Source organism: Methylobacterium nodulans ORS 2060 (assembly GCF_000022085.1).
GTDB classification, from domain to species: Bacteria; Pseudomonadota; Alphaproteobacteria; order Rhizobiales; family Beijerinckiaceae; genus Methylobacterium; species Methylobacterium nodulans.
Genome location: NC_011894.1, coordinates 5,642,946 through 5,757,319, shown reverse-complemented (window position 1 = coordinate 5,757,319; position 114,374 = coordinate 5,642,946). Strand labels below are relative to the sequence as shown.

The following is a 114,374-nucleotide window of genomic DNA, read 5'->3' as shown; positions in this document are numbered from 1 at the left end:
CGCTACAATACGGCCGTCGAAGAGGTGGCGTACCAGCTCAAGCGGTACGCACGCTGCGTCCGCGACAGCGACGGGGCGGATGATTGCGCCATGGAATTCGGCCGATTGCGCAACTCCCAAACCGACTTCGAAGGCGCCGTCGCCGACCGCCAGAGCGAGTGCCGCTGACGGCCTGGCCCCGCTGCGGCGGACCAGACAGGGCTGAAGGGAGCCGCCGGCTGCATGCTGCCGAGGGGAGGGGATCCCAACGGCGCGATGGCAGAACCGTGTCGGATCCGGCTGAAGCGCGTCGCCCAAGGGGTGGTGTCGCCGGGATGGCGGCCGGACCGGGGCCTTCCAATGGCTCAGCCACCCATCATCTGCCGCTGCCCGCGGCTCGGCAACCGGCACACCATGCCGGTAAAAGAAATGCCGGTCCGGAATGCTCCCGGCCGGCAGTTGGGGCCTCCACAGTGTCGAACTGAGGATGGTCATCGCCGTAGCCGATTCGTCGGGATGATCAGTTAACTTATGTCACAACGGGCCGCCGATCGTGCCGTATGTGACTCGAAATCCGGAACAAATATTGTCAGTATTGAAGGTAGAAGGTGTAATCTCGGAGCGGGCCTCCGGTCGCGCGACCGACGGCGCCGCCGCATTTGCGCCTTCGTGATCATGGCGCGCGGCCGGCATGACGCCCTGGGTCGCACGGATGAACTGCCTGCCCAGGGCGCTCCACTTGTCCGGAGTAACGCAGCGCCCTCCAGCGCCGGTCCGGCCCCTGCTGCCCTATTCCGACGCGTCAGTCTTGCGTGAACGGCCGCGTCCCTTCTTGGTTTCGGCGGGCGTATTCACCTTGGCTTCGTCCGTCGCTCGCTTCTCGGCCGCCTTCCGGCGCAATTGGCCGAGGCCCAGGCTCTTGGCGAGTTCCGACCGCTGCGCTGCATAGTTCGGCGCCACCATCGGGTAGCTGGCCGGCAAGCCATACTGCTGGCGGTACTCGGCAGGGGTCAGGCCGTTCTTGGTCAGGTGCCGCTTCATCGACTTGTACGGCTTGCCGTCGATGAAGCTGACGATGTGGTCTGGCGTGATGGACTTCCGGATCTGGGCGGCGGTCGGCTTCGGCGTCTCTTCCGCGGCAGGCACGGAGGGTTTGCCCAGTTCGCCGAGCGTCCGGCTCACTGCCGCGATCAGGTCCGGCAGGTCGGCCGGACGAACGACGTTGTTCGAGACGTACGCCGAAACAATGTCGGCGACCAATTCGATCGTACCTGCCTCAGACTGCGACGTGGGAGCGCCTGCTTCGTCATTCATGGATAAAATCTCCTAAACGACTTAGGTCTTGCGGCGGCTGCTCCGGCAGTCAATACTGTAAAGAGACAACCCACAGCCGAATCTACAGGCGACTGCCAAATTGGGGTTGTCAATCGAGCCGATCTCATCACTACGTAGGTAGTTGCCGACATGCCCGCTTGAGCTGCGGCGGCCAATAATGCCGCCGCGCGCCCGTGTCGTTCACTATTTCCGTCGACCCAATCCAGTGGCCTTGGCGAGTTCCGAGCGCTGAGCGGCGTAGTTGGCGGCGACCATCGGGTAGTCTTGCGGAAGACCCCACTTCTGGCGGTATTGCTCGGGCGTGAGCCCCCGTGTGCTCAGATGCCGCTTGAGCGACTTGTAGGGCTTGCCGTCCTCCAGGCTAATGATGGCGTCCGGCGTGATCGTCTTCTTGATCGGGACCGGCGGGACGGGCTTCTCGGGTTCCGGCTCGGCTGGCCGAGCGAGCTTGCCGAGCTGGTCGTAGACGCTCCGGATCAGGGTCGGCAACTCACCTGCGGGCAGGTTGTTATGAGAGACGTAGGCCGAGACGATCTCAGCGACCATCGTGACGGGACTAAGCTTAGATGCGTACTCGTCGCTCATGGGAGATACCATGGGGTTGCACACGGGGCGGTTTGTCGCGCTCTCGCAAGAGAGTCAAATTAAATCGACAGCCTAACTCGCCGGCATCGATTGTTTTCGAGTTCGAGTCTGGCCGGCAGCAATCTCCGAATAGGATGCGGGCTTCTGCACTCGATGCCGCGCGGCGGTCCGAATACCTTGAGCACAGGTCCGGTCAGGCCCGCCCCTCTCGCGATCCGGCGGCTGTGTGGACGGCGTGCCGCGATGCCGCGCGGGCGTTGGAGCATGTCTCGACCCGATCCTCCTGCCCGGGGCGGCCGGGCGAGAGGCTGGCGAGCCCGCGGCTCCGTGCGATGACGATCGGGGAGGAATCGAGGGCGGCAAGGTCGGACTTGGCGGCGCGCGAGTTCCGGGAAGCCTCGCTCTCCTCCGATCCCCATGATCTCGATCCCGGCCGCCTCGGTGGGCCGGCGGCCTGAACCATCGTGCCCGACCGGCAGCCCGCGCCGGGGAGCGGAAGTCGTGATATGATCGGGGCCGGCAGGGAAGCCGCGGAGGCGGCCCGATGAGTGCAATGGACGTTGCGATCCTCGCCGTGCTGGTCCTTCTCGGCTTGAGCGTGGCGAATGCCTGGCGCAGCCTGCGCCGTCGGCGGCAACGGAACCTTGCTTCGGCGCTGGTCGGCGAGATCGTCGCTGTTCTGCGCGCGATCGAGACCCACGATGTTCTCGCCCGGCTCGATCACGTGGCCGCGGCTTTCGCCTCGACCGCAGGGCCCACGCTCCCCAGGATCCCCGCCACGGTCTACCGGGCCTATGCGGGGCGGCTCGACCGGCTCGACGCGCCGCTTCCGCGTAAGATCACCTACTTCTACACGCGCCTCCAGATGCTGCAGGGCGATCTGGCGACACTGAACCTGCGGCAGATTCAGGACCGACCGGCGGTGTCCGCCGCCGGATTCGCGCTCGAACTGGCCAGGGACCTGCGCGACACCCTCGCCGTCGGTGATGAAATCCTGAGGGACCTGCGGCCGCTTCTTGCGCGGCGCCGGCTCCATGTCCGCCTGCGCCGCACCATGGTTTCAACGACGCGGGCGTATCGGAAACTCCCGCGCGCAACCCTGCGTCACCCCTTTGCGCACCGCGCTCCCGGTGGTCCGATCTGGCAGTGGCGGCGCGCTCCTCTCTGAGGCTGCGATCGGTCAGTTCCAGCGTGAGCAGATGCTTTCCGCCGATGCCTCTGATTTTCGGCGGATCAATCAGAAATTCTTCCGTTTCTCGATTCAGGTCGTAACGACATACTCAACCTGCCTGGGCGATCCGCACCGGATTACCGGCATTGCCCCGGACGGATTGCATGATCTCACTGGACGATCCGTATCTTTTTGTCGGCCACTTTGACGAGTTTCGGGCACGACACAAGAAGCCTGATGTCGTCGTAGTCCCGATCACTTCCTGCATTCGGCGGCCTGTCCTCCCAGCCATAGTACATGAACTTTCCTTCCTCGCAACTGGTTGTAGCCGTTTGAGGATCGTGAGTGACATGGTTGTTGGGCAGGATTCCGCCTTCCGACTGCGGTTTGCATGAAGTTGTGCTGCCACAAATGATTGTTTCGAGGATAGGATTTTTATCCATGTTAATTGGTTCCTTATAATTTGAACTGTACACTTTATAGCCTTTCATATTCATGGTTTGCCTGCGGGTGCCGGTATCGATCACGACATCTGTATAATACTCGTACACACTCTGGTATTTAGCATCCCACTTTGTCGGATTTGTGCGTGCGTCTCTTACGTTGCGCAGCATATAGCTGGGCGCTTCATTGTCGCCGCAGGTGGGGGGCGCGTAATCACCGTAATTGCTAGGGGGTGTTGCGTTGTCTGCAATGGGAGTGATCCCTCTTCGGCCACCGTCGGTCTCTGCCTGTCGCTTGGGGTCGGAGGAGAAACAGTACATATATATGCGGTTATAGTCGGCCGCCTCTGGTGACAAGAGCGATAGGGTTGGCGGTTTCGTTTCGTACCGAGGCGGAATGCGGTTAGCAACGGTCACGGCCGAAATTTCAAATTGCTTTGACTTGCCTGAAAGCAAATGAATCAGAATTGTATTGATTTTCGTGGAAATGGTAAGCTTATAGCTTGATCCGTCCAGCCATTCGCCCTTGATCGTGTAGCCTCCGCTGCCGCTGCGGTCGCCCAGCCTTGAGATGAGTTGATTCTCTGCCAGCTTGAAGCTCCGTTCGGCAACGGTGGGGGTATCCGCGTCAGCGACCAGCAGGGCTGTGGCATCGCTGATCGACTGCAGAACGTCTCTGACGCGCCTGGCATTGGCGTAATCAAGCGCAGCGCCCGCGAGCCCAAACAGCGGGATCATCGCCGCCGCGAAAATGAGTGCGACCGCGCCACGATCGCATGAATGGAAATGACGATAGACAACCGACATCGGGCCGACCCCTGTGCTGCGTTGCGGCGCAACCTAATCGTGAAGAAGTGGCGAAAGTGTTGACCTGTTCATACAGAGCCCGGGTTTGGCTGCACATTTCTCAGCGTCACAGGTCGACGATGCCGCTCCCGGCGCGGCGTCGGACCGGGGGCAAAGCGCCGCGTGAGCCCCGGGCGGCCGCATCCCCGCCCAGGCCTGCTCCGAAGCCGGCCTGACCGACGCCGCATGAACGGTACGCGCCGCCGTCCGGCCGCCGGCGCCACGGCGCCCCCGGATGACGAGCGGTCGGGTCGGATCAGGCGGCATCGGCGGCCCGCGATTGACCGGGATGGCGGCTCTCCCCAATCTACCGCCTCCGCGATCCGCCCCAGATGCCCGTGCTCGAACTCGCCGCCGCTCTGATCCTCATCCTTCTCAACGGCGTGTTCTCGCTGTCCGAGCTCGCCGTGGTCTCGGCCCGAAAGGCGCGGCTGCGGGTCATGGCCGAGCAGCGCCGGGCCGGCGCGCGCGCAGCCCTCGCCCTCGCGGAGGAGCCGGGCCGGTTCCTCTCCACCGTCCAGATCGGCATCACGCTGATCGGCGTCTTGGCTGGCGCCTTCTCGGGCGCCGCTCTCGGCCAGCGGGCGGCCGAGCTGCTGCAGGATTTCGGCCTCGCGCAGGGCCTCGCCCAGACCATCGGCTACGGGCTGGTGATCGGCGCCATCACCTACCTGTCGGTGGTGGTCGGCGAACTCGTGCCGAAGACCCTCGCGCTGCGTGCCCCCGAGCGGATCGCCTGCATGGTCGCGCGCCCGACGAGCGCGGTCTCACGCGCGGCCGGCCCGGTGGTCTGGTTCCTCGATGCCTCCACCCGCCGGATCTTCCGGCTGTTCGGCATCGACGCGCGGGCGGACGAGGCGGTCACCGCGGACGAGATCCGCGCCGTCGTGGCGGAAGCCGAGACCGCCGGCGCCATCGAGACCGACGAGCGGCACATGATCGGCGGCGTGCTGCGCCTCGGCGACCGGACGGTACGGGGCGTGATGACGCCCCGCACGGACGTGACGTGGCTCGACCTCGGCGACACGGAGGAGGCGATCCGCGCGGCGCTCCTGGCGACGCCCCATGCCCGCCTGCCGGTGGGCGAGGGCGGCCCGGACGAGATCATCGGCGTGGTCCAGCTGCGCGACCTGCTGCCGGACCTGCTGCGGGGGCGCCCGCTCGACATCCGGGCGCATGTCCGGCCGGCCCCCGTGGTGCCGGACCGCCTGGGCGCGCTCGACGCCCTCGCCGTGCTGCGGAAGGCCGAGGTGCCCATCGGGCTGGTCCATGACGAGTACGGGCATTTCGACGGCGTGATCACCCCGGCCGACATTCTGGATGCCATCGCGGGGGCCTTCCGGGCCGATCTCTCCGATTCGGATGAGGCGGTGCGGCGCGAGGACGGCTCCTGGCTCCTGTCCGGCTGGATGCCCGTCGACGAGATGGCCGACCAGCTGCGGGTGCCGCTGCCGGACCGGCGCGACTACGAGACGGTGGCCGGCCTAGAGCCGCTCCCGATCAGGTTGAAGCGTAAGCATCATCCTCGTATCCAGCAGCTGTGAAGTAGTTGCGGCACTCAGCCGGCGAGAAGCATTTGAAGGCTTGGTGGATCGCCGCCCAGAGTTCACTGACACTGCGGGCCGCCGCCCTGCGCAACAGCGCTTTCAGCTTGGCGAAGGCCTGCTCAATCGGGTTGAACTCAGGTGAGTACGGAGGAAGATAAAGCAGCCGGGCCCCGGTTGCCGCGATCGCCTCGCGCACGCCGGCCACCTTGTGAGCGCCCAGATTGTCCAGGATCACGGTGTCGCCGGGTCTCAGGGTGGGGACCAGGGTGTCGGTCACGTAGGCGCGGAAGCGTTCGCCCGTCACAGGGCCGTCCAGCAGAGCGATCGCGTCAGGCCCGCTCGTGCGCAGCCCGGCAATCACAGTGGTGGTTTTCCAGTGCCCTGCGGGTGCCGCGAGGCGGCAACGCTCGCCGCGCGGGGCCCAGCCGTAGCGGCGGACCATGCTGGTGGTGGCGGCGGTCTCATCCAGGAACACCAGTCGCTCCGGATCCAGCTCAAGCTGGCCGGCAAACCACGCCTCACGAGCCGCCTTTACATCCTCCCGCTCCTGCTCAGCTGCGTACGTCGCCCTTTTTTCCGCGTGATGCGGTGCCGGGCGAAGAAGCGCGACAGGCTACTGCGGCTGACCGGAACGCCTTGCTCCTGGAGCGTCTCGCAGAGCTCATGCAGGAAGCTCTGCGGGTGGGCTTGGTAGGTCTGCAGGATGAGCTCGGCATGAGCCTCGATGCGCTGCGAGCGCTGGTCGCCGCCCATGGGCTTGGGCGTGACATCTCCCTGGCCCTCCTGCTGCCTGGACCAGCGGCTGACGCTGGCCACGCTGACCCCGAAGCGCGCGGCGGCCTGATGGCAGGAGGCGCCTTCTGCAACGGCCGAGACGACGCGCTGGCGCAGGTCGACAGACAAAGCTGAGGGCATGGGCCACCTCCGTTGAGCCGCCCCCCCGGGGACCGGCCAACGCGTTGCCATCACCACGGTTTCAACCCGCTCGGACCCCGCTCTAGTGATCGCGGCGCTCCGGCGCCTGCCGCGCACCGGCGAGGCGGTCGAGGTCGGCGGCTGGCGCTTCGAAGTCATCGACATGGACGGTCGGCGCATCGACAAGGTGCTGGCCACGGCCCTGGGGTGAGGATGCGGGGAGAGGTCCGCGCCGCGATGGCAGCGCTTCCGACGATCGCCGCCTCGGTTCCGGCGGCGTCCGGCGCGGGCCCGCGCGCGCCGGCGAGTGGCCGGCCGGCGCGCGACCCCGGCCCGGGATCCGGTCGGGCACGCTTCCGCCATCCGGAGCCTGGAGCATTTTCCGACGAAGTGGATCCCGGTTCGTCGCAGAAAATGCGGCACAATCAAAAACCTAAGCAGATTTCGGACAAGTGCGTTGCGGTTTTCCGTCAAGAACCTGCGACATATCGAAAGCCTCAGCGGACGAAGCGGTGGCACGCCCCGCCAAGTCTGCTTGGGCGCTCGGCCTCTGCGGCGCAGCCAAGGGCAGCGGATCGATGTGCCCCGCACGTGTGACCATCCGGATCGCGGCCCTTCTGGGTCTGGCGTGGTGTGTCTTCGCCGTCTCTCCGATGCTGGCGGTCTATCAGCTTGCCCGCGCCGTGCAGGACAGGGACACGGCGGCCCTGCTGGAACGGGTGAACTTGCGGGCCGTGCGGATGTCGCTCCTGCGCCAGGTGGCGGCGCTCGTGCGGCCCGGGGGAGCCGAGGGCAGGCCGGTCCTGTCCCTCTCCGGCATGGCGCTCGCCCAGGCGGCCGAGCCGGTCGTGGCCGAGCTGGTGACGCCGGCCATCCTGATCGACCTGCTCGACGACGGCTGGGTCGATCGGCTGGGCAAGGCTCCCGCCCCGCAGGGCGTCCTGCGGGTGGTGGGCTGGGGCAGGGCGTGGCCCCTGTTCATGGCGGTGGACCTGCACGGCTTCCGTCGCTTTACGCTCCGGTTCCCGTTGCGCGGCAGCGCGGAGCCGCGCTTCGTGCTCCATTTCCAGCTGCGGGACTGGCGCTGGCAGCTGCACGGGGTCGACCTGTCGCCGGAGCTGCTCGCGCAGGTGGCGCAGGAGGTCGCGGCCCGCAGCCGCCTGACGGTGACGGTCCCGGACAGCCGGATTCGTTAGGCTCGCGGCCAATCGGCTTGACAGCAGGTTGACGTGAGGTACGAGACACCCGACCTGTTCCGGACCGGCATTTCGCAGGGGCGGGTGTTCCCCGAATCCCGAACCCGGTGTAAGCTTAAGCCGATGCGACTGGACCGGCACCTCGCGAGCCTGATGGCGGCGATGATCATTACGATCATCGCCTTCCTCGCGCCGTCCGCCGTCCAGGCTCACGACGGGCATGCGCACCATGCCAGCCGCCTGCAGGCCGCGGTGCAGATTCCTGCCGCCGAGGTCCGGGCTCCCGGAGCCGGCCCGGTATCGTCCTTCGCGGTCCGCATCGCGGGCCCGGCCTGCGCCGGAATCGCCAGCGCGGCCGTCGAACCGGCGGGCGACCGGCCCGACGATCCGGGCGCCTGCAAGGCGGTATGCTGCGGGACCATGGCGTGCTGTGCCACGGCCGTCCCGGCCGTCCCACCGGCCCTGCCGATCCTCGCCTTCCGGCATGTCTCGGCGGTTCCGCCCGACAGTGTCGCGCGGCCGGGCATCGGTCCCGATACCCTGCCGGAGCCACCCCGAACCCTCGCGTAGTGCTGGGCGCGCCTGAAGGCGCGCGACGGCCGGATTGCGTCCGCTCGTGCGGGCGCGCCTCCGGTGTTCTGGTCTCACGCGAGGATCCCGTTTCATGTCGACCCGATTGGCCGCCGCCCTTACAGCGGTGGCGCTGGCCGCCGCCATACCGGCAGGGGCCGCCCATGCCCACGAGGGGCACGACCACGGCGCCGCTCCGCCGCCGGTCTCGAAGAGCATCGCCCCGCGCGGCGAGGCGCTCTCGGACGCTTTCGAGCTTGTCGCCGTCCCGCGCGACGGCAGCCTGACCCTCTATCTCGACCGCTTCCGGACGAACGAGCCCGTCTCCGGCGCCACGATTGCGGTGGAGGCCCCCGGGGGGAGCCGGGTGGCGACGGCCGCCGGGGAGGGCACCTATACGCTCCCGGCGCCCTGGCTCGCCAAGCCCGGCCGCCACGACCTGATCGCGACCGTGACGGACGGGGATGCGGCGGACGTCCTGATGCTGTCGGTATCCGTGCCGGACCCAGTGCCCGCGCGCGAACCCGCCGCCGGCAGGCCGGCATTCGTCGCGGGCGCGTCGTCCCTGGCGGCGGAGTTCGGCGCCCGGCTGACCCGCAGGGACCCGGTCCTCGTCGGCAGCGCGGCGACGGCCTTCCTCCTCGGCGTGATGGTCTCGGCGCTTGCGGGACGGCGCCGGGCGGCCGCCGTCATCCTCGCTACCCTGGTCGTGACGGCGGTCCTCGGCACAGCCGCCTTCGCGCATGGCGACGAGGATCACGGCGCGGATCGGCGAGGCGCGGCGCTGGTCGAACCGCCGCGGGCCGCCGGCCTCATGGATCTCGCCCAACGCCTGCCGGACGGCGCCGTGTTCGTGCCGAAGCCCACCCAGCGGCTCCTCGTCCTGCGCACGATTGTGACGGAGGAGGGCCGTTTCCGCCGCAGGGTCGAGTTGCCCGGCCGCATCGTCCCGGACCCGAATGCCAGCGGCGTCGTGCAATCCTCGGTCGGCGGCCGCCTCTCCCCGCCGCCCGCGGGCGCCTTCCCGCGCCTCGGGACGCGCGTGCGCAAGGGCGACGTCCTCGCCTTCGTCACGCCGCCCATCCAGGCTGTCGACCTCTCCGATATGCGCCAGACGCAGGGCAATCTCGACCAGCAGATCGCCATCCTGCAGCGGCGGGTCGAGCGCTACACGCGGCTCGCCACCACCGGGGCCGTCGCCCAGACGCAGCTCGATGATGCGCTCGCCGAGCTCAAGGGCCTGCAGGACCGCCGCTCGGCCCTCGACACGGTCCGCCGCGAGCCCGAGGCCCTGATGGCCCCGGTCGACGGCGTGGTCGCCCAGGCTGCCGCCGTGGCCGGCCAGATGGCCAATCCCGGCCAGATGATCTTCCAGATCGTCGATCCCGGCCGGCTCTGGGTCGAGGCCCTGAGCTTCGACGCGCTCGCCGCCGCGCAGGAGGCGAGTGCGCGCCTCGCCGATGGGCGCATCCTGAGCCTCGCCTACCAGGGCTCGGGCCTCGCCGACCGCAACCAGGCCATCCCGGTGCAATTCGCGGTCCGGGGCGACACGGGCGGGCTGCGGATCGGTCAGTTCGTCACCGTTCTGGCGGGGATCGATGCGGAGCGCCAGGGCCTCGCCCTGCCGCGCGCGGCAATCGTGCGCACCGCCAACGGGCAGGATGTCGTCTACGAGCACACCGCCGCCGAGCGCTTCGAGGCCCGTCCCGTCCGGGTCGAGCCCCTCGACGGCGCGCATGTGCTGGTCGCGGCGGGCATCGGCGCGGGCCGGCGCGTCGTCACCGAAGGCGCCGAACTCCTCGATCAGGTGCGCTGAGGAGCCGGCCCATATTCACGTTCCTCGTCAGCCAGTCGGTCCGCAACCGCCTGCTCGTGATCGCCGCCGCTATCGTGCTGGTGCTCTATGGCGCCTTCACGGTCACGCGGCTGCCCGTCGACGTCTTCCCGGATCTCAACAAGCCGACCGTCACCATCATGGCGGAGGCGGAGGGCTATGCGCCGCCGGAGGTCGAGCAGCTCGTCACCTACCCGATCGAGACCCGCATGAACGGCCTGCCGGGCGTCAGCCGCGTGCGCTCGGTCTCCGGGGTGGGGCTGTCCATCGTCTATGTCGAGTTCGACTGGGGCACCGACATCTTCCGCAACCGCCAGCAGGTGGCCGAGCGCCTCGCCCTGGTACAGGACCAGCTGCCGCGCGGGGTGATTCCGCAGATGGGGCCGGTCTCCTCCATCATGGGGCAGATCCTGCTCGTCGCGGTCACCAGCGACACGGCAGGCCCGATGGAGATGCGCGAGGTCGCGGACTTCACCATCCGCCCGCGCCTCCTGACCATCCCGGGCGTCGCGCAGGTCATCCCCATCGGCGGCGAGGTGCGCCAGTTCCGCGTGAGCCCGAACCCGGCCGCCATGCGGGCGCTTGGGCTGACCAACGCCCAGCTGGAAGCCGCCCTGCAGCAATTCGGAACCAATGCCGGCGGCGGCTTCACCGACCAATATGCGCGCGAGTACCTGATCCGGAACATCGCCCGTACGACGAGCCTCGACGACCTGCGCAACCTCGTGGTCGCCACTGTCAACGACGTGCCCGTCTCCCTGCGGCAGGTGGCCGAGGTGGCCTTCGCCGCCAAGGTGAAGCGCGGGGATGCCGGCTATCAGGGGAAGCCCGCGGTCATCGTCTCGGTGGAGAAGCAGCCGGGGATCGATACGGTCGTGCTGACGAGGAACATCGAGCAGGCGCTGAAAGATCTCGCGCCCTCGCTGCCGGCCGGGATCAAGGCCGACCAGATCCTGTTCCGGCAGGCCGACTTCATCGAGACCTCGATCCGCAACCTCGAGCGGGTGCTGGTCGAGGCCGTCATGGTGGTGGCCCTGGTGCTGTTCGGGTTCCTGCTCAACCTGCGCACCACCGCCATCTCGCTCCTGGCCATCCCGGTCTCGGTGCTGACCACCGCGGTGGTGTTCCACCTGTTCGGGCTCTCCATCAACACGATGACGCTCGGCGGCCTCGCCATCGCCATCGGCGAGCTCGTCGACGACGCCGTGGTCGATGTCGAGAACATCTTCCGGCGCCTCGGCGAGAACCGGGCGGCGGGCAGCCCCCGGAGCGTCTTCGAGGTGGTGGTGGCGGCCTCCAACGAGGTGCGCTCAGGGATCGTCTACGCCACGATGATCATCATCCTGGTCTTCGTGCCGCTGTTTGCCCTCTCGGGCATCGAGGGCCGCCTCTTCGCCCCGCTGGGGCAGGCCTACATCATCTCGATCCTGGCGAGCCTCGTCACCTCCATCACCCTGACCCCGGTGCTGGCCTCGCTCCTGCTGCCGGGCCTGAAGAACCTGGAGGAGCACGACAGCCGTTTCCTCAAGGCCCTCAAGCGCGGCAACGCCGCCCTGCTGCATGTCGCCTTCCGCCACCAGCGCCTGCTGGTCGGGGGCGTTGCCGCCGCGGTGATCGCCGCCGGCGCCGCCGCCTGGAACCTGCCGCGGGCCTTCCTGCCGCCCTTCAACGAGGGCTCCTTCACGGTCAACATGACCTTCGCCCCGGGCATCTCGCTTGCCGAGAGCAGCCGGGTCGGCCTCATCGCCGAGAGGCTGCTCCTGGAGATCCCGGGCGTGAAGGCGGTCGGTCGCCGGACCGGGCGCGCCGAGCTCGACGAGCATGCCGAGGGCGTCCATTCCTCCGAGATCGAGGTCGCCCTGGAGGAGGGCGGGCGCCGGCCCAAGGAGGCGCTGGTCGCGGAGATTCGCCAGCGCCTCGCCGTGCTGCCGGTGGCGGTCAATGTCGGCCAGCCGATCTCGCACCGGCTCGACCACATGCTGTCGGGCGTGCGCGCCGAACTCGCCCTCAAGGTCTATGGCGAGGATCTCGATGCCCTGCGGCGCGTGGCCAACAGCCTGCGCGACCGGCTGCAGGCTGTTCCCGGCCTCGCCGACCTGCAGGTCGAGCGGCAGGTGCGCATCCCGCAGCTGGAGGTCCGGGTCGACTACACCCGGGCGGCGCTCTACGGGGTGCAGCCGGCGGCCGTTGTCGAGCAGATCAGCCGGTTGTCGAACGGCCGGGTGGTCTCGACCGTGGTCGATGGCCTGCGCCGCTTCGACGTGCTCATCCGCCTGTCCGAGACCCGCCGAACCACCGCGGGCCTCGGCGACCTGCTGCTGGAGACGCCCTCCGGCTGGGTTCCGGCGCGACAAGTGGCCGAGATCCGCGAGACCGACGGTCCCAACCAGATCCTGCGCGAGAACGCTCGCCGCCGCATCGTGGTGCAGGCCAACACGGACGGCACCAGCGACATGACCACCATCGTGGCGGCGATCCGCCGGGCGGTGGCGCAGGAGCCGATGCCGCCGGGCTTCTTCACCAGCCTGGAGGGGACGTTCCAGGCCCAGGAGGAGGCGAGCCGGACCATCGCGGCGCTCTCTAGCCTGTCGCTCGCCCTGGTCTTCGCCATTCTCTACAGCCGCTACCGCTCGGCCGCCCTGGCACTGATCATCATGGGCAACGTGCCGCTCGCGCTGATCGGCAGCGTCGCGGCGCTCTGGCTCGCCGGCCAGCCGCTCAGCGTCGCCTCGATGATCGGGTTCATCACGCTGACCGGCATCGCGGCGCGCAACGGCATCCTGAAGATCAGCCACATCCTGAACCTGGCGCTGCACGAGAACCTGCCCTTCGGGCGGGATCTCGTCGTGCGGGGCAGCCTGGAACGATTGACGCCGGTTCTGATGACGGCCCTCTCGGCCGGCGTTGCGCTGGTGCCGCTGCTCTACGATGCCGCGAGCCCGGGCAAGGAGATCCTGCATCCGGTCGCCGTGACCATCTTCGGCGGCCTGATCAGCGCGACGCTGCTCGACGCGGTTCTGACGCCGGTCCTGTTCCTGCGGTTCGGCCGCGCCCCGCTCGAGCGCCTGCGCTCCCACCCGGTCCAGACCCTCATGCCGGCCGGCACCGTCGCGCCGCCCCGGGAGGCGTTCTGAGCTTCCCTCGACGACAAGGAGAATTGTGCATGCGGCTTACGACCTTGATCGCGGCCGGAATCCTGCTGGCAGCCCCGGCCCTGGCCCATGAGGGCAGGGGCACGAATGGCGGCCGGGTCGCCGATGCTGGCCGGTACCACGTCGAACTCGTCGCCAAGGACCGGACGGTCGACGTCTACCTCCTCGACGGCAGCGAGAAGCCCGTGCCGGCGGCCGGCTTCACAGGCACCGCCATCCTCGTCGTGAACGGCAAGCCGGCCCGCGTGGCGCTGGCGCCGGCCGGCGGCAGCCGGCTGACCGGCACGGCCGACATCCCCCTCGGCACAGCGCCCAAGGGCGCCGTGCAGCTCACCGCGCCGGACGGCACGACCGTCAGCGGCAAGTTCAACTGACCCGACATAGGAAAGAGATTCCGATGACCCGCACCCTTCTCGCCGCCCTGCTGGCCACGGGGCTCGCCGGCGCCGCCCTCGCGCACGACTCGCACGGTCACCAGGCCATGCCGAAGGGCGGCATGCAGACCGACAAGCAGGCGATGATGGCCGACATGATGCCGGCCCCGGGGGACGCGCCCTCGACCAGGGCGTTCAAGGAGACCCACATGAGCATGATGCACGCCATGCAACTCGGATACACCGGCGACCCCGACATCGACTTTCGCACGCACATGATCCCGCATCACCAGGGCGCCATCGACATGGCCAAGGTGGCGCTGACGCACGCCAAGGACCCGCAGACCAAGGCGATGGCGCAGAAGATCATCGATGATCAGGAGAAGGAGATCGCCGACATGCGCGCATGGTTGAAGCAGCGCGGCCGGTGAGCCCCAAGACGCTTGCCCTCCGGGGCGGGCCCCGCATCGCCGGGTGATGCCGAACCGATGATCGGACCGCCCGTCGGGCCGATCATCGTCCGGCCGGGGCAATCGGTCATCGGGCGAATCGCGCCGACTCCGGCCAGGGGTCGTGTGCGCTTCGCCTCTGGACGGCGCTGCGCTGCAGTGCGTCGATGACCCGGCAACCTCCGGACCTGCCTCGGCATGCCTCCGATCTCGCCGACCGGCAGGGCGAGCCATCGCACGCGATTCTCAGCCGCATCGGCTCTGCTGATCGGGATCCGGGAGCGTCGCCCTGCCTGCCCGGCCTGGCCGGTCAAAAAGGGGTTAGTGCTTTCGAGCCGCGGCGATCGAGCCGGATTGTACACCCTCATGCGGAATCAACAGATGGATGCTGCCGTTGTGCAACAAAAATCTGACGATGAATCGGAAAAAATATCCTAACGCGGTAAGAATGTCACAGGGCTGACTCCGACACTATGAGCAGAGTGCTTCGTGGATCAGGAGATTATTAATATTCTGTTAAACGTGAGTATAGATGAGAAACATCGATATCATCTTGCTCGATATTTTACATTCATATCAGTAAGATAATACATACTGAAAAATAAACAAGGAAGAAGAAGCAATATAGCTTGCAGCCATGTCGAACCTGAAATTTGCAAAAAATAGCCGACTCAAATCATGGAAACGACTTTTGGCCGCGAGTTTATTCCTTCTGCGGGTGGCGGTCGAGAATGAATTTCTGCTGATATCGCTTCGCGATGACCGTGACCCGGCGATGTAAGTCTTGTTCTGTTGAGTCGTGAAGAGGTTGTGCGCTGTAGCAGTGAAGCTGTGTCTTTGTAGAGCCGTTGCTTGACAATGCCCGCGGCCGGAACAATCATCATCTCTGTCGAGGCCAATCCAGAGCCTCTCGCTAGGCTCGGATAAGAACAAATTTGTGCGGCCTTACAAGGGGAAGGCTTTCCAGACTGACGTTCGGGCAAAGCATCAATGGGCCCGGGGCGATCGTGCCAGCAGCATGTGTGGGGCTGCTCGTCTTCGCCTCGTTCGTCCCGACGCATGCGCAAAATAAGACCAGCTCGGAGACGTGACGATAGGCTCGGAACAAGGAGTTTGGTGTATGTCGAGCATGATTGAACCCCCGTTCGGTATGGTTCCGACAGGCACCGCGGACGCAGGCATGCGGATCCGCATCAGACCCGCGCAGCATCCTTCCGTCGCAACCATTCTCATCGGCCCCAACGGCCTCTATCAGGACAGCCTGACCAGCATTCTTGAAGAGAACGGCTATCTGGTCGTCGACGCGATCGGCAGCCTGGCCGAGTTCGATCCGACCCTGGAGCCGGAACTGATCCTCCTGAGCGAATTCGGATGGGGGGAGATCACGCGCGAGGTGATCCCGCACTTACGCCGGATGGCACCGAAGGCGCGCATCGCCATCCTGGCGGAGCCGTCCGACGGGACCGCGCTTCGAGAGCTGCTCGAGATGGGCGTCCAGGCCTGCCTTGATGTCCTCATGCAGCCGGAAGCGCTGGTGAAGTCTCTCAACGTCATCATGCAGGGCAACATCGTGATGCCGATGGGGGTGGTCCCCCATCTCGGAAGGTCCGGCACGAAGGCGCCGGCCACCTATCTCCTGCCGACGCCGCCTGCCGCCGCCCGTGGGCTCGGTGCCAACGAGACGCTCACGGAGCGCGAGGTGGAGATCCTGGCCTATCTCGCCGCGGGATTGTCGAACAAGCTGATCGCCCGCCGCCTCTCCATCGCGGAAGCGACGGTCAAGATCCACGTCAAGAGCATCCTCCGCAAGACCGGCCTCCAGAACCGCACCCAGGCGGCGATCTGGACCCACCGCCACGGCATCGCGCCCGCCGATCTGGACATCGCCTCGGACTGACCATTCACGGGTCCGACCCGTCCCGCGCCGCGCGGGTCCTGCTCGCGGTCCGGGCGTTGCGGCCCGGGCCGCCTCCGTACGACCAACGGCCCAGGATGCTGACGCGTCGGGCCGTTGATTCGTCTCGAATGATCGATGCCAAGCCGGAGGCTTTGTGACGAGGCCTCGGTAACGAGACTTGGCGAAAATCCCAGACCGGCGCCTGCGGTCATTGGCAAGGCTGTTGGCATGAATTGGCCACCGGCTGCGCTGACCCTGACGGATGAAATCGGCTGAACGAGCGCTTTCTTCTGTGGCAGCCCCATTGGCCCTCATGCTGAGATGCGTGGCGTCTTCCACGCACCTCAGGGGCGATCAGACTGCGTCAGCCCACGCGACGATGTCCGCTCCCTCTTTCCCGGGCGCATGCAGCGTCAGCGGAATGCGATCCGGGACCCAGCAGAAGAAGTCGCGCAGCACCCGCTTGTCGGCGCCAGTGCTGGAAGATTGAGCCGCTGCGCGGCGAGTCCTCGTGTTGGGTCCCGGATCTCCTTCCGTTGTCGCTGCAGTCGTGCAGGCCCGAACGGGCCCGGAAAGAGGGAGCGCGCAGGGGCGGAGAATCCGCGAAGGGGCGGAGAACCTCTGATCCGGTCTGCGAGGGACCGGTTCGGAGCCCCTCTCATCGCGCCCCCATCCGCATGGCGAAGTCATCCATCGGATGTCGGATGAGCTCACCGCCGGCCTTTGCCGACCCTGACGGATGACACCGGCTGCACGAGCGCCCCCTCCGATGGCAGCCCCCGACGCAGCAGCGACAACCGGGTTTCCATCGAAGCGATCACGACAGGTTGCGGCTGGAACCGGCGCGCTTGCGCGCGGCGCAGAGGCCGCGCGCGACGCAGAGAGGCGGGGCCTCCGGCGGGAGCTTCCCGCGACTGCGCCGCGGCCCCGCATCGAGCGGGCGCCTGCAGGCGCTCCTCAGCGGGCACCCTTGGCGCCGAGAACGGCCGGGATCGTCGCCAGCAGGATGTAGAGATCGAGCCAGAGCGACCAGTTGCGGATGTAGTAGGTGTCCTGGCTCTCCTGGACGGCGAGGTCGCCGTCGCTGCGCGCCGAGATCTGCCACAGGCCGGTCAGGCCCGGCGGCACGCTCGTCCGCAGGCGGCGGAAGGCGGGGCCGAAGCCGTCCAGGTGATAGGACGGGAACGGCCTCGGGCCAACGAGGCTCATGTCGCCGCGCAGGATGTTCCAGAGCTGGGGCAACTCGTCCAGGCTGCTGCGGCGCAGGAAGTGCCCCACCTTCGGGAGCACGCGGGGATCGTCCGCGAGCTTGAAGAACCGCTGCCACTCGGCGCGAGCGGCCGGGCTGGCCTCGAGATGGTCGCGCAGCCGCTGCTCGGCGTCCCGATACATGGTGCGCAGCTTGAGCACGCGGATCGGGCGCCCGTTCCGTCCCACCCGGACCTGGACGTAGAACGGACTCCCCGGATCGGCGAGCGTGATCAGACCCGCCAGCAGGGCGATGAGCGGGGCGACGACCAGGAGGCCGAGGCCGGCGAGCACGCCGTCGAGCATCCGCTTGAGCAGCAGATTGCGCGGCCGGTAGAGTTCGCGCCGGATCTCGAGACCGACGGCGCCGCCCAGCGGACGCACCTGCAGCCACAGATCCTGCAGGTCCTCGATCCTCTGGGCGAGCAGGAGACGGGCGGATGGCCCGGCTCCGCTGCGGATCCCGTCGTGCCGGGCGAGCTCGGCGCAGGAGGAGAACACGATCACCTCCGCGGAGGAGAGGCCCGTCGCGTCGAGGGAGTCGACGAGCGGCAGCTGTTCGGGCGGCGCCTCGGGGATCCGGTCGGCGACGATGCCGATCGGCCTGAGGCCGAGCTCGGGCTGGGCGAGCAGGGTGCGGGCGAGGGCGCGACCCGCCTCGTCCGCCCCGATGATGAGCGTGGGGGCGCCCCAGGCGCCGGCCCGGATCAGGACGCGCTGAACCGCCCATTCGCTGTAGTAGCCGAGCACGAGGAGAAGCCCGGCGACGAGGGTGATCGCGCCGAGGTGATGCGGCGTGACCCTGCCGGCGGCGACGAGCAGGCAGGCAATCGCGTAGAGGACGAGGCCGAGGGCGCGCAACCGCAGCCGCTCCGGAGGGCTCGGGCCGTCGCTCCCGTAGAGGCCGAGGGCCGCGAAGATGGGGAGAACCGCCAGGGTGGGAAGAGTGAGTGGCCCGGCGAGCGCCGCATTCGCCTGCACCGGAACTCCGCCGAGCTGCAGCAGGCCGCTCGCCGCCACCGCGGCCGCGATTGCGACCATGGCATCGCCGGCCAAAAGCGCGCCCGCCACGACACTCCGCCGCCCGCGGCGTGCGGGGCGGCGCTCGGCGCGGGTCGTGCGCGCGACCGTCCCGACCGAGGACATTGCCGTGTTGCCGTTCCGCATGGGTCACCCTCTCGAAGAACAGCCGGTGGCGGGGACGCTCGACGGGCGAGCCTGGGGCGCTCGCGGCTCAGCTGCCATTGGCCAGCCGGCGCGGTGGATTGGCCGGCCCGCCGCGCCCCGGTGCGAACAGGCGCGCCAGAAGCTGGCCCGCCGCCAGGACGAGGAAGAGCGGCACGATCTTCCCGTAGCGCCCGGCCAGGCGCCGTGGCTCGGTGGCGAGGCGGTAGAGCCATTCGAGGCCCGAGCGCTGCATCCAGCGCGGCGCCTGCCGCTTGGTCCCCGCCAGGAAGTCGAAGGCCGCTCCGACCCCGACCATCACGGGTGCCGTGATGCGCCCGCGATGGGCCGCCATCCAGGCCTCCTGCTTGGGCGTGCTCAACCCGACCCAGACGATGTCGGGTTGCGCGGCGTTGATCTCGGACACGATCGCTTCGTCCTCCTCGGGGGTGAGCGCCCGGAAGGGCGGGCAGTGGATGCCGACCACGGAGAGGCCCGGGACCGCGGTGCACAGCCGCGCGCGGAGCTGCTCGGCGACGCCGGGGGCGCCCCCGTAGAAGAAGTGCCGGTATCCGAGGGCGGGCGAGAGCCGGATGACCTCGCGCATGAGGTCCGGCCCGTAGACGCGCCCGATCGGGCCGTAGCCGAGCAGGCGCGACATCCAGACGAGGGGCACCCCGTCCGGCGTCACGAGGTCCGCCTCGGCATGGATCGCCCGCAGCCGGGGATCCTTGCGGCACTCGATCACGCCGTGCACGCCGGTGATGCAGACGTAGTGCGGGCGCTTGGCCCGCACGAAGGCGTCGAGGGCGAGGACGGCATCCGGCAGGGTGATGACGCTCACCCCGACGCCCAGCACCGGGGCCCGCTCCTGCTCCCAGGGGCGGGCGCTCTCGTTCGCCGCGGCCCTCATTGCGCACTCGCATGCGGGCCTGCGCGGCGCAGCATCTGCACCGACGCGGCATTGCGGGCGAGCTGCCCGTCGAAATACGCGATGGTCCGGGTGAGCCCGCTATCGAGCTCGACCCGCGGGGCCCAATGCAGGAGGTCGCGCGCCCGGGAGATGTCGGGGCAGCGCCGCCGCGGGTCGTCCTGCGGCAGAGGATGGCAGGTGATCGTCGAGCGCGAGTTGCACAGGGCGACGATGCGCTCGGCGAGCGCCAGCACCGTCGTCTCGACCGGGTTGCCGAGATTGACCGCTCCGCCTGGCTCCTCGTCGAGGGCCATCAGGCGCAGCAATCCCTCGACGAGGTCGTCCACGTAGCAGAAGGACCGCGTCTGCGAGCCGTCGCCGTAGATGGTGATGGGCTGGTGGGTCAGCGCCTGGATGATGAAGTTGGAGACGACGCGCCCGTCCTGCGGATGCATGTGCGGGCCGTAGGTGTTGAAGATCCGCGCGATGCGCACCGACATCCGGTGCTGGCGCTGGTAGTCGTAGAACAGCGTCTCGGCGCAGCGCTTGCCCTCGTCGTAGCAGGCGCGCGGGCCCGCGATGTTGACGTAGCCGCAATAGCCCTCGGGCTGCGGGTGGACGTCCGGATCGCCGTAGACCTCGCTCGTCGAGGCCTGGAGGATCCGCACGCGCAGCCGCTTGGCGAGGCCCAGCATGTTGATCGCCCCCATGACGCTCGTCTTGGTCGTCTGGACCGGATCGCGCTGATAGTGGATCGGCGATGCGGGGCAGGCGAGATTGTAGATCTCGTCGACCTCGACGTAGAGGGGAAAGGTCACGTCGTGGCGCAAGAGCTCGAAGGATGGATTGCCGAGCAGGGGCTCGCAATTGGCGCGCGTGCCCGTGAAAAAGTTGTCGACGCAGAGAACCTCATTGCCCTGCTTCAGCAGCCGTTCGCAGAGATGCGAGCCGATGAAGCCGGCGCCGCCGGTCACGAGAATGCGCTTCATGTTCAACGATCCTTCGCTGCCGAGATTGACCGCGCCGGGACCAGCACCGCACCCGTGATCGCGCCGCCCTCAAGCTGAAGCGGCCCGCACCGGCGACTCTGGTTCGAGGGTTTCGAGTTACGCTTCAAGCATGGCGCTGGCCGGCCTCGCGCGACAACTGGCGCATTCGGTGGAGATGCACTCCGAAAGAAGTCGACGCGCCGTAATACGCTTGGTCCTGACTTGCGAAGCTGGGCCGTGAACTCGCGGGCCCGGCCCGGAGCGGGCGGGGCCGGCCGGCGGCCGCCCTAACACCAAGGAGTGCGCCCGCTCATCGGAAGGGCGATGCCGGAGCGCTGCCGCGTGCCGCTAGCATGCGTGGCGGTCGGGCGATCCGGTTGGGGGTCCGGCCTTCCTCACGACGGCTGCGAGCGATCCCGCCATGGTCATGACCCTGCCCGTCCCGACGGTGCCCTTCGCGCGCGCGGCGCTTCTCCTGGCCAGCCTGTGCGTGCTCGCCGGGCCCGCGCCGGCGCAGGAATCCGGATACCGGCTGGCGCCGGGCGACCGCATCGCCCTCTCGGTCTTCGGTCAGACCGAGCTCTCCGGGGAGTACTCCGTCGGCACCGACGGCAACCTGTTCCTGCCGCTGATCGGCGAGGTGCCCGTCTCGGGCAGCACGCTGCCGGAGGCCCAGAAGCAGGTCGTCGCCCGCCTCGCCGACGGCTACATCCAGCAGCCGGTGGTGAGCCTGCGGATCATGGAGATGCGGCCGATCTACGTGCTCGGCGACGTGCGTCTGCCCGGGAGCTATCCCTTCCGCCCCGGCGCGTCGGTGCTGAGCGGCATCGCGCTCGCGGGTGGCTTCGCGCGCCCCGAGCAGGTCCAGGTCGCGCAGCAGACGGAATTCCTGCTGGCGGACGAGCGCGTCCGGGTGCTCGAAGCCAATCGCCGCCTCTATCGGATCCGGCGGGCGCGCCTTGAGGCCCAGCGGCGCAACGAGGAGGGGTTCCGCCCGCCTCCCGACCTCGAGCGCGACCCCGCCGCCGCCCCGATCCTGGCGGAGGAGCGCCAGATCCTCACGGCGCAGCGCGGCGCCCTGCTCCAGTCCCTCGAGATGCTGCAGGCGCAGAAGCCGCGCATCGAGGCCGAGATCGTCGGGGTGCAGGCCCAGCGCACCGCCGAGGAGACGCAGCTGCGGCTGATCCAGGCCCATATGGAGGATTACGAGAAGCTCATGGCCAACGGGCTGGCCCGGCGCTACCAGGGCATCGAGTTCCAGCGCGAGGAGGCCCGCAACAAGGGCACGATCGCCCGCCTCAACTCCGATCTCGCGCGGCTCGATCTCGCACTCGGCGACCTTGCCCTGCGGCTGCAGGAGATGAAGGACACCTATCAGCGTCGCATCCTCGCGGAAATGCAGGAGGCGACGACGCGGCTGACCGAGACGGAGACGCAGCTCTCGAGCGCCCGCGAGATCCGGGCCGCCCGGTTGCAGGTCGCAGGCGCCCTGGTCGCGCCCGAGACCAACGAGGTGATCCGCCGGGTCGTCATCACCCGCACCCAGGACGGGCGGACCGAGACGATCGCGGCCGACGCGAACACGCCCCTGATGCCGGGCGACATCGTCGATGTGCGCCGCGAACCCGAGGCCAGGGCGGTTCGGACCAGCGCGGCGCAGCCCGGGACGGAGCTCCGCTAGTGCCCGTCGGATGCTCATCGCAGCATCCGGCAGACGCTCCGGTCCCGATCTGCGTTTGGCCGGACGGGGAAAAGGTGCCGGAGAACTGGTGTCCGCTTCTCCCGGGCGGATTCCGGAGCGCTCCTGCGCCGCGATGGATGCCGATCCGGCGCAAGCGCGCCGCAGCAAGGACTTGGTCCCGACGGCCCGAGCCGAAGGCCCGCTGGGATGAGGCGACCGGAGCCGGCAGCCGGTCGGGGCAGCCCGTCGGGATCTAGCGATATAGTTGATATAGCTAATTTAATACCGAATCTCCATTTCAACTCTGGCTCGGAAATTGAAGCATAGCTGGGAGCAGAAGCCGAAAAAACAGCGGTACTCAGGCGGGAGACAAGTATGACCGGGATCAGGCCGCTCATCATGTGCGGGGGCAACGGGACGCGGTTGTGGCCGGTGTCGCGCGCCTCGCTGCCGAAGCAGTTCGCGATCCTCGTTGGTGAGAGGTCGACCTTCCAGCAGACGATGATGCGCGCCGTGCAGCTCGGGGCCACCCAGCGCCCCCTCGTCGTCACGAACGCCCTGCACCGCTACCTCGTCGAGGAGCAGCTCGCGGAGATCGGCGTGCAGGCCGATATCCTGATCGAGCCCGAGCGCCGGGATTCGGGTCCGGCGATCCTGGCGGGCGCCTGCGAGATCGCCCGCGAGGACGCGGATACGCTGGTGCTGGTGCTCGCCTCCGACCAGATGGTCCAGGATGAGGGCGCCTTCCGGGAGGCGGTGGTCGCCGGCATCGACCCAGCCCTGTCGGATCATCTGGTGACCTTCGGGGTGACGCCGACGCATCCCGCCACCGCCTACGGCTACATCCAGCCCGGCGAGGCGGTGGGGGAGGGGGCCTGGCGGGTCTCCCGCTTCGCCGAGAAGCCCGGCGCGGAACGGGCCGCTTCCTATCTCCTCGACGGCTTCCTCTGGAATTCCGGCAACTTCCTGTTCCGGGCCGGGGCGCTGATCGGCGAGTACGAGCGCCATGATCCGCAGACGGCCGCGGCAGTGGAGGCTGCGGTGGCGCAGGCGCGGCGGGACGTCGGCACGGTCTGCCTCGACGCCGAGGCTTTCGCGCGGGCGCGGCGCCTGTCGGTCGACTATGCGGTCTTCGAGCACACGGAGCGGGCGGCGGTCGTCCCGATGTCCTGCGGCTGGTCGGATGTCGGCAACTGGGAGGCGCTCTGGGCCCTCGGCGAGGGCGATCCCGACGACAACGTCGTGCGGGGCGAGGTGGAGATGCACGACGCCCGTGGCTGCTACGTGTCGAGCGACGGCCCGCTGACCTCCGTGCTCGGCCTGTCGGACATCGTGGTGGTGGCGAGCACGGATTCGATCCTGGTGGCCGACCGGCGCCGGGCGGGCGAGGTCAAGGAGATCGTCGCGAGCCTGCAGAGCCGGGGGCGGCCGGAGGCCGAGACGCATCCGCGCGTGCACCGCCCCTGGGGCTGGTACGAGGTGCTCGATGCCGGCAGCCGGTTCCAGGTCAAGCGCATCGTCGTGCGCCCGAGCGGCCGCCTGTCGCTCCAGAAGCACCGCCACCGGGCCGAGCACTGGGTGGTGGTCACCGGGCGTGCCCGGGTCACGATCGGGGACGAGGTTCAGGAACTCGGACCGAACCAGCACGCCCACATCCCGCTCGGGGCCGTCCACCGCCTGGAGAACTTCGGCAATACGCCGGTCGAGATCATCGAGGTGCAGCACGGCGAGTATCTCGGCGAGGACGACATCGTCCGCATCGAGGACATCTACGCCCGCACCTGAACGAACCGCGGCGGAGCCCACGGAGGGCTCCGCCGCTCACCTGATACCGTGTCGCGTCGGTCGCGGGGTCACCCGCCGGACAGCCATCGCCGCCTGCTGGGATTGTCGCGTGGCGCAGGCTCCTGCCGGAGAACTGCGGGGCACCGTTCCAGAACCTGCCGAGGCCGGGACGCCCCGCGCCTGCTCCCCCTGAGGAAACCGCCCATGATCCGCGTTCTCTCCGCCATCGTGGTGCCTCCCCATCTCTCGGTCAGCGGCGGGGCCCGCGCGGGCGAGACGTTGAGCGCCGCCCTGGCCGGGGCCTGTTCGGTAACGGTGGCGAGCATGATGGGCGGCGCCGATGCGCCCCAGGGCTGCCGCCGCCTGCCGGTGCGGACGGGGCTCCCCCCGGGCCTCCCCTGGTCCCGCCTCGCGAACCGGCACCGCACGCCGTTCTACCGCTCGGACATTCCGCAGGCGATTCGCCCGGGCGCCTACGACCTCGTCCATCTCCACAATCCGATGCCGGCCCTGGAGATGCGGCGAATCGCGCGCGCCTGCCGCGCCGCAGGCATCCCCTACGTCGTCTCGACGCATGGCTTCAACGAGATCGCCAACGGCGCCACGATCTACGGCTTCGGGGCCCTGCAGCGCGCGGCCTGGCGGCACCTCGTGCAGTCGCCCGTCGCCGACACGGTGCGGGGGGCCGACGCGATCCTGGCCCTGTCGCCGGCCGATTTCGACATCATCCGCCGCATGGGTTTCGCGGGCGAGACCATCGACCTCGTGCCCAACGGGGTGAGGCTGCCGCCCTTAGGCGATCCGGAGGAGGACCGCGCCATCTGGGAGCGGTTCGGGCTCGGGCTCCCTGAGCCCGACGCGCCGCTCACCTGCATGTTCCTGGCGAATCACACCCCCAACAAGGGACTGCCCGTGCTGCTGCGCAGCGTGCTTGGCCTGACGCAGCCCTTCACGCTCGTCGTCGGCGGCGAGACGCGCCCGGAGGTCGATTACGCCGGGGCGCTCGCGGCGGCGGGGCCTCAGCAGCGCATCATCGTGACGGGGCGCCTGTCGGACGCAGAGGTCGGTGCCCTGCTGCGGCGCTGCGACCTGTTCGTCTTCCCGACCCTCGCGGACACGCTGCCCCTGGTGGTGTTCGAGGCCATGGCGCATGGGCGGCCGGTGCTCGCCTCGGCGGTCGGCGGCATCCCGCATCAGATCGACGCTGCTTGCGGCCGGCTCGTCCCGGCGGGCGACGCCGAGGCGCTGCGCGCGAGCCTCGCGGAGCTCGATGCCGACCGGGACCGTCTGCGCCGGATGGGCGAGTGCGCCCGCCTGCGCGTGGCCGGCGGCTTCACCTGGGAGGCCGCCGCCGAGAAGGCGCTTCGCGCCTATCTGCGCGTTCTCGCCGCCCGGGAGGCGCAGGGAACGGCCCGCAGGGCCAGCCCCTTGCCGCCCGAACCCAGCCGCGTCGCCGCCGGGGGGAGGGACCCGTGGCGCATTCCCGGCTGATCGGGCTCGTCCGCCGCGCCGGGCGGCGGCCGGGGCGCCGCATCCGGTCGCGGGGCGGGCGCGCAGAGTTCCCGGCCGGGAGGCCGGCCCGTCCCGGATTTCATCCGGCCGGATCGCATCCGGCGCCCGATTCGGAGCGCTGCGGCGGACCTCCGATGCGACCGGAGCGGGAGTGATGTCCGTCTGGTCCACGCCCCTGCGGGAGCCTGAGGTGCAGAACCGTTTGCTGCGGGCGCTGCCCGCCGAGAGCTTCGACCGGATCCGGCCGATGTTCGAGGAGGTCGTCCTGGAGGCGGGCCAGCGGATCGTGACCGCCAACGAGCCGATCAGCCACGTCTACTTTCCCGAAAGCGGGATCGTCTCCGTCATCTTCAATGTGGGCGGTCGCGGCGTCCTCGACACGCTCGTCGTCGGGCGCGAGGGGATGGTGAGCACCGCGCCGGTGCTCGGCGTCGAACGCGCGCCCCACGACGTCCAGGTGCGCGTGGCCGGAAGCGCTCTGCGAATCGGGGCCGGTGGCTTGCACCGCCTCGTCATGCAGAGCAGCCTCCTGCACGAGATCCTGATGCGCTACGTGCAGGTCGTGCTGATCTGGGGCTACCAGGCCGCCCTGGTGTGCCGCCGCAACAAGCTCGACGAGCGGCTCGCGCTGTGGCTGCTCCAGGCGATGGACCGGCTCACCGGCAACGAGATCGCCCTGACCCACGAGGCGCTCGCCCTGATCCTCGGCACGCACCGGCCCGGCATCACGGCCGCACTGCACAACCTGGAGCGGATCGAGGCGATCGCCACGAGCCGCGGCCGGATCACCATTCTCGACCGCGCGCGGCTCGTCATCGTGGCGGGGGAAGGCTACGGCACCGCCGAGAGCGAGTACCGGCGGCTGATTGGCCCCTTCTAGAGTTCGTCCAGGAGAAGCGGATCCGGGCCACCATCCGGACCCATGAGGTCGGTCGAGACCATCATGTCGGTCAGGCGCGTTGAGGCTGCGGACGGACGGGAAATCGACGGGAGCGGCCGCCGCGCAGGGCGGCGGCCGCGTCGCCTTCCTCCGGACCTCAGGCCCAGCCGAAGGTGTTGTGATAGGCGGCCATCGGCGTCTGGCCGGTGACCTCGTGGGCGTCGAACGTGCCGCTGAACTGCCCGTTCTCGTACCCGGCGCCGTAGGCGATGTTGCTCGGGTTGGCCGGGTTCTGGTACGACGCGCTGGTGACGGAGGTGCCGTTCGCCAGCGCGAAGATCAGGCCGCCCGACAGCGGCTGGCCGCGGCTGGGCGCGTTGGTGTTGAAGTTGTCGAACGACCGCACGTGGTCGAAGCTGTTGCCGCCGGTCATGTCGGCGAACGCCCCGTTGCCCATGTGGACCGCGTCGACGTTCTGCACGTGCCCGCCGGTCGATTCCTCGAAGATGATGCCCTGACCGCTCGGCGAGTTGTTGCCGTCGATCAGGCCGTTCTTGATGGTCACGTTGTTGCTGCTGCCGACGTTGATGTTGTCCTCGGTGAAGGACTTCTCAAGGTCGTTGTAGGTGTAGAACGTGTCCAGGGTGCTGTTGCCCGAGCGGTTGAACTGCACCAGCTGGCCGCGGGGCTCGGGGCCGCGGGCGTTGTAACCCTCGATCCCGGTCAGCAGGGCCTGCGGCGAGTCCTGCAGGTAGATGCCCGTGGAGGCGTCATGAGTGGTGACGCCGCTGATCTGGGCCCCGGGGCTGCTGTACAGCGCGAGGCCGTAATGCTCCGCATTCACCTCGGCGCCGGATGCCGGCGCCCCGGCGTTGAAGACCTCCACGTGGTCGATCTTCAGGCCGTCGGCCCCCATGGCCGAGATGCCGCTGCCCTCGGCCGCGCCGCCCGCGCCGTTGTAGTGGATGCGGACGTTGCTGATGGTGACGTTGTCGGCGTTGTCGAGCTGGATGCCGTCCCCGCTGTTGACGTAGATGTCGAGGTCCTTGATGACATCCCCGCTATGCGCGACGACCGTGCCGTCGTGGCGCGTGAGCGCGACAGGCGTCCCGCCCGTGGAGGTCGTGGAGGGCGCTGCCATCACGGGGTCGGTGGTGACCGTCGTCGTGGGAGCGGTCGCGGCGACGGGATCGGTGGTGGCCGTCGTCGTGGGAGCGGTCGCGACCACGGGATCGGTGGTGACCGTCGTCGTGGGAGCGGTCGCAGCCACGGGATCGGTGGTGGCTGTTGTCGTGGGAGCGGTCGCAGCCACGGGATCGGTGGTGACCGTCGTCGTGGGAGCGGTCGCAGCCACGGGATCGGTGGTGACCGTCGTCGTGGAAGTGGTCACGGGGTCGGTGATGGCCGGTGCCGTCGCGGCGGGCTGCGTCGTGGTTGCGGGCTCTTCGGTGACCGACGGAGTCGTCGGTGCGGTGGTGTCGGCGGGCGTGACAACGGGATCCGATGCTGCCGCGGTCGACTCGGTGGTGTCGGACGTGGCGGGAAGGCTCGAATCCGACGCGGCCGGATCGGAACCTGCATGGGCGCGCCAGCGCCGATTCAGGTGGTGCCAGAATCCGTCGAGGGCATCGGTGTTGTCGCGAGTCGAAAACCGCATCGTTTCTCCTGTGATGTTTCGCTGGCCCCGGCCTTGAGCCGCAGGCATCCATCCCGGCCGCGGGAGGCGACCAGGCTCTGATCCGTGCATCGCGCACGGAACTCCGACCGACATCGCCCGCTCAGGCGGTGTCGCGTCGAACACGATTCGATTGTGCAGGCGCGGACCTCCAAGGGAGGGCGGAGGCGGCCATGATCGTACTTACAAGTACAATCTCACTGAATTGGTACGCAGACGTACATTCTTCCGAGGTCTGATTTTGATTTTTGATATCTAACTAAGGTTAAGCTGAAATGCCGAAATTTGGCGACAGTGTGGCGTGGCGGCGAATACATTCGATTGACCTGAGTCCCAAAATGGGGCAGTCGCGCGCGGGAGGCGGGCCGGCGACCGGCCGGTCCCGCGCGCCGCGATTGTCCCTGCATGCACTGCCGCAAGAGGAGAGGGCGGGCGGCGATTCGGTCGTAGCCCGCATGCGAAATGGCGCGGTCCCTCACGGTCATGTCACGACTTCCCTGTGTGCGATGCAGGAGAGGACGGACCGTCATGAAGACTGTTCTCGTTACGGGGGCCGGCGGGTTCATTGGCCACCATCTTGTTAATTATCTGGTCGGCCGCGGCTATTGGGTCCGGGCGGTCGATCTCAAGTATCCGCAATTCCAGGAGTCGCGGGCGCACGAGTTCATCCGCTGCGATCTTCGCCTTCACGATGCCTGCCAGAGCGTCACCCAGGGGATGGAGGAGGTGTACCATCTCGCCGCCGATATGGGCGGCATCGGCTTCATCAGCGGGTCCCACGCCGAGATCACCCTCAACAACACACTGATCAGCGCGCACATGGCCAAGGCGGCCCGCGACAGCAAAGTCGGACGCTTCCTGTTCTCGTCCTCGGCCTGCATCTACCCGACCAACCTGCAGACCTCTCCGGACGTCACGCCGCTGCGCGAGGACATGGCATGGCCGGCCCTGCCCGAAGAGGGCTATGGGCTGGAAAAGATCTACATGGAGAAACTGTGCCAATACATGACGGAGGACTGGAATATCCCGACGCGGGTGGTCCGGTTCCACAACGTCTACGGGCCGCTCGGCACCTATGAGGGCGGTCGCGAGAAGGCGCCGGCCGCCATCTGCCGCAAGGTCGCGCTCTGCCCCGACGGCGGTGAGATCGAGGTCTGGGGCGACGGGCTGCAGACGCGCTCCTTCATGTATATCGACGATTGCGTGGAAGGGCTGTTCCGCCTGATGCAGTCCGACTACGGCGCGCCCCTCAACCTCGGCACCGACGAGATGATCAGCATCAACGATCTCGTCGAGATCGCGGCCGAGATCGCCGGCAAGCAGGTGGCCAAGCGGTACGACCGCTCGAAGCCGCAGGGCGTGCGCGGCCGCAACAGCGACAACGCCCTGATCCGGCAGGTGCTGCATTGGGAGCCCCGGACTTCGATCCGCGAGGGCCTCGTCCCGACCTACCGGTGGATCGAGGCCGAGCTCGCGCGTCCGCGCGAGAGCGCGCGCGAGAGCGGGGTGCTGCACGCGGCCGAGTGAGCCGTGACCCGGCGGCACGTCTCGGCGTGCCGCCCCTCCCGCCCCTCCTGCCCGCCGGACCGTGACGCCACCCATGCCCCGAGACGCGACGCCGCTCGACATCCGCCACCTCGTCTTCGAGGAGGCCGAGGATTCACGGACGAACGGGATTCATCACGCCGCCTGCCGGCTCGCCCGGGAGCAACTGCGGATGGGCCACGCGGTCCGGATCGTCCTGCTGCACGAGACCGGGGAGGGCATCGATCTGCGCCAATGGGCGGCCCCCGTCCAGCCGCTGCGCCTCGTCGGCCACCGCCTGTTCGGCCGCATGGTCCAGGCCGCGCCGAGCGTGATCGACGGGCTGCTCGACCAAGCGGGCCCGGACACGATCGTGCATATCCATGGCGGCCGGCGTCCGGTCCTGCCGATGATCGGGCGCGACCTCATGCGCCGCCGCGTGCGCTACGTCGTCACCATCCACGGGCGCTACGCCCATGTCTTCGACGAGGACCTGCGGCCGGTCCGGCCCTCCGTGTCCCTGTACCTGTCGGTCTTCGAGCGGCGGTTCCTGGAGAACGCGGCCTTCGTGCACGCCCTGACGCCGCAGGAGGCGGCCACGATCCATCGGATCGCGCCGCGGGCGCGCGTCGAGATCGTCGAGAATGCGAGCTATTCGAGCGCCTTCGACGCGCAGCCGGCCTGGCCGGTGCGCGAGCGCCCCTCCGCAGGCTATCCGACCTTCGGCTTCTGCGGCCGCTACGCCCTGCGGCACAAGGGGCTCGACCTCCTCATCGAGGGCTTCGGCCGGCATCGCGCGGCGGGAGGAGCCGGGCGGCTCATGCTTGCCGGGCTGGGGCGGGACGGCACGGAGGACGACGAGCTGCGCGCCCTGGCGGAGCGCCAGGGGGTCGCCGACACGGTCGCGGTGGGTGGTCCTGTCTTCGGAGAGGACAAGATCCAGACCCTGCAGAGCTGGGATTTCTTCGTCCAGTCTTCGCGCTTCGACGGCCAGCCGATCGGCGCCCTCGAGGCGGCGCTGAACGGCCTGCCGCTGATCGTGTCGCGGGCGACCGGTCTCGGCGCGGCGGTCGAGCGCTTCGGCGCCGGCTTCGTGGTCGGGACGCTCTCGGGACAGGGCGTCGCCGAGGCCCTTGCCGCCGCCGCGCGCGTGCCGCCGGAGAGCTGGGCGCGGCTGTCGCTGGCCGCGCACCGGATGGCGCTCGAAATCGGCGACTGGACGCGGTCGGCGCGCCGCCTCCAGGACCTCTACGCCGTCCCGGGCGGCGACCTGCGCCGCGCCGTCTGAGACGATCTCCGAACGGAGCGTCCGCAGACCGGATCAGAGGGTCTCCGCCCCATCCCGGATTCTCCGCCTCTGTCCCGCTCCCTCTTTCCGGGCTCGTTCGGGCCTGCACGACTGCAGCGTTAGCGGAAGCAGATCCGGGACCCAGCACAACGACTCGCCGCGAAGCGGCTCCGGTTGTCTCCAGCGTGGCCGACAAGCGGTCGCTGCGCGATGTCTTGTGCTGGCTCCCGGGTCGCATTCCGCTGACGCTGCAGTCGTCCGGGAAAGAGGAAGCGGGCATCCTCGCGCGGGCTGACGCGGTCTAAAATCGAACCTGAAGTGTGTGGCCGCTTCCACGCACCTCAGGGCCGATCGAGGCGCGGAGGGCGGCCCGCCGGCGCTGCGACCTGCAGCCCCCGGCGTACCGTCCCACCCTATCCGCGCGGCGCCTCGGCGGCATCGCTCGCGATGAGGCGGCCGAGCAGCCCCCATGCCAGCGCAAGGCGGACCACGCCGGCAAGGCAGAGGGCGATGCAGGCACCGACAAGGCCGAGACCCGCCACCAGCGGCACGGCCGCGAGCAGCGTCGCCGCCATTCCGACGGCGTTGACGACCAGCGCCAGCCGGGCCGCCTCCACCCCGTGGAAGTACGAGCAGATCATGTCGGTGGCGTAGGCCGTGATGGCCCACAGGGCGAGGAGCCGCACCGGGTTCGCAAGCACGCGGTAGGGCGATTCGCTCCCGTAGACGAGCGCCAGCAGCAGCTCGGGGGCCAAGGCCAGGGCGAGGAAGAACAGCACGGCGACCGGCGCCCCGGCCAGGGCGAAGGGGCGTGCCGCGCGCCAGGCCCGGGCCTTGCCGCCCGCATGGGCCTGCGCCGCCGTCTGCGGGATGATGTTGCACAGCCCGATCACCAGGGGGTTCATCAGGTTCACGAGGTTCAGGCCGGCCTGCAGGAAGGCGGCGGTCCCGGCTCCGGCCAGGGCGGCAAGCCCCCAGAGCAGGAACTGGGAGCGCAGGATCGCCAGGAGGTTGTTGGCCAGGGACCAGCTGCCGAGATCCCAGAAGTCCCGAGCCGTCGCCCCGAGGGCTCGCTTCGCCCCGGCCGGCGCGAGAACGCCGGAGAGGGCCGCCTGATGAATCGCCGCGAGGCCCGAGGTCGCCGCCATCGCCACGAGCGCGCTCGCCAGCGAGAGCCGGTCGGCCCGGGCGAGCGCCAGGACCACCGCGACCTGCCCCAGATAGCTGACGACGTCGCCCGGCACCGCCGCGGCGAACCGGAACTGCGCGAAGAGGAGCCGCCGGAAGGCCTCCTGCACCTGCCAGAGCACGAAATAGGCGCAGGCCGGGAGAATGAGGTCGGCATGGCCGGCGAGAAGAAGGCCGAGGCCGACGGCCGAGATGGCCGGAACCAGCAGGGCGGCCAGCAGGACGAGGCTCGTCCGCGCAAATGCGGCGCTCTCGGCCTCCGCCGCCGCGGCGAGGCGGATGGAGAGCGGATAGAACACGAGCGACGAGGTCACCATGTGGAGGGTCATCAGCCCCCCCAGAAGGAGCGCGAAGGCTCCGTACTCGCCCGGCGCGAGGACCCGGGCGAGGGTGACGGTGAGCGCGAAGGTGCCGATGCTCGCGATCCCCTGATCGACGAGCGGCCAGCCGAGCCGCCCCGCCTGGGCGAGGGCGGAAGCGGCCTTGCGCCGGAGCCCGCCGGGGAGAGGGGCGGGTTCCGGTGAGAGGGGACCGAGGAGGTTGGTCCCGGAGGCCGGTTCAGCGGGCATCGGCGATTCCGGGCGCGACCGGGGCCGGCGGCGGCTCGGACGGCCCGGCGGCGCGCTGGGCCGCGCGCCGCAGATCCGCGAAGGCCCATTCGAGATAGGGCCGCGTCGCCTGCATGCCGGCCGCGAAGCCGTGGCGCGGCGCGTAGCCGAGCAGGCGCTGCGCCTTGCCGATCTCGGCCGCGCCCTTCGTGAGATACAGGGCCGTCTTCTGGGGGTCCGGGACGAAGACCTGGCCGAAAACCCGCCCGCCGCTGCCGAAATAGTAGCGGTCGACGAGAGCCCGCAGGGGTTTGGGGCTGGCGTCGAGGCCCGCCTGCAGCACCTGCCGCGCCGGAGGCCAGCGCACGATGATCTGCATGATGCGCTTCGGGTTGCGCGCCACGAGCTTGATGTCGCGCATCAGGCCGTGATTGGCGCGGCCGACCCGGTCGAGCGGCCAGAAGGCCGGCGGGCGCACCCCGAGGGCCCGGGCGAACTCGCCGTAGAAGGTCGCCCAGGTCACATGGTCCGGTCCCGACAGGATGAAGCGCTCGCCGATCGCCTCCTGGCGCGTGGCGGCGAGCAGCATCCCGTCGACGAGGTCGTCGATGAAGACCGCGCTGCACACGCCCTCGCCCCGCTCAGGCAACACGACCTCGCCGGTGATCAGCATCTCGGCCGGGGCGTTCGTCCAGGGCTTGCAGAACGGGCCGTACACGATGGTGGGCTGCACCACGGTGGCGGGGAGCCCGCGCTCGCGGGCGGCCGACAGCACCTCGGCCTCCATGGCGAGCTTGTCGCGCACATAGATCCAGGACGGATCGCCGTCCCGGGTCTCCTCGGTGAGCGGGCCGTCGGGGAAGGGCTCGTAGACCGAGAAGGTGCTCACGTGCACGAGCCGCCGCACGCCGTGCTCGGCGCAGGCTCTGATGATGTTGCGCGCGCCTTCGAGGTTCTGCTTGCGCGAGCGCGGGTCGTAGGCGCAGTGGAAGACAATCTCGGCCCCCTTCAGCCCGGCGCTCACCTGGCCCGCGTCGGCGAGATCCGTGCGCATGAGGCGCACCGGCAGCCGCGCGAGGCGGGTGGAAGACCCGATCTCGCGGATGAGGCAGGTCACGTCGGCGCCCGCCCGCACCAGCCGCTCGACGAGCCGGCCGCCGATGAAGCCGCTCGCCCCCGTCACCGCCACCCGCGTGCCTGCCCCGATCGTCCCGGCGGGCGCGCCGGGCACCGCGTCCCAGGGGCGGTCCAGGGGCTGGCGCATCCCGTAGCAGGTCTCGATCCAGCGCACGGAGCGCAGGCCGGCGATCGCCGGCAGCGACGGCCGCTCCGGTCCGCGCACGCTGTGCAGGAAATCGCGCATTTCGGCGTCGAACAGCGCGGGGAAGAGCTGCGGCTTCATCGTGGCCGGCGACACACCCTCGTGGACGAAGGCGAGGGCGGCCTCGGAGCCGGCCAGCACCTCGTTGCGGTAGAGCGCCACCTCGACGAAGCCCTCCGTGCCCTCGATCCGGGCCGTGTTGCTGAGGTCGCGGGTGCGGCTCAGCTCCAGCCGGCCCCGGCCGCCGCCGGCGAGCGCGAAGTCGAGGATGCAATCGGCCTCGACGCCGCCCTCCCCGTCATCCGCATAGGCGATGGGCGTGATGTCGCCGAGCCAGTAGCCCAGGAGGTCGAGGGTATGGGCGCCGGTATCCATCAGCACGCCGCCGCCCGAGAGGTCGCGGCGCAGGAGCGCGTCGGAACTCGTCGCCCAGTTGAACACGAAGCCCTCGCGGGCCTCGACCCGGCGGATGGTGCCGAGTACCCCCGAGGCGATCAGCGCCCGCGTCCAGCGGGCGACCGTCAGGTAGCGCCGCAGGAGCCCGACCGTGAGGACGCGCTTCTGCTCCTCGGCGGCGGCGATCATCGCCGTCGCCTGCGCGCTCGTGGTGGCGAGGGGCTTCTCCATGAACACGTGCTTGCCCGCTTCCAGCAGCGCGAGGCCGAGCGGCCCGTGCGTGGTGTGCGGCGTCGCCACGACCGCGGCGTCGAAGTGGTCGGCGACCTCCCTCCAGTCCGGCGCCGTGATGACGGCGGAGCGCCGCCGCCCGGTCCGGCCCGCGAGCAGGGAGAGGCGCGCGGGGGAGCGGTCGACCAGCACCTCCGGCGTCCAGCCCTGGCGCCGCAGCGCGGGGAGCAGGTGATGCTCGACCACGGCGCCGCAGCCGATGATGGCGAGGCGGGGCGTGTCGGGTCTGGAACGCAGCGGCATGGGAGGGCGACCTTTCGGTGGGGAGGGATGAGACGGGGGCCCCGGCGCGTCAGCGCGCCGGGGCGGCCGCGATGCCCGGGAGCGCCTCGCTGCGCGGGAGCGGCGCGCCGGCCGGTTCGAGCCGGTACTTCGTCGTCAGATGCGTCGAGAGATCGGGCCGTTGCCAGAGATCGGCCAGCGCCGCGTCGATCGAGCGGGCCGGTTCCCATCCGAACAGGGTCCGGATGCGCCCGATATCGGCGGCGAGGACCGGCCGGTCCACGGCGCGGATCCGGGCCGGGTCCGATGCCACGGCGAAGTCGAGACCCGAGATCTGGCGCAGCTTGCGCACGATCTCGTCGACCGAGTAGGCGCACGAGGTCCCGAGATTGACGGTGACGCAGGCGCCCCGGGCGACCTCGCCCGCCAGCGCCGCCGCCATGAAACCGCGCGCCGCATCCTCGACATGGACGTAGTCCCGCTTGGGCGTCAGGTTGCCGAGCGCGATGCGGCTGTACCCGGCCTTCAGCTGGGCGACGATCTCGGGCATCAGGTGCGGGTTGGTCTCGCCCGGCCCGATCACGTTGAAGAGGCGCACCACGACGGCCGGGAAGCCGCGCAGGCCCGCCATGTAGCGGACGTAATGCTCGCCATGCAGCTTGGTGAAGCCGTAGATGTCGCTCGGCTCGACGGCCGAGCCGTCCTCGGTATGCGGGCGCGTGTCCGCCTTGTAGACGGCGCCGCTGCTCGCGAACACGAAGCGGCAGCCCGGCGGGCAGGCGCTCAGGAGGTTCACGGTCCCGGCGACGTTGACGCGCACCGCGAGACCCGGATCCTGCTCGCATTCCGGGATGTAGTGGATCGCCGCGAGGTGGATGATCGCCTCGGGCCGGAAGGCCGCGACGGCGGCGGCGACCTCGTCCGGATCGGTGATGTCGCCGAGAACCACCTTCAGGCGGGAGAGCTCCTCGCCGGTGAAGCGCAGGCCGCCGTAGCGGAGCGTGTCGAGCACGCAGACCTCGTGCTCCGCGCTGAGCAGGCGCGACAGCGGGCGGCCGACGAACCCGTTCCCGCCGATCACCATGATCCTCATCTGAAGCCTCTCCTTCTGCGACCGTGTGCGGGGCACTCAGGACCGTGCCGGCGCCTCAGGCGGCGCCGGCATCCGGCGCACGGGCCTGCGTCATGACGAATCCGGTGGAGCGGGCCTCGGCCGGGCCGCCGATGGCGGGCCATTCCTCGGACCCCTCGATGGCGGGCGGCGGGGCGCCCGCGCCGCGCCCCCGCAGGCGGGACGCGTCCCGCACGGAGGCCGCGCAGGTCTCGAAGAAGGGCCGGTAGGCGGCGTAGTGGGCGCATTGGTCGGCGAAGCGCTCGTACCGGTGCTGGTCGAGATCGACCTGGGTCAGAACGAGGCCGCGGATGCGGATCGAGAGATCCTGGAGCCGCTGCAGCGTCGCCATCACCGTCCGGCGCGGCGTCCGGCCCCAGCGCACGGCCAGCACCACCGCGTCGGACAGGCGGGCGAGGGGCGCGACATCGACGACGAGCATCGCCGGGGGCGCCTCGATCAGCACCACGTCGAAGCTGTCGCGGGCGAGCGCCAGGAAGGCCTCGAACGACTCGCTCAGGAGGCGGTCGCCGCCATCCGGCCCGGTCGCGGTCCGCAGGAGCACGACCGGGCGGTCGCACAGGCCGTCGAGGAAGTCCTGGTGGTCGCCCGCCAGGACGGTCTCCAGGCTCGGCGCGTCCGGGGCGCCCAGCCGCGGTCCCGCCGTGTCGATCACCAGCGTGCGGGTGCCGCGCCCGGCAAGGAGCTTGGCGAGCGCCATGCAGAGGAGCGACTTGCCTTCCTGCGGCACGCAGGAGGTGACGAGCAGCACCTGGGGCGCGATCGGCCCGTGCGGCCAGCCGAGGGCGGCGGCGACCAGACGGACGGCCTCGTCGAACATCCGCACCGCGGCGGCGTCCGAGGCGGTCGTGATCGCCGGGATCATGCTGAGGCAGCGCGCACCGGTTTCCTCGGCCATCTCGCCGCCGGAGCGGTAGCCGGTGTCCCGCCGCTCGATGAGCAAGGAGAGGCCGGCGCCGGCCACGGCGGAGCCGATCAGGGTGAGGCCGAGGATCAGGGGGCGGTTCGGCCCCGAGGGCGTCGGCACCGGCCGGGCCCGCATGACGACCTGTGCCGTCGAGGAGGTCATGCCGGCGAGCGCGAGCGCCTGGGCGTGGCTGTCGTTGAGCAGCTTGAGCCGGTCGCGAATCGCCGCCGCATTGGCCTGGAGGCTGCGCAGCTTCGCCTCGCGGCCCATGGCGTTGATCACCGCGCTCTTGAGGGTGTCGACGCGCGCCGCCAGGGACGCCTCGTCGGCCGCGGCGCTCCGCACCTCGCTCTGCAGGTTGCCGATCGTCCGGTCGATCTCCTGGTGCAGGCGCTGCTCGGTATCGGCCAGGGCGGCCTGGGCCTGGAGGAAGCGCGGGTGGCGCGGCCCGGTTGTGCTCAGGCCGGCGAGCTCGCGCTTGGCCGTCTCGACGCTCTCCAGCATGCGCTGGATGACGGGGGCGCCGGTGAGGTCCTGGGCGGAGGGCACGCCGCCGCTCGCGAAGATCTCCTTCGCCCGCGTCAGGCGGGCCTCGGCCGCGAGGCGGGTCTGCCCGGCCGCCACGAGCTGCACCTGGACGTCGCGCAGCTCCTGCTGGGGCAGGTTCCCGCCCGAGCCGCTCTCGACGAAATGCGCCTCCCGGCGATAGGTCTCGATGGCGGCCTCGGCCTGCTGCAGCTCCTCGCCGGTCGCGTGGATCCGGCTCTCCAGCCACGCGCTCGCGCGCTCGGCCTCGGACACGGCCATCTCCAGGCGGTTGCGCTGGTAGGCCTCGACGAACGCATTGGCGAACTGCGCGGCGCGGTCCGGATTCTGTGCCGTGTAGGCGACCGTGATGAGATAGGCCCGCGTATCGTTGCTCACCGTGAGGCCGCGGGAGAGCTGGCCGGCGATCCGCTCGGCCTCGATCGCGGCCGCATCCGCGAGTGGCGCGGTGCCATGCCCCTCGAACAGCCCGCCGAGAAGCCGCGACAGCAGGCCGGGGCTGCGCGCATAGGCCGGATCGTCCTGCAGGTGGAGGTCGTCCACGACGCGGCGGGCGACCGACCGCGACTTGATCACCCGCGCTTCGCTCTCGACGATGGCGGATGCATCGAGCGCCGCTGCCGCCTGCGCGGCCTGTCCGGCCTGTCCGGCTTGTCCGGCCTGCAAGGCGGCAGGACGGGCGAGATCGACCTGGATCATGGCCTCGGCGGTGTAGCGATCCCGCAGCACGAAGCAGGCGGCGACGGCGACGGACATGGCGGCGATGATCAGGCCGCCGATCATCTGGCGATGACGCCAGAGTGCCGTCAGGGCACCGAGGCTCTGCGCCTCGTAATGCTGCCGCAGGTTGAGGCCCGAGCTCGCCTTCGGCTGCTGCTCCGGAACACAGTTCATTCCGTCCTCGCGCTCGTACCCGACCGAGGCGGCCTTCGCTCGGCGAGCTGGCCGCGTCGGGATCGGACGTGTGGATGGACGGCCCTGAAGAGTCGTCCGGCAATCGGATTGGACCGCGGCCGAGCAGTCCTTGGAACGGGCGAACATGGATTACCCCGATTGGGCTGTCCGTCGCCGTACCGACCGGCTGCCCGGCGCAGGGCGCCGCCGCAGGGCGCCGCCGGAGCGGGGCGCCGGGGGAGCCGGACGCCTGCGCGACGGGCCGGGCGCCGGAATTTGGCACCCAGGCGCCAACCTGAGGTGGTATCGACGACGGCGACGCCGGATCCGGCCTCACGGCCTCCGGATGCCGGCCCGTCGCGGCAATGCGGTCCCGTGCGAGACACCGAGAGCGGCCGCTGGGATCACCCGTTGATGACGATCGCGGTGTCGGACGTCCTCACCCGTGCGGGGCGTGGCAGACGATCGGCGCTCCCGCGTGAGACATCTCAGGTCACCACCGGCCAAGCCGACCGTGAGGGGTGAAACTGCGGCTGGAAACCGCAGCGGGATGAGCGCCCCTCCTGCGGCAACCAACTCCGCTCCTCATGCTGAGAGCGTGTGAATTTTTTGGATTTTCGACCTTCTAGCGTCCGCTAAGTGATTGATTTTATTAGGATCAGAAAAGTCCAAAACCGAAAGATTCACAGCCTCTGAGGTGCTGCGGCGCAGCCGCAGCACCTCAGCATGAGGAGCGGAGCGGCTTCCAGGCGGTCAATTTTATGGAGGGTTCAGCAACACCAGGACCGGGCCAGCCCGCCAGCAGCACGGCGCGTTCGCTTGATTGCGGCACGCTGTGGGATCCTCACGCGGGATCTGCGATCCCGGGCGATCCACCACGGCTGCTGCTCAAGTAGTTCTCTCATGTCTGTCCGGAAAAACCGCGACCGGTTCTCCGGCCGAACAGACGGCACATCAAGATTCGAGCTGCCGGATGCTTCTACGAGCATCCGGTTGGCATCAGGGCGTGAAGTCCGAGCGGATGACGTTCGCCGGATGAACGTCCGCGGCGGCGACCGCGCTCACCGAGGCGAGCCCGGCCTGCGGCAGAAGGCCGATGGCCGGCTCGGCGCCATTCAGGCAGGGCTCCTCCGCCGCGAGCGGCGACTCGGAACCGAGACGATGCTTCATCCCCCAGATGGCGGCCTGCGTGCGGTTCTGGACGCGCATCTTGCGGAGAATCGCCTTGACGTGCCCCTTGACCCGCCCGACCGGGATGGAGAGCTGCCGGGCGATGTCACGGTTCGACTCGCCGCGCACGAGGCAGGCGATGATCATCACCTCGCGCGGCGAGGGGCGGAAGGACTGCATCGTGAGGACCGGGTCGGACCCCGCCTGAGCCTGTTCCTCCGTCTCTTGCGTCGGCATGTCCGTCGGCGGCGTGGGCAGGCAGGGCACGACCCGATGCCCCATGAGCGCGAGTTCCACCGCCTGGATGAGGGTGTTCACTCCGGTCGTCTGCGTGAGGATTGCCGCGGCGCCGTTCTCCAGCATCGGGACGATCTGATCCTCGTTGGACGTCGAGCACAGGCAGATCAGGACGCTGTGCGGATAGCGCTCGCGGACCGCACGTACCTCGTCGAGCGAGAGCTCAACCTTCGGTTCGGCGCACAGGATCACGATTGCGGGAGGATTGGGTGTCCCGCCGGTCCGCGCGGCATCGGCGATCCGGTGCTCGACGGTGGTCACCTCGAAGCCCTTCGGGATGAGGAGCCGTCTCAACCCCTCCCGCAACAGCTCGGTCCCCCCGATGATCACCGTCTCCAAGCCGTCATGGCTTGCATGTCCGCGCGGGTTGAGGCTGCCCTGTTGCCCATTCATCATGACTGAACTCGATGCTAAGGAGCGCCGTGAGGCGGGAAGAGGGTACGCACGCGTACGGATATGCTCTATTTTGTACACGTTCTGACAGTTCACGCATTGATCAATATCAACATGCGGGCTCTTTCGGTGTGTTTATACAGCCATAGGTTGCTGTATCGATTGTATGAGTTGGATATCACGACTTGTCGCTGATTTGAACGTAATCGCCTGCGCAAGTCGGCCTACGCCCCAGGAGGAGCTTGCCGGAGGTGTGAGCATTTGCCCGTGTTGGTTCTTGTTCGACCGCTGAGCTTCAGGATCTGCGTAATACTGAGTATTGGCTGAATATTATGACAAATTAAGGAAAAGCCATTAATTTATCGCGGTTTTGGTGAGATTGCATCGGTCCGTGTCGACCTGAAGACGATTTTCGGAGTCGTCATCGCATGACAGCGCGCGGCTTCGGCCGGATTGCAACAGGCGGCAAGTGTCCTATCGATTTCGCAAGTCGTCGTGTTTCGGCCTTGGCGCATATGGGCCGAATGACGGGATTTCGGTTGCTGCGATGGCGTGTCATATCAACCGGATATGACCATGACCATTGGTTACGGTCTCGAATCGTCGCCAAATCTATTCGCCAAATCTCTTCGCCACGCCTCCGGCTTGGCATTGATCATGCGCGACGGGTCGACGGCCCGATGCCTCGGCCTTTTGGGCCCTTCAGCCTCTTGGTCCCTTGGGGTCGTGGCTGGCGGCATGTGCCGGCCGAGCGGCGATAACGCCATGCGACGCGCCGGCCGACCAAGCCGGGATTGCCGGGACGGGGCGCGCCGCGCGGGCCGATACCGGGCCTTTCCCCGTCCGGCGCGATCAGCCGCCCGGGGACGTCCAGCAGGGGAGGGCGGCCGAAGACGGGCTTGTCAGGTAGTGGGGGGAGAATGCGGCGAAGGCCTTGAGGCGCGGGACGTCCGGGATGTCGACGCGCCGGCTCCTCCATTCGAGCAGCTTCTTGCGGGAGAGGAGCTTCAGCACGCGGTTCGCGTGGACTGGCGAGATCCCGATCATGTCGGCCAGGTCGGCCTGCGTGATGTCGAGATCGAAGCCGTTCGCGTCGGCCAAGCCGATGGCCTGAAGGCGCACCAGCAGCTCACAGAAGATGTGAGCCATCTGTTTGTCGGAACCTCGGCCGGTGTTGCACAGCCACTCCTGCATCATGTTCATCTTCAGGAGGGTGTGGCAGCGGAGCGCATCGAGGATCTTCGGGTTGCCGCCGGCGGGCTGCACCGTCGACCAGGGTGAGACCCGGAGAATCGAGGACGCCGTCAGCGTGCCGATCGCGTATCCCAGCGGGCGGGCATCCGGCAGATGTCCGCAGCAGAATTCACCCGGCAGGATCAGGGAGAGGATCCGGCGCGACCCGTTCGGCAGGAGCCTGTAGAGGCAGGCCATCCCTTCGAGCAGAACGACGATGCTCTCCGCCCCACAAATCTCGGAGATCTCGGTCCGCGCAGGCACCGACAACGGACGCTGCGACGCCTGAGGGACAGTGTGCGACCATCCATCGTGAGCCGAGCCTCGCTGTTCCGGCCGTCTGGACAGACAGTGATACATCTCTTTACTCCGCGGCTTGGCGTCACCTGAGCAAATCGACCGGTGCGGCGAGGCAGCAGATGCCGGTCGAGCGCGGCGCGACTGCGCTCGACGTCGCTCCGCGCGTGACGCGTGAAGGCGGCCTGGCGGCGCCGCGGGGGACCGGGCGCCGGGGCGTGCGATGGGAAAGGGACCGTCTGGCGGCCGGATCGGGAGGGCTCAGCCGCGCCGCCTTGGAATCCTGGCTGATGATTGCAGGGACGCTGGAGCGATCCAGGTCCGGCACCGTTCCGGTCCATGATCCGGACAGCGAGACAGTCGAGAGAAGCGCGGGGCGAGGCAAGCCGCGAGCAGAGAACCAGTACCGAGCTGTCATCCGCGTACCGATCGAGTCATCGTGTCCTCCACGAGGTTGGATCGAGTGCCGCGGCATCTTCCTGTTCGGAGGCATCCAGGCACATTCAAAGCCGCCTTTTACCGCTACCACAAAAAATGTTAAATTTGCGATCACGTAACGGTTACAGATCGACCGCCGGAGCACTGTCGGGCTGCCGTGTACGTGATCGGACCGGATTGGTCGCAAGGGTGAAGTCCGCTTGCACATTGCAGCATTGATCAGATGAGTGGGACGCAATTCCAAATCCTGCCAATCTGCGGGCGGTGAGCCGATGGGCGCGAGGGGCTCGGCTCAATCGAAGAATCCGCCGGGCTTCTGGCCGCTTCTGTCGGGGGTTGGCCTGCTCGCTCCGGATGTCCGCGCTGCCGCTCTGGCGGCACGACCCCGCGCCGCGGCGGGGCGAGCCGGCCCCGCGGTACGGGTCGCGCCGGCGCCGGATCCCGGCGCGGTCGAAGTCCCGTCCGGGCGCGGCGGCGGGTTCGGCACCGGGCCGGCCGCGCCCTCGGCGACCGGCGTGTGGGGATCCGAGGGCCAGAATGCGGTGAAGGGAGTGCCCGAGATGGGCTGCGCAGCGTGGAAGCTCACGAAGCGGGGCGTAGGCGCGACCGTGGTCCGCAGGTCGTCTGCCGTGGCGACGTCCGCCGAGGGCGGGACGGCGGACGCACCCGCGGACGCGGGCTCTGTCGGCAGAGCGGCCGGCCGCGGCTGCGCGCTCTCCTGCGCGCGCTGCGCCTCGGCCAGCGCCGCCTCGGCCGCCGCACGGCCGCTGCGCGCCTCCGCGACCGCAGCTTCCGCCGCGGAGAGCGCCGTGGTGGCCTCGGCGAGCGACCGGCGCAGACCGGACACCTCGGCCTCGGAGGCGGCGAGAGCCGCCGCGGAAGTGTCGAGGGCCTGTGCGCGATCCGCTGCCTGCGCCTGCGCCCGCGTCAGCTGTTTCCGCAGGCCGCGCAGGGCTTCTTCGTCGGCGGCTGCCGCGGCGGCCCGCCGTCCGGCCTCCTGTGCCCGGGTCTCCGCCTGGGCGGCCTGCGCCCGGGCAGCCGCCTCCGCCTCCCGGGTGGACCTGACCTCCTGGGAGAGGGCCGCGACCTGCGCTTCGGCCTGCGTCAGGCGGTGCGCGGACTCGTCCCGCCTTCCCGCATCCGCGGAGTGGGGGCGTAGCGCGGCCGGCCCGAGCGCGGCCCCGATCGCAGTCCCGAAGAGCAGGGCCGCCACCATGCGCGCGAGCCGCGGGACGGGGGGCCTGGGGCGAACGGGCGCCGGCGGCGCCTCGAAGAGATCCGGATATTCCCGCCGGAACGCCTCAGCCCAGTTCGCGGCTTGGCCTGCGGCGTCCGGTGCCGGACTCGGCTTGCTGCGGCTGTCAGCCGGAGGCGAGCGCCGATCGGAGGGATCGCCGGCGGAGGCGCCGGGCATGCGGAGCGCGGGCGTGAGCGGTCGTAAGAGCATGGCCTGCCGTGACCTCCTGCCGTGTCTCTAGGCGTGATCTCCTGGCGTGATCTCCTGGCGTGATCTCTTGGCGCCGGTCCTCATCCGCCGCGTCCCTGCGACCCGCTCCGGGGCCCCGGCGGAGCCGCCTCACGCCGCCATGGCCGCGCCGGTCCGGTCCGGAGGTCGGCCGGGGTCATGCCAGCACTCCCGCCCAGGCGAGGACGAAGGCCCCGAGCAGCGCGGCTCCGAGCAGGATGCTCGGCACGTCGTTCAGCGCGAAGGCGACGGGATCGTCGTCGAGCTCCCGCCGCGCGGCAGCGAGCCAGATGCGTGAGAACCAGAGGAACAGGATGACCGGAAACGCCCAGAGCCAGGCCACGTTGCCGTAGAGATCGTGCCGGAAGGCATCGAAGATGATGTAGAGGACGATCGTGACGGTGCTCGCGATCCCGGTGCCCGTGCCGAGCGCGAGCAGGAGCGGCCCGTCGCTGGCCATGTAGCCCCGGCTCGAGACCTTGCCTTCGCCGCGGTCCCGCCAGCGCTCCACCTCGATGTAGCGTTTGGCAAAGCAGAGCGAGCCAAACAGGAACATCGAGAAGACGAGGAGCCAGGGCGAGGGAGGGACGGCGGCCGCGACCGTGCCGAGGACGAGCCGGAGCGTGAACAGGCTGGCCAGCACCAGCACGTCGAGGATCGGCACGCGCTTGAGCGACAGGGAATACGCGACCGTCAGCAGGGTATAGCCGAGCAGGGCCGCCACCACGGCGGGCCCCACGAGAGCGCCGAGGGCGAAGCCCAGGCTCAGCCCGAAGGGCACGAAACCCGCCGCCGCCGCGACCGGAAGGCGTCCGCACGCGATGGGACGCCGGCATTTCGACCAGTGGCGGCGGTCGTCGGCGACGTCCCAGAGGTCGTTCAGGACGTAGGTCGAGGATGCGATGACGCAGAGGGCCGCACAGGCGAGCAGGACCTGCAGCATGCGCGCGGGGTCTGTCGCCACGCCGCCCAGCACGGCCGGTGCCACCACGAGCAGGTTCTTCGCCCATTGGTGAGGCCGGGCGCATTCCAGCAGCGCCGGCAGCATCGCGGGCGTGGGAAAGCTGATGACCGCCTTGCCGAAGCGGTGGGAGGCATTCCCGGTGAAGCGGGCGCCGCCGACCGCGATGACTTCGTCGGCGAGGGACCAGATGGGGTAGTCCGCGCGGCTGTCGCCCGCATAGGCGAAGCCTTGCGGGAAGGCGCGCGCCAGCGCCTCGGCCTTGCGCCGGCCCTTCAGGTTGATCACGCCGTCGCTGGCCAGAACGCCGTCGAACGGGCCGTAGCACTCCGCCACCGCCCGCGCGATCGCGCCATCGGCGGCGGTCGCCAGGTAGGTCTTGCGGCCGCGGGCGCGCTCGGCCGCGAGATAGTCGTAGAACGCTTCGTTCAGCGGCAGCAGCTTCGGATCGAGCAGGACCCGCCGGGCGAGTTCCTGTTTCAGCCGCGCACGGCCTCGTATCAGCCAGTAGACGATCGCGATCACTCCCAGAGGATTGAGCCGGAGGAACGCGAGAGCGCATTCAAACAGGAGGTTCGTGCGCAGAAGAGTGCCGTCGAGATCGACCACCAGCGGTGCTGTCGAGCTGGAACGAGGCCGATTGTCTGCAGGCTCATCCGCCAGCACCTGGGTCCCGGCCATTCCCGCCTCCGCTGCCGCTCGTCCTGACATCGGCAGGACTGTGCCAGAGGCGGGCGCGGCCGGAATGAGTTCTTTCGGGGTACGCGCGTGGGCCTTGCGGCCTGCTGACTCTCATCCGGAAGGGAGCGCGGCGCGGGGCCGGGGTGAGGGCGGCTGCCCGCGTGCAGGCCGCTCGGCCTCGCGACCATCGCAGCCCGGGCGAGGTCTCGGGGAGCCGACGGCGCCTGAGCCGGGTGGCGGGACTCCGCCCCGCCACCCGGCCTGGATGTCTTTGCTTCCGCCTCAGTCTTGTCGCCGAACCGGGCTCCGCTTCGGCGGGGAGCGCTCTCGTCCGAGGGCGCGGATCCCGGTCCGTCGGACAATGCTCTAGCTCCGCCGGTCCCTCATCGGCGAGGCGATCCCGAAGGGATCGCCCGGTCGGGGCGCATGGCGGGGGCCGCGATAGACCATCACCGCGCCGACCCCCAGGCCGAAGATGCACCAGTGCCAGATCCCCACCATCGGCCCTTCGATCGCCACATCGAAGCTGGCATCGATGACGATGGCGAGGCCGTAGCAGGTGATCCAGAGCAGCAGGTTCGCCCATTGGATCTCGCCGCGGCGGCGGGCGGTCGCGAAGGCGCTGAGCAGCATCAGGAACCACGCGCTCTCGGCGGCAAACCAGAGCGCGATGCCCGGGACCCCGGCGCGGGCCAGGATCGTGTAATGCACGTTGTGCGGGGAGCGCAGGGGCGGGCCCTTGAGCTCCGGGCCGAGCGTGAACCCGTCATCGATCGACAGGTTCACGCCGAACCCCTTGCCGGTCCAGAAATAGGGACCGTGAAGCGTGTAGGTCTCGATGGTCTGCCACCAGCGCAGCCGCCACTGCTTGGTCCCGTCGAGATTCGAGGCGTTGCTCCGCCCGATGAGGCTCTCGAAGTTGCGGACGATCTGCTGCGGGCCGATGCTGCGGCCGTCCTCGAGCTTGATCTCGAGGCCGGCCGCATAGGCCGAGAGGAAGATGAGAAACCCGGCAAGGAGCGGCAGGGCGACCAGCCGCAGGCGGCCGCTGAGGACGATCGCCAGGGCGGTCGGCACCAGTACGGTCAGCATCGCGCCGCGGCTCGGGGTGATGAAGGCGATGCTGAGCAGCAGGAAGGCGCACCAGAGATAGCCGACGCGCCGGAAGCCGAGCATCACGAAGATGAGCGATCCCGCGAGGTGGATCGCGGCCTCGCCGAGGCGGACGTAGATGAAGGGAACGTCGAGCCCGGGCCAGGTCGGGAAGTTGGGAAAGACCACGCTGACGTTGAGGATGGCGGGCGCCACGATCCCGTAGAGCGCCGCGAAGGGAGCATAGGCGGCGAGGATCCAGCCGATGCGCTCCGGCTTCTCGATCAGCAGGCTCGCCACCACCAGGGCAAACACGCCGTAGATGACGACGACGCTGTCCCGCAGGGCGTCGAAGCCGTAGACCGGCAGGAACACCACGGTGCGGCAGACCACCCAGGCGATCAGGACCGCCAGGATCAGCATGGGCAAGGCGCTGCCGAGCGCCAGCCAGCAGCGGGTGCGGATGAACACGACCACGCCGAGGATCAGCAGGATCTCGCCGATCAGGAGGGGCGGAAGGCCCACATAGGCGAAGCCCTTGCCGGCGAGCGCGTAGCCGGCGAGGCAGATGCACAGGAACCGGACATAGCCGTCATGCGAGACGAGGCGGAACGGCGCGGCGCGACCGGCCAGGGCGGCCCCGAGGCCGCTCGCTGCGGCCGATCCGGCGGAACTCGGCAGCGGGCGCATGGCTCAGAGTCCCGACTGAACCGCATCGGGGGCGCCGGTCCCGCGACGCGGGCCGGTGCTCGCCGATCGGAAGGTGACGCTGCGATGCCCGAGGAAGTTCAGCACCGCGCCCGCTGCGATCGCCGCCGCGTGGGCGAAGGCCAGGGCCGCCTCCCCGTCCCACCAGGGTGCGAGCGCGATGCGGACGAGTTCGGCCGCTCCCGTGACCACGACCGAGGTGGCGAGATTGACGGCGATGAAGTCGCGGATCTCCAGGCGGAGCGGGCGCGCGGAATACGGGAACACGAAGCGCCGGTAGAGGATGAAGCCCGCCACCATGCCGAGCCCTGCCGCCGTCCAGACCGCGAGCCAGAACGGCAGGACCAGGGAGAGCGGGAACCGGGCGAGCCAGTTGAGCGCGGCGGCGGTGCCCCCGGCGAAGAGGAAGCGGATCGCGGGCGGCAGCGCCGCAAGCGGCCGCAGCGGCGGCGCCCGGCGGGCCGGCAGGGGGAGCCTGCTCATGCCCGGGCCGGATCCAGCTCGGCCGCGGCCGGGGCGACGGGGCGGGCGGCCTCGGCCTGGAGCCGGTGCAGGAGGACCAGCACCGCCAGCACCGCCGCGAGCCGCCAGGATTGCAGCGGGGCCGCCAGCGTGCCGGCAAGGTGCTCCGAGATGTTCCAGTAATTGCCGATCGCCACCAGGCACAGGCCCCACAGGACGAGCCGGCCGCGGCGGCGCGGCGCGTCGGGATCACCCGCGAGAGCGAAGAACAGGATGACCAGCACCGGGAAGGCGATGCCGTAATGGTGCCCCCAGGCGATCGGCGAGGCGAGGGTGAAGGCCATGGCCGCGGTCGAGAGGTCGAGGAGGGCCGCCCGGCGCGCCCCGGGGCGCGGGAACAGCGCATAGGCCACGATGAGCACGGACGACCACAGGGTCGCGCTGCGCACCAGCGGCGTCGGCGGCGGAAACGCCGAGTAGTCGAACTTCAGGACCTCATCGGGGAACATCAGCCCGTTCATCAGCCCGTTGACGGAGGTGTTGTCCCAAAAGATCTCCCCGCGCTGCGAGATGTAGGTCAGGACCGACAGGTAATCGAGGTGATTGCCCAACCCGAAGAGGGCGACCGAGGCGGCGAGGCCGAGGCCGAGGCTGGCGGCCTGGCCCGCCGCGAAGGCCGTCTCCCGCCGGATCAGCGCCCAGACGAGAAACAGGGAGAATTGCGGCTTCACCAGGCAGACGAGGCCGATGCAGAGCCCGGCCAGGAGCCGGCGTTCCCACAGCCAGAGCAGGCAGGCGAGCGCGAAGAGCGCGTTGAGGAGCGCCTGGACCTGGCCGAGGCGCCAGGCGATCATCAGCGGATAGAAGAACAGCGCCGCGCCCGCGAAGAGGGCCGCAAGCAGGCTGGCCGGCCCGGCGCCGCCCGCCCGCAGCGGGCTCTGCGCGATCAACTGGCGGCAGATCAGGAAGATCAGGACCGGCATCGCCAGGATGCTCACCCAGACCAGGCGGTTGAGTTCGGGCACGCCCGGCGTGATGCCGAGCGCCTCGAGGGCGGCGTAGATCAGGAGCGAGCTCGGCGGGTACTGGAACTTGACGTGCTCGACGAAGAACAGGTCGTAGAGGGGCGCCGGATGCGCCGCGGTGATGCGGGCATAGGCGCGGCCCATCGGCATCCACGAATCGTCGAGCGCGCCCGCGAGCGTGAACCAGCTGTAGGCGCTGCCCACATAGCCGCCGAGCCGGAGCGCGATGCCGCAGGCGATCATGGCGGCGATGGCGGAAGCGGCCCAGAGCAGGGGCGGCCGGAGGAGCGGCGCGGCGGGCGGATGCGCGCGGGGCCGCTCGGCCGCGGCGGCGCGCGCTGTGGCGCGGGAGGCTCCCTCGGACATGATGTCTCCCGATTGCATCGCGGCAGGCCGGCCCTCGGCCTGGTGCCGCCGGCTCATCCCGGACGATAGAAACGGCGGCCGCGGCGGCCTACGGCCCCTTTCGGGCTAGTGCTTGGGAGCGGCGCCCGATCGATTGAAGCCTCGCTCTGATCGCAGCATATCCTGTGAGACGTCTGGCGGCCGATCTCGCGAAATACATCGGTTCATCTGCCGCGCGACGGTGCGTTCGCGCTGGAGATCGACCGTATGTCCGAGCGTCGGGGGGAGATCCAATGGCTCAGGGCGGTGGCGGCGCTCGAGGTGGTGGCGGTCCATTCCGACCTCGCGACGAAGCACATCGCGCGCGCCTCCATCCTCCAGGGATGGTACCCGACCGTCGGCGGGATCGGCGTCGAGGTGTTCTTCGTCGTCTCGGGCTTCATCATGTGCATGGTGGCCTCGCGGGCGCCGAGCGCCGGGAGCTTCATGCTCGGACGGATCCGCCGGATCATCCCGCTCTGCGTGCTCTTCACCTCGCTCGCGGCCCTCATTCACTATACGTCCGCGCAATACCTGATCTCGCCGACCGACATCACGCTCGGCACCCTGATCCGGTCCTACCTTGCCCTGCCGCAATGGCAGTTCCCGATCCTCGGCCCCACCTGGACCCTCGAACACGAGATGATCTTCTACGAGATCGTCGCGGCGACGCTGCTCCTCGGCGCCCTGACGCGGGCCAGGAAGCTCGCACTCGCCGCCCTCGTGGTGGCGCTCGGCGGCCTCGGCTGCTGGCTCGGCCCGCGGCCGGAGGTCTCCGTCTGGACCTTCCATGTGGCGAGCCCCTACATGCTGGCCTTCGGCTTCGGCTGGCTCCTGCGCTGCTGCGAGGAGGGCTCAGGGGGCGGGCGCGTCGCGATCGCCGCCGCCTGTCTGGCGGCGACGTCCGTGGCGGTCGTGGTCGGGAATGCCTGGAGCGACCATCTCGTCCTGCGGATCGGGATCGCCACCCTCCTCTGCGCGATCGTTCTGCTCGGCCGCCGCGTCCTGTCGGCGGATTGCGCGCTCAACCGGCTGGCCTGGCGTCTCGGCGACGCCTCGTTCAGCCTGTACCTGACGCACTGGTTCATCCTGTCGGCGAGCGGCAAGCTCGCGGGCGTCGCAGCCATCCCGGAGGATCTCTCGCTCCTCGTGCGGCTGGGGGCCATCCTCATCGCCGTCGCGGTCGGCGTGATCGCGTACCGGGTGATCGAGGTGCCGATCGAGCAGTTCCTGCGCGGGGGGCTCCCGGGCCGCAAGCCGCTCCCGCAGATGGCCCGCCCCTGACGGGCCGCCGGCGGCGACGGCGCGATGCCGGCCACGGGGCCCGGGAATCTCTCAGGCGCTTCCATGGGCGCCTGACGGATTCTCACATTGATCGATCGCATGTCCGGACTGCGAAAAGGTGTCCGCTTCGACGGAGAATGTGCTCGGAGGCGCCCTGGCCATGACGCAGCCGCATCCTTGGGCGATGCTCCTCGGCCCCCTCTTCGCCCTGGCATTCGCCCCGGCGCTCGGGGCGGGCCCCGACGAGGCCGGGCGGCCCGAATGCCCGGCGGGTGCGATCCGCATCGCGCCGGGATCGTCGATCCAGGAGGCGGTCGACCGGGCCGGGGAGGGCGCCAGCTTCTGCATCGGGGCGGGCCTCCACCGGATGCAGATCGTGACGCCGCGCAACGGGCAATCCTTCTTCGGGGAGAAGGGCGCGGTCCTCGACGGATCGCGCCGCCTCATGGGTTTTGCCCGCAGCGGTCGCTTCTGGGTCGTGAGCGGCCAGCCCTTCCCCCTCGAGACGCGGGGATCCTGCCTCGCCGGTCGCCCCTGCACCCGGCGGGCCGGGCTGTTCCTGGACGGGGTGCCGTTGCGGCAGGTGGCGACGCCGGAGGAGATGACCCCCGATACCTTCCTGTTCGACGTCGCTGCCGGAACCATCTCCCTGGCCCGGGACCCCGCGGGCCACGTGGTCGAGACGGCGCGCGCCGCCTTCGCCTTCTCGGGCCGGGCCGCCGACGTGCGGATCAGCGGCCTCCTGATCGAGAAGTACAACAGCCTCGCGCAATACGGCGCCGTCCAGGCCGCGGCGGGGCGCAATTGGCAGATTTCGTATTCCGAGCTGCGCTTCAACAGCGGCGCCGGAGTCGCGCTCGGCTCCGGCGGCAGCCTGTCGGACAGCGACATCCATCACAACGGCCAGCTCGGCGTCGGCGGCACCGGGAAGGGGTTCTCCATCCTGCGCAACCGGATCTGGGCCAACAACACCCACGGCTATGATCCGGAATGGGAGGCCGGCGGCGTCAAGATCGCGCTCGCCCGCTCCGTCGTGCTGCGCGGGAACCATGTCTTCGAGAACGGAGGACCGGGCCTCTGGTGCGACATCGATTGCGAGCATGTCCTGTTCGAGGACAATCTCGTCGAGCGCAATGCCGGGCCCGGCATCTTCTTCGAGATCTCGCGCGAGGCGACGATCCGGAACAACCACCTGCGCCGCAACGGGGCCGGCCGGCACGCCTGGGTCTGGGGAGCGGAGATCCAGGTGGCGGCCTCGGCGGATGTCGAGGTCACGGGGAACGACCTCACGGTCGCGCCCGGCGGGCACGGCATCATCCTCGTCGACCAGGGCCGCCCGCATGCCCGCGGCGGCGGCTTCTACGAGACGCGCGGCAACAACGTGCACGACAACACCACGACCTTCGACGAGATCGGCCGCTCCGGCGGCACCTCGGACGTGCCGAACGGCCACCCGCAGGCCGGCATCATCGAGGCCGGCGGCAACCGATTCGACCGCAACACCTATCTCTACCGGCCGGGCTTCGAGCCCCTGTTCCTGTGGGGGCCGGAGATGTCCTTCGCCGGCTTCCGGAAGGCGGGCCAGGAGGGGAGCGGCCAGCTGCGGCAGATCGGGGCCGCGGGCTCGGGGAAGTAGCGCCTGCCTGCGATCCGGGGTGGTCGTCCGCCCGCCTGCACCCCTGCCCGCGGGCAGGGGTGCAGGCGGCGGGGGATCAGACGGAGCCGCTGCGCGGCAAGTCTCGTGCTGGATCCCGGGTCGCATTCCGCTGGCGCTGCATGCGCCCGGGAAAGAGAGAGCGGACGACGGGAGGTCGGGCGAGCCGAGCGTCGATCGTCTCCGGATGCGTCGTCAGACGGAGGTCGTCGCGTGGGCTGCTGCGGTCTCGATCGACCGCGCACCATCTTGGGGCGCGCTGGTCCGCATGTCTCACCCTGAAGTTTCATCCGTCAGGACCGGCGCTGCCGGTGCGATTTTCGATCGCCGCCTCAGCATGAGGAACAGGGCGGCTTCCACGCAGGTCGGTTTCTCCTTTTAGGCCGTTCCGAGGCGGCGGAGCCGCTCCAGCCACAGCTTCATGCGCGGCCGGACATGCCTCACATAGGCGAGGGGGCCCTGCCCCCAGAGGCGCAGGGGAATCACGTAGTCGCTCACCGGCATCGCGTCGTTCGCCCATTCGCGCTTGTGCGGGTAGGCGGGTGCGAGGAAGTCGAGCACCTCGATGCCGATCTCCGCGGCCTGCTCGACCATGGACCAGAACAGGAGACGGCCCGGGCCGTGCTCGGCGAAGCGGTCGTCGTAGCTCTGCACGAGCGACGCATAGTAGCCCTGCCGCAGGATGCCGGCCTCCACGGCGGCCGTGTGCCCGCCGACGCTGAGGCGGGCCACGAGAAAGTCCGGGCAGGCCGCGATCGCTTCCAGGAAGAAGCGGTTTGCCGGATGGGCATAGCCGGCGCTGATCCGCCTCGTGCGGTTGAGCCACGCATGTTTGAGGCGCAGCGCCTCGCGCATGGCCTCCACGCGTCCCGCCGCGTCGCCGACGAGCTCGAAGGCCACGGGACCGTGTTCGGCAAGGTCGCGCTGATGGCGCCGGAGCGTGTTGCGGGTCCGGGCGGACCGGCGCCGGACCGGGCCATTGCGTGCATCCGGCCGGAAATCGCTGAAGGGCGCTTCCTCGCTCCGCGTGACGCAGCCGCCGCAACACTCCGCCAGCAGGGGCGCCATGGCCGCATCGGCGCGCACGCCCCTGAACATGATGGCGTCGACGCCCCGGAACGACGTCAGGGTTTCCCAGGCGGCCGTGATCCACGGCTCGCGATGGATTCCCCGCTCCACCAGCGCGTCGCTGTATTGCGTCGCCGGCTCGCCGAGCATGTGCAGGATCCGAAAGGGACCGAGATGCCGCAGGACGAGCGGCAGCAGCACGACGAGGCGGTCGCCGCTCCAGAGGCTGACGATATACGGCGTCTCGCGGCAGCCGGCGCGCCGGCTGGCCTCGACCCAGGCGCGGCACCAGGAATAGCTCTGGAAGACCGATCCGTCTGCCCGCGCTTCGAGGTCGCTCCAGGGTCTCTCCAGATGCGCGAGATCATGGTCGATCGTGGCGCTCCAGGATCGAGGAGCAGCCACTTCCGGCACGGACGCGAAGTCGGACACTGAGAGGGCATCGTGCATCGCGAAGCGACCCAAATCGGTTCAGCTTCAATATGCCCTTGTTTTTTTTCTATGTGGAACAACCGCAGGGTGGAGCATTCGTATTACGCGGCCGATGATGGGCGTACCACGAAAGAACACAAAAGTGATTTAACGGACAGCTTAGTCTATGCCTCGACCGAATGACCAGATTATCGGAGGCCAGCCGTGCAGACGGATGTTGCCGTGGTCGGAGGGGGACTGGCCGGCGCGCTGGCGGCCGCCATGCTCGGACGTGCCGGGCACGATGTCGTCATCATCGACCCGCATGAGGTCTACCCTCCCGATTTCCGGTGCGAGAAGCTGGAACAGGGCCATATGGAAGTCCTGGGCCGCTGCGGTCTCGCGGAGGCCGTCCTGCGGACGGCCACCCATACCGGTCAGCTCTGGATCGCCCGCTTCGGCCGCATCGTCGACAAGGTGCCCTTCGATCAGTACGGGTTGGCCTATGATCGGCTCGTCAACGCCATCCGGGCCGAGATCCCCCCCTCCGTTCGCGTATGCCGGGCCTTCGTGGATGCGGTCACGCCGCATGCGGACGGCTCGCGGGTCCGTCTGTCGGGCGACCGGGAGATCCGGGCGCGCCTCGTCGTCCTCGCGAGCGGGCCGAACTGGACCTTGCGCCAAGCGCTCGGCATGTCGCGCGAACTCGTCAGCCCCTGTCACTCGATCACGATCGGCTTCGATCTGGAACCGATGGATGGCGGCGACTTCGCCTTTCCCGGCCTGCAATACAATCCGGAACGCGGCGCAGAGGGCATGGCCTATCTGAGCCTGTTTCGGATCGGGCGGTCGATGCGGGCCAACCTGTTCCTCTACCAGGCCCTGAAGAGCCCGTGGCTGAAGAGCTTCCGCGAGGATCCGGATGCGGCGCTGCGGACATTGATGCCGAGGCTCGCCAGGGTGATCGGGTCGTACCGCGTGGTCGGCCCCATCAAGGTCCGGCCGACGGATCTGTATCATCTGCGCGATATCGAGCGGCCGGGTCTCGTGCTGGTCGGCGACGCGTTCGCGACGCCGTGTCCGGCCACCGGGACCGGCTCGCTGAAGGTCTTCACCGATATCGAGCGGCTGTGCCGCGTCCATATTCCGCGCTGGCTCGAGACGCCGGGCATGGGCGAGGAGAAGATGCGCGCCTTTTACGCGGACCCGGTCAAGACGGCCTGCGACGCGATGTCGGTGGCCAGGGCCTTCGAGCTGCGCGCGCTCTCGATCAACCAGGGGCTGTCCTGGGAGGCGCGGCGCTGGCTGCGCTTCGGCATGCGTCTTGTGCGCTGGGCCTCGCGCTCCGCGCTGCAGATCCCGGTCCGCATGCTGGAGCGGAGCCGCCGCTCCGCCCCGAGTTCGGCGGATTCCGTGGGCTGACGCCGGACAGGGGGCCCAGTCCCCGATAGGCGGGATCCCGGCTCAGGCGTCCGATCGCGAGGCCGTGCCGCTGCTTTTCTCGCCCGCCCGCTCCTCCCGCCCCTGGCAGGCGCCGCACTCGCCCTCGATCTCGACGATGCGGCTCGCCGGGCGGAATCCCGCCTGCGCCAGGGTGCGATCGAGCCCGCGCTCGATCTCCGCCGAACTGGTCTCGTCGACAGATCCGCAGGCCCGGCAGATCAGGAAGACCACACCCTCGCCCTCGTGATGGCTGTGCTCGCAGGGCACGAAGGCGTTGCGGCTGGCGATCCGGTGGACGAGGCCGTTCTCGGTGAGGAAGTCGAGGGCGCGGTAGACCGAGACCGCGGCCACCCGGCGTCCCGGCGCGCTCAGGCGCTCGGCAATGTCGTAGGCGCCGAGCGGACGCGTCTCCGCGGCGATCACCTCGAGGGTGCGCTGGCGCAGGGGTGTGAACTGCAGGCCCCGCTCGCGGCAGAGGCGCTCCGCCCGCGCCAGCAGGCCTGCCCGGCTCTCGCCGCTGCAGCCATGGCCTGTCCGCGCGTGCTCGTCCATGCTCGCTCTCCGGTTGACACGCCCAGCCTGTTACAGTGTAACAGGCTCCGGCCGTCAAGGGGGCGTCGAGGGTGCCCGGCCCCCTCTCAACCAAATGGTGAGCGGGACGGCCTTTGTCAGGGCTCCGGTTAAGTCACGCCCCGAGTGAACGAGGAGAGGCCGCGATGGAGGCCGAGTTGCACGCGTCCGCGCACCGAGGCCCGGCGGCGCATCCGCCCGCCTCCCTGCTGGGGCTCGGCCTGGTGCCGCGCCTCGCGCTCGCCGGCCTCGCCGCCGTCTGCGTCTGGGGCGCGATCGCCTGGGCGGTGAGCGCATGACGGCGCCGCTCGCCGCCGGCGCGGTCGCCTTCCGGGGCCTGACGCTCGGCTATGACCGCCATCCGGCGGTGCACCATCTCGACGGCGTCCTGCCCGCCGGCGGGTCCCTCGCGGTGGTCGGCCCGAACGGGGCGGGAAAGTCGACCCTGCTCAAGGGCATCATCGGCGAGGTGGCGCCGCTCGACGGGCGCATCGAGCATCCCGGGCTGGAGCGGCGCGATTTCGCCTACCTGCCGCAGGCCGCCGAAATCGACCGCAGCTTCCCGATCGGCGTGCACGATTTCGTGGCGATGGGCCTGTGGCGCCGGATCGGCGCCTTCGGCGCACTGCGCCCGCATCGCCGGGCGGTGGCGGAGGCCCTCGCCACGGTCGGGCTCACCGGCTTCGAGCGGCGGCCGATCGGCACCCTGTCCGGCGGCCAGCTACGGCGCGCGATGTTCGCCCGCGTGATGCTGCAGGACGCGCGCGCGGTCCTGCTCGACGAGCCCTTCGCGGCCGTCGACAGCCGCACCACCGCCGACCTCCTCGACCTCGTGCATCGCTGGCGGGCGGAGCGCCGCACCGTGATCGCGGTGCTGCACGATTTCGATCAGGTGCGCCGGCACTTTCCGACCACCCTGCTTCTCGCCCGCGAGGCGGTGGCCTGGGGCGACACCGAGGCGGTGCTCACGGCCGCCAACCTGCGGCGCGCCCGTCAGCTCTGCGAGGCTTGGGACGACACCGCGCCCGTCTGCCGCGGGCCGGCCGTCCATGCCCACGAGGCCCATGCCCATGAGGTCCATGCCCATGAGCATGCGCATCGGCATGACGGCGCGCATTCCCATGGCGGCGCAGCGCAAGACCGCGAGCACGCTGCGTGATCGATCTCCTGACCGGACCCTTCGCCGAGTTCGCCTTCATGCGCCGCGCCCTCGCGGGCTGCGTCGCGCTGTCGCTGAGCGCGGCGCCCGTCGGCGTCTTCCTGACCTTGCGCCGCATGAGCCTGATGAGCGAGGCGATGAGCCACGCCATCCTGCCCGGCGCCGCCGTGGGGTTCCTGCTCGCCGGGCTGTCGCTGCCGGCCATGACGCTCGGCGGCCTCGCGGCCGGGCTGGCGGTGGCCTTCCTGTCGGGCGCGATCTCGCGCGCGACGGTGCTGCGCGAGGATGCGAGCCTCGGGGCCCTCTACCTCCTGGCGCTGGCATCCGGCGTCCTGATGATCTCGGCTCGCGGGACCTCGGTCGATCTCCTGCACATCCTGTTCGGCACCGTGCTGGCGCTCGACGATTCCGCGCTGCTGCTGCTCGGCGCCATCGCGGCCGTGACGCTCCTCGGCCTCGGCCTCGCCTACCGGCCGCTCGTGCTCGAATGCGTCGATCCGCTCTTCCTGCGCTCGGTCAGCCGGGCGAGCGCGCCGGTCCACTACGCATTCCTCGGTCTCGTCGTCCTCAATCTCGTCGGGGGCTTCGCGGCGCTCGGCACCCTGCTCGCGGTCGGGCTGATGCTGCTGCCCGCGGTGAGCGCCCGCTTCTGGGCCGCCGACATCTCCGGGCTGATCCCGGTCGCGATGGCGCTCGGCCTCGTCTCCAGCGTGGCGGGCCTCCTCCTCTCCTACTATGCCGACCTGCCGAGCGGCCCGGCGATCGTGCTCACGGCGGGCGCCCTCTACCTCGCCTCGATGCTGCTCGGCTCCCGCGGCGGCCTGCTGTGGCGGCTCTTCCCGGGGCGCCACCTCGAAGCCTGACCGGTCTTCGCCCCAGCTATTCCGCGGCCGGGCGCCTCGCTGCGGCGCCGGCGAGGATCTCCTCGTAGAGCCGCAACAGTTCGGCGCCCTGATCGGCGGCGCTGCGGACCGGCCCGGTGCGCGGCGGCGGAGCCTGGAAGCGCGCCACATCCCCGTCGATCTCCGAGAGCACCGCGCGCAGCGGCCCCGGCGTCGCGACGTCGATGACGAATCCGTCGACGCCCGGCGTGATGTCCTCGCCCACGGCGCCCCGGTCGCTCGCCACCACCCACAATCCGAACAGACGGGCCTCCCGCGAGACGAGACCGAAACTCTCCGGCCACAGGGAGGGCACCAGGAGCACGTCGAATTCCTGATAGAGCCTGCCGATCTCGCTCTGGGGCACCGGGCCGACGATCCGCACCGGCGTCGTGCCCCAGATCTCCTCGCCGACGTAGCCGGCCTCCTGGGCGAGATCGACGAGGGTGAAGCTGAGGTTCCGGAACGGGGTGGTCCGCAGCACCGCCTCGATCAGCGGCGCGCCCTTGTGGGCCTCGCGGCCGCCGACATGGCCGAGGCGGACCCGGGGGCCGGTGCCGCGCGGCCGTTCAGGCGCCTCGAGCCTGGGGAGGCCGTTCGGCACGCTGATCGTGCGCGGGAAGCCGGCCTCGCGATAGAGCTTCGCGAAGGATTCCGACACGGCGAGGATCCGGTCGGCGCCGCGCAGCAGATGGCCGAGGCGCCGGCGTCGCAGCACCTGCGCCATCACGCCGAGCGGCGCATCGGCGGCGGGCTCCAGCGTGTCGGGGCCCGGCCGGACCACCCGCCCATCCCGGTCGAGCAGGAACTGGTGGTCGGAGATCCACCAGCCGTCGTGCAGCGTGACGAGATGCGGGATGCCGCGCGCCTGCACGGCCTCGACGACATCGGCGGTCAGCCGCTGCACGCAATGGAAATGGACGAGGTCGGGCTCCATGCGGTCGAGGAAATCCGCAAAGATCTCGCCGATCATCGGGTTGAACGGCCGCCAGTCCATGTTGACCTCCATCGGCGTGGAGATCCGCAGGACCGGAATGCCCCGGTAGGAATCGATCCGCGTGCAGCCCGCCGGCTCGACCCCCTCGTCGCTCGCCGCCACGCTGAAGTCGAAGCGGGTGCCGGCGTGGTCGAGGAAGTGGTCGAGGTTGTCGCGCACCACGCGGGTCGCCCCGCCGATCGTCTGGGGCGGGAAGAACACGTTGACGAGGAGGATCCTGGGCTTCGTCCGCGCGGCGGGCGCCGCGGGCCTGCGCGGCGGGGGCAGGAACGCGGCGAGCGTCTCCACCGCCGCGTCGAGGGTGTAGCGGCGGCGCGCCTTGCGTCGCGCTGCGAGGCCGATCCGGTGGCGCAACTTCAAGTCGGTCACCAGGCGTTCGAGCGCCGCCTCCCATGCCTCCGGCGTATCGGCAAGGAGCACGTCCTCACCATCGGCCAGGATCTCCCGGTAGGTGCGGGTTCCGCTCACCACGGACGGAATGCCGCACATGGCCGCTTCGAGCCACTTGATCTCGCTCTTGGCGTCCGCTGTCTTGCCCGGGTGGAGCACCGCGAGGTTGATGTCGACGCCCGACAGGATCTCCCAGTAATCGGCGACCCGGGCGGTGAAGCCGAGCTGACGGATCCGGTCCTCGAAGGGGGCGAAGGCCGGATCGAGCTTGAGATGGCCGGCGATGACGAGCCGCACCTCGGGGTGGCGCGCGAGGATCGCGAGGAGGGCCGGGCCGGCGAGATCGTTGAAGTCGCTGTTATGCGCCTTGGTGCCGGAGCCGTAGAAGATCGTCACCGGCTGGCCGGGCGCGGCGGGATCCGGATCCGGCCGGTTCAGGAAGGGGGCGTTGCGCTCGTCGAGAGCGTTGCGCACCACGTGGACGCGCCCGCTCCGGACGACCGGCGTCATCGCCTCCGCGAGCGCCGGCGTCGAGGCGATCCCCTCGTCGCACAGGGACATGGCGAAGCGGAACAGCGGCACGCCGAATTCGAGGCCGACATATTCGTCCCGCGAGATCTGGCCCTCGAAGCTCTCGAACGGGTCCGGATAGCTCGGCCCGTCGAAGATCAGGTCGTCGATGTCGTAGAAGGTCGCAAGGCCGAGCGCCCGGGCGTAGAGGATGCTGTGGAGGATGTGGGGGAAGGCCGGCACCCGGTAGAACAGGGCGGCGCTCGCCCCGTGCAGCGCCTCGCGGAAGGCCTGGGTCTCGCCCGGCCCGAAGATCCGCACGGTCCAGCCGCCATGCTCCAGCTGGCGCCGCCGCTGCTCGACCCGGTAGTGCACGCATTGCGGCAGGTCGAGATTGGCCAGCATGACGATCGTGCCGCCCTGCGCCGGCGGCAGCGGGGCGGGGAGCGGTTCCGCCAGGGGCCAGTCCGCCGCGAACTGCCGCAGTGCCTCATCCATGATGCCGTCGCCGCTCGCGCGCAAACCTCTGCGATAGGCCTCCCGCGCGAATTGGCAGCGCGCATCGAAAGCTTGCCGGAAGATGCGGGAAGCGGTGTCGCGCCAGCGCGCGTTGCGGACCCAGAGCGGGGCGGAGGCGCGCAGCTGCGCGATGGCCCCCGGCAGATCGCTGGTCTGCGCGAGGGTGTCGGCGGCGTGGATATGGCTCCAGACGCTCGATCCGGGGCTCCGGGCCGCCTGGCGGTAATCCGCGGCCGCGGCCGCGAGATCGCCCAGGGCCCGCGCGGCCTCCGCGCGGTCGTGGAGCCGACCCGGTGTCGGACCGCCGCGCCGGATCGCCTCGTCATAGGCCCGGCGGGACGCCTCGAAGCGTTGTCGCAGCAGCTCCCGCCGGCCCACGAGAGCGAAGAAATCGGCGGCGCCTTGGCCTGACACGACGTCGAGTCGGTCCTCTTGGAAGCCGTGATCCAGCCAGTGCTCCAGGACCTGCGTCCGTCCTTGTGCACTGTTGCGCGCGCTCGCCGGCATGGACCGCCGGTAGCCGTCGACGTCGAAGCACTCCGGAAACGCCGTCCGCCCGATCAACGCGAAGATCCGGGCCGCCTCGTTCGGCGCCCAGTTCTGCTCAATGCCGACGCTCAGCCAGTGGCGATAGAGCGCGGCGTCGTCGAGGTTCCGATCGACCGGATAGGCCGCGCGGTAGAAGGCGGGATCGAAGATCGAATCGCCGTTGATCGGGGCCAGGCGATCGATTCCGGATTCCACGAACAGGCGGATGCCCTCCGACCGGGTGGCGGGTGGGGTTGTGATCCAGTCGGCATTCAGCTGCCGGAACTGCGCGAGATCGAACCTGAGCTGCCAGCGCCCGGCCGCTAGGCCGTGATCCTGCAGGAAGGCGTCCTTGCTCATGCCGCCCGCATCGCGGGTGAACTCCGCCGTCTCGGCCGACGTATCGAGCCGATACCGCCGGTCCTCTGCACGCCCATGCTTCAGGAAATGGGCGGTGAATTGCCACGCGTCGGTAAACTGCGCGGTCAGGTCCGGATTGAGCTCGCGATACAGGCCCGGATCGAAGTCCTCCGGTGCCTCGCCATACTTGGCGACGAGATCCGCCATGTAGGCGTCGACGGTGGCGAAGCGCCCTTCCCGCCGACCATGCTCGACATAATGCTTCAGCAGGGATTTTCGGCCTTTGAGCCGATGCAGGTCCGGGTACAGCCTGGAATAGAATTCGTGATCGAATTCGGTGTCATCATTATGCACCAGAGAAAGATATATTTTCTTCTGGAGCTTGCTCAGGATCTTGATTCGGCGCCGAGGCACGGTGCGCATCCTTGCAAGAATTTCCATCATGGTGGGCAAGGCAGCAGAATTGCCGCCTCAACAGGCGTCACACGCCGATCATGTCTCGCGGGTCGAAGCGGTTGCTTCGCTACCACGGGGAGGAAGTTGGGGCAATCTCGGGGCAGGCGAGCCGGAGCAAGGTCGACCCGCGGCGCATTGGTCAGGATTGCCCCAGGGCAGCCCGCGTGGCGGCGTCGCTGCCGATGTCGTCGGGGCCGCCCATTCCCAGCTCCGCGACGAGCCGCATCCGCGCGCGGCTGACCCGGCTCTTGATCGTGCCGACGGCGACGCCGCAGATGGCCGCCGCCTCCTCATAGGTGAAGTTCTGCGCTCCCACGAGGATCAGGGCCTCCCGCTGATTGGCCGGCAGGCCGTCCAGCGCGACCCGGAAGGCGTCGAATTCGAGGCGGGCCTCCTGGGCGGGCAGGACGGAGAGCCGCGCGGCCCGCACGCCGTCCGCATCCTCGACCTCGCGGCGGCGCTTGCGCTGCTCGGAATAGAACAGGTTGCGCAGGATGGTGAACAGCCATGCGGTCAGGTTGGTCCCGCGCCGGAAGCTGTCCGCCTTGGTCCAGGCGCGAACCAGCGTCTCCTGGACGAGGTCGTCGCTGCGGTCGATGTCGCGGGTGAGCGAGAAGGCGAAGGCCCGCAAGGCCGGGATCGCGCCGAGCAGGAGCGCGCGCATCTCGGGTTCGACGCCGGTCATCGGGAGGCCTCCTCTGTGCCGTCGCGGGCGGGCTCCGGTCCGCCGTCACGCCCCGGCGCGGCCTCGGCCCCGGTGCTTCCGCGTTCGAGCGCGGCCAGGAGAGCGGTGAAGCGCTCCGGGGCCGGTGCCGTCAGCTGGTCCGCGTAGACGCGGCGGAGGGCCCGCCCGAGCTCGTCCCGGGAGACGGCGTTGATCATCGGGGCGGAGCGGGATCTCGACCGGGCCGTCCGTGTTGTCCGTCGCGGCCGCGGCAAAGCTGCGTGCTCGTCCGTCATCGACGCTCGTCCGGGCCGCCATCGCGGCCGCTCATCGGTCAGTCACGTTTCAGTCATGGATGCGTCGATGGTCGCACCTCATCACGTGTGCCGCGCGACAGCAGAATCCGGTCACGGGGGAACGAATTCTGCTGTCGGTCTTTGATTTTGCCGCATTCTCTGCGACGAACCGGCATCCATTTCGCCGAAGAATGCTCTAAAGACCTCGATTTTAATGAGGTCTGAAAGCTGTATTCAGCCAACCTTCAGACAATCTCGATGCACGAGCTTCACGGCGAGCGTTGCGGGCAGGCTCCAGGCGCTGCCGCTCGGGGCGGTTCTTCTCACGAGAGGATGGTTCGGTGCCAACCGGCGCCGCGCGCGGTCCGCCGGCGGTGCGGGGCGGGGCGACAATCGCCGAGCTGTTGCAGCCCGGTGCTTGCCCGCGGACGCCGCATTCCTAACCTACGGCCCGAACCTCCATCGGGGATTGTCTCTTGGTTTCATCGCTTCGTACCCCCGCCGCTCTCGCGGCCCTTCTCACCGTCATGACCACGCCAGTTCTCGCGCAGCGGGACGACCCGGGCCTGCAGATGAACTGCGCGAGCGATTATTTCCGGCTCTGCGCGGGGGCGGACCCGGACAGCCCGGAGGTGGAGCGGTGCTTCGCGCGCAATCGGGTGCGGCTCTCGGCCCAGTGCCGGGCGGCGATCAGCGCCTATGATCGCGGCGAGTCGACCACCCAGGCAGGCCGTCGCGCCCAGTAGGCCGCCATCCGGGCGGGGCCACCCCGCCTCGGGCGCGCCCCGCCGCGGGCGGCCTCAGCCGGACCGGTCGAGCCGCAGGATGCGGCAGGGGTCGCCCGCTCGGGCGGCTGGCGCATGGGCCGGGCGGATCAGCAGGGCCTCCGCGGTCGCGAGCACGGAGAGCATCGAGGAATCCTGGCGCGGATCGGGATGCACCACGGGCGGTCCGTCACCCTCGGCGCTGAGCCGCGCCCGCATGTAGTCCTGCCGGACATCGTTCGCCGGCAGGTCGCGGCCGAGCCGGGCCGGTTCGCTGCGGTCTGCTGCCGCCAGGGGATCGCCGAGGAGCGCGCGGATCAGCGGCCGGACGAAGACGAGGCCGCAGACCACCGAGGAGACCGGGTTGCCCGGCAGGCCGAGCACCGCCATGCGGCCGAGGCGCCCGTGCATCAGCGGCTTGCCGGGCCGGATGGCGACCCGCCAGAAGCCGAGTTCGAGGCCCTGGCGCACCAGCGCCGACTGCACGAGGTCGTGGTCGCCCACCGAGGCGCCGCCGAGCGTGACGAGCAGGTCGGCATCCACCGCGTGGGCCCGGCCGATGGCGGCTTCGAGATCCGCGAAGCTGTCGCCCGCGATGCCGAGGTCGATCGCCTCCGCCCCCGCATCCTCGGCCATCGCCGCGAGAGCGAGGCCGTTCGAGGCGACGATCTGGTCCCAGGCGGCGGGCTCGCCCGGCCGGACGAGTTCGTCGCCGGTGGCGAGGATCGCGACGCGCGGGCGCCGGCGCAGGGAGAGCACCGGGTGCCCCCCCGCGGCGGCGAGCGCCACCCGCTGGCCGTCGAGCCGGGTGCCCGCCGGCAGGAGGAGATCGCCCTGGCGGAAGTCGAGCCCGCTCGGGCGCACGTGGCGTCCGGGCGGGTTGCCCTGGCGCAGGCGGACCGCGTCGCCCTCGGCCTCCGCATCCTCCTGGATGACGACGGTGTCGGCCCCCTCCGGCATCGGAGCGCCGGTGAAGATGCGCACCGCCTCGCCCGGCCCGATCGTGCCGGCAAAGCCGTGCCCGGCGGCGCTCGTCCCGACGAGGCGGAGTGTGACGGGGGGCTGCGCCGCATCGGCGCTGCGCACGGCGTATCCGTCCATGGCGGAGGCCGCGAAGGGCGGCTGGGTGCGTTGCGCCCGGACATCCTGCGCGAGGGTGCGCCCGGCCGCCCGGGCGATCGGCACGGTCTCGGCCTCGACGGGGCTGGCCTCGGCGAGGATGCGGGCGAGCGCCTCCGCGACGGGCAGGAGCGCGCTCATGCAGGCTCGGCCTCGTAGAGGCCCGAGCGGCCGCCGCTCTTCTGCAGGAGACGGATCCCCTCGATCCGCATGCCGCGGTCGGCCGCCTTGACCATGTCGTAGACGGTGAGGCAGGCGACGGAGACGGCGGTGAGCGCCTCCATCTCCACGCCGGTCGGCCCCTGGACCTTCACCTCGGCGGTGATGCGGATGCCGGGCAGCGCCGGATCGGGCTCGCAATCCACCCGCACCTTCGCGAGGAGGAGCGGGTGACAGAGCGGGATCAGCTCATGGGTGCGCTTGGCCGCCATGATGCCGGCAAGCCGGGCGGTGCCGAGCACGTCGCCCTTCTTGGCGTCGCCCTCCCGGATGAGCCGCAGGGTCTCGGGGAGCATCACGATCGTGCCCTCCGCGCGGGCGGTGCGGGCGGTGGGCGCCTTGTCGGAGACGTCGACCATGTTGGCGGCGCCGGTCGCGTCGAGATGGGTGAGGCTCGGCATCCAGGCACCGTCGCGGTTTGTTCCCTTGCAGGATCTAGCCCTGCGCCCGCTCGCCGAACAGAAGCCGGCGGGTCGCCGCCGTGACGTCGGCCTCGCGCATCAGGCTCTCGCCGACGAGAAGCGTGCGGATGCCGGCCTCCGCGAGGCGCTCGGCATCGGCATGGCCCGTGATGCCGCTCTCGCCCACGATGATGCGGTCCTTCGGCACGCGGGGCGCGAGCCGCAGGGCGGTGTCGAGGGAGACCTGGAAGCTGCGCAGGTCGCGGTTGTTGATGCCGATCATCCGCGTGCCGAGCGGGACCGCCCGCTCCAGCTCCGCCTCGTCATGCACCTCGACCAGCACGTCCATGCCGAGGTCGTGCGCAGTCTCGACGATCGCCGCCGCCTCGTCGTCGTCGAGGCTCGCCATGATCACCAGGATGCAGTCGGCGCCCCAGGCTCGGGCCTCGACGACCTGATAGGGCTCGAACAGGAAGTCCTTGCGCAGGACCGGCAGGGCACAGGCCGCGCGTGCCGCCGTGAGGTAGTCCGGCCGGCCCTTGAAGGAGGGCTCGTCGGTGAGGACGGAGAGGCAGGTCGCGCCGCCCTCCGCATAGGCCCGCGCCAGGGCGGGCGGGTCGAAATCCGCGCGGATCAGCCCCTTCGAGGGCGAGGCCTTCTTGATCTCGGCGATGAGCGCGACGCGCCCCTCGTCGAGATGGGCCTGGATCGCGTCCGCGAAGCCGCGGGGCGCATCCGCCTCGGCGGCCCGCTTCTCCAACTCGGCGAGCGGCACGCGGAGCTTCGCTTCGGCGATCTCGCGGCGCTTGTAGGCTTCGATATGGGCCAGCACGTCCGGCGCCGGGGGCCGGGCGGGTGCGGCAGGCGGGCTCTTGAGCTCGATCACGGGCAGCATCCCCATGGCGGCCGGTCAGGCGTTGGAGACCGCGACGAGGCGGTCGAGGGTGGCGCGGGCCGCCCCGGAATCGACTGCCTGCGCGGCCCGCGCGACGCCCTCGCCTAAATTAGCGGCCGCCCCCGCGACCACCAGGGCCGCGGCGGCATTGAGCACAGCGATGTCGCGGTAGGGCGTGCGGGCGCCGTCGAGGACCGCGCGGAGCGCTGCCGCATTGTGCTCGGGATCGGCGCCGCGCAGATCTTCCGGCGCCGCGAGCGCGAGGCCGAGTTCGCGCGGGTCGATGGTGAAGCGGCGGATCGCGCCGTCCTCCAGGGCGACGACCGCGGTCGGCCCCGTCGTGGTGATCTCGTCGAGGCCGTCGGAGCCGTGCACGGTCCAGACCCGGGTGCTGCCGAGATCGGCGAGGACGCGGGTCAGGGGCTCGGCGAGCGAGGCCGCGTAGACGCCGAAGAGCTGCCCCGACACGCCCGCCGGATTGCACAGCGGCCCCAGCACGTTGAAGAGGGTGCGGGTGCCGAGTTCGACCCGCACCGGCGCCACATGCCGCATGGAGGCGTGGTGGGTCTGGGCGAACATGAAGCACAGGCCGGCCTGCGCGAGGCATTGCGCCAGGGCCTCCGGGTCGAGCCCGAGCCTGACGCCGAGCGCCGCCAGCACGTCGGCCGCGCCCGAGCGCGAGGAGGCGGCGCGGTTGCCGTGCTTGGCCACCGGCACGCCGCAGGAGGCGGTGATGATCGCCGCGAGGGTGGAGACGTTGTAGCTGCCCGAATGATCGCCGCCGGTGCCGACGATGTCGATGGCGCCGGGCGGGGCCGCCACCCGCACCATCCGCTCGCGCAGCGCGCCGGCCGCGCCCACGATCTCGTCGGCGGCTTCGCCGCGCACCCGCAGCGCCATCAGGAAGGCGCCGGCCTGGGCGTGGGTGACCTCGCCGGAGAGCAGGTGGTCGAAGGCCGTGCGGGCTTCCTCGCGCGTGAGCGCCGCACCCGTGGCGACCTTCGCCAGGTAGGGCTTGAACGAATCCATGACGGGCCTTCAGACGGGTCTTCGGGTCAGACGGGCCTTGGGGGCGGCGCGGCGGTGCCGATTGCGCCCCGTCAATGCACGGCGGACGCCGCCTTGTCACCCCGGCGCTCGCCATTCCAGGCGCGGGCGAGGTCGAGAAAGTTCCGCACCATGCGGTCGCCGTGCTGCGAGAGGATGCTCTCGGGATGGAACTGCACCCCGTGGACCGGCCGGGCGGCGTGCTCCAGGGCCATGATCAGCCCGTCTGCCTCCGCCGTGACCACGAGTTCCTGTGGACAGGTGGCGCGGTCGACGATGAGCGAGTGGTAGCGCGTGGCCGAGAAGGGCCCGTTGATGCCGCGAAACAGGCCGGTGGCGCGGTGATCCACGGTCGAGACCTTGCCATGCATGGGGGCGGGCGCCCGCACCACCCTCCCGCCGAAGGCCTGCCCGATCGCCTGGAGGCCGAGGCAGACGCCGAGCATCGGGATCTCGTCGCTCAGCTCCGCGACCACGTCGAGGCAGATCCCCGCCTCGCTCGGCGTGCAGGGACCGGGGGAGAGCACGAGCGCGTCCGGCGCACGGGCGCGGATCTCCGGCACGGTGATCTCGTCGTTGCGCACCACCTCGATCGTCGAAACCAGGGGCCCGATCAGGTGGACCAGGTTCCAGGTGAAGGAATCGTAGTTGTCGATGACGAGGATGCTGGCCATGGGATCGCGCCTGGGTCGGGCCGGTGTGGCGGCTGGGCCGGGCGCGGTCAAGGGGCGCTGTTTTCCCGGCAGATGATCCTGGCCTACTGCCCCCGCCGGGCCTGCGCGGCGAAGCGCACGGCCTCCTCGGCGGCACGGAACTGGGCTTTCGCCTTGTTCACGCATTCCTGCTGCTCGGAGGCCGGATCGGAATCGTGGACGATGCCGGCGCCAGCCTGGACATGCATGCGGCCGTCCTTGACCACGGCGGTGCGCAGCACGATGCAGGTGTCCATCTGCCCGTCGGCGCCGAAATAGCCGATGCAGCCCGCATAGGGCCCGCGCTTCTCGCGCTCCAGCTCGTCGATGATCTGCATCGCCCGCACCTTCGGGGCGCCCGAGACGGTGCCGGCGGGAAATCCCGCGACCAGGGCCCCGAGCGCGTCGTGGCGGGGGTCGAGCCGCCCCTCGACGTTCGAGACGATGTGCATGACCTGGCTGTAATATTCCAGGAAGAAGGAATCCGTCACCGTGACACTGCCGATCTGCGCGACGCGGCCGACGTCGTTGCGACCGAGATCGAGCAGCATCAGGTGCTCGGCCCGCTCCTTGGGATCGGCCAGCAACTCCTCGGCGAGCGCCCCGTCCTCCTCGGGCGTGGCGCCGCGGCGGCGGGTTCCGGCGATGGGGCGGATGGTGACCTTGCCGTCGCGCACCCGCACCAGGATCTCGGGCGAGGAGCAGACGATCTGGAAGGTGCCGAAATCGAGGTAGCAGAGGAAGGGCGCCGGGTTCACGCGGCGCAGCGAGCGGTAGAGCGCGAAGGCGGGCAGAGCGAAGGGGGCCTCGAAGCGCTGCGAGAGCACGACCTGGAAGATGTCGCCGGCCGCGATGTAGGCCTTGGCCCGCGCCACCATGGCGTGGAACTCCTCCGGCGTCGTGTTCGAGACGGGCGCGGGCGCCGGGATCTCGGTCGGGTTCGCCCACGCCTCGACGGGGAGGGGGCCTTCGAGGGTCTCGGCCACCCGCTCCAGGCGGTTCAGCGCCGCCTCGCAGGCGGCTTTAGCCGGCTGGCCGGGGACGGGGCGGAGTGGCGTGACGACCGCGATCTCGTCGCGCACGGCGTCGAACACCACCATGACGGTCGGACGCACCAGGATGGCGTCGGGCACGCCGATCGGGTCGGGTTTCGGCGGATCGAGCCGCTCCATCTCCCGGACCATGTCGTAGCCGAGATAGCCGAACAGGCCGGCCGCCATCGGGGGCAGGGCTGCGTCGCCGGGAATCGCGCTCTCGGCGATGAGGTCCCGCAGGCTGTCGAGGGGCGGGCGGTCGTCGGGGACGAAGCGGTCGAGATCGGGGGCATCCGCCCGCTCGGCCGTGCCGCCGCTGCAGCGCCAGACGAGGTCCGGGTCGAGGCCGATCATCGAGTAGCGCCCGCGCACGGCGCCGCCCTCGACGGATTCGAGCAGGAAGGCCGCGCCCTCGCGCCCGGCCTTGAGCTTCAGGAAGGCGGCGACGGGGGTTTCCAGGTCGGCGACGAGGGTGGCGCGCAGGAGCACGGGTTGGCCCGCCGCGTAGGCGGCCTGCGCGGCATCGAGCGAGGGCGTGACCAGCATGACCAGACTCAAGGGGTGTGCAGAGGGCGTCACGCCCTCTGCCGGGGGGTCGGGGGCGGGCGCCCCCGAGACTTTAATATTCGCCGCCGATGGCGCGCCGGAAGGCGCTCTCGTTGATCGAGACGCCGGCCTCTTTGCGTGCATCGGCGATGTACTGGGCGAGGATGTCGTCGGCGAGCGCGCTGCGGAACTGCTGCTCGACATTGCCCTGCGACCCGGCCGCAAGAGGCGGCACGGTGGCGGAGGTCACCTTGAAGGCGACCCGGACCTTGTCGCCGGCGCTCGCCGAGCCGGTCTTGTCCACCGGCGTCGCGAAGATGCGTCCGATGCTCTCCGGGGTGAGCCCATCCTTGGCGCGGCCGCGGGCGAGGTCGCTCGCGGTCTTCGCCTCCAGCCCGAGCGAGGAGGCCACGGCCTCGATCGCCTCGCCCTTGTCGAGCCGCTCGGCGGCCTCGCGCGCCTTGGCGGAGAGCCGGCGCTCGACCTCCTCGGCCTTCCACTGGGCGACGACGTCGTCGCGCACCTCCGGGAGCGGCCGGTCGTGGGCCGGATCGACCTTGACAATGTCGTACCAGACGTAGCCGCCGGAGCGGGTGCGCAGCGCCTCGCTGTCGGCGCCCATCTCGGCGCGGAAGAGGGCGGGGAGCACCGCATCCTTGTCGGGCAGGCCCTCGACGGGCTTGCCCTGCGGGTCACGGCCCTGCGCGTCGACCGAGGCGACCGTGATCAGCGGAAGCTCCCGCTCGCGGGCGATCTCGGCGAGCGGCTTGGCGCCCGCGCGCTGATCCTCGATGGCATCGTGCACCTTCTCCAGGTTGTCGCCGGCCCGCTCGCGGGCGATCTCGGTACGGATCTGCCCGGCAACCTCCTCGTAGGGCTTGACGCTGCCGGGCTCGATCGCGGTGACGCGCAGGAGGACGGTGCCGAACCGCCCCTTCACGGGCTCGCTGACCACGCCCTGCTGGAGGCCGAAGGCCGCGTCCGCGACCGCCGGGTCGAACAGTTCGGAGCGGGAGAAGGTGCCGAGATCGAGGCTCTTCGGGTCGAGGCCGCGCTCGCCGGCGATCGATTCGAAGGGTGCCTCGCCGCTGCGGATGCGGGCGAGTGCCGCGGCCGCATCGGCCTCGTTCGGGAACACGATCTGCTGGATGGTGCGGCGCTCCGGCGTGCCGTAGCGGCTCTTGTCGGCGTCGTAGCGGGCGCGGGCCTCGGCATCCGTGACGGCGTCGGGCTTGGCGAGCGTCGCCGGGTCGAGGACCAGGAGGTTCACGCTGCGGTACTCGGGCGCCCGGAAGGCGCTGCGGTGCTCGTCGTAGTAGGTCTTGACTTCCTCGTCCGTGGGGGCGGGGATCTCGCCCGCGGCGCTCTCCGGCAGGAGGATGAAGGCGGCCGCCCGGCGCTCGGCGGTGTAGCGGTGGATCGCCTCGCGCACGGCGAGCGGCACCGGCAGGTCGGCGGTGATCGCTTCGGCGAGCTGGAGCCGGGCCGCGACGGCGCGCTGCTCCTGCACGAAGGCGGCCTCGCTCAGGCCCGCCTGCCGCAGGGTGTCGTTGAACAGCGCGATGTCGAAGGCGCCGTTCGCGCCCTTGAAGGCCGGCTCCTCCTTGATCAGGCGGATCACGGTGTCGTCGGAGACGCGCAGGCCGAGGTCGCGGGTCTTCTGGTCGAGGGTCGCCTCGGTGACAAGGGCGCTCAGCACCTCGCGATCAAGGCCGAGCGCCCGGGCCTGGTCGGGGGTGATCGGGCGGCGGACCTGCCGGGCGAGGCGCTGGATCTGGTTCTGGTAGGCGCTGCGCACGGCCTCCGCCGAGATCTTGGTGCTGCCGACCGTCGCGACGGTGGAGCTGCCGCTGCCCCGGAAGATGTCGCCGATGCCGAAGATCGCGAGGCCCGCGATCAACAGGCCGAACACGACCGTGATGACGATCTTGCCGAGCCAGCTCTGGCTTGCGGCGCGGAACCCCTGGAGCATCGCGACCCTCGACGACCCGGCCGCCCGCTCAAGCGGCGGCCGCCCTTCCCGAAGAGAGCCGCGATAGCCCATCCGCGCTGCGGCGGAAAGGCCGGGCGCCGTCGCGGCTCGTGCGAGCCGGGCGGCGGCTTGCACCGGGCGGGGGCGGTTTGCGCCCGCCGGGGGGCTCTGTTACCGGCTACGCATCGCATCAGGCAGGGGAGAGGCATGGCTGGGCTGCGACCGCGTCCGCTGGTGGCGGGAAACTGGAAGATGAATGGCACGCGGGCCTCGCTTCCGGTGCTGGAGGCCGTGATTGCCGGGCTGACGCCGGAGCTGGCCTCCCGCATCGACGTGCTGGTCTGCCCGCCCGCGACCCTCGTCGGCACCTTCGCGGCCGCCGCCGCCGGCACGCCGGTGCGCATCGGCGGCCAGGACGTGCATGCGGCCCCGAGCGGCGCCCATACGGGCTGCATCGCCGCCGAGATGCTGGCCGATCTCGGCGCCACGCACACGATCGTCGGCCATTCCGAGCGGCGGGCTGACCAGCACGAGACCGACGCGCAGGTGTGCGCCAAGGCGCTCGGCGCCCGGCGGGCCGGCCTCGTCGCCATCATCTGCGTGGGCGAGACCCGGGAGGAGCGCGAGGCCGGCCGCACCCTCGCGGTGGTGCGCGGCCAGCTCGCCGGCTCCCTGCCGGACGGCGCCACCGCCGCCGACACGGTGATCGCCTACGAGCCGGTCTGGGCGATCGGGACGGGGCTCACGCCCACCGCCGCCGATGTGGCGGAGGTGCACGGGCTGATCCGCCGGGAGCTTCAGGCGCGGCTCGGCGCCGAGGGGGACCGGGTCCGTATCCTCTATGGCGGCTCGGTGAAGCCGTCGAACGCCGCCGAGCTGATGGCGGTGCCGAATGTCGACGGGGCCCTGGTCGGCGGCGCGAGCCTGAAGGCGGAGGATTTCCTCGGCATCGCGGCGGCCTACGCGTAGGCGGGGCCGCCCCCGCAGCGGCTCACCCCCGCAGCACCGCGTAGACGTCGCCCGAATTCGCCGCGTGCGGCAGAGATGCCAGCATTGAGCGCATCTCCTCCGGGCCGACGAAGCGGCCGAGCGAGAGGGTCTGACTCTCGCCGAGCGCGATGTCGAATCCGTAGCGACCGAGCGCGGTAAGGCGGTCGAGGCAGCGCAGAGCCATATCGCGCGCGATGGTGGTGACTTCGAAGGACAGGGCGGGAAGGGGCGTGGTCAGGCCGGCGAGCACCCGGTCCTCAAAGCCCTCGACGTCGATCTTGACGAAGCCCGGACGGCCGTAGTGCTCAATGAGCCCGTCCAGGGTGGTGGCCGGACAGGCGACGGTCTCGCTCCAGACCTGACCCTCCCAGCCCCGGGCCCCCTGCGCGGCCTTGATGAAGGCGGCTGAGGCCGAGGACACCGTCGGGTTGTCGCGATTGAGGTGGAGCCTGATCTCGCCCTCGGCGTCACTCGCGGCCGATCGGAGGAGCGTCACGCAAGGATCGCGGCCGTGGATGAGGCGCAGCGCGCGCGCCGGACCCGCCTGGGGCTCGAGCGCCACGACCCTCGCGCCCAGGCGCCGGAAGGCACCGATGCGGTCGCCCACATGGGCGCCGATGTCGAAGACGAGATCGCCCGGGCGCACGAAGCGCCGGTAGAGCGCATCCATCGCCGCCCGCGGGGCCTGCGGGCCGTGGTAGAGGCGCAGCGACCGCCCGATGGCGGCCGCGGTTCCCTTCGGTCTCATGGGAGTTCAGCCCTGGCGGCCGGGTGTGGCTTGCTGTCATGTCCGGGGCGCATCGGGGACCCTGCGCCCATGCGGCGCCACGACGCCGTGACGCGCTTGGCCTGCATCCGGTTCTCGTGTAGGAGCGCCCGGAATTCGAGGTCCGGGCGTCCCGCGGCGCGCCGGCCGTTCGCACGTTGGCGGCCCGTCACGGCGCCGCCGCTGGAAGCCCGATGCAGACCGTTCTGATCGTCGTCCACCTGATCATCGTCCTCGCGCTGATCGCCGTCGTGCTGCTGCAGCGCTCCGAGGGCGGGCTCGGCCTCGGCGGCGGCAGCAGCGGCACGCAAGGGTTCCTCACCGGCCGGGGGCAGGCGAACGCGCTCACGCGCGCCACCGCGATCCTGGCCGCCCTGTTCTTCGCCACCAGCATGGTGCTGGCCATCCTGTCGCACCGCACCTCCGCGCCGCGCTCGATCTTCGAGGGGGCGGGGCAGGCCCGGCCGCCGGCCGCCGGCCAGCCCGCCGCGCCGCCGGCCGGCAACGTGCTGGACCAGCTGCGCCAGCAGCAGGGCGATGCGCCGGCGGCTCCGGCAGCGCCCGCCGCCCCGGCGGCCCCGGCGGCGCCCCAGTCGCGCTGACGCAGACCGACCCGTCCGAATCGTGATACCGGCGGCGGGCCTCGTGGCCCGCCGGACGGTTTTCCTGTGGATCCGGCCGGCCCCGCCGCCCGGATTCGGTTCCGTTCGAGCCCCGGCGTTTGGCAACGCGGCCTCGCCGTTGTATGGAGCAGGTCCCATGACGCGGTACGTCTTCATCACCGGCGGCGTGGTTTCCTCCCTCGGCAAAGGTCTGGCCTCGGCGGCCCTCGCCGCATTGCTGCAGGCGCGCGGCTACAGGGTCCGCCTGCGCAAGCTCGACCCCTACCTGAACGTCGATCCGGGCACGATGAGCCCGACCCAGCACGGCGAGGTCTTCGTCACCGACGACGGCGCCGAGACGGACCTCGACCTCGGCCATTACGAGCGCTTCACCGGCGTGCCGGCGACCCGGGCCGACAACATCACGACGGGCCGCATCTATCTCGACATCATCACCAAGGAGCGGCGCGGCGACTATCTGGGCGCCACGATCCAGGTCATTCCGCACGTGACGAACGCCATCAAGGAGTTCGTCCTCGACGGGAACGAGGGCTACGACTTCGTGCTGGTCGAGATCGGCGGCACGGTCGGCGACATCGAGGGCCTGCCCTTCTTCGAGGCGATCCGCCAGCTCGGCCAGGAGCTGCCGCGGGGCCAGTGCGCCTACATCCACCTGACGCTCCTGCCCTACATCCCCTCGGCGGGCGAGCTGAAGACCAAGCCGACCCAGCACTCGGTGGCCGAGCTGCGCTCGATCGGCATCCAACCCGACATCCTGCTCTGCCGCTGCGACCGGCCGATTCCCCGCGAGGAGCGCCGCAAGCTCGCCCAGTTCTGCAACGTGCGCGAATCGGCGGTGATCGAGGCGCGGGACGTGGCCTCGATCTACGACGTGCCCCTGTCCTACGGCGAGGAGGGCCTCGACCGCGAGGTGCTGGCGCTGTTCGGCATCGAGGCGACGAGCGAGCCCAAGCTCGACCGCTGGCGCACTATCTCCGAGCGCGTGAAGAACCCCGAGGGCGAGGTCTCGATCGCCATCGTGGGCAAGTACACGGGTCTCAAGGACGCCTACAAGTCGCTGATCGAGGCGCTCACCCACGGCGGCATCGCCAACCGGGTCAAGGTCAACCTCGAATGGATCGAGGCCGAGATCTTCGAACGGGAAGATCCGGCGCCGTTCCTGGAGGGGCTCAACGGCATCCTGGTGCCGGGCGGCTTCGGCCAGCGCGGCGCCGAGGGCAAGATCCGCGCGGCGCGCTACGCCCGGGAGAAGAAGATTCCGTATTTCGGCATCTGCTTCGGCATGCAGATGGCGGTCGTCGAGGCGGCGCGCTCGCTCGCGGGCATCCCGGAGGCGAACTCGACCGAGTTCGGCCCGACGCCGGAGCCGGTGGTCGGCCTGCTCACCGAGTGGATGCGCGGCAACGAGCTGGAGCGCCGCGTCGCCGAGGGCGACCTCGGCGGCACCATGCGGCTCGGCTCCTACACGGCGAAGCTCGCGCCCGATTCGCGCATCGCCGAGATCTATGGCGGCACGGCCATCGCCGAGCGCCACCGCCACCGCTACGAGGTCAACATGGCCTATCGGGAGCGGCTGGAGGCCAGGGGCATGCGCTTCTCCGGCCTCTCCCCGGACGGGCTCCTGCCGGAGACCGTCGAGGTCGAGGGCCATCCCTGGTTCATCGGCGTGCAGTTCCACCCGGAGCTGAAGTCGAGGCCATTCGAGCCGCATCCGCTGTTCAAGTCCTTCATCGGCGCCGCGGTGGTGCAGAGCCGGCTGGTCTGATCGCCCGCGCCGGTGTACGCAAGTACCCCAGGTCCGATGTGACCAAGGGGGAGGCGGCGGATGCTGGCGTCGATCTCGGGATTGGGCGCCTTTCTGGCTTATGGCGCGACGGCGGCGATTCTCGTCGCCGCCTATCTGATCATCTACATGCTGGCGACGGCGCATGACGAGCTGGCGCTGATCCGGCGCGGGGTCACGGCGGCCGCCATCGCGCTTGGCGGCAGCCTTCTCGCCTTCACCCTCCCGCTCGCCGTGGCGATCCACAACGCGCAAGGGCTCCTCGACTGCGCGATCTGGGGATTGGTGGCGCTCGTCGTGCAGATGGGCGTCTACTGGGCGGTGCGGGCCGCCCTGCCGAACCTGTCCGGCCAGATCGCCGCGGGCGAGACCGCGCCGGCGGTTTTTCTCGCCGCGGCCTCGCTGGCGGCGGGCGTCGTCAACGCCGCCGCGATGACCTACTGACATGCTGCCGGGCTCCAAGCGCTCGCAGGCCGTCTCGCTGGCGCTGCTGCTCGGCGCCGGGGCCACCGCCTATGGGCTCGCCCGCCGGGACCCGTCGCAGCAGGAGGAGGACGCGCTGGTCTACCGCGACCTCGCCGCCTGCCTGGCGCAAGGCGCCCGCCGCCGCGAGGATTGCGAGGCCGCTGACCGGGAGGCCCGCGCCCTCTACCCGCAGGTCGCGCCCCGCTACGCCACGCAGGCCGCCTGCGAGGCCCATCACGGCTGCGGCGGCTGCAGGGCAGGCGATGCGGTGACGCCCGCGGCCGCGGGCGCCTTCATCCCGGCCCTGTCCGGATTCATGCTCGGCCGCACGCCCGAGCAGAACCTGCCAGTGCAGCCGCTCTACCGGCACGAGACAAGGGGCTGCGGATCGGGCGGCGGCGGCCATGGCAGCAGCTACTGCACCAGCGCGGGCGGCCGGGTCTGGACGGCCGGGAGCGGGTCGAGCACTGCGCGGGTCTCCTCCGCGGTCGCCCGCACCGCGGCGAGCACGCCCCGGGTCGTCGCGAGCGGCGGCTTCGGCGGCACCGGCCACGCGATGGCATCAGGCCACGGGGGAAGCTGATGCGCCGCCTCGACCTCGGCGCGCGACCGGACTGGCGCGAGCGGGCCGCGGCGGCGGGTTTTAGCTTCCACACCTTCGATGCCGAGCCCTATTGGGACGAGACCCACGCCTATGCCTTCACACTCGATCAGATCGAGCGCGAGATCGAGGCCCCGAGCGCGGAACTCCACGCCCTCTGCCTCGCCTTCGCGGCCCGGGCGGTGAGGGATGAGGCGATCCTCGCCTCGCTCGGGATCCCGGACCACGCCTTCGGCGTCGTGCGGGAGAGCTGGGAGCGCGGCGACCCGTCCCTCTACGGCCGCCTCGACCTCGCCTATGACGGGACGACGTCGGCCAAGCTCCTCGAATACAACGCCGACACGCCGACCGCCCTCTACGAGACCGGCGTGTTTCAGTGGCTCTGGCTGGAGGACATGCTCGCCCACGGGCTTCTGCCCCCCGGCACCGACCAGTTCAACGCGGTCCATGAGCGCCTGATCGCCCGCTTCGCGCAGATCGGCGGGCCGGTTGCCTTCACCTGCATGCCCAACGCGCCGGAGGATCGCGGCACCGTCGCCTATCTGCAGGACTGCGCGCATCAGGCCGGTCTTGCCACCCGCTTCGTGCCCCTCGACGCCGTGTCGCTGCGCGCGGACGGCGCCTTCTCGGACGGGCTCGGCGAGGCTTTTCGCACCCTGTTCAAGCTCTACCCTTGGGAATGGGCTTTTCGGGATGCATTCGGCCGGCGGCTTGCCGGGACCCCGACCCGTTTCCTCGAACCGCCCTGGAAGGCGGTCCTGTCCACCAAGGGCCTGCTCCCGCATCTCTGGGCCATGGCGCCGGGCCATCCCAACCTGCTCCCGGCCTATTTCGAGGACGATCCCGCCAAGGCCGCGCTCGGGGCGAGCTTCGTGAGGAAGCCGATCCTGTCGCGCGAGGGAGCGAACGTGCTGATGGTCCGCGACGGCGCCGTCATCGCCCGGGAGGAGGGGCCCTACGGGGCGGAGGGCGCCGTGCGGCAGGCGCTGGCGGAACTCCCGGTCTTCGCGGGCGAGCGGGTTCTCGTCGGGAGCTGGATCGTCGGCGACGAGCCCGCGGGCCTGTGCCTGCGGGAGAGCGCGGCGCTGATCACGGGCAATCAGGCGCGCTTCGTGCCGCACGTGATCGTGCCGTGACCCGGCCACGCCCGCACCCTATCTTGCCCGCGTGACCGAGATCCTCTTCTACCACATGCAGCGCCAGCCGCTCGAATCGGTGCTGCCGAGCCTCCTGGAGAAATCCCTGGAGCGGCGCTGGCGCGTCGCCATCCAGGCGACGAGCGAGGAGCGGCTGCAGGCGCTCGACGACCATCTCTGGACCTTCTCCGACGAGAGCTTCCTGCCCCACGGAACCGACCGCGAGCCCGATCCCGCGACCCAGCCCGTGGTGCTCACGCTGCGCGAGGCGAACCCCAACGGGGCGTCGATCCGCTTCCTCGTCGACGGCGCGCCCCTGCCGGAGGATGCGGGGAGCTATGCGCGCATCTGCATCCTGTTCGACGGGACCGACCAGGACGCGCTGCTCTTCGCGCGCGAGCAGTGGCGCGCCGCCAAGGGCGCCGGCCACAGCGTCGCCTATTGGCAGCAGGACGAGAGCGGCCGCTGGCAGAAGAAGGCGTGACGCCGATCCGCGGGAGGACGTAAACCATGATCCGCATCCTGATGCTGCTCGGGGCCCTCGCCGCGGCGGCGCCGCTGCCCGCGCTCGCGCAGCCGCGGCCGCCCGATGCGCGCCAAGTCGAGGCGCGCCAAGCCGAGGCCCGCCCGTCGGAACGCCAGCCCGAGGGGCGGCGGCTGCCGCCCGATGCGGTGACGCAGCACAGCCTGACGCTGTCGGACGGGCGCAGCCTCGTCTTCACGGCGACGGCCGGCAGCCTCGCCCTCGTGGACGAGGGCGGCAAGCTCCAGGCGGAGATCGCCTTCACGGCCTACACCCTGCCGGACCGGGAGCGCGTCGCCCGGCCGGTCACCTTCGCGCTCAATGGCGGGCCGGGCGCGTCCTCCGCCTATCTCAACCTCGGTGCGGTCGGCCCCTGGCGCCTGCCCCTCGACGGGACCAGCATCAGCCCCTCGGCGGCCCCGGTGCCGGTGCCGAACGACGAGACCTGGCTCGACTTCACCGATCTCGTCTTCCTCGATCCGGTCGGCACCGGCTACAGCCGCGCCGCGGGGGACGATGCCAAGCGCTACTTCTCGGTCGATGCCGACGCCTCGATCCTCGCTTCCGCGATCGCCCGCTGGCTGCGCACCAACGACCGCATGGCCTCGCCGAAATTCTACCTCGGGGAGAGCTATGGCGGCTTCCGCGGCCCGCTCATCGCCCGCAAGCTGCAGGACGATATCGGCATCGGGCTGTCGGGGCTGGTGCTGCTCTCGCCGGTCCTCGATTTCGGCTGGCTGCAGCCGCCGCGCCACAACCCGCTCGGGGACGTCGCGCGGCTCCCCTCGCTCGCGGCGGCCGGCCTCGAGCGCCGCGGCGGCACCCCCGACCCCAAGGCGATGGCGGAGGCCGAGGCCTACGCGACCGGCGAGTACCTGTCCGACCTGCTGCGCGGCCCCGAGAACGGCGAGGCCCGCGACCGGCTCGGCCGGCGCGTCGCCGCCCTCACGGGGCTCGATCCGGAGCTGGTGCGGCGGCAGGCCGGGCGCATCTCCCCGGGCAGCTTCCAGCGCGAGAGCGGGCGCCCCGAGAGGCGGGTCGCCAGCGCCTACGACACCGGGGTCACCGGCTGGGATCCGGAGCCGAATGCCGCCCATGCGGGCTTCGAGGACCCGCTCCTCTCGGCCATGCAGGCGCCGCTGTCGAGCGCGATGGTCGACCTCTATGCCCGCACCCTGAACTGGCGGGTGACCAACCTGCGCTACGAACTCCTCAACACGAGCGTGAACCGGACCTGGAACTGGGGCTCGGGCCGCACGCCGCCGGAGGTGGTGAGCGAGCTGCGCCAGGCGCTCGCCCTCGACGGGTCGCTGCGGGTGCTCGTCACGCATGGCTACACGGATCTCGTCACCCCGTATTTCGCCTCGAAGCTGATCCTCGACCAGATGCCGGCCTACGGGCCGGGCCGGCGCCTCAGCTTGGCGGTTTTCCCCGGCGGCCACATGTTCTATTTCCGCCAGGCCTCGCGGGCGGCGCTCCGGGGCGAGGCGCTGCGCCTCTACGAGGCGGCGCTGGCTTCACGACAGGGAACCGGCGAGGGACGATGAGGGGAAGCATCCGGGCGGCCAGCCTGGCGGGCGCGGTGCTGCTGGCGGGCTGCGGCGGCAATCCGGACCGCGCCTCCCCGGTGGTGACGCTGCCGCCGGCCAAGCCTGCGGCCTATGCGGGTCCGGTCCTCGCGCCGGACGGCACCTGCACGGGGCCGGCGCCGACCGGCGCCACGGCGATCGCGCCGGGCATCGGCGAGTGCGAGCTGGTGCGTCTGAAGGGCTCGGCCCCGACGGATGTGCTCGTCGGCGAGAGCGGGCGCGGCCAGCGCGAGGTGCAGGTGCTCTACGCGGAACCCGGCGGCAAGGAGCTCTATTTCTTCGTCAACAACCGGCTCGACCGTATCGTTAAGTAATGCGGTGTGCCGCCGGTTCGGCATTGGCCGACCCGACGTGGTTCCGCGGTGTAAGATGCCGACGCATCGGGCCGTTGATCTGTCTCGAATGGTCGATGCCAAGCCGGAAGCTTGGCGACAAGCCGAGACCGGACCCAATGGTCATTTCAATGCCCGTTGATATGAGTTTCCATCGACGTTGCCGACTCTGAGGAATGAAACCGGCTATGAGCGCTCCCTGCCATGGCAGCCAACCCCGCTCCTCATGCTGAGGTGCAGGCGATCGCAGATCGCGCAGGCTGCCTCGAAGCACCCCGGACCGGTGATCCCGGCCACCAGGGCCTCGGACCAGCGTTCAGGCGTGCTTCGAGGCCCGCTTCGCGGGCACCTCAGCATGAGGGCCGTTCTGGCTTCCACTTAGGTCAGTTTCTATCTCGTCCTTGAGGACACGATCAGCATGGCGCGCGACCCGAACGCAGTCGACTTCTGGCGCGGCTTCGCCCTCATCACCATCTTCATCAACCACATCCCCGGCAACACCTTCGAGCACTTCACCTACTCGCAGTACGGCACGTCGGATGCGGCCGAGCTGTTCGTGTTCCTGGCGGGCTGGTCGATCGGCATCGCGATCCGGGGGCGGTCCGGCGAGCTGGAGCCGGCGAGCCGGACGGTGCTGCGCCTTCTCTCGCGCATGGTCGAGGTCTATCGGGCGCAGCTCGTCATCACGGCGATCGCGCTGGCGATGCTGGCCGGGGCCGCGCTCCTCCTCGACAACCCGCTCCTGCTCGAATGGCACAATGCCGGGCCGGTCTTCACCGATCCGGTCCAGGCCACCGTTGGCTGGGTGACCCTCCTGCACCAGCTCGGCTTCTTCAACATCCTGCCGCTCTACGTGGTGCTGCTCGGGCTCGCGCCGCTCTTCGTGCTCGCGGCGCGGCGGAGCCGGACCCTCGCCCTCGGCGCCTCGCTCGCCCTCTATCTCACGGCCCTCGTCTTCGAGCTCAACCTGCCGTCCTGGCCGGTGGAGGGGCACTGGTTCTTCAATCCCCTGTGCTGGCAGCTCCTGCTCGTGCTCGGCTTCCTCGCCCATGAGTGGCGGCTCGAATCGGCGAGCTTCCTCGTCTGGCGCCGCCGCCTGATGCCGCTCGGCATCGTCCTGGTCGCGGTCGGCGCGGTGCTGGCGTGGTTCCACATCCGGCCCGACCCGCTGCTGGTCCCCGTGCCGCGGCTCCTCTTCACCTTCGACAAGTCGCACCTGCCGCCGGCCCGGCTCATCCACTTCATCGGCGTGCTCCTCGCCTTCCAGGCCGTGTTCGACTGGATCTACCCGCGGGCGCCCTGGCTCGGCCGCCAGTTCGCGGCGCTCGGCCGCAACTCGCTCGCGGTCTTCTCCGTCGGGTCGATCGGCAGCCTTGCGGCACAACTCGTCAGGTTCTGGACGGGAGGCGGTTTCGCCATCGATGTCATTGTCGTAGGATCAGGGCTGGTATTATTGGCGTTCACCGCATGGTTCGTCGAATGGCGCTCCCGTTCTCCTCGGTCCTCCGCGTCGGCCTGACCTGTCTTCTGGGGGCCGGCGCTGTCGGCACTGCGGCGGCCCAGACCACGAGCCTTCCGGTTCCGGCCGCGAAAGTGGTTCCTCCGGGGGCGGACGTGCCGGATCCGAGCCTCTCGCCGGAATGCCGGGTGCCCGGCTCCAAGCTCTACACCCTGGCGAAGCTGCGCGCCGTGAAGAAGGCGCTGAGGGAGCACCGCGCGATCCACGTCCTCGCCCTCGGCTCGCCCTCGGGGGGCCTCGGCGGGATGACCTACCCGGTCAAGCTCGAATCGGCCCTGGAGCGGTCCTTTCCGGACGTGACCGTGGACGTCGACAGCCGCGGCCTGCCCGGCGAAATCACCTTCGGGGCCTCCGAGCGGGTGCGCAACACCGTGGCGGAGATCGAGCCCGACCTCGTGGTCTGGCAGGTGGGCACCAACGACGCGCTCGCCCGCGTCGATGTCGAGGCCTTCGCGGCCTCGCTGGCCGAGACCGTCGACTGGATCAAGTCGCACGGCATCGACGTGGTGCTGGTCGATCCGCAATACACCGCGAGCCTCGCCGAGGACGGCTACTACAATTCCTTCGTGCGCACGATCCAGCGCGTCGCGGCCGAGAAGCAGGTGCCGCTCGTCCTGCGCTTCGAGGCCATGCGCTACCTCGCCGGCCACACCAAGGACGAGCCTCTGCCGGGGAGCGGCTTCCGCCTCGCCGATCTCGGCCATCGCTGCATGGCCGAGCACGTCACCCGGGCCATCACCGTGTCGCTGCTCCAGCCCGACGTGACCGGGACCACGAGCCCGCCGCCCGCCCCCGCCCCACAGGCCGGCGCCGCCAAGCCGGGCCCGTGATTCCGATCACGCGCGATTCGCAGCCATCGGCTTAACCGGGGCGCAAGCCCGGCGGCCTTAAGTCCGGACGGGCGGCGCGGGAGGCGCGCCGCGCGAGCCGGGCAGGTGTCACCCCATGGCGGCCGGGGCCTCTCTCAGCGATGCGCCGGCGCCGGGCGTGGCGGGCCTCGCCCGCACGGCCGCCGCCGTCTTCGGGGTGCGGCTCGCCGCGGCGGGCTGCGCGCTCGCGGCGCAGGTGCTTATGGCGCGGCTGATGGGCCCCGCCGAGTACGGCATCTTCGCCTCCGTCTGGGTCTGGGCCGCGCTGGCCGGCCATGCCTCGACCTGGGGGCTGTCGCAGGCGGCCTCCCGCTTCCTGCCGGAATACCGGGCCCATGCGCGCGCGGACCGGGCCCGGGGCTTCCTCGCCTTCGGGGCGGCGGTGTCGCTCGCGGCGGGCGCCGGCGCCGCCGGGGCGGGCGCGGCGCTGCTCGGGCTGCATCCGGAGGCGGTGGAGCCGGGCTTCCGGGTCCCGCTCCTCGTCGCCGCGCTGGTCCTGCCGCTCTTCGCCCTGCAGGATTTCTGCGAGGGCGTCGCCCGCGGCCAGAACTGGACCCTGCTCGCCATCGTGCCGCCCTATCTGCTGCGGCAGGGCGGCGTCATGCTGGCGATGCTCGTCGCGGTCGCGTGGGGCGCGCCGCCGGTCGCCACCGTTGCGGTCGCCTGCACGCTCGCCGCAACCGCGCTCTCGCTCGCCATCCAGGCGGGGGTGATCTTGCGGCGCCTCGCGCGCCTCCTGCCGGCGGGTCCGCGCGCTTATCCGTGGCGCGGCTGGATGCGCACGGCGCTGCCGATCGCCCTCATCGATCTCGCGGGGTCCGGCTTCAACTTCGCCGACGTGCTGGTGCTCGGCTTCCTGCTGGAGCCCGCTGAGGTCGGACTCTACTTCGCGGCGACCCGGCTCCTGCAGGTCGTCGTCTTCGTCCATTACGCCGCCTCGTCGGTGACGGCGCAGCGTTTCGCGGAGGCCGGGGCGCGCGGCGACCGGGCGGGGCTCGCGGCGCTCGTGCGGCACTGGTCGCGCCTCACCCTCCTGGCGATGCTGGCGACGGGTCTCCTCGTGCTGGCCGCCGGCCCGCTCCTGCTCGGGCTGTTCGGCGCCGGGTTCCGCACCGGCCTGCCGCTGCTTGCGGTGCTGGTCGCCGGGCACGTGGTGGCCGGCGCCTTCGGGCCTGCCGAGGACCTGCTCACCATGCTCGGCGCCGAGCGGCTCTGCGCAGCGATCACGGCTTGCCTGTTCGGTCTCTCGGTCGGGCTCATGCTCGTCCTGGTTCCGGTCCTCGGGGTGCTCGGGGCAGCACTCGCCGCCGCCCTCGTCGTCGTCCTCCGCGGCCTCCTCCTGGCGCTCGCCGCATGGCGCCGCCTCGGCCTCGCCACACCGGCCTTCGCGCGAAGCCGTCCATGAACGCGCCGGTCCCGTCCCGCGCCGCCGCGGCCCTGCGCGCCGAGATCATGCCGGTCGCCTCCCTCGACCAGGAGGCCTGGGACGCGCTCATGGCCCGCGCGGCGGCGCCCTCGCCCGATTACAGCCGCCGCATGATCGAGGCGCACCGGGCCCATGGGCTCGCGCCTTCCGATCTCGCCTGCCTCGCCGTGCGCGACGGTGCGGCGCTCCTCGCGCTGCTGCCGTTCCGCTTCGCGCGCCTGTCCCTGCGCGGACGCCTCGCCACGCCCTTCACCTCGCCCACCATCACCGCGACGGCACCCCTCGTCGCGGGCGGCCCGGCCTTCGCGCCGGCGCTGGCGGCGCTCACGGATGGCCTCGCGCGGGTCTCTCCTGCCTGGTGGTGGCCGCTCCTCCCCGAGGAGATGCCGGCGGGACGCGGCCTCCTCGGCGCGATGGCGCAGGCCGGCTGGGACGTCGCGCCGGTCTCGTCCTTCGCGCGGCCCGTCCTCGACCGGCATGCCAGCCACGCCGCCTACCTCGCCGCGAACCCGAACAAGGGCCGCCTGAAGGACCTGCGACGGCGGCGCCGGCGGCTGGACGAGGCCGGTGCCGTCAGCCTCGAGAGCATCGGCCCGGAGGGCGATCTCGCCGCGGCGACGGCCGCCTTCCTCGCCCTGGAGCGCAGTGGCTGGAAGGGCCGGACCGGTACGGCTCTGGCGAGCCGCCCGGCCACGGTGGCTTTCGCGGCGGCTTTGTTCCGGGCCGGGAGCGGTCCCGTGATGGCCCGTGCCGACCTGCTCCGCCTCGACGGCATCCCGATCGCCGCAAGCCTGGCGCTGGTCTGCGGCCGCACGGTCTTCCTGCTCAAGACCGCCTATGACGAGCGGCACGCCGCCTTCGCGCCGGGGGCCCTGCTGGAGGCCGAGATCGTGCGGGCCCTGCACGAGGGCGGGGAGGCCGACCGGCTCGATTCGGTGACGCGGGAGAGCCGCGTGCTCAGCGACCTCTACCCGGCCCGGACCGCGATCGCGGAGATCGCGGCCACGGCCCCGGGCGGTCCGTCTGCATCGGGGCTCGCCGCGCGGCTGCGGCGCTATCACGCCCTGCGGCAGCGGGCGGTCGCGGTGCGCACGGCGCTGCGGCGGATGCTGGGTCGGGGGTGAAGGGGGATCCGGAGGGGATGAGGGCGGATGGCCGGCCTGCCCCGGAGAAGAGGGGCGACGCGTCGATCAGACCTCGCCTGTGGCAGCCCCGACGGTCCTCATGGCCATCCTCCGGGACTGGACGAGGCGGCCACGTCACCACCCGCCTCACCGCGCACGAACCGTCTCATACGGGTTCCGGTTGATCTGTTCCGAGACAGGTATGCGCGGGATCCCCTCTCCCGAGCGGGAGAGGGGTAGGGGTAGTCCGGAGTGGAAGGCGGGGTGATGACGCGGGAGATCCGGGCGCGACCGCCGGCCCGAGATTTCACGGATGGTTCCCCGCAGGACGGGGCTGTCGGTTCGAGATGGCCGAGCCCGGGCCTCTCACGCCTCGCGCCAGCCGACCCGTGCGTCGGGCTTGGAATCCGTCGAGGCGAAGTAGGGCTTGATGTCGAGGAGCGGGGTCCCGTCGAGGCAGTCGAGGCCGCGCACGGTGAGGCGGTTCTCGGCGATGCCGAGGAGATCCACCACCGAGAGCGCGATCGGGTTGGGCCGTGCGGGCGAGCGCAGCGCGAAGGTGCCGCGCGGCGCCTGCGCGTGGCGCGGCTGCTGGACCAGGAGGCCGCGGGGCGCCCGGTCCATCCAGTAGAGCACGATCAGGTGGGTCGTGCCCGCGAGCGCCTGCAGGCCGGGGGCGAAGCGGGGATCGACCTCGATCGTGCAGAGGGCGTCCGACTGCGCCGCGTTCTTCGGGCATTCGGCCCGGCGGGTCCAGGGCGTGCGGATGCGGCCGATGAAGTGGAGCCCGGCATCGAAATCCGGCGGGAGGGCGATCGCCTCCTCGCCGGGCCGCAGGCCGAAATCCTCGCTCACTTCAGCAGCACCACCTGCGCGTCGCCCGTGCGGCGCAGGACGTTGACCGTGACGTCGAGGCCGTGGCGGTGCAGCAGCAGGTCGACGCGGGAGGGGCCGAGCTTCAGGTTGCGGATCAGCACCCGGTCGAGGAAGGCCGGCAGGATCGGGTCGCGGAAGCGGATCCGGTTGCGGTCGTGGCGCAGTTCGAGGCCGAGGCAGGCCGCCAGGAACGCGAAGGGCGCCGCCGCCGCCCAGGCCTGCGGGCTGCAGGCCACCGGATAGTTCGTCGGCCCGCGCTGCTTGCGCTGGGTGAAGCCGCAGAACAGCTCGGGCAGGCGCCGCCCGTCCTCATAGAGCGAGGCGCCGTGCTGGCCCTCGAACACCCGCGCCGCCTCCGCCTTGTAGCCGTAGCGGGCGAGCCCGAGCGCCACGATGGCGTTGTCGTGCGGCCAGATCGAGCCGTTGTGGTAGGACATCGGATTGTAGCGCGCCTCGCCCTGCGCGATGGTGCGCACGCCCCAGCCGTTGAACCCATCCTTCGACATCAGCACCTCGGCGACCCCGGCCGCCCGCTCCGGCAGGGCGATGCCGGTGAAGAGGGCGTGGCCGGCATTGGAGGCGCGCACCGCGCAGGGGCGCTTCTCGCCGTCGAGGGCGAGCGCGTAGGTGCCGATTTCCGGCACGAAGAAGGCCTCGTCGAAGGCGACGCGCAGGCGCTCGGCGGCATCCTTCAGGCGCTCCGCCAGGGCCGCGTTGCCGAGCGTCGCCGCGAGCTTGGAGGCCGCGCGCTTGGCCGCATAGACGTAGCCCTGCACCTCGCAGAGGGCGATCGGCCCCTGCGCCATGCGGCCATCCGCGTGGAAGATCGAGTCGTGGCTGTCCTTCCAGCCCTGGTTGGCCAGACCCTTGTCGGTCTCGCGGGCGTATTCGACGAAGCCGTCGCCGTCCCGGTCGCCGTAAGTGTCGATCCATTCGAGGGCGGCCAGGATGTTCGGCCAGATCGCCTGGATGGTGTCCTTGTCGCCGGTCTGCTCGAAATACTGGCCGGCCAGCATCACGAAGAGCGGCGTCGCGTCGATGGTGCCGTAATAGAGCGCGAAGGGGACCTCGCCGAGATTGGCCATCTCGCCGTGGCGGGTTTCGTGCAGGATCTTGCCGGGCTGGGCGTCGGCGGCCGGGTTGTTGGTCCGGGCCTGCGTCGCCGCGAGGAAGCGCAGCACGCCCCTAGCGATGGTGGGGTCGATCCAGAGCGTCATCATCGCCGTGATGATGCCGTCGCGCCCGAAGACCGTGCTGTACCAGGGGATGCCCGCATAGGGGTAGATCCCATGGGACGTGCGGGTCGCCAGCATGTACAGATCGGCGGTCGCCCGGCAGGCCGCCTCGTTGAACTGGTCGTTCGAGCTCTCGATGGTGGTGATGTTGGCGGTGGCGGCGCGCAGGTCGCGGCGGGCGTCCCGGTAGGCGAGCGCGAAGGCCATGCCCTCGCCCTTGGCGTGACCATCCTCGCGGCGGGGGGTCGGGTAGACCGGCGAGGTGATGGGGAGCGCGCTGCCCGTCACGGCGACGAGGGTGTCGGCCTTGACATCGCTCGCATCGAAGATGGCACGCACGAAGACCGAGGTCCGGCCTCCGGGCGCGAGGCGGACCTCGAACTCGGCCCGGTGCCCCTCGATCAGGGCGGGCGTCGGGCCGAAGCGGAGGCGGGTGGTGCGCAGCCGGTTGTCGAGGCCGAGGTAGCGGAAGGTCACCTCGTCGGGGCGCGTCACCGCGACGCTGCGCTGGCCGCGCCGCTCACGGCTGCTGCCGCGGACCTCGAACAGGTCGCGGAAATCCGCGTCGAAGGTGAGGGCGAGCCGCAGGTGGCGGGGCTTGGTGTCGTAGTTGCGAAGCCCGATGCGGTCGTAGCAGGTGCCCCGGAACATGAACTTGGTGCGCTCCAGCGCGATGATCTCACGCGGGATCGAGGTCTCGTCGCCGGCATCGATCCGGATGTCCGGCGTGGTCATGTCGACCGAGAGCGCGCCGTTGTCGTCCTGGATCACCGAGCCGAGCAGGAGGGGCCGCTGGCCCTCGACCGTCAGTTCGAGCCGCGAGAGGAAGCGCGTGTCCTGGAAATAGAGGCCCTCGGGTCCCGGAAACACGCCGATATCGCCGTAGCTGTCGAGCACCGCGAATGCGTCGCCGTGCTTGAGCGAGCGCAGGGGCCGCTCGACGAGCGAGGTCTGGGCCTCGATGTGGTACTGGGGCAGGGGCTCGTCGTCGGGTGAGCCGGAGAGAAGGGCGGAGGGGTCCTGCACGGTCGCGACCATCCGGGTGGTTCTCCAGGTCTCGAGAGCGGATCGGGGGGCGAAGCGCGAATCAGCGCGCGGAGTGCCCCATACGCCCGCCAATGTGGGCCATCCTGCGGCCTGCGCCAGGGGAGGCCGGTCGTCTCGACGATCGCCCGTCCTGAAACGGCGAAGGCCCGGCCTCCGTCGGGAGGCCGGGCCTTCGATCGAGCCGGGGCCGATCAGAGTGGCCAGAGGCCGGCCGGCGTCGCTCCGTGCACGCCGTTCACGGCGCCCGTGATCTCGCGGCCCTGGCCGAGCGCGAGGCCCGGCACCTTGATCGCATCGGTCTCCGCCGCCAGCAGCGACTCGTAGGCGTTGAGATAGGCGCGCGCCATCACGGTCGCGGTGAAGCGGGTGTCGAAATAGCGCCGCACCGCATGGCGGCTCATGCTCTTCACGGTCTCGACCGCCGCGACGGCCTCGTCCATCGACGAGACCACCACGCCCGACACGCCGTCCTTGATCACCTCCGGCACCGAGCCGTTGCGCCACGCGATCACCGGGGTGCCTGCCGACATCGCCTCGATCATCACCAGGCCGAAGGGCTCCGGCCAGTCGATCGGGAAGGCGAGCGCCAGCGCGTTGCCGAGGAAGTCGTGCTTCTGATCCTCGTTGATCTCGCCGATATACTCGACGAGCGGATGATGGGTCATCGGCTCGATGACCTCGTCCCAGTAATCCTGGTCGGCCTTGTCGACCTTGGCGGCGATCTTGAGCTTCACGCCGGAGCGCTTGGCCATCTCGATGGCGCGGTCGGGACGCTTCTCCGGCGAGATGCGGCCGAGGAAGGCGAGATAGCCGCCGTCCTTCGGCTCGGGCGAGAAGCGGCAATTCTCGGCGGGCAGGCCGTGATGGATCGTCGCCAGCCAGTTGGCGTTCGCGGGCATCGGGCCGCGCTGGTGGTCGGAGATCGACACCAGCGGCATGCCCGTGAAGGTCCGGTACACCGGCATGAAATCCGGCACGTCGAGACGGCCGTGCAGGGTCGTCACGCACTTGTGGTTCAGATCCTCGAACAGCGGGTACTGCAGGAGGTCGATGTGGAAGTGGATGATGTCGAACTCGTCCGCCCGCCGGCGCAGGTGATACAGCATGGCGAGGTGGCTCGCGACGTGGTCGCGGATGCCGGCGAGCCGCAGGCCCTCGGGTGCGCAGGCCACGAGCTTGGCGCTCGTCTCCGAATCGCCGCTCGCGAACAGCGTCACGTCGTGGCCCTGCCGGACCAGCTCCTCCGTCAGCCACGAGACCACGCGCTCGGTGCCGCCGTAGAACTTGGGCGGGACGGCCTCCGCGAGGGGGGCGATCTGGGCAATGCGCACGACGAGTTCTCCTGAAGACGCCAATCGTTGGCGGGAACAAGCACGATCGGGCCTGAGCGGGACATGAACAGAACCGCCGGGCCACGGTTATGGTTCCGGTGCGATGCACAAGACGAGGCCGTGGCCCCCGCTGCCCACAGGATTCCCTTGAAGCCGTTTCCGGGCTGAACGCCGCGATTGCGGGCCGCATCCGGCTGTGCTAGAGCGCGCGCCTCGACCGAACCGCCCGGCCGTGAGGGCTGCCGTGGCGGTTCGTTTCGCTCCACGCAATCGATCGCGCGTGATCGTCGGGCCCGCAAGGGCCCGGTGGAGTTCGCGTCAGGAGAGCAAAATGCCCAAGCTCAAGACCAAGTCGGGCGCCAAGAAGCGCTTCAAGATCACCGGGACCGGCAAGGTCCTGTACGCCCAGGCCGGCAAGCGCCACGGGATGATCAAGCGGACGACGAAGCAGATCCGCAACCTGCGCGGCACGACCACCCTGTTCGAGGGCGATGCCGCCAACGTCAAGAAGTTCTTCCTGCCGAACGGCTGAAGTCTTCAACGACCCGCGATCAATCTGTTTCTGACATTCCGAGGAGATCATCATGGCTCGCGTCAAGCGCGGCGTGACGAGTCACGCCAAGCACAAGAAGGTGCTGAAGGCCGCCAAGGGCTATTACGGCCGGCGCAAGAATACGATCCGCATCGCCAAGCAGGCGGTGGAGAAGGGCCTCCAATACGCCTATCGCGACCGCAAGAACCGCAAGCGCAGCTTCCGCGCCCTGTGGATCCAGCGCCTCAACGCCGCGGTGCGCGAGCATGGCCTGACCTATTCGCGCTTCATCGACGGGCTTGCCAAGGCGGGCATCGTGGTGGACCGCAAGGCGCTCTCCGAACTCGCCATCCACGAGCCGGCGGCCTTTAGCGCCGTCGTCGAGAAGGCCAAGGCGGCGCTGCCCGCCGAGACCGCCAAGGCGGCGTGACCCGGGGACCCGCTCCCGTTCGGGAGGGGTTTCCGACGCTTCGACGGCCCGCCCTCGCGCGGGCCGTTCTCGTTTGGCTTGACCGCCCGAGCCTCGCGGGGCAGGGCATCCCGCGCGATCCGGCAGGGACACGATGACCGATCTCCAGAGCCTCGAATCCGACCTCCTCGCGCAGGTTCAGGGCGCCCCCGACGAGGCCGCGCTCGAAGGCGTGCGGGTGGCCGCGCTCGGCAAGAAGGGCGCCGTCTCCGAACTCCTGAAGACGCTCGGCGCGATGTCGCCCGAGGAGCGCAAGGAGCGCGGGCCGCTCATCAATGGCCTGCGCGACCGGGTGCACGGCGCGATCCTCGCTCGCCGCGAGACGCTGGCCGAGGCCGCCCTCGAAGCCCGGCTCGCCGCGGAGCGCATCGACGTCACGCTGCCGGTGCGCGAGGGGCCCGAGACGCGCGGGCGCGTCCATCCGATCACCCAGGTGATCGACGAGATCACGGCGATCTTCGGCGACATGGGCTTTTCCATCGCCGAGGGGCCGGACATCGAGACGGACGAGCTCAACTTCACGGCGCTGAACTTCCCCGAGGGCCATCCGGCCCGGGAGATGCACGACACCTTCTTCCTCCCGCCGGGCCGCGACGGGACGCGCAAGCTCCTGCGCACCCACACCTCGCCGGTCCAGGTGCGCACCATGCGCGCGCAGGAGCCGCCTATCCGCGTGATCTGCCCCGGCCGCACCTACCGGCACGATTCCGACCAGACCCACACGCCGATGTTCCATCAGGTCGAGGGGCTGGTGATCGACCGCTCGGCGAACCTCGCGCATCTCAAATGGATCCTGGAGGAGTTCTGCAAGGCGTTCTTCGAGGTCGAGAGCGTGAAGATGCGCTTCCGGCCCTCCTTCTTCCCCTTCACCGAGCCCTCGGCCGAGGTGGACATCCAGTGCTCGCGCCAGGGCGGTGAGATCCGCTTCGGCGAGGGCAACGACTGGCTGGAGATCCTCGGCTGCGGCATGGTGCACCCGAACGTGCTGCGCCATTGCGGCCTCGACCCGGACCAGGTGCAGGGCTTCGCCTGGGGCCTGGGCATCGACCGCATCGCCATGCTCAAATACGGCATGCCGGACCTGCGCCCCTTCTTCGAGGCGGATATGCGCTGGCTCGACCATTACGGCTTCCGGCCCCTCGACATCCCGAGCCTCGTCGGCGGGCTGACCGGCTAGGGCGAAAGGCCGGGCCGGGTGCGACCTCCGCCGGAGGGAGCCCGCCCCGAGGCCCACCCCCGCTCGCTCCTCGCCCGCCGGGTCCCGATCTTCTCGAAACCATCGGCCAGAGCACCATGAAATTCACCCTCTCCTGGCTCAAGGACCATCTCGACACCGACGCCTCCCTCGAGACGATCGTCGAGACGCTCACCCGCATCGGGCTCGAAGTGGAGCGCGTCGAGGACAAGGCCGCGGACCTCGCCGCCTACCGGATCGCGGCGGTCATCACCGCCGAGCAGCATCCGAACGCGGATCGGCTGAGGGTCTGCACCGTCGATCCCGGCGACGGCACGGCGCCCGTGCAGGTGGTCTGCGGCGCGCCGAACGCCCGGGCCGGCATGCGGAGCGTCTTCGCGCCCCCGGGCACCTACGTGCCGGGCAAGAACATCACCCTCTCGGTCGGCACCATCCGGGGCGTCGAGAGCCGAGGCATGCTCTGCTCGGGCGCCGAACTCGGCCTCTCGGAGGATCACGACGGCATCCTCGATCTCCCGGCCGACGCGCCCGTCGGGCAGCCCTATGCCGCCTATGCGGGCCTCGACGATCCGGTGATCGAGATCAATCTCACGCCGAACCGGCCCGACTGCACGGGCGTGTCCGGCATCGCCCGCGACCTCGCGGCGGCCGGCCTCGGCACCCTGAGGCGCGAGCCGCTGTCGCCTTTGCGCGGGGAGGGGGCCTGCCCCGTCGCCGTGATCCGCGATTTCGCGCCAGGCGACGAGCATCTCTGCCCGCTCTTCGGCCTTCGCCTCGTGCGCGGGGTCAGGAACGGCCCCTCGCCCGACTGGCTGCAGCGCCGCCTCAAGGCGATCGGCCTGCGGCCCATCAACGCGCTCGTCGACATCACGAACTTCATCACCTTCGATCGCGGGCGCCCGCTCCATGTCTTCGATGCGGCCAAGGTGAAGGGCAACCTCACCGTGCGGCGGGCGCGCGAGGGCGAGGAAATCGTCGCCCTCGACGGGCGCAGCTACCGGCTCGACGACGGCATCGTGGTCATCGCCGACGAGGCGGGGCCGGAATCGATCGCCGGCATCATGGGCGGCACGCATTCGGGCTGCGACGAGGCCACCACCGACGTGCTGATCGAAGCGGCGCTCTGGGACCCGCGCAACATCGCCCAGACCGGCCGGCGCCTCGGCATCATCTCGGATGCCCGCTACCGCTTCGAGCGCGGCGTCGACCCGGCCTTCACGCTGCCGGGCCTCGATCTCGCGACCCGGATGGTGATGGAGCTCTGCGGCGGCGTGCCGACGCAAGCCGCCGTCGCGGGCGAATTGCCCGACGCCGACCGCGTGATCGACTTCCCCTGGACGGAGGTGCGCCGGCTCTCGGGGCTCGATCTGCCGCGACCCGAGATGAAGGTGACGCTCGAATCCCTCGGCTTCCACGTCTCCGGAACCGGCGATCGGGTGAAGGTGCTGCCGCCCTCCTGGCGGCCGGATGTCGAGGGCAAGGCCGACCTCGTCGAGGAGATCGTGCGCATCGCCGGCCTCGACCGCATCGAGGCGAAGCCGCTGCCGCGGATCGAGGCGGCGGTGATCCGCCCGGTCCTGACCGTGCTCCAGAAGCGCACCCGGCTCGCCAAGCGCGAACTCGCCGCCCGCGGCCTCGTCGAGGCGGTGACGTGGTCGTTCATCTCCAGGGCCGAGGCCAAAGCCTTCGGCGGCGGGCGGCCGGAACTCGCGCTCGCCAACCCGATCGCGGCCGATCTCTCCGACATGCGCCCGAGCCTGCTGCCGGGCCTCCTGCGGGCGGCCCAGCGCAATGCCGACCGCGGCTATGGCGACGTCGCCCTGTTCGAGGTCGGCCAGTGCTTCGCCTCCGACGAGCCCGAGGGGCAGACGATCCGCGCGGCGGCCCTGCGCCGGGGCACGGCCCGGTTCGCGGGGGCCGGCCGGCACTGGGACGGCGCCGCGCGGCCCGTCGACGCCTTCGAGGCCAAGGCGGATGCGCTGGCGCTCCTCACGGCGCTCGGCATCCCGACGGGCGGCCTGCAGGTCGCGGCCGGCGGGCCCGACTGGTTCCATCCGGGCCGCTCGGGCACGCTGCAATTCGGGCCGAGGAACCCGATCGGGCATTTCGGCGAGCTGCATCCGCGGGTGCTCAAGGCCCTCGACGTGAAGGGCCCGGTCGTCGCCTTCGAGATCGTGCTCGACGCCCTGCCGCTGCCCAAGTACCGGCCCACCAAGGTGAAGCCCGCCGCGAAGCTCTCCGACTTCCAGCCGCTGAGCCGCGACTTCGCCTTCGTGGTGGCGCGCGACGTGCCGGCCGGCGACATCCTCAAGGCCGCGCAGGGGGCCGACCGCAGCCTCGTGGCGGGAGTCGAGGTCTTCGACGTCTACGAGGGGCCGGGGATCGGCGCGGACCAGAAGTCGGTCGCCGTGGCGGTGCGACTGCAGCCAGTTGACCGGACGCTGACCGATGCCGAGATCGAGGCGGTGAGCGCCCGGATCGTCGCCGAGGTCGCGAAGAAGACGGGGGCGACGCTGCGCATGTGAGGCAGGGCCCCGCGGCAGGGTGGAGAGAAGGGGATCGGCCATGGGGACAGCCATGGGATCAGCGATGACGGATGCGGCGCTCGTCGAGGAATTGTCGAATGCCGCCCACCTGCCGGAACTAGCCCTGGCCCGGGCGGTCCTGGCGCCGGACTCGATCGCCGAGCCGGTCCTCGCCGCCCTCGACCGGGCGGCGGCGGGCGAGAACCTGTCGGTTCCGGACGCCACCCTGCTGTTCTGGGGCCTGCACGTGCTCGCCGCCAGGCGCGACGGGCGGGCCTATGCCCCGCTCCTGCGGCTGATGCGGCTGCCGGAGGATTTCGTGCTGGAGGTGCTGGGCGACGACTTCGCCGAGACCGCGCCCCGCGTCGTCGCGAGCCTGTTCGACGGCGAGGCCGACGACCTCTTTGCGGCCGCTGACGACCCGGCGACGGACGGGCTGCTGCGGATGTCGCTGCTCGGTGCGATCGCCTTCCTGACCGCGGAGGGCCGGATCGAGGCCGCCCGCACCCGCGACTTCCTCGTCCGCTTCGATGAGGAGAATCGGGCGGAAGTCGGCGATCCCGCCTGGCAGGGCTGGGAGGATGCGATCGGGGTGCTCGGCCTCACCGACCTCGCCGAGCGCGTGCGGGACTCGCGCCGCAGCGGGCGCACACCCCCGGACTTCTCCTTCGTGACGGATTTCGAGCGCGCCCTGCAGGAGGCCCGCGACAATCCGGCGAGCCGCGCGCGCTTCGACAAGCTGAAGCTCGGCTATATCGAAGACATCGTCGACGAACTCGCCTGGACGGCCGAGCCGGATCCCGAGGCCGAGAACCTCCCGGATCTGCCGCTTCCGCACCACAACCCCTACCGCGATGTCGGCCGCAACGATCCCTGCCCCTGCGGCAGCGGCAAGAAGTTCAAGAAATGCTGCTACGAGAAGATGGCGGCGCGGGGGCTCTGAGGGGCGAATCCGCAAAGGACCGCCAGGGAGCGCCGGAATGCTGCGGCTCGACCATCTGGTGATCGTCGCCCCCTCCCTGGCGGAGGGTGAGGCCCATGTGCGGGACCGTCTCGGCCTGCCGATGCAGGCGGGAGGGCGGCACCCCGAGATGGGGACGCACAACCTCGTGCTGCGGCTCGGCGACGACGTCTATCTGGAGGTCATCGCGGTCGATCCTGAGGCTCCTGCCCCGTCCGGGCCGCGCTGGTTCAGCTTGGACGATGCCGCTGCTGTGCGGACGGCCTGGGAGAACGGGTGCCGGCTGCGGGCCTGGGTGGCGCGGACCGCCTCCATTGAGGCGGTGCTCGCCCGGCACGGCGACAGCCTCGGGCGGAGCACCCGGGTGTCGCGGGGAGCGCGCTCCTGGCTGTTCTCGCTGCGTCCGGACGGCGCCCTTCCGGCGGGCGGTGTCGCGCCCTCGGTCATCGACTGGGAGGGGCAGCCCGGCCCAGCCGGCGGGATGAATGATGTCGGGGCGCGGCTTCTTTCCTTCACGGTCGCGCATCCCGAGCCCGACCGGGTCGCCGCGCTCTACGCCCGTCTCGGGATCGTCGATCCGCCCGTGGTGACGACGGGGCCGGACCTCAGATTCAGTGCGATCGTGCGCGTGGCGGGCGGAGACAGGGTTCTGACCTGAGCTCGCGACAAGGCGCGTGCCGCGCAGCGGGCTCGGCCTGTCATACGGTTGCCGGTTGATCCGTTCGGAGACAAGAGGGCGCGGGCAGCGCGGGATCCCCTCTCCCGTGCGGGAGAGGGGTAGGGGTGAGGGTCCCGGACCGTGCCGCCAGAATCACTGAGCGTGGTGCTGGCAGCGGCCCGGTTCAGGGTCTCAGCGGACCCACCTGGACCCTCACCCCTGCCCCTCTCCCGCACGGGAGAGGGGTTCCCCGCGCTTACTCGTCTCGGAAGGAATCAGCCGGAAGCCGTATCACACCGGAAGCGACAGCAGTGCCCCGTCGCCGCCGACCGCCTCCGCGGCGAACACCACCCGGTCCCCGTCGAGCCGCGCACCGCCCGAGGCCACGAGCGCGACCGCCGCCGGATAGAGGCGATGCTCCTGGGCCAGCACGCGTGCGGCCAAGCTGTCCTCGTCGTCGTCCGGGCGCACCGGAACCGCGGCCTGGGCGATGATCGGGCCGGCATCGAGCTCCGGCACCACGAAATGCACCGTGCAGCCGTGGAGCCGCACCCCCGCCGCGAGGGCCTGGGCATGGGTGTGCGTGCCGCGAAACAGCGGCAGCAGGGAGGGGTGGATGTTGACCATCCGCCCGGCCCAGGCCTCGACGAAGCCCGGGGTGAGAACGCGCATGAAGCCCGCCAGCACCACGAGGTCGATGCCGTGGGCGCGCAGGCCCGCATCGAGGGCCGCGTCGAAGGCGGCCCGGTCCGGAAAGGCCCTGTGGTCGAGGGCGAGGGTCGCGAGGCCGGCCGAGGCCGCATGGACGAGGCCCGGCGCCTCCGGACGGTTCGAGGCCGCGAGCACGAAGCTGGCCGGGTAGGCGGGATCCTCCGCGGCCTTGAGCAGCGAGACCATGTTGGAGCCGCGGCCCGAGATCAGGATCGCGGTGCGCGGACGGGCCGGGCGCGTCACAGGGCGAGCGAGCCCGAGAAGGTGACCGGCGCCTCGCCCCGGGGCGTGATCCGCCCGAGCCGCACCGGCGCCTCGCCGGCCTCGCGCAGCGCGGCCTCGACGGAGGCGATCCGGTCGGCCGCCACCACCACCACCATGCCGATGCCGCAGTTGAAGGTGCGCAGCATCTCCGCCTCGGCCACCTTCCCGGTGCGGGCGAGCCAGCCGAAGACCGGCGGCACCGCAATCTCGTCGAGGTCGAGGGCGATGCCGACGCCCTCCGGCAGCACCCGCGGCAGGTTGTCCGGAAAGCCCCCGCCGGTGATGTGGGCGAGCGCCTTGATGGCGCCGGCTCCCGTCGCCTTGAGCGCCGCGAGCAGCGGGCGGACATAGATGCGGGTCGGGGTCAGCAGCGCCTCCCCGAGGCTCCGGCCCGGCGCGAAGGGGGCGGGCGCGTCCCAGCCGAGGCCGGAGGCCGCCACGATCCGCCGCACCAGCGAGAAGCCGTTGGAATGCACGCCCGAGGAGGGCAGGCCAAGCACGAGGTCGCCGGGCGCGATGCCAGGCCTAGGCAGGAGCGCGCCGCGCTCCGCCGCTCCGACCGAGAAGCCCGCGAGGTCGTAGTCGGAGCCGTCGTACAGTCCCGGCATCTCGGCGGTCTCGCCGCCGATCAGCGCGCAGCCCGCCTGCCGGCAGCCCTCCGCGATGCCACGCACGATATCGGCCCCGACGCCCGGCACGAGCTTGCCCGTCGCGTAGTAGTCGAGGAAGAACAGCGGCTCGGCGCCCTGCACGACGATGTCGTTGACGCACATCGCCACGAGGTCGATGCCGATCGTGTCGTGGCGCCCGGTCTCGATGGCGATCTTGACCTTGGTGCCGACGCCGTCATTGGCGGCGACCAGGATCGGGTCCTTGAAGCCCGCGGCCTTGAGGTCGAACAGGCCCCCGAAGCCGCCGATCTCCGCATCCGCCCCGGGCCGGCGCGTCGACCGCACCAGCGGCTTGATCGCCTCCACCATGGCGTTGCCTGCGTCGATGTCGACGCCCGCCTCGGCATAGGTCAGCCCGCGCTCGCCCGTCATCACCCTGGTTCCTCGGCTCTTCGTCGGCTTTCGTGTAGCGGCTTCTGCGCCGGGCGGCGAGTCGGTGGCGGGGAGTGGATACCAACGGTCATTTTCATGTGACCGTTGGTTCTGGTCTCGGATTTTCGCCAAGCCTTTGGCTTGGTGTCGAAAATTCGAGATGGTCAACGACCCGATGCGCCAGCATCTTGGGCCGTTGGTATGGAGACCGCGCGCGCCTTCTGCCACGATGGCCCGGACAGGCCCCGCCCGGGTTCCCGCCCTCCGCCCATCCCTCCGCTCATGACGCTGCCCAACCTGATCACCATCGGCCGCCTCGTCCTCGTCCCCTTCGTGATCGCGATGATCGGGCAGGGCGCCTGGGGCCTCGCCTTCGCGGGTTTCGCGGTGGCCGGGCTGTCGGACGCGGTGGACGGCTGGATCGCGCGCCGCTTCGACATGAAGAGCGAACTCGGCGCCTATCTGGACGCGCTGGCCGACAAGGCGCTCCTCGTGTCGATCTTCGTGACCCTGTCGATCGCCGGCGTGGTGCCGGGCTGGCTCGCCATCGTGGTGGTCTCCCGCGACGTCATGATAGTAGCGGCGATCCTGGTCTCCTGGCTGCTCGACAGGCGCGTCGCGATCCGCCCGCTCCTGATCGGCAAGCTCAATACCGCGGCCCAGCTCGCCTTCGCGGGCGGCGTGCTCGGCCTGCGGGCCTTCGGCATCGCCCCGCACCCGGCCGAGACCCTCGCGGCCGCGCTCGTGGCGGGCCTCGCCGCCCTCTCGGCGGCGGTCTACGGTGGTCTCTGGATGCGCCACATGGCGGGAGAGGGCGCGCGGTGAGCCACGCGCGGCGGTTGCTTGACCCTTGTGCAGCCGGATCCCTATCTGCCGCTCAAGGCGCGGGGTCGCCGTCGGAGGGGTCAGGGATGCTCCAGCGCCGCGCCACGATCGTGCTCGCCCTGCTCGCGGTCGTGGTCTTCCTGCTCTATCAGCTCCGCGACGTGCTGGTTCCGTTCGTGGCGGGCGCGGCGCTCGCCTACGTGCTCGACCCGATCGCCGACCGGCTGGAGCGCCTCGGCATCGGGCGGCTCGCCGCGACCTTCACCATCCTGGCCGTCTTCGTGCTGCTGCTGGTGCTCGCGCTCATCATCGCGGTGCCGCTCGCCGCGCGCCAGATCGGGGCGCTCGTCGCCACCCTGCCGGGGACCGTCTCGCGCATCCAGGCGATCATCGCGGACCATGCCGGCCCGCTGCTGGAGCGGGCGGGCGGGGCGGGCACGCTCCAGGACCTGCAGGCGTCCGTCGGGCGCCTCGTCGGCCAGGCCGGGAGCTGGATCGTCAATCTCGTCGGCTCCCTGTGGTCGGGGAGCCAGGCGATCGTCGGCATCCTGTCGCTCCTCGTCGTCACGCCCGTCGTCGCCTTCTACCTCCTCGTCGACTGGGACCGGATGATCGCGACCCTCGACGGTTGGGTGCCGCCCCGCCACCGCGACACGGTCCGGATGCTCGCCCGCGACATCGACGCGGCGATCACCAGCTTCATCCGCGGCCAGAGCCTGGTCTGCCTGCTGCTCGGCACCTTCTATGCGGTCGGCCTGTGGCTGATCGGGCTGAATTTCGGGGTGCTGATCGGCATGATGGCCGGGTTCCTCACCTTCATTCCCTATGTCGGCTCGCTCACCGGGTTCCTGCTCTCCGCCGGCGTCGCGGTGGTGCAGTTCTGGCCGGACTGGACCTGGATCCTGGCGACCCTCGGGGTGTTCCTCGTCGGGCAGTTCCTGGAGGGCAACGTGCTTCAGCCCAAGCTCGTGGGCGACGCCGTGCGGCTGCATCCGGTCTGGCTGATGTTCGCGCTCCTCGCCTTCGGCTCGCTCTTCGGCTTTCTCGGCCTGCTGCTGGCGGTGCCGATCGCGGCGGCGCTCGGCGTCATCGCGCGCTTCGGCGTGCGCCGCTATCTCGAGAGCACACTCTACCGCACCGGCGCGCCGCCCCTGGCCGCGCCGGCGCCGACACCGCTGCCGGTGGCCGATCTCGACACGCGGGGCCGCGCCTGATGCCGGACCTCCCGCGCCAGCTCACCCTCGACCTGCCCCTCGACCCGCGCTTCGGCCCCGAGGATTTTTTGGTCGGCCCGAGCAACGAGGCGGCCTATGCCCGCATCGAGTCCTGGCCCCACTGGCCCGACCCGGTTCTGGTCCTCACCGGCCCCTCCGGCAGCGGCAAGAGCCACCTCGCGGCGGTCTGGGCGGCGCAATCGGGCGCCCGCACGGTCGGCATCGCCGAGGTCACGGGCGCGGCCGTGCCGCAGCTCGCCGAACATCCGGCCCTCGTGATCGAGGATGCCGACCGGCGCAGCGGCCGCGACGAGGCCGCCCTGTTCCACCTGCTGAACCTCGCCCGCGAGCGGGGCACGAGCCTCGTCATCACCGGGGCGGGGGCGGTCGAGGGCTGGGGCATCGCCACGCCCGACCTGCGCTCGCGGCTGCGCCTTGCGCCCACGGTCGCGATCGCCCCACCGGACGAGGCCCTGCTGCGGGCGGTGCTGGTCAAGCTCTTCGTCGACCGCCAGCTCGTGGTGGACACGAGCGTGGTCGATGCCCTGGCGCTGCGCATCGACCGCTCGCTCGGCCGCGCCCGCGACGTGGTGGCGGCCCTGGACCGGGAGGGGCTTGCCCGCGGCCGGCGCATCACCCGGCCGCTCGCCCTCGCGACCCTGGCGTCGCTCGACGATTCCGCGGGGGAGGGGGGGCCGTGAGGACCCGCAGCACAAGGATCGGCCGGGGGGATCCCGTCCGCTTCATCGGAATGTCAAACTGACCTGCCACGCGCTAGGGGCGCTTCCGCGAGACAGGCTTCACAGGAGGTTCCACCGTGACCGAACCCGCCGCAGCCGATCCCAAGGCCATCGAGGTTCCCGACGATCTCGCGCTGCTGCCCGAGGCGCCGGCTCCCGTGGCGGCTGCGGTCGGGGAGGCCGTCGCGGCGGGACGGGCCCTGCGCCGGGAGCCGAGCCGCTTCGTCAACCGCGAGCTGTCCTGGCTGCAGTTCAACCGGCGGGTGCTGGAGGAGGCCTCCAATACCGGGCATCCGCTGCTGGAGCAGCTCCGCTTCCTCTCGATCTCGGCCAACAATCTCGACGAGTTCTTCATGGTCCGCGTCGCGGGCCTGCACGATCAGGTCCGCGCCGGCATCGCCACCCCGTCGCAGGACGGCCTGACACCGACCGAGCAGCTCGCCCGCATCGACGCGGAGGTGTCGGAACTCGCCCGCGACCAGCAGCGCCGCTGGCGCGAATTGCGGGCGGACCTGCATCGCCACGGCATCGAGCTCGTGGAGGCGATGGGCCTCTCGGCCGAGGAGGCGGCCTGGCTCGAGGACTACTTCCTCCAGCACATCCTCCCGGTCCTCACGCCGCTCGCCATCGATCCGGCCCATCCCTTCCCGTTCATCCCGAATCTCGGCTCGACCCTCGCGCTGATGCTGGTGCGGCCCCGGGACGGACGGGTGCTGCGTGCGCTGATCCGCCTGCCCGCCGTGGTTGAGCGCTTCGTGCGCCTGCCCGACCCGACCGGAACCGGCGCCGCCCGCTTCATCGCCATCGAGCAGGTGATCGTGCTGTTCACGAGCCGCCTCTTCCCCGGCTACCTCGTGAAGGGCCAGGGCGGCTTCCGGGTCGTGCGCGATTCGGATCTCGAGATCGAGGAGGAGGCCGAGGATCTCGTCCGCCACTTCGAGACGGCGCTGAAGCAGCGCCGCCGCGGCGTCGTCATCCGCCTCGAGGTCGAGGCCGGCATGCCGGAGGACCTGCGCACCTTCGTGGCCGACGAGCTGGAGATGCCCACCGACGCGGTCTTCCTCGTCGAGGGCATGCTGGCGCTCAACGAATTGTCCCAGATCGTCTCGATCGACCGGCCGGACCTGAAGTTCAAGCCCTACAACCCGCGCTTCCCCGAGCGCATCCGCGAGAGCGGCGGCGACTGCTTCGCGGCCATCCGCCAGAAGGACTTCGTGGTCCATCACCCCTACGAATCCTTCGATTCGGTGGTGCAGTTCCTCTCCCAGGCCGCCCGCGATCCGCATGTGGTGGCGATCAAGCAGACCCTCTACCGCACCTCCTCGAACTCGCCGATCGTGGCGGCTCTGGCCGAGGCGGCGGAGGCCGGCAAGTCGGTGACGGCCCTGGTCGAGCTGAAAGCCCGCTTCGACGAGGAGGCAAATATCCGCTGGGCGCGCAACCTGGAGAAGGCGGGCGCGCAGGTGGTGTTCGGCTTCATCGAGCTCAAGACCCACGCCAAGCTGTCGATGGTGGTGCGCCGCGAGGGGGACCGGCTCGTCACCTACTGCCATGTCGGCACCGGCAACTATCACCCGATCACCGCGCGCATCTACACCGACCTGTCCTTCTTCACCGCCGACCCGGTGATCGCCCGCGACGTCTCGCGCATCTTCAACTTCATCACCGGCTATGCCGAGCCGGCCGAGCTCGAGCGCATGGCGGTCTCGCCGCTGACGCTCAAGACCCGCCTCCTCAAGCACATCGAGGAGGAGATCGAGCATGCCAGGGCCGGGCGTCCGGCCTCGATCTGGATCAAGTGCAACTCGCTCGTCGATGCACCGATCATCGATGCCCTCTACGATGCGAGCCAGGCCGGCGTGCAGATCGACTGCGTGGTGCGCGGCATCTGCTGCCTGAGACCCGGGGTCCCGGGCCTGTCCGAGAACATCCGGGTCAAGTCGATCGTCGGGCGCTTCCTGGAGCATGGGCGCATCTACGCCTTCGGCAACGGCGTCGGCCTGCCGAATCCCAGGGCCAAGGTCTACATCTCCTCGGCGGACCTGATGAGCCGCAACCTCGACCGGCGCGTCGAGGCGCTGCTGCCGATCCTCAACCCCACCGTGCATCAGCAGGTGCTCGACCAGATCATGCTGGCGAATCTTCTGGATAACCAGCAGAGCTGGCGGGTGCTGGCCTCGGGCGCGAGCGAGCGCATCCAGCCCGCCGAGGGCGAGGAACCCTTCAACGCGCACAAGTATTTCATGACCAACCCGAGCCTGTCCGGGCGGGGCAAGGCTTCGAAGAAGTCGAGCCCGCGGGCGCTCAGCCGGCGCGGCCAGCGCGGCTGACACGGCGGCCCCTTCGGGTCATAAGGACTGTCGCTCGGGGGGCGCGGGAGGCCGCGTCCCATCGCGTCCCGCTCGCCGGGGTGCCGTCGCGAGGATCCCGATGGACCTGGACTCGTCTTCCCCCGCCCGCATGCCGCGCGAGGCCCTCGCCCAGGTCGTCCCGGGTGAGCCGATCGCGATCGTCGATATCGGCTCGAACTCGGTGCGGCTCGTGGCCTATTCGGGCCTCTCGCGGGCGCCGACGCCTCTCTACAACGAGAAGCTTCTGTGCGGGCTCGGCCGCAACGTCCTGACGACGGGGCGCCTGCACGAGGAGGGGGTCCGGCGCGCGCTCCAGGCGCTCGCGCGCTTCCGGGAGCTCTGCCGCACCATCCAGGTCGGGCGCACCTTCGTGCTCGCCACCGCGGCGGCCCGCGATGCCGAGAACGGCCCGGATTTCCTGCGGGCCGCCGAGGCGGCCTGGGGCCAGCCGGTCGAGCTCCTGTCGGGCCGGCGCGAGGCGGAACTTTCGGCCTACGGGGTGATCTCGGGCTTCTACGCCCCCGACGGCGTGGTGGGCGATCTCGGCGGCGGCTCCCTCGAACTCGTCGACGTGCGCGGCGCCGCGGTCGGGCGGGGCGTCACGACGCCGCTCGGCGGGCTCGCGCTCCAGGATCTCAGCGGCGGCTCGCTCAAGAAGGCGCGGAAGATCGCCGCCGAGACCCTCAAGAAGGCGGCGCCGCAGCTCGAGACCCTGCGCGGGCGCACCTTCTACGCGGTGGGCGGCACCTGGCGGGCGCTCGCGCGCCTGCATCAGGCGGCGCGCGGCTACCCGATGCGCGTGATGCACGGCTACACCATCGATCCGGCCGACGAGCTGACCTTTTTGGAGGTGGTGGAGCGGGTCGATGCGGCGACGCTCGCCGCCGTCGAGAGTGTGTCGGAGGCGCGCCGTCCTCTCCTCGCCTACGGGGCGGTGGTGCTGGAGGAGATCATCCGCAGCGGGCGCCCGCGGGAGATCGCCGTCTCGGCGACGGGAGTGCGCGAGGGACTGCTCTACGAACTCCTCGACCCGGCAAGCCGCAGCGAGGATCCGCTCCTCGTCGCGGCTGCGGAACTCAACTGGCTGCGCGCACGCAGCCCCGGCCACGGCCCCGAGCTCCAGGCCTGGACGGACGCCTTCATGGCGAGCCTCGACAACATGCCGGAGACCGCCGACGAGCGGCGCCTGCGCCACGCGGCCTGCCTGCTCGCCGATATCGGCTGGCGCACGCATCCGGATTACCGCGGCGAGCAGAGCCTGAATCTGATCGCCCACGGTGCCTTCGTGGGCATCGATCATCCGGGCCGGGCCTATCTCGCCGTGGCGGTGTTCTTCCGCCACGAGGGCGTGGCGCCCGAGAAGGCGAGCCCGACCCTGCGCCAGCTCGCGGGCGGTCGCCTGTTCGAGCTCGCGCGTCTGCTCGGGGCGACTCTGCGGGTGGCCTTCCCGATCTCGGTCGCCATGGAGGGCGTTCTCCCACGCACGCCGCTGCTTCTGCGGGATGGGGCCCTGGTGCTTCATCTGCCGGAGGATCTGCGGGCGCTGGCGAGCGACCGCGTCGCCAACCGCCTGCGCGGCCTGGCCCGTCTGCTCGGCGTCGAGGCGCGCATCGCGGTGGGCTGAGCCCGGCGGGCCGGCCCGCCGCGGACGGTTCCCGTCCAAATCGCACCTGACCTGCGTGGCAGCCGCCCCGCTCCTCAGCATGAGGGCCGGGGCCGTTGCCACAAGAGGGAGCACTCAGTCAGCCGGTTTAATCCGGTTTCCGGTTGATCTGTTCGGAGACAAGAGGGCGCGGGAACCGCGGGATCCCCTCTCCCGTGCGGGAGAGGGGTAGGGGTGAGGGTCCCGGACGGATCCGCAATAATCCTGAAGCCGTGGTGGTGGCAGCGGCACGGTTCAGGATACTTGCTGAACCACCTGGGCCCTCACCCCTGCCCCTCTCCCACTCGGGAGAGGGGGTCCCCGCGCCCTCTTGTCTCCGAACAGATCAACCGGAAGCCGCATCACCCGCCAGGGGCGGCAACGCCGGTGGTGAGCTCATGCTTAAGCCCGCGTTAGCCTCGCCGTGAGAGGCTGCCGGCCCGGTCGGGAAACGGTGGGCGGATGGGTCGGACGGGCACAGGCCGGTGCGGAGCGATGCTCCTCATCGCGCTCGCGGCGCTGCTCCTCGGCACGGCCGGGGCGGCGGCGGCGAAGCTCGTCTCCATCACGGGGTCCGAGCAGCGCAATTTCGGCCGCATCGCCCTCACCTTCGACCAGAGCGTCAAGGTGACGGCCAAGGCCGCCGGCAGCATCCTCGTGATCAGCTTCCGGGAGCCGGCCAGAGGCGCACGCGAGCGGCTCGCCGTGGAGATGCCCGCCTATGTCGCCCAGGCGCGCCGAGACCCCGACGGCGGCGGCCTGCGCCTCGCCCTGCAGCGGCCCTTCACCGTCAATGTCCTGGAGGCCGCCGAACGGGTATTCGTGGACCTGCTGCCCGAGACCTGGAGCGGCCTGCCGCCGGGCTTGCCGCCCGAGGTGGTGGCCGAGCTCGCGCGGCGTGCCGAGGAGGCGGAGGCCCGCCTGCGCCGGGAGGCGGAGCGCAGCGCCAGGCCGCCGCTGCCGCTGCGCCTCGAGACCGCCGAGCTGCCGACCCTGACGCGCCTCACCGTGCGCCTGGCGCCCGCCGCGCCGGCGGCGTTCGAGCGCAATGGCCGCAGCCTGCGCCTGATCCTCGACGGCGCCTATGCCATCCAGCCGAACGACGCTAGGGCGCGCCTCAAGCCCGCCGTCGAGACGCTGACCGCCGACAGCACCCCCGCGCAGACTCGCCTCGCCCTGACCCTCGCGGAGGGATACGACGCCGAGGGCTACCGGGACGACGACGGCTACACCATCGACTTCACCCGCAAGCCGGAGCGCTCGGCAGCGGCGGAGGCCCCGCCCGCCCCGGCACCGAAGCCCGCGGCGGGTGAGCCGCCGAAGGCCGGCAGGAGCGAGGCGCCGGAGGCCGATCCGCCCGCCGCCGAGGCGGAGCCGGCCGGGCCGGGCCGGCGGGCCGGATCCGAGGTCCCCCCCTCCGGCCCCGTCGAGGCGCGGGTCGCCCGCCTCGGCGAGACCGTCCGGATCACCTTCCCGTTCGCGGCGCGCCCCGCCGCAGCGTTGTTCGAGCGCGGCGGCATCGCGACCCTGGTCTTCGAGACGCCCGCGCCGGTGCGGCTCGATCCGGCGGCGCTCGCGCCCGATTCGCCCGTCCGGCTCGCCGAGGCGCCGCGGGCCGAAGGGCAATACGCCGTGCTGCGCTTCGTCCTTGCGGGCGGCACGATCGCCCAGCTCTCGCCCGGCGATGGTCAGGGTTGGACCCTCGTCCTCGGCGACGGCAGCCTCCCGCCGGGCGACCTTCTGGCGCCGCAGCGCGCGGCCGATGGGGCCGGCCGGCCCGCAATCTCGGTCCCGCTGGCGCGGGCCGGATCCGTGTTCTGGCTGGAGCGCAACGGCGAGCGGATCGCCGTGGTGACGGCCCAGGGGCCGGACCTCGCGGGCGTGCCGAAGCGTGGGCGCTTCGTCGATTTCGAGCTGCTCGCGAGCCGCCAGGGCGTCGCGGTGCTGGCGCTCGCCGACGACCTCGTGGTGCGCCCCGGCCTCGCCGAGGTCGCCATCACCCGCCCGGGCGGCCTCGCGGTGAGCCCCGCGGTGGCGGAGGCGATGGATGCCGGCCCCCCGGTCTCTCCCGACGGGCTCGTCGTCCAGCCCGAGCGCTGGCGGGCGGATCGCCGCGGCGACGTGCTGAGCCGCATCCGGGCCGCGCAGCAGGCCGTTGCGACGGCCGACAGGGCCGGCCGCTCGCCCGCGCGCATCGACCTCGCCCGCGTGCTCCTGGCGAACGGCTTCGACGCGGAGGCCGCCACGGTGCTGGCCTTCGCGGCCAAGGAGGACGCCGTCATCGCCGCCGATCGGGCGACCCGGATCCTCTCGGCGATCGCAGCCCTGCGCCTGCGGCGCGACGCGCAGGCGGCGGAGATCCTCGGCGGCGACACCAAGCTCGGCCAGGATCCGGAGGCGCGGCTCTGGCGCGCCGTGGCGGATGCCCGCCGGGGCCGCCTCGCCGGTCCGGCGGCGCTCGCCGCCCTCAAGGCCGCCCTGCCGGTCGTCGAGGCTTATCCGGAGGATCTCCGGCTCCCGGTCCTGCTGACGCTCGCGGGGCTTGCCCTCGATGCCCGCGACCTCACCCTCGCCCAGAAGGCGATCACCGCCGCCGCGGCGATCACCGACTCAGGCCTCACCCGCGATCAGGTGGCGCTGCTGCGCAACCGATTGACCGAGCAGCTCGGCCAGGAGGCCCTGGCCCGGCGCGAGTACCAGCGCCTCGGCGCGGAGGCCGAGGCCCCGGTCGCCGCCGAGGCGGCCCTGCATCTGATCGATCTCGCGCGCAGGGCCGGGACGGTCCCGCGCGAGGAGATCCTCGCGCGGCTGGAGCGGCTCGCGCTGAGCTGGCACGGCGGCGACGTCGAGGCCGAGACCCTGGCGCGCCTGAGCCGCGCCTATGCGGAGGCGGGGCGCTGGCGCGACGCCTTCGCCACGGCGCGCAAGGCCAACCGGCTCTTCCCCGAACATGCGGCGACGCGGGGGCTGCACCAGGACACCGTCGCGCTCTTCGCCGACCTCTTCCTCACCGACAAGGGCGCGAGCCTCGGGCGCGTCGAGGCGCTCGCCCTCTATTTCGACTTCAAGGAGTTCACGCCGCTCGGCCGCCAGGGCGACGAGATCGTGCGGGGCCTCGCCGACCGGCTGGTCGCCCTCGACCTTCTCGACGCCGCCGCCGACCTGCTCCAGCATCAGGTCGACAAGCGGCTCACCGGCGCGGCCCGGGCGAGCGTGGCGGCGCGCCTCGCCAGCATCCGCCTGATGGACGATCGGCCGCTCCAGGCGCTCCAGGTGCTGCAGGCGACCCGGCTGCCCGAACTGCCCGAGCGGATCCGCGAGGCGCGCACGCTGCTCGAAGCCCGCGCCCTGTCGGATCTCTCGCGCACCGACCTCGCCCTCGAACTCCTGGAGGGCGTCGAGGGCCCCGATGCGGCGCGGCTGCGGGCCGACATCGTCTGGAGCGCGAGGCGCTGGCGCGAGGCCGGGGAGGCGCACGAGGCCCTGGTCGGGACCCGCTGGCGCGAGCCCGGGCCGCTGAGCGACGCGGAGCGGGCGGACGTGATGCGGGCCGCCATCGCCTATGCGCTCGCGGACGAGACCCTGAGCCTCGACCGGTTGCGGGCGAAGTTCACCCCCAAGATGGCCGAGAGCCCGGACGCCCGCAGCTTCGCGCTTCTCTCGGCCCCGAACGCCACCCGCACGGCGGCGTTCCGCGACCTCGCCGGCAAGGCGATCAGCGCCGACACCCTCACGGCCTTCCTGCGCGCCTACCGGGCCCGCTATCCGGAGAGCGCGGTGCCCGAGCGGCCCCTTCCCCCGCCGGAGCCCGGGCCGGAGGCGCGGCGGGCCGGAGGGGCGCCGCCGGGCTAGCGCCTCTCGTGCTCACCCGCCGTAGCTCTGCACCAGCGAGCCGGCGACCAGGGTCCAGCCGTCGACGAGCACGAAGAAGATCAGCTTGAACGGGAGCGCCACGGTGGCGGGCGGCAGCATCATCATGCCGACCGACATCAGGATCGAGGCCACCACGAGGTCGATGATCAGGAAGGGGATGAAGAGCAGGAAGCCGATCTCGAAGGCCCGCCGCAGCTCCGAGATCATGAAGGCCGGCGTGAGGATCTCGAGGCCGACCGCCTCCGGCGTCGCCGGGCGGGGCGCTTTGGCGAGATCGAGGAAGAGCTGGAGGTCCTTCTCGCGGACCGTGCGCAGCATGAATGCCTTGAACGGCGCGGCGGCCCGCTCGAAGGCCTGGGATTGCTGGATCTGTCCGGCCACGAGGGGCTCGATCCCTGCACGATAGGCGTCCCGGGCCGTCGGCGCCATCACGAAGGCGGTGAGGAACAGGGCAAGGCTGACGATCACGGCGTTCGGCGGCGCGGTCTGGGTTCCGAGCGCCGAGCGCAGGATCGACAGCACGACCACGATGCGGGTGAAGGAGGTCGCCATCACCAGCACCGAAGGCGCGAGCGCCAGCACGGTGATGAGGGCGACGAGCTGGAGCGCCCGCTCGGTGACGCCGCCGCTCGGCCCGAGATCGACGGTCACGCTCTGCGCGAGCGCGCCGCTCGCCGAGGCGACGAGGACGAGCCCGGCGAGCCAGACGGCGCGCCGGCCCCGGACTGACCGAGTGAGGAGGCCCATGCGCGCACCCTGGCGTCGTCCGCGCGGCCGGCGCAAGGGCGCGACCGCACCGGCGCGCCGCTTGTCCGCAGCCGCGGCGGGACGGCAACAGCGCCGGCGATCGGTCCGTCAGCGCTTGTCGAGCGGCCGTCCCAGCAGGCGGGCGAACTCGGCCTCGATCTCCTCGACCGAGAAGGGGTTCGGTGCGGCAGGCGCCTTCTCAGCCTCCGGCTTCGGTTCCGGTGCGGGGGGAGGGGGTGGCTCGGGCGCCGGAGGGGGTTCGGGCGCGGCCGCCGGCTCCGGTGCCAGCGGTTCCGGCTCGGGGGGCGGTGGAGGCGGTTCGGGCTCGGGTGGCGCAGGAGGGGGCGGCTCGGGCGGCAGCGCGGCAGCCGGTTCGGGCTCGGGCGGCGTGGGCTCCGGCGGGTGCTCAGGCGCCGTCTCCACCTCCGGCGCGGGCGGCGGCTCCGGGGCCACCGCCTCGGGTTCCGGCGGCGGGGGAGGCGGCGGGGGTTCGGGCTCGGGTGCAGGGGGCGCCGCCGTCACCATCGGCTCGGGCTCCGGCGGCCGCTCCATCATCGGCATGGCCGGGCGGGACGGGGCGACGGCCGAGGAGGGTCGGCGCAGCGCCTCTTCCAGCTGGCGGGCCATGTCGTTCAGGATGGCGGCGTCCACGGCGCGCGGCTCGGCCCCGCGCGTGCCGGCCGGGGCCGGCGCCGGGCCGTGCGGCTCCGCGGCGGGAACGGGCGGCACCTCGAGGGGCGGCGGGGTCTGGCGGTTGGCGCGCTGGCTCGGCGGCTCGACCCGCCGCGCGGCGTTGAAGCGCGAGGCCGGGCGCGGCGGCATCGGCGGGCGCATGGCGGCCGGCTCGGGCGGTGGCGGCGGCGGAGGGGCGGGCGCCGGCGGCGGCGGGAAGGTGGAGGTCGGCTCGGGCGCCTCGACCGGGGCGGGCGGCTCCGGGAAGGGCGGCAGGGGCGGCGGCAGCGAGGCCGGCTCGCTCTCCGCCGGGAGCGGCAGCGGCGGTTCGGGGGGCGCCTCGCTACGCTCGGCGAGGTCGGCCGGGAGCCGCGCGCCCGCCATACGCACGATGTTGCGCTCCACCACCACGTCGTTCGGGCCGCCGACGAGCAGGAGATGCTCCACGTTGTCCCGGCGCAGCAGAATGAGCTGCCGCTGCCGGTCGAGCTCGTAGATGTCCACGATGCCGAGGCGCGGCTGCCGGCCCCGCTGCGCGCCGCCGTTGCCGAGGCTCAGGCGGCCGCGGGCGAAGCGCTTCGCGCCGAACGCGAAGGCGCTGAGCAGCACCACCATGATCAGGAATACGATCAGGTAGGAGATCACGGGCGATCCATCCGTCCCGAAAAGCGAGGAGAGCAATGCACGGTCTCTCACGACTGAGGTGCGCGGGGCACCGACACCACACGAGGGGGTTCTAACACGCGGGCCTTGCGCCTGCGCAGGGCGAGTTAAGGCGTCTTAACAACTTCATGGCGGGGTGGCGACTCAGCGGTATGCCCCGCGCCCGATGCGGGCCGGCGCGATTAACGACCTCTTAACCATAAGGCCGGCAGATTTTGCCGGCCGAACCTGGGGCCGTCCCGTGCCAGTCGCCGATCTCCCGCTCGTCAGCATGCTGCGCAACCGCATGCAGTGGCACCAGACGCGCCAGAAGGTCCTGGCCGAGAACGTCGCCAATGCCAATACCCCGGGCTTCAAGGCCCGCGACCTGCGGGCGCCCGTCTTCCGTCCCGATGGCAGCCTCGCCGCGTCCGGCCCGGCGGGAATCGTGGTCGAGCGGACGAGCCCGATGCATCTCGCCGGCACCGGTGCCACTGGCCCGGCCGAGGAGCGCGAGCGCACCCGATTCGACGTCGTGCCGAGCGGCAACGCCGTGAGCCTCGAGGACGAGATGCTGAAGGCCGCCGACAATCAGGCGAGCTACCAGCTCGCCGCCTCGCTCTACCAGAAGAGTCTCCAGCTCCTGCGCAGCGCGGTCGGCAAGTAGCGGGCGGGGGCTGCCATGGACTTCATGAAGGCGATCGGCATCGCGGCCTCGGGGCTGCGCGCCCAGTCCGGCCGGATGCGGGTGATCTCCGAGAACATCGCCAACGCCGATTCCGAGCCGAAGAGCGCGGGCGCCGAGCCCTACCGCCGCAAAGTCCCGACCTTCGCCAACCGGCTCGACCGCGAGCTCGACGCCAGCGTGGTCGAACTCGGGCGCGTGCGCCGCGACCAGAGCCCCTTCCGCACCAAGCACGAGCCTGGCAACCCGGCGGCGGATGCCAATGGCGAGGTGCGGCTGCCGAACGTCAATCTCCTGGTCGAGACGGTCGACATGCGCGAGGCCCAGCGCAGCTACGAGGCGAACCTCAACATGATCACGGCGGCCCGCCGGATGATCTCCCGCACCATCGACATCCTGAAGGTCTGACCTCATGCCGACGAACGCCTTCGCGGCCGGCGCCTATGCGGCGATCCAGAATCTCGGCCGGCTTAGCCCCACCCGCCCGGCCGCGCCCGAGGGCGGCTTCGGCCAGCTCCTCACGGCGGCGGTCGACGGCGTCGCGGAGGCCGGCCGGCGCAGCGAGCAGCAGATGATGGCTGTCGGCGCCGGCAAGGCCAACATCGTCGATGTGGTCACGGCGGTGGCCGAGAGTGAGACCGCGCTCCAGACCCTGGTCGCCGTCCGCGACCGGGTGATCTCGGCCTACGAGGACATCATGCGGATGCAGATCTGACGCAACCGAACCGACATGGCGCGGGCAGCGCGGGATACCCTCTCCCGAGTGGGAGAGGGGTAGGGGTGAGGGTGCTGCGCTTCAGAACAAGGCACTGAGCGTCGCGCTGGCCGCGGCACGGTTCAGGCTTTTTGCGGAACCGTTTCCACCCTCACCCCTGCCCCTCTCCCACTCGGGAGAGGGGTTCCGGTTCCGGTGCCAGACTCCACTCCTCTTGCCTCTCTCTCCCATGATCTCAATCCCATGACCGGCCTTGCCATTCTCGACATCGCCCGCGACGGGATCGTCACCTTCCTGAAGGTGGGCGGCCCGCTGATGGTGGTCGCGCTCATCGTCGGGCTCGCGGTGTCCCTGCTCCAGGCCCTCACGCAGATCCAGGAACAGACCCTGATCTACGTGCCCAAGATCGTCGCGGTCTTCGCCGCCATGCTGCTGATGCTCCCCTTCATGGGGGACGCGATGGCGGGCTACATGACCCGGATCGCCGCCCGCATCGCCGCGGGCGGCTGACCCGGAGACGGTCGGTCCCGTGAACCTCCTTCTGCCCGGGCTCGCGGCGTCCTACCTCCTCACCTTCGCGCGGGTGGGCACGCTCATCATGCTGATGCCCGGGATCGGCGAGGCCGTGGTCTCGCCCCGCCTGCGCCTCGCCTTCGCGCTCCTCGTCGCCCTGGTGCTGTTCCCGGCGGTGCGCCCGCTGCTGCCGCAGCCGGACGGGGCCGGAGCCGGGCCCCGGCTCATCGGCGTGCTGATCGGGGAGGTCGCGGTCGGGCTGGTGCTGGGCCTCAGCGTGCGCGCGGTGCTCGCCGCCCTCCAGACCACCGGCACCATCATCGCCCAGCAACTGGGCCTCGCCTACGCGATGACGGTCGATCCGACGGCGGCGGGCCAGCAGGCGACGCTCGGCACCTTCCTCACCCTGCTCGGCATCACCCTGGTGCTCGCCGCCGATCTCCACCACCTCGCCATCGCGGGGATCCGCGACAGCTACGCGCTGATGCCGCCGGTCGGCGTGCCGGCCACCGGCGACGCGGCGGATCTCGTCATCCGGGCGGTCGCCCGGGGCTTCGCCCTCGCGGTGCAGATCTCGGCGCCCTTCATCGCCTTCGGCATCCTGTTCAACCTCGGGCTCGGCGTGCTGTCGCGGCTGATGCCGCAGATGCAGGTGTTCTTCGTCGCCACCCCGGCCTCGATCCTGATCGGCATGATGGTGCTCTTGGCGACGATCGGGGTGGTGATGGGCGTGTTCGTGGACGATCTCGGCCGCTGGCTCGGCCAGTTCGGGAGGCTCTAAAGCTGTGGCGGGCGACACCGAGCAGGAGGACCGGACCGAGGAGCCGACCCTGAAGCGCCTCGACGACGCGATCAAGCGCGGCGACGTCGCCACCAGCGTCGAGGTCAACACCCTGTTCCTGCTCGGGGGCTTCACCCTCGTGCTTCTCGTCGCGGCGGGCTCCGCCGCGCGAGGGTTCGCCCTCGACATGCGCGGGTTCCTCGCCTCCCTGCACGCGGTGCCCTCGGACGCGGCCGCCTATCAGGCCGTCGCGCGCCGGGCGCTCGCGGCGCTCGGCCTCGCCGTTGCGGTGCCGGTCGGCGCCGCCGTGGCGGCGGGCCTGGCGGGCGGCCTCCTCCAGCATCCCTTCGTCTGGACCACCGAGACCTTAAGCGCGAAGTGGGAGCGCGTCTCTCCCCTGGCGGGCCTCAGGCGCCTGTTCGGACCCGAGGCGTGGTTCCAGTTCGGCAAGGGGCTCGTGAAGATCGCCCTCGTCGGCACGGTGGCGGGGCTGGTGCTGTGGGGCGACCGCGACCGGCTCGAAGCCTTCGCGCGGCTCGACCCGGCCGCGATCCTGCCGGCGACCCTGGTGCTGGTGCTCCGGCTCATGGCCGGCATCCTGGCGGCCTATGTGGTGCTCGCCCTCGGCGACGCCGTCTACCAGCGCCTGCGCTGGCGGGCGCGCCTGCGGATGACCAGGACCGAGATCAAGGAGGAGCTGAAGGAGAGCGACGGCAACCCGGAGGTCAAGGCCCGCCTGCGCCAGCTCCGCCACGCCCGCGCGAGGAAGCGCATGATGGCGGCGGTGCCCACCGCGACCGTCGTGGTCGCCAACCCGACGCATTTCGCAGTGGCCCTGCGCTACGAGACCGGCATGGCCGCGCCCGTCTGCGTCGCCAAGGGCGTCGATGCCCTCGCGCTCCGGATCCGCGAGATCGCCGGGGCAAACGGCGTGCCGGTGGTCGAGAACCCGCCGCTCGCCCGCGCGCTCCACGCCACCGTCGAGATCGACGCCGCGATCCCGACCGAGCATTACAAGGCGGTTGCGGAGGTCATCGGCTTCGTGCTGCGTCAGCGCCGCCGGTGAGCGCGCAGCGGGCCGGGGGAGCGTGAGAACGCGCGGACTTGCCGGCCCGCGCCGCTCGGGCATAACCGCGACGCGCCCCGGGATGTCAACCTCCGGGCAAGCCTTGTCCGGCAGGATGGGGCATTTCGGGCGCGGAGGGCCGTGAACCGGCAGAACTGGATGGATCGCGGCGTCATGCCTGAGATGAGCCCCCCGCCCCTGACCGAGGCCGCCTCGCTCGACCGCTCGGAGCGCCCGGGGCGGGTCAGCCTGCTGCTGCTGCTGGCCGGCCTGCTCGTCGGGGCGGCGGTGGGCTTGAGCTTCGTCGCCAACGAGCAGGCCCAGCCCCTGATCCTCGGGCTGCTCGCCCTGCTCGCCATGGCGGGCGTCTTCTCCCTCTTCGCGCTCGCCATCGGGGCGCTCCAGCTCACCGGGCAGGGCGCGCGCAACGACG

General features: G+C 70.7%; 94 protein-coding genes and 1 pseudogene (2 of these 95 cut by a window edge). 56 read left to right on the top strand and 39 right to left on the bottom strand.

The window, feature by feature from the left end; all coding sequences use genetic code 11:
- Positions 1–168, top strand: the 3' portion of a protein-coding gene (locus MNOD_RS26645; protein WP_015932071.1) for a hypothetical protein. 75 nt of this gene lie to the left of the window's left edge; 168 of the gene's 243 nt are visible here — the last part of the coding sequence; its start codon lies off the left edge, out of view; it ends in the stop codon at positions 166–168.
- A gap of 600 nt (positions 169–768) precedes the next feature.
- On the opposite strand, the gene MNOD_RS26640 is transcribed toward MNOD_RS26645, so the two are convergent.
- Together MNOD_RS26640 and MNOD_RS26635 are read right to left on the bottom strand one after the other, a co-directional pair.
- On the bottom strand, positions 769–1,293 hold the full coding sequence (locus MNOD_RS26640) for a Ros/MucR family transcriptional regulator (protein ID WP_015932070.1): 525 nt from the start codon (positions 1,291–1,293) through the stop codon (positions 769–771).
- 204 nt (positions 1,294–1,497) lie between these two features.
- On the bottom strand, positions 1,498–1,899 hold the full coding sequence (locus tag MNOD_RS26635) for a Ros/MucR family transcriptional regulator (RefSeq protein ID WP_015932069.1): 402 nt from the start codon (positions 1,897–1,899) through the stop codon (positions 1,498–1,500).
- A gap of 574 nt (positions 1,900–2,473) precedes the next feature.
- Here MNOD_RS26635 and MNOD_RS26630 point away from each other — a divergent pair.
- Entirely contained in the window at positions 2,474–3,067 is a 594-nt protein-coding gene (locus MNOD_RS26630) for a hypothetical protein (RefSeq protein ID WP_244424568.1), read from the top strand.
- Positions 3,068–3,240: 173 nt separating this feature from the next.
- On the opposite strand, the gene MNOD_RS26625 is transcribed toward MNOD_RS26630, so the two are convergent.
- Entirely contained in the window at positions 3,241–4,320 is a 1,080-nt protein-coding gene (locus MNOD_RS26625) for a TadE/TadG family type IV pilus assembly protein (protein WP_015932067.1), read from the bottom strand.
- A gap of 377 nt (positions 4,321–4,697) precedes the next feature.
- Here MNOD_RS26625 and MNOD_RS26615 point away from each other — a divergent pair, with 377 nt between their 5' ends.
- Entirely contained in the window at positions 4,698–5,903 is a 1,206-nt protein-coding gene (locus MNOD_RS26615) for a hemolysin family protein (RefSeq protein WP_083786693.1), read from the top strand.
- On the opposite strand, the gene MNOD_RS43975 is transcribed toward MNOD_RS26615, so the two are convergent.
- A protein-coding gene (locus tag MNOD_RS43975; protein WP_076611772.1) for an IS630-like element ISMno11 family transposase occupies positions 5,860–6,821 on the bottom strand; the annotation gives its coding sequence in 2 pieces (ribosomal slippage) (positions 5,860–6,482 and positions 6,482–6,821; 963 coding nt in all). The two genes, MNOD_RS26615 and MNOD_RS43975, sit on opposite strands and share 44 nt — an antisense overlap.
- 82 nt (positions 6,822–6,903) lie before the next feature.
- Between MNOD_RS43975 and MNOD_RS43970 the strand changes: the two are divergent.
- The 8 genes and pseudogenes from MNOD_RS43970 to MNOD_RS45795 form a co-directional block, all read left to right on the top strand.
- Positions 6,904–7,032: pseudogene (locus tag MNOD_RS43970) on the top strand (transporter associated domain-containing protein); the annotation flags it as partial.
- A gap of 301 nt (positions 7,033–7,333) precedes the next feature.
- Positions 7,334–8,017 carry a DUF2939 domain-containing protein gene (locus tag MNOD_RS41765; protein ID WP_157091562.1) on the top strand — a complete coding sequence of 228 codons (684 nt, stop codon included), beginning with the start codon at positions 7,334–7,336 and terminating at the stop codon, positions 8,015–8,017.
- 123 nt (positions 8,018–8,140) lie between these two features.
- Positions 8,141–8,587, top strand: a complete 447-nt coding sequence (locus MNOD_RS26595; RefSeq protein ID WP_043749485.1) for a hypothetical protein — start codon at positions 8,141–8,143, stop codon at positions 8,585–8,587.
- A gap of 94 nt (positions 8,588–8,681) precedes the next feature.
- Entirely contained in the window at positions 8,682–10,403 is a 1,722-nt protein-coding gene (locus tag MNOD_RS26590) for an efflux RND transporter periplasmic adaptor subunit (RefSeq protein WP_015932063.1), read from the top strand.
- A gap of 11 nt (positions 10,404–10,414) precedes the next feature.
- A complete protein-coding gene (locus tag MNOD_RS26585) occupies positions 10,415–13,555 on the top strand; it encodes an efflux RND transporter permease subunit (protein WP_043749480.1) in 3,141 nt (1,046 codons plus the stop codon).
- Positions 13,556–13,584: 29 nt separating this feature from the next.
- Positions 13,585–13,947 (top strand): hypothetical protein, encoded by a 363-nt coding sequence (locus tag MNOD_RS26580; RefSeq protein ID WP_015932061.1) that lies wholly within the window; start codon positions 13,585–13,587, stop codon positions 13,945–13,947.
- Positions 13,948–13,970: 23 nt separating this feature from the next.
- A complete protein-coding gene (copM, locus tag MNOD_RS26575) occupies positions 13,971–14,378 on the top strand; it encodes a CopM family metallochaperone (protein WP_015932060.1) in 408 nt (135 codons plus the stop codon).
- Positions 14,379–15,576: 1,198 nt separating this feature from the next.
- Positions 15,577–16,293: a LuxR C-terminal-related transcriptional regulator gene (locus tag MNOD_RS45795; protein ID WP_015932059.1), complete on the top strand. Its 717-nt coding sequence runs from the start codon at positions 15,577–15,579 to the stop codon at positions 16,291–16,293.
- Positions 16,294–17,250: 957 nt separating this feature from the next.
- Here the strand turns inward: MNOD_RS45795 and MNOD_RS26565 are convergent.
- The 3 genes from MNOD_RS26565 to MNOD_RS26555 all read right to left on the bottom strand — a co-directional run bounded on the left by MNOD_RS26565 (position 17,251) and on the right by MNOD_RS26555 (position 20,607).
- Complete coding sequence (locus MNOD_RS26565; RefSeq protein ID WP_015932058.1) at positions 17,251–18,708, bottom strand: exopolysaccharide biosynthesis polyprenyl glycosylphosphotransferase; 1,458 nt, start codon at positions 18,706–18,708, stop codon at positions 17,251–17,253.
- A gap of 67 nt (positions 18,709–18,775) precedes the next feature.
- The gene (locus tag MNOD_RS26560) at positions 18,776–19,618 is read right to left on the bottom strand and encodes a WecB/TagA/CpsF family glycosyltransferase (RefSeq protein ID WP_015932057.1); all 843 of its coding nucleotides are present in this window, start codon (positions 19,616–19,618) and stop codon (positions 18,776–18,778) included.
- Positions 19,615–20,607: a UDP-glucuronic acid decarboxylase family protein gene (locus MNOD_RS26555; protein WP_015932056.1), complete on the bottom strand. Its 993-nt coding sequence runs from the start codon at positions 20,605–20,607 to the stop codon at positions 19,615–19,617. Before MNOD_RS26555 ends, MNOD_RS26560 begins: the two co-directional genes overlap by 4 nt.
- A 427-nt stretch (positions 20,608–21,034) precedes the next feature.
- On the opposite strand from MNOD_RS26555, the gene MNOD_RS26550 reads away from it, so the two are divergent.
- The 4 genes from MNOD_RS26550 (at position 21,035) to MNOD_RS26535 (ending at position 26,465) form a co-directional block, all read left to right on the top strand.
- Positions 21,035–22,288 carry a polysaccharide biosynthesis/export family protein gene (locus MNOD_RS26550; RefSeq protein ID WP_157091561.1) on the top strand — a complete coding sequence of 418 codons (1,254 nt, stop codon included), beginning with the start codon at positions 21,035–21,037 and terminating at the stop codon, positions 22,286–22,288.
- A gap of 375 nt (positions 22,289–22,663) precedes the next feature.
- Positions 22,664–24,073, top strand: a complete 1,410-nt coding sequence (locus tag MNOD_RS26545; RefSeq protein WP_015932054.1) for a mannose-1-phosphate guanylyltransferase/mannose-6-phosphate isomerase — start codon at positions 22,664–22,666, stop codon at positions 24,071–24,073.
- A 204-nt stretch (positions 24,074–24,277) separates the two neighbouring features.
- Positions 24,278–25,564 (top strand): glycosyltransferase family 4 protein, encoded by a 1,287-nt coding sequence (locus MNOD_RS26540; protein ID WP_015932053.1) that lies wholly within the window; start codon positions 24,278–24,280, stop codon positions 25,562–25,564.
- A gap of 175 nt (positions 25,565–25,739) precedes the next feature.
- Positions 25,740–26,465 (top strand): Crp/Fnr family transcriptional regulator, encoded by a 726-nt coding sequence (locus tag MNOD_RS26535; protein WP_015932052.1) that lies wholly within the window; start codon positions 25,740–25,742, stop codon positions 26,463–26,465.
- Between the two features lie 157 nt (positions 26,466–26,622).
- Here the strand turns inward: MNOD_RS26535 and MNOD_RS41755 are convergent, their stop codons facing one another.
- A complete protein-coding gene (locus MNOD_RS41755; protein ID WP_198157540.1) occupies positions 26,623–28,170 on the bottom strand; it encodes a right-handed parallel beta-helix repeat-containing protein in 1,548 nt (515 codons plus the stop codon).
- Positions 28,171–28,668: 498 nt separating this feature from the next.
- On the opposite strand from MNOD_RS41755, the gene MNOD_RS26525 reads away from it, so the two are divergent.
- Both MNOD_RS26525 and MNOD_RS26520 read left to right on the top strand, forming a co-directional pair.
- Positions 28,669–29,667 (top strand): NAD-dependent epimerase/dehydratase family protein, encoded by a 999-nt coding sequence (locus tag MNOD_RS26525; RefSeq protein ID WP_015932050.1) that lies wholly within the window; start codon positions 28,669–28,671, stop codon positions 29,665–29,667.
- Positions 29,668–29,740: 73 nt separating this feature from the next.
- Positions 29,741–30,952 carry a glycosyltransferase gene (locus tag MNOD_RS26520; RefSeq protein WP_015932049.1) on the top strand — a complete coding sequence of 404 codons (1,212 nt, stop codon included), beginning with the start codon at positions 29,741–29,743 and terminating at the stop codon, positions 30,950–30,952.
- Positions 30,953–31,365: 413 nt separating this feature from the next.
- Here MNOD_RS26520 and MNOD_RS26515 read toward each other — a convergent pair whose 3' ends face one another.
- The 11 genes from MNOD_RS26515 to MNOD_RS41745 all read right to left on the bottom strand — a co-directional run bounded on the left by MNOD_RS26515 (position 31,366) and on the right by MNOD_RS41745 (position 48,985).
- Positions 31,366–32,709: an MATE family efflux transporter gene (locus MNOD_RS26515; RefSeq protein WP_015932048.1), complete on the bottom strand. Its 1,344-nt coding sequence runs from the start codon at positions 32,707–32,709 to the stop codon at positions 31,366–31,368.
- Positions 32,699–34,939 (bottom strand): NAD-dependent epimerase/dehydratase family protein, encoded by a 2,241-nt coding sequence (locus MNOD_RS26510; RefSeq protein WP_015932047.1) that lies wholly within the window; start codon positions 34,937–34,939, stop codon positions 32,699–32,701. The genes MNOD_RS26515 and MNOD_RS26510 overlap by 11 nt, the downstream gene beginning before the upstream one ends.
- Positions 34,940–34,988: 49 nt before the next feature.
- The gene (locus MNOD_RS26505; RefSeq protein WP_015932046.1) at positions 34,989–36,011 is read right to left on the bottom strand and encodes an NAD-dependent epimerase/dehydratase family protein; all 1,023 of its coding nucleotides are present in this window, start codon (positions 36,009–36,011) and stop codon (positions 34,989–34,991) included.
- A gap of 55 nt (positions 36,012–36,066) precedes the next feature.
- Positions 36,067–38,397, bottom strand: a complete 2,331-nt coding sequence (locus tag MNOD_RS26500) for a GumC family protein (protein ID WP_015932045.1) — start codon at positions 38,395–38,397, stop codon at positions 36,067–36,069.
- 999 nt (positions 38,398–39,396) lie between these two features.
- On the bottom strand, positions 39,397–40,260 hold the full coding sequence (locus MNOD_RS49365; protein WP_015932044.1) for a response regulator transcription factor: 864 nt from the start codon (positions 40,258–40,260) through the stop codon (positions 39,397–39,399).
- Between the two features lie 849 nt (positions 40,261–41,109).
- On the bottom strand, positions 41,110–41,754 hold the full coding sequence (locus MNOD_RS26490) for a Crp/Fnr family transcriptional regulator (protein ID WP_244424817.1): 645 nt from the start codon (positions 41,752–41,754) through the stop codon (positions 41,110–41,112).
- Positions 41,755–42,517: 763 nt separating this feature from the next.
- Positions 42,518–43,672 (bottom strand): hypothetical protein, encoded by a 1,155-nt coding sequence (locus tag MNOD_RS26485; protein WP_015932041.1) that lies wholly within the window; start codon positions 43,670–43,672, stop codon positions 42,518–42,520.
- A gap of 175 nt (positions 43,673–43,847) precedes the next feature.
- The gene (locus tag MNOD_RS26480; protein ID WP_015932040.1) at positions 43,848–45,332 is read right to left on the bottom strand and encodes a UbiA family prenyltransferase; all 1,485 of its coding nucleotides are present in this window, start codon (positions 45,330–45,332) and stop codon (positions 43,848–43,850) included.
- Between the two features lie 366 nt (positions 45,333–45,698).
- Positions 45,699–47,114 (bottom strand): O-antigen ligase family protein, encoded by a 1,416-nt coding sequence (locus MNOD_RS26475; RefSeq protein WP_015932039.1) that lies wholly within the window; start codon positions 47,112–47,114, stop codon positions 45,699–45,701.
- Positions 47,115–47,117: 3 nt separating this feature from the next.
- Positions 47,118–47,615 carry a GtrA family protein gene (locus tag MNOD_RS26470; protein WP_015932038.1) on the bottom strand — a complete coding sequence of 166 codons (498 nt, stop codon included), beginning with the start codon at positions 47,613–47,615 and terminating at the stop codon, positions 47,118–47,120.
- A complete protein-coding gene (locus MNOD_RS41745; protein ID WP_015927698.1) occupies positions 47,612–48,985 on the bottom strand; it encodes a glycosyltransferase family 87 protein in 1,374 nt (457 codons plus the stop codon). Before MNOD_RS41745 ends, MNOD_RS26470 begins: the two co-directional genes overlap by 4 nt.
- Before the next feature lie 246 nt (positions 48,986–49,231).
- Here MNOD_RS41745 and MNOD_RS26460 point away from each other — a divergent pair, with 246 nt between their 5' ends.
- Both MNOD_RS26460 and MNOD_RS26455 read left to right on the top strand, forming a co-directional pair.
- The gene (locus tag MNOD_RS26460) at positions 49,232–50,287 is read left to right on the top strand and encodes an acyltransferase family protein (protein ID WP_015932037.1); all 1,056 of its coding nucleotides are present in this window, start codon (positions 49,232–49,234) and stop codon (positions 50,285–50,287) included.
- Positions 50,288–50,447: 160 nt separating this feature from the next.
- Entirely contained in the window at positions 50,448–51,923 is a 1,476-nt protein-coding gene (locus tag MNOD_RS26455; protein ID WP_015932036.1) for a right-handed parallel beta-helix repeat-containing protein, read from the top strand.
- A 396-nt stretch (positions 51,924–52,319) separates the two neighbouring features.
- Here MNOD_RS26455 and MNOD_RS26450 read toward each other — a convergent pair whose 3' ends face one another.
- Positions 52,320–53,441: a GNAT family N-acetyltransferase gene (locus tag MNOD_RS26450; protein WP_244424566.1), complete on the bottom strand. Its 1,122-nt coding sequence runs from the start codon at positions 53,439–53,441 to the stop codon at positions 52,320–52,322.
- A 204-nt stretch (positions 53,442–53,645) separates the two neighbouring features.
- On the opposite strand from MNOD_RS26450, the gene MNOD_RS26445 reads away from it, so the two are divergent.
- On the top strand, positions 53,646–54,842 hold the full coding sequence (locus MNOD_RS26445; protein WP_015932034.1) for an FAD-dependent oxidoreductase: 1,197 nt from the start codon (positions 53,646–53,648) through the stop codon (positions 54,840–54,842).
- A 42-nt stretch (positions 54,843–54,884) separates the two neighbouring features.
- Here the strand turns inward: MNOD_RS26445 and MNOD_RS26440 are convergent, their stop codons facing one another.
- Positions 54,885–55,415, bottom strand: a complete 531-nt coding sequence (locus MNOD_RS26440; protein ID WP_015932033.1) for a Fur family transcriptional regulator — start codon at positions 55,413–55,415, stop codon at positions 54,885–54,887.
- Positions 55,416–55,579: 164 nt separating this feature from the next.
- On the opposite strand from MNOD_RS26440, the gene MNOD_RS48270 reads away from it, so the two are divergent.
- The 3 genes from MNOD_RS48270 to MNOD_RS26430 are packed head-to-tail and all read left to right on the top strand — an operon-like array spanning position 55,580 to position 57,455.
- Positions 55,580–55,732: a hypothetical protein gene (locus MNOD_RS48270; protein ID WP_015932032.1), complete on the top strand. Its 153-nt coding sequence runs from the start codon at positions 55,580–55,582 to the stop codon at positions 55,730–55,732.
- Positions 55,729–56,592, top strand: coding sequence for a metal ABC transporter ATP-binding protein (locus MNOD_RS26435; RefSeq protein ID WP_015932031.1), 864 nt, complete (start codon positions 55,729–55,731; stop codon positions 56,590–56,592). Before MNOD_RS48270 ends, MNOD_RS26435 begins: the two co-directional genes overlap by 4 nt.
- The gene (locus MNOD_RS26430; RefSeq protein ID WP_015932030.1) at positions 56,589–57,455 is read left to right on the top strand and encodes a metal ABC transporter permease; all 867 of its coding nucleotides are present in this window, start codon (positions 56,589–56,591) and stop codon (positions 57,453–57,455) included. The genes MNOD_RS26435 and MNOD_RS26430 overlap by 4 nt, the downstream gene beginning before the upstream one ends.
- 16 nt (positions 57,456–57,471) lie before the next feature.
- On the opposite strand, the gene MNOD_RS26425 is transcribed toward MNOD_RS26430, so the two are convergent.
- The 3 genes from MNOD_RS26425 to MNOD_RS26415 all read right to left on the bottom strand — a co-directional run bounded on the left by MNOD_RS26425 (position 57,472) and on the right by MNOD_RS26415 (position 62,115).
- Positions 57,472–61,200, bottom strand: a complete 3,729-nt coding sequence (locus tag MNOD_RS26425; protein WP_244424565.1) for a glycosyltransferase — start codon at positions 61,198–61,200, stop codon at positions 57,472–57,474.
- A 172-nt stretch (positions 61,201–61,372) separates the two neighbouring features.
- Entirely contained in the window at positions 61,373–61,918 is a 546-nt protein-coding gene (locus tag MNOD_RS26420; RefSeq protein WP_015932028.1) for a sigma-70 family RNA polymerase sigma factor, read from the bottom strand.
- Complete coding sequence (locus tag MNOD_RS26415; protein WP_015932027.1) at positions 61,915–62,115, bottom strand: NepR family anti-sigma factor; 201 nt, start codon at positions 62,113–62,115, stop codon at positions 61,915–61,917. Before MNOD_RS26415 ends, MNOD_RS26420 begins: the two co-directional genes overlap by 4 nt.
- 554 nt (positions 62,116–62,669) lie before the next feature.
- Between MNOD_RS26415 and MNOD_RS26410 the strand changes: the two genes are divergently transcribed.
- Positions 62,670–62,939: a hypothetical protein gene (locus tag MNOD_RS26410; protein ID WP_043749468.1), complete on the top strand. Its 270-nt coding sequence runs from the start codon at positions 62,670–62,672 to the stop codon at positions 62,937–62,939.
- Between the two features lie 54 nt (positions 62,940–62,993).
- On the opposite strand, the gene MNOD_RS26405 is transcribed toward MNOD_RS26410, so the two are convergent.
- The 7 genes from MNOD_RS26405 to MNOD_RS26375 form a co-directional block, all read right to left on the bottom strand.
- Entirely contained in the window at positions 62,994–64,217 is a 1,224-nt protein-coding gene (locus MNOD_RS26405) for a molybdopterin molybdotransferase MoeA (protein ID WP_015932025.1), read from the bottom strand.
- Positions 64,214–64,696, bottom strand: coding sequence for a cyclic pyranopterin monophosphate synthase MoaC (moaC, locus tag MNOD_RS26400; RefSeq protein WP_015932024.1), 483 nt, complete (start codon positions 64,694–64,696; stop codon positions 64,214–64,216). Before moaC ends, MNOD_RS26405 begins: the two co-directional genes overlap by 4 nt.
- A gap of 34 nt (positions 64,697–64,730) precedes the next feature.
- Positions 64,731–65,591: an indole-3-glycerol phosphate synthase TrpC gene (trpC, locus tag MNOD_RS26395; RefSeq protein WP_043752111.1), complete on the bottom strand. Its 861-nt coding sequence runs from the start codon at positions 65,589–65,591 to the stop codon at positions 64,731–64,733.
- Positions 65,592–65,606: 15 nt separating this feature from the next.
- The gene (trpD, locus tag MNOD_RS26390) at positions 65,607–66,620 is read right to left on the bottom strand and encodes an anthranilate phosphoribosyltransferase (RefSeq protein WP_015932022.1); all 1,014 of its coding nucleotides are present in this window, start codon (positions 66,618–66,620) and stop codon (positions 65,607–65,609) included.
- A 71-nt stretch (positions 66,621–66,691) separates the two neighbouring features.
- Positions 66,692–67,312: an anthranilate synthase component II gene (locus MNOD_RS26385; protein ID WP_015932021.1), complete on the bottom strand. Its 621-nt coding sequence runs from the start codon at positions 67,310–67,312 to the stop codon at positions 66,692–66,694.
- Positions 67,313–67,395: 83 nt separating this feature from the next.
- Complete coding sequence (trpE, locus tag MNOD_RS26380; RefSeq protein WP_015932020.1) at positions 67,396–68,910, bottom strand: anthranilate synthase component I; 1,515 nt, start codon at positions 68,908–68,910, stop codon at positions 67,396–67,398.
- Between the two features lie 73 nt (positions 68,911–68,983).
- A complete protein-coding gene (locus MNOD_RS26375; RefSeq protein ID WP_015932019.1) occupies positions 68,984–70,882 on the bottom strand; it encodes a SurA N-terminal domain-containing protein in 1,899 nt (632 codons plus the stop codon).
- Between the two features lie 207 nt (positions 70,883–71,089).
- Between MNOD_RS26375 and tpiA the strand changes: the two genes are divergently transcribed.
- Entirely contained in the window at positions 71,090–71,851 is a 762-nt protein-coding gene (tpiA, locus tag MNOD_RS26370) for a triose-phosphate isomerase (protein WP_015932018.1), read from the top strand.
- Positions 71,852–71,873: 22 nt separating this feature from the next.
- On the opposite strand, the gene MNOD_RS26365 is transcribed toward tpiA, so the two are convergent.
- Positions 71,874–72,620 (bottom strand): FkbM family methyltransferase, encoded by a 747-nt coding sequence (locus MNOD_RS26365; RefSeq protein ID WP_015932017.1) that lies wholly within the window; start codon positions 72,618–72,620, stop codon positions 71,874–71,876.
- Positions 72,621–72,832: 212 nt separating this feature from the next.
- On the opposite strand from MNOD_RS26365, the gene secG reads away from it, so the two are divergent.
- The 12 genes from secG (at position 72,833) to MNOD_RS26305 (ending at position 84,628) form a co-directional block, all read left to right on the top strand.
- On the top strand, positions 72,833–73,240 hold the full coding sequence (gene secG, locus MNOD_RS26360; RefSeq protein WP_015932016.1) for a preprotein translocase subunit SecG: 408 nt from the start codon (positions 72,833–72,835) through the stop codon (positions 73,238–73,240).
- A 157-nt stretch (positions 73,241–73,397) separates the two neighbouring features.
- On the top strand, positions 73,398–75,026 hold the full coding sequence (locus MNOD_RS26355) for a CTP synthase (RefSeq protein ID WP_015932015.1): 1,629 nt from the start codon (positions 73,398–73,400) through the stop codon (positions 75,024–75,026).
- A 60-nt stretch (positions 75,027–75,086) separates the two neighbouring features.
- On the top strand, positions 75,087–75,488 hold the full coding sequence (locus MNOD_RS26350; RefSeq protein ID WP_015932014.1) for a DUF350 domain-containing protein: 402 nt from the start codon (positions 75,087–75,089) through the stop codon (positions 75,486–75,488).
- 1 nt (position 75,489) lies between these two features.
- Entirely contained in the window at positions 75,490–76,092 is a 603-nt protein-coding gene (locus MNOD_RS26345; RefSeq protein ID WP_015932013.1) for a DUF1190 domain-containing protein, read from the top strand.
- The gene (locus tag MNOD_RS26340) at positions 76,092–77,246 is read left to right on the top strand and encodes a glutathionylspermidine synthase family protein (RefSeq protein ID WP_015932012.1); all 1,155 of its coding nucleotides are present in this window, start codon (positions 76,092–76,094) and stop codon (positions 77,244–77,246) included. Before MNOD_RS26345 ends, MNOD_RS26340 begins: the two co-directional genes overlap by 1 nt.
- Before the next feature lie 31 nt (positions 77,247–77,277).
- Positions 77,278–77,730: a DNA polymerase III subunit chi gene (locus tag MNOD_RS26335; protein WP_015932011.1), complete on the top strand. Its 453-nt coding sequence runs from the start codon at positions 77,278–77,280 to the stop codon at positions 77,728–77,730.
- 26 nt (positions 77,731–77,756) lie between these two features.
- Positions 77,757–79,316, top strand: coding sequence for a S10 family peptidase (locus tag MNOD_RS26330; RefSeq protein WP_015932010.1), 1,560 nt, complete (start codon positions 77,757–77,759; stop codon positions 79,314–79,316).
- On the top strand, positions 79,313–79,672 hold the full coding sequence (locus MNOD_RS26325; protein WP_015932009.1) for a hypothetical protein: 360 nt from the start codon (positions 79,313–79,315) through the stop codon (positions 79,670–79,672). Before MNOD_RS26330 ends, MNOD_RS26325 begins: the two co-directional genes overlap by 4 nt.
- Positions 79,673–80,108: 436 nt before the next feature.
- Positions 80,109–81,209, top strand: a complete 1,101-nt coding sequence (locus MNOD_RS26320; RefSeq protein WP_015932008.1) for an OpgC family protein — start codon at positions 80,109–80,111, stop codon at positions 81,207–81,209.
- Positions 81,170–82,039 carry an SGNH/GDSL hydrolase family protein gene (locus MNOD_RS26315; protein ID WP_015932007.1) on the top strand — a complete coding sequence of 290 codons (870 nt, stop codon included), beginning with the start codon at positions 81,170–81,172 and terminating at the stop codon, positions 82,037–82,039. Before MNOD_RS26320 ends, MNOD_RS26315 begins: the two co-directional genes overlap by 40 nt.
- Before the next feature lie 115 nt (positions 82,040–82,154).
- Positions 82,155–83,483 (top strand): lipopolysaccharide biosynthesis protein, encoded by a 1,329-nt coding sequence (locus MNOD_RS26310; protein WP_015932006.1) that lies wholly within the window; start codon positions 82,155–82,157, stop codon positions 83,481–83,483.
- Entirely contained in the window at positions 83,480–84,628 is a 1,149-nt protein-coding gene (locus tag MNOD_RS26305) for a GNAT family N-acetyltransferase (protein WP_015932005.1), read from the top strand. Before MNOD_RS26310 ends, MNOD_RS26305 begins: the two co-directional genes overlap by 4 nt.
- A gap of 366 nt (positions 84,629–84,994) precedes the next feature.
- Here MNOD_RS26305 and tsaA read toward each other — a convergent pair whose 3' ends face one another.
- From tsaA to MNOD_RS26290, 3 genes are all read right to left on the bottom strand, one after another.
- Positions 84,995–85,483: a tRNA (N6-threonylcarbamoyladenosine(37)-N6)-methyltransferase TrmO gene (tsaA, locus tag MNOD_RS26300; RefSeq protein WP_015932004.1), complete on the bottom strand. Its 489-nt coding sequence runs from the start codon at positions 85,481–85,483 to the stop codon at positions 84,995–84,997.
- Positions 85,480–87,777: an amylo-alpha-1,6-glucosidase gene (locus tag MNOD_RS26295; RefSeq protein WP_015932003.1), complete on the bottom strand. Its 2,298-nt coding sequence runs from the start codon at positions 87,775–87,777 to the stop codon at positions 85,480–85,482. The genes tsaA and MNOD_RS26295 overlap by 4 nt, the downstream gene beginning before the upstream one ends.
- Before the next feature lie 200 nt (positions 87,778–87,977).
- Complete coding sequence (locus MNOD_RS26290; protein ID WP_015932002.1) at positions 87,978–89,117, bottom strand: glycosyltransferase family 4 protein; 1,140 nt, start codon at positions 89,115–89,117, stop codon at positions 87,978–87,980.
- A 331-nt stretch (positions 89,118–89,448) separates the two neighbouring features.
- Here MNOD_RS26290 and rpmI point away from each other — a divergent pair, with 331 nt between their 5' ends.
- From rpmI to MNOD_RS26260, 6 genes are all read left to right on the top strand, one after another.
- A complete protein-coding gene (gene rpmI / locus MNOD_RS26285; RefSeq protein ID WP_012335024.1) occupies positions 89,449–89,649 on the top strand; it encodes a 50S ribosomal protein L35 in 201 nt (66 codons plus the stop codon).
- Positions 89,650–89,701: 52 nt separating this feature from the next.
- A complete protein-coding gene (gene rplT, locus MNOD_RS26280) occupies positions 89,702–90,079 on the top strand; it encodes a 50S ribosomal protein L20 (RefSeq protein WP_015932001.1) in 378 nt (125 codons plus the stop codon).
- Positions 90,080–90,212: 133 nt separating this feature from the next.
- A complete protein-coding gene (gene pheS, locus MNOD_RS26275) occupies positions 90,213–91,295 on the top strand; it encodes a phenylalanine--tRNA ligase subunit alpha (RefSeq protein ID WP_015932000.1) in 1,083 nt (360 codons plus the stop codon).
- A gap of 116 nt (positions 91,296–91,411) precedes the next feature.
- Complete coding sequence (pheT, locus tag MNOD_RS26270) at positions 91,412–93,838, top strand: phenylalanine--tRNA ligase subunit beta (RefSeq protein ID WP_015931999.1); 2,427 nt, start codon at positions 91,412–91,414, stop codon at positions 93,836–93,838.
- Positions 93,839–93,902: 64 nt separating this feature from the next.
- Entirely contained in the window at positions 93,903–94,781 is an 879-nt protein-coding gene (locus tag MNOD_RS48265; RefSeq protein WP_043749461.1) for a DUF1186 domain-containing protein, read from the top strand.
- Positions 94,782–94,818: 37 nt separating this feature from the next.
- Positions 94,819–95,457 carry a VOC family protein gene (locus tag MNOD_RS26260; RefSeq protein ID WP_015931997.1) on the top strand — a complete coding sequence of 213 codons (639 nt, stop codon included), beginning with the start codon at positions 94,819–94,821 and terminating at the stop codon, positions 95,455–95,457.
- Between the two features lie 291 nt (positions 95,458–95,748).
- Here the strand turns inward: MNOD_RS26260 and purN are convergent, their stop codons facing one another.
- Together purN and purM are read right to left on the bottom strand one after the other, a co-directional pair.
- Complete coding sequence (purN, locus tag MNOD_RS26255) at positions 95,749–96,354, bottom strand: phosphoribosylglycinamide formyltransferase (protein WP_050783557.1); 606 nt, start codon at positions 96,352–96,354, stop codon at positions 95,749–95,751.
- Between the two features lie 53 nt (positions 96,355–96,407).
- Complete coding sequence (purM, locus tag MNOD_RS26250) at positions 96,408–97,475, bottom strand: phosphoribosylformylglycinamidine cyclo-ligase (protein ID WP_015931995.1); 1,068 nt, start codon at positions 97,473–97,475, stop codon at positions 96,408–96,410.
- 282 nt (positions 97,476–97,757) lie between these two features.
- On the opposite strand from purM, the gene MNOD_RS26245 reads away from it, so the two are divergent.
- The 6 genes from MNOD_RS26245 (at position 97,758) to MNOD_RS26220 (ending at position 108,099) form a co-directional block, all read left to right on the top strand.
- On the top strand, positions 97,758–98,300 hold the full coding sequence (locus tag MNOD_RS26245) for a CDP-alcohol phosphatidyltransferase family protein (RefSeq protein ID WP_015931994.1): 543 nt from the start codon (positions 97,758–97,760) through the stop codon (positions 98,298–98,300).
- A gap of 86 nt (positions 98,301–98,386) precedes the next feature.
- Positions 98,387–99,514 carry an AI-2E family transporter gene (locus MNOD_RS26240; protein ID WP_015931993.1) on the top strand — a complete coding sequence of 376 codons (1,128 nt, stop codon included), beginning with the start codon at positions 98,387–98,389 and terminating at the stop codon, positions 99,512–99,514.
- Positions 99,514–100,215 carry a P-loop NTPase family protein gene (locus MNOD_RS26235; RefSeq protein ID WP_015931992.1) on the top strand — a complete coding sequence of 234 codons (702 nt, stop codon included), beginning with the start codon at positions 99,514–99,516 and terminating at the stop codon, positions 100,213–100,215. Before MNOD_RS26240 ends, MNOD_RS26235 begins: the two co-directional genes overlap by 1 nt.
- 116 nt (positions 100,216–100,331) lie before the next feature.
- Positions 100,332–102,584 (top strand): RNA degradosome polyphosphate kinase, encoded by a 2,253-nt coding sequence (locus MNOD_RS26230; RefSeq protein ID WP_015931991.1) that lies wholly within the window; start codon positions 100,332–100,334, stop codon positions 102,582–102,584.
- A 130-nt stretch (positions 102,585–102,714) separates the two neighbouring features.
- Positions 102,715–104,229 carry an exopolyphosphatase gene (gene ppx, locus MNOD_RS26225; RefSeq protein WP_085984953.1) on the top strand — a complete coding sequence of 505 codons (1,515 nt, stop codon included), beginning with the start codon at positions 102,715–102,717 and terminating at the stop codon, positions 104,227–104,229.
- Positions 104,230–104,742: 513 nt separating this feature from the next.
- Positions 104,743–108,099, top strand: coding sequence for a hypothetical protein (locus MNOD_RS26220; protein WP_015931989.1), 3,357 nt, complete (start codon positions 104,743–104,745; stop codon positions 108,097–108,099).
- 12 nt (positions 108,100–108,111) lie between these two features.
- On the opposite strand, the gene fliP is transcribed toward MNOD_RS26220, so the two are convergent.
- Positions 108,112–108,867 carry a flagellar type III secretion system pore protein FliP gene (gene fliP / locus MNOD_RS26215; protein WP_015931988.1) on the bottom strand — a complete coding sequence of 252 codons (756 nt, stop codon included), beginning with the start codon at positions 108,865–108,867 and terminating at the stop codon, positions 108,112–108,114.
- 108 nt (positions 108,868–108,975) lie between these two features.
- Entirely contained in the window at positions 108,976–110,184 is a 1,209-nt protein-coding gene (locus tag MNOD_RS26210) for a hypothetical protein (RefSeq protein ID WP_015931987.1), read from the bottom strand.
- Between the two features lie 289 nt (positions 110,185–110,473).
- On the opposite strand from MNOD_RS26210, the gene flgB reads away from it, so the two are divergent.
- From flgB to cckA, 7 genes are all read left to right on the top strand, one after another.
- Entirely contained in the window at positions 110,474–110,848 is a 375-nt protein-coding gene (flgB, locus tag MNOD_RS26205; protein WP_425277518.1) for a flagellar basal body rod protein FlgB, read from the top strand.
- 15 nt (positions 110,849–110,863) lie between these two features.
- The gene (gene flgC, locus MNOD_RS26200) at positions 110,864–111,274 is read left to right on the top strand and encodes a flagellar basal body rod protein FlgC (protein WP_015931985.1); all 411 of its coding nucleotides are present in this window, start codon (positions 110,864–110,866) and stop codon (positions 111,272–111,274) included.
- Between the two features lie 4 nt (positions 111,275–111,278).
- Positions 111,279–111,581, top strand: coding sequence for a flagellar hook-basal body complex protein FliE (gene fliE / locus MNOD_RS26195; RefSeq protein ID WP_015931984.1), 303 nt, complete (start codon positions 111,279–111,281; stop codon positions 111,579–111,581).
- A gap of 243 nt (positions 111,582–111,824) precedes the next feature.
- Positions 111,825–112,091: a flagellar biosynthesis protein FliQ gene (fliQ, locus tag MNOD_RS26190; RefSeq protein ID WP_015931983.1), complete on the top strand. Its 267-nt coding sequence runs from the start codon at positions 111,825–111,827 to the stop codon at positions 112,089–112,091.
- A gap of 19 nt (positions 112,092–112,110) precedes the next feature.
- Positions 112,111–112,875 (top strand): flagellar biosynthetic protein FliR, encoded by a 765-nt coding sequence (gene fliR, locus MNOD_RS26185; RefSeq protein ID WP_015931982.1) that lies wholly within the window; start codon positions 112,111–112,113, stop codon positions 112,873–112,875.
- A 4-nt stretch (positions 112,876–112,879) separates the two neighbouring features.
- Positions 112,880–113,941: an EscU/YscU/HrcU family type III secretion system export apparatus switch protein gene (locus MNOD_RS26180; protein ID WP_015931981.1), complete on the top strand. Its 1,062-nt coding sequence runs from the start codon at positions 112,880–112,882 to the stop codon at positions 113,939–113,941.
- Positions 113,942–114,115: 174 nt separating this feature from the next.
- On the top strand, positions 114,116–114,374 hold the 5' portion of the coding sequence (gene cckA, locus MNOD_RS26175) for a cell cycle histidine kinase CckA (protein WP_043752109.1). The gene runs 2,381 nt beyond the window's last position; the window shows 259 of its 2,640 coding nt (coding positions 1–259); its start codon is at positions 114,116–114,118; the stop codon falls past the right edge of the window.

What these genes read in the sequence shown, in the direction of transcription:
- MNOD_RS26320 (WP_015932008.1), top strand. Translation starts at nt 80,109, where the DNA reads ATGGCGCGCGACCCGAACGCAGTCGACTTCTGGCGCGGCTTCGCCCTC.
- MNOD_RS26235 (WP_015931992.1), top strand. Translation starts at nt 99,514, where the DNA reads ATGCCGGACCTCCCGCGCCAGCTCACCCTCGACCTGCCCCTCGACCCG.
- MNOD_RS26365 (WP_015932017.1), bottom strand. Translation starts at nt 72,620, where the DNA reads ATGAGACCGAAGGGAACCGCGGCCGCCATCGGGCGGTCGCTGCGCCTC.
- flgB (WP_425277518.1), top strand. Translation starts at nt 110,474, where the DNA reads ATGCTGCGCAACCGCATGCAGTGGCACCAGACGCGCCAGAAGGTCCTG.
- rplT (WP_015932001.1), top strand. Translation starts at nt 89,702, where the DNA reads ATGGCTCGCGTCAAGCGCGGCGTGACGAGTCACGCCAAGCACAAGAAG.
- MNOD_RS26565 (WP_015932058.1), bottom strand. Translation starts at nt 18,708, where the DNA reads ATGCGGAACGGCAACACGGCAATGTCCTCGGTCGGGACGGTCGCGCGC.
- moaC (WP_015932024.1), bottom strand. Translation starts at nt 64,696, where the DNA reads ATGCCGAGCCTCACCCATCTCGACGCGACCGGCGCCGCCAACATGGTC.
- purN (WP_050783557.1), bottom strand. Translation starts at nt 96,354, where the DNA reads ATGGTCTCGCTGCTCAAGGCCGCGGAGGATCCCGCCTACCCGGCCAGC.
- MNOD_RS26485 (WP_015932041.1), bottom strand. Translation starts at nt 43,672, where the DNA reads ATGCTCTTACGACCGCTCACGCCCGCGCTCCGCATGCCCGGCGCCTCC.
- MNOD_RS45795 (WP_015932059.1), top strand. Translation starts at nt 15,577, where the DNA reads ATGCGGATCCGCATCAGACCCGCGCAGCATCCTTCCGTCGCAACCATT.
- MNOD_RS26345 (WP_015932013.1), top strand. Translation starts at nt 75,490, where the DNA reads ATGCTGCCGGGCTCCAAGCGCTCGCAGGCCGTCTCGCTGGCGCTGCTG.
- MNOD_RS26425 (WP_244424565.1), bottom strand. Translation starts at nt 61,200, where the DNA reads ATGCGCACCGTGCCTCGGCGCCGAATCAAGATCCTGAGCAAGCTCCAG.
- MNOD_RS26515 (WP_015932048.1), bottom strand. Translation starts at nt 32,709, where the DNA reads ATGCCCGCTGAACCGGCCTCCGGGACCAACCTCCTCGGTCCCCTCTCA.
- trpE (WP_015932020.1), bottom strand. Translation starts at nt 68,910, where the DNA reads ATGCTGGTCACGCCCTCGCTCGATGCCGCGCAGGCCGCCTACGCGGCG.
- ppx (WP_085984953.1), top strand. Translation starts at nt 102,715, where the DNA reads ATGCCGCGCGAGGCCCTCGCCCAGGTCGTCCCGGGTGAGCCGATCGCG.
- MNOD_RS26520 (WP_015932049.1), top strand. Translation starts at nt 29,741, where the DNA reads ATGCCCCGAGACGCGACGCCGCTCGACATCCGCCACCTCGTCTTCGAG.
- pheT (WP_015931999.1), top strand. Translation starts at nt 91,412, where the DNA reads ATGAAATTCACCCTCTCCTGGCTCAAGGACCATCTCGACACCGACGCC.
- fliQ (WP_015931983.1), top strand. Translation starts at nt 111,825, where the DNA reads ATGACCGGCCTTGCCATTCTCGACATCGCCCGCGACGGGATCGTCACC.
- MNOD_RS26375 (WP_015932019.1), bottom strand. Translation starts at nt 70,882, where the DNA reads ATGCTCCAGGGGTTCCGCGCCGCAAGCCAGAGCTGGCTCGGCAAGATC.
- MNOD_RS26540 (WP_015932053.1), top strand. Translation starts at nt 24,278, where the DNA reads ATGATCCGCGTTCTCTCCGCCATCGTGGTGCCTCCCCATCTCTCGGTC.
- MNOD_RS41755 (WP_198157540.1), bottom strand. Translation starts at nt 28,170, where the DNA reads ATGCCTGCGGCTCAAGGCCGGGGCCAGCGAAACATCACAGGAGAAACG.
- MNOD_RS26480 (WP_015932040.1), bottom strand. Translation starts at nt 45,332, where the DNA reads ATGGCCGGGACCCAGGTGCTGGCGGATGAGCCTGCAGACAATCGGCCT.
- MNOD_RS26505 (WP_015932046.1), bottom strand. Translation starts at nt 36,011, where the DNA reads ATGAGGATCATGGTGATCGGCGGGAACGGGTTCGTCGGCCGCCCGCTG.
- MNOD_RS26330 (WP_015932010.1), top strand. Translation starts at nt 77,757, where the DNA reads ATGATCCGCATCCTGATGCTGCTCGGGGCCCTCGCCGCGGCGGCGCCG.
- MNOD_RS26220 (WP_015931989.1), top strand. Translation starts at nt 104,743, where the DNA reads ATGCTCCTCATCGCGCTCGCGGCGCTGCTCCTCGGCACGGCCGGGGCG.
- MNOD_RS26625 (WP_015932067.1), bottom strand. Translation starts at nt 4,320, where the DNA reads ATGTCGGTTGTCTATCGTCATTTCCATTCATGCGATCGTGGCGCGGTC.
- rpmI (WP_012335024.1), top strand. Translation starts at nt 89,449, where the DNA reads ATGCCCAAGCTCAAGACCAAGTCGGGCGCCAAGAAGCGCTTCAAGATC.
- MNOD_RS26245 (WP_015931994.1), top strand. Translation starts at nt 97,758, where the DNA reads ATGACGCTGCCCAACCTGATCACCATCGGCCGCCTCGTCCTCGTCCCC.
- MNOD_RS26405 (WP_015932025.1), bottom strand. Translation starts at nt 64,217, where the DNA reads ATGAGCGCGCTCCTGCCCGTCGCGGAGGCGCTCGCCCGCATCCTCGCC.
- MNOD_RS26580 (WP_015932061.1), top strand. Translation starts at nt 13,585, where the DNA reads ATGCGGCTTACGACCTTGATCGCGGCCGGAATCCTGCTGGCAGCCCCG.
- MNOD_RS26310 (WP_015932006.1), top strand. Translation starts at nt 82,155, where the DNA reads ATGGCGGCCGGGGCCTCTCTCAGCGATGCGCCGGCGCCGGGCGTGGCG.
- fliE (WP_015931984.1), top strand. Translation starts at nt 111,279, where the DNA reads ATGCCGACGAACGCCTTCGCGGCCGGCGCCTATGCGGCGATCCAGAAT.
- MNOD_RS48265 (WP_043749461.1), top strand. Translation starts at nt 93,903, where the DNA reads ATGACGGATGCGGCGCTCGTCGAGGAATTGTCGAATGCCGCCCACCTG.
- MNOD_RS26305 (WP_015932005.1), top strand. Translation starts at nt 83,480, where the DNA reads ATGAACGCGCCGGTCCCGTCCCGCGCCGCCGCGGCCCTGCGCGCCGAG.
- MNOD_RS26590 (WP_015932063.1), top strand. Translation starts at nt 8,682, where the DNA reads ATGTCGACCCGATTGGCCGCCGCCCTTACAGCGGTGGCGCTGGCCGCC.
- MNOD_RS26560 (WP_015932057.1), bottom strand. Translation starts at nt 19,618, where the DNA reads ATGAGGGCCGCGGCGAACGAGAGCGCCCGCCCCTGGGAGCAGGAGCGG.
- pheS (WP_015932000.1), top strand. Translation starts at nt 90,213, where the DNA reads ATGACCGATCTCCAGAGCCTCGAATCCGACCTCCTCGCGCAGGTTCAG.
- MNOD_RS26420 (WP_015932028.1), bottom strand. Translation starts at nt 61,918, where the DNA reads ATGACCGGCGTCGAACCCGAGATGCGCGCGCTCCTGCTCGGCGCGATC.
- MNOD_RS26635 (WP_015932069.1), bottom strand. Translation starts at nt 1,899, where the DNA reads ATGAGCGACGAGTACGCATCTAAGCTTAGTCCCGTCACGATGGTCGCT.
- MNOD_RS26260 (WP_015931997.1), top strand. Translation starts at nt 94,819, where the DNA reads ATGCTGCGGCTCGACCATCTGGTGATCGTCGCCCCCTCCCTGGCGGAG.
- fliP (WP_015931988.1), bottom strand. Translation starts at nt 108,867, where the DNA reads ATGGGCCTCCTCACTCGGTCAGTCCGGGGCCGGCGCGCCGTCTGGCTC.
- MNOD_RS26415 (WP_015932027.1), bottom strand. Translation starts at nt 62,115, where the DNA reads ATGATCAACGCCGTCTCCCGGGACGAGCTCGGGCGGGCCCTCCGCCGC.
- copM (WP_015932060.1), top strand. Translation starts at nt 13,971, where the DNA reads ATGACCCGCACCCTTCTCGCCGCCCTGCTGGCCACGGGGCTCGCCGGC.
- purM (WP_015931995.1), bottom strand. Translation starts at nt 97,475, where the DNA reads ATGACGGGCGAGCGCGGGCTGACCTATGCCGAGGCGGGCGTCGACATC.
- MNOD_RS26555 (WP_015932056.1), bottom strand. Translation starts at nt 20,607, where the DNA reads ATGAAGCGCATTCTCGTGACCGGCGGCGCCGGCTTCATCGGCTCGCAT.
- tpiA (WP_015932018.1), top strand. Translation starts at nt 71,090, where the DNA reads ATGGCTGGGCTGCGACCGCGTCCGCTGGTGGCGGGAAACTGGAAGATG.
- MNOD_RS26455 (WP_015932036.1), top strand. Translation starts at nt 50,448, where the DNA reads ATGACGCAGCCGCATCCTTGGGCGATGCTCCTCGGCCCCCTCTTCGCC.
- MNOD_RS26500 (WP_015932045.1), bottom strand. Translation starts at nt 38,397, where the DNA reads ATGAACTGTGTTCCGGAGCAGCAGCCGAAGGCGAGCTCGGGCCTCAAC.
- MNOD_RS49365 (WP_015932044.1), bottom strand. Translation starts at nt 40,260, where the DNA reads ATGATGAATGGGCAACAGGGCAGCCTCAACCCGCGCGGACATGCAAGC.
- MNOD_RS26595 (WP_043749485.1), top strand. Translation starts at nt 8,141, where the DNA reads ATGCGACTGGACCGGCACCTCGCGAGCCTGATGGCGGCGATGATCATT.
- MNOD_RS26295 (WP_015932003.1), bottom strand. Translation starts at nt 87,777, where the DNA reads ATGGTCGCGACCGTGCAGGACCCCTCCGCCCTTCTCTCCGGCTCACCC.
- trpD (WP_015932022.1), bottom strand. Translation starts at nt 66,620, where the DNA reads ATGGATTCGTTCAAGCCCTACCTGGCGAAGGTCGCCACGGGTGCGGCG.
- MNOD_RS26340 (WP_015932012.1), top strand. Translation starts at nt 76,092, where the DNA reads ATGCGCCGCCTCGACCTCGGCGCGCGACCGGACTGGCGCGAGCGGGCC.
- MNOD_RS26510 (WP_015932047.1), bottom strand. Translation starts at nt 34,939, where the DNA reads ATGCCGCTGCGTTCCAGACCCGACACGCCCCGCCTCGCCATCATCGGC.
- MNOD_RS26475 (WP_015932039.1), bottom strand. Translation starts at nt 47,114, where the DNA reads ATGCGCCCGCTGCCGAGTTCCGCCGGATCGGCCGCAGCGAGCGGCCTC.
- MNOD_RS26535 (WP_015932052.1), top strand. Translation starts at nt 25,740, where the DNA reads ATGTCCGTCTGGTCCACGCCCCTGCGGGAGCCTGAGGTGCAGAACCGT.
- MNOD_RS26385 (WP_015932021.1), bottom strand. Translation starts at nt 67,312, where the DNA reads ATGGCCAGCATCCTCGTCATCGACAACTACGATTCCTTCACCTGGAAC.
- MNOD_RS26470 (WP_015932038.1), bottom strand. Translation starts at nt 47,615, where the DNA reads ATGAGCAGGCTCCCCCTGCCGGCCCGCCGGGCGCCGCCGCTGCGGCCG.
- MNOD_RS26460 (WP_015932037.1), top strand. Translation starts at nt 49,232, where the DNA reads ATGTCCGAGCGTCGGGGGGAGATCCAATGGCTCAGGGCGGTGGCGGCG.
- MNOD_RS26355 (WP_015932015.1), top strand. Translation starts at nt 73,398, where the DNA reads ATGACGCGGTACGTCTTCATCACCGGCGGCGTGGTTTCCTCCCTCGGC.
- MNOD_RS26525 (WP_015932050.1), top strand. Translation starts at nt 28,669, where the DNA reads ATGAAGACTGTTCTCGTTACGGGGGCCGGCGGGTTCATTGGCCACCAT.
- secG (WP_015932016.1), top strand. Translation starts at nt 72,833, where the DNA reads ATGCAGACCGTTCTGATCGTCGTCCACCTGATCATCGTCCTCGCGCTG.
- MNOD_RS26315 (WP_015932007.1), top strand. Translation starts at nt 81,170, where the DNA reads ATGGCGCTCCCGTTCTCCTCGGTCCTCCGCGTCGGCCTGACCTGTCTT.
- MNOD_RS26550 (WP_157091561.1), top strand. Translation starts at nt 21,035, where the DNA reads ATGACCCTGCCCGTCCCGACGGTGCCCTTCGCGCGCGCGGCGCTTCTC.
- MNOD_RS48270 (WP_015932032.1), top strand. Translation starts at nt 55,580, where the DNA reads ATGGAGGCCGAGTTGCACGCGTCCGCGCACCGAGGCCCGGCGGCGCAT.
- MNOD_RS26325 (WP_015932009.1), top strand. Translation starts at nt 79,313, where the DNA reads ATGAGGGGAAGCATCCGGGCGGCCAGCCTGGCGGGCGCGGTGCTGCTG.
- MNOD_RS41745 (WP_015927698.1), bottom strand. Translation starts at nt 48,985, where the DNA reads ATGTCCGAGGGAGCCTCCCGCGCCACAGCGCGCGCCGCCGCGGCCGAG.
- MNOD_RS26440 (WP_015932033.1), bottom strand. Translation starts at nt 55,415, where the DNA reads ATGGACGAGCACGCGCGGACAGGCCATGGCTGCAGCGGCGAGAGCCGG.
- flgC (WP_015931985.1), top strand. Translation starts at nt 110,864, where the DNA reads ATGGACTTCATGAAGGCGATCGGCATCGCGGCCTCGGGGCTGCGCGCC.
- MNOD_RS26435 (WP_015932031.1), top strand. Translation starts at nt 55,729, where the DNA reads ATGACGGCGCCGCTCGCCGCCGGCGCGGTCGCCTTCCGGGGCCTGACG.
- MNOD_RS26640 (WP_015932070.1), bottom strand. Translation starts at nt 1,293, where the DNA reads ATGAATGACGAAGCAGGCGCTCCCACGTCGCAGTCTGAGGCAGGTACG.
- MNOD_RS26350 (WP_015932014.1), top strand. Translation starts at nt 75,087, where the DNA reads ATGCTGGCGTCGATCTCGGGATTGGGCGCCTTTCTGGCTTATGGCGCG.
- MNOD_RS26545 (WP_015932054.1), top strand. Translation starts at nt 22,664, where the DNA reads ATGACCGGGATCAGGCCGCTCATCATGTGCGGGGGCAACGGGACGCGG.
- MNOD_RS26240 (WP_015931993.1), top strand. Translation starts at nt 98,387, where the DNA reads ATGCTCCAGCGCCGCGCCACGATCGTGCTCGCCCTGCTCGCGGTCGTG.
- trpC (WP_043752111.1), bottom strand. Translation starts at nt 65,591, where the DNA reads ATGCTGCCCGTGATCGAGCTCAAGAGCCCGCCTGCCGCACCCGCCCGG.